Source organism: Rhodococcus sp. 5G237, assembly GCF_053764735.1.
Genome location: NZ_JBSNCD010000006.1, coordinates 285839 through 399433, shown reverse-complemented (window position 1 = coordinate 399433; position 113595 = coordinate 285839). Strand labels below are relative to the sequence as shown.

The 113595-nt window shown below is 69.0% G+C and carries 110 protein-coding genes, 3 tRNA genes, 1 other RNA gene and 1 pseudogene (2 of these 115 only partly in view); 65 read left to right on the top strand and 50 right to left on the bottom strand.

Annotation, left to right across the window (positions count from 1 at the left end; all coding sequences use genetic code 11):
* Positions 1 to 680, bottom strand: partial view of a 2-phospho-L-lactate guanylyltransferase gene (gene cofC, locus ACWPOC_RS16800; RefSeq protein WP_120279738.1) — the 5' portion only. Its footprint begins 22 nt before the window's first position; only the first 680 of its 702 coding nucleotides appear in the window; it begins with the start codon at positions 678 to 680; the stop codon falls past the left edge of the window.
* Positions 681 to 918: 238 nt separating this feature from the next.
* Between cofC and ACWPOC_RS16795 the strand changes: the two genes are divergently transcribed.
* From ACWPOC_RS16795 to holA, 14 genes are all read left to right on the top strand, one after another.
* Positions 919 to 1917 carry an NAD(P)H-dependent glycerol-3-phosphate dehydrogenase gene (locus ACWPOC_RS16795; RefSeq protein WP_120279736.1) on the top strand — a complete coding sequence of 333 codons (999 nt, stop codon included), beginning with the start codon at positions 919 to 921 and terminating at the stop codon, positions 1915 to 1917.
* 5 nt (positions 1918 to 1922) lie between these two features.
* A complete protein-coding gene (locus tag ACWPOC_RS16790; RefSeq protein WP_120283493.1) occupies positions 1923 to 3056 on the top strand; it encodes a cystathionine gamma-lyase in 1134 nt (377 codons plus the stop codon).
* A gap of 98 nt (positions 3057 to 3154) precedes the next feature.
* Positions 3155 to 4261, top strand: a complete 1107-nt coding sequence (locus ACWPOC_RS16785; protein WP_183070534.1) for a D-alanine--D-alanine ligase family protein — start codon at positions 3155 to 3157, stop codon at positions 4259 to 4261.
* A 48-nt stretch (positions 4262 to 4309) separates the two neighbouring features.
* Positions 4310 to 5593 (top strand): glutamate-5-semialdehyde dehydrogenase, encoded by a 1284-nt coding sequence (locus tag ACWPOC_RS16780; RefSeq protein WP_120279734.1) that lies wholly within the window; start codon positions 4310 to 4312, stop codon positions 5591 to 5593.
* Positions 5594 to 5622: 29 nt separating this feature from the next.
* Positions 5623 to 6519, top strand: coding sequence for an AAA family ATPase (locus ACWPOC_RS16775; protein WP_120279733.1), 897 nt, complete (start codon positions 5623 to 5625; stop codon positions 6517 to 6519).
* Position 6520: 1 nt separating this feature from the next.
* On the top strand, positions 6521 to 7966 hold the full coding sequence (locus ACWPOC_RS16770) for a VWA domain-containing protein (RefSeq protein WP_120279732.1): 1446 nt from the start codon (positions 6521 to 6523) through the stop codon (positions 7964 to 7966).
* Positions 7967 to 7985: 19 nt separating this feature from the next.
* The gene (nadD, locus tag ACWPOC_RS16765) at positions 7986 to 8699 is read left to right on the top strand and encodes a nicotinate-nucleotide adenylyltransferase (RefSeq protein WP_308256984.1); all 714 of its coding nucleotides are present in this window, start codon (positions 7986 to 7988) and stop codon (positions 8697 to 8699) included.
* On the top strand, positions 8696 to 9103 hold the full coding sequence (gene rsfS, locus ACWPOC_RS16760; RefSeq protein ID WP_016694085.1) for a ribosome silencing factor: 408 nt from the start codon (positions 8696 to 8698) through the stop codon (positions 9101 to 9103). Before nadD ends, rsfS begins: the two co-directional genes overlap by 4 nt.
* The gene (locus ACWPOC_RS16755; protein WP_120279730.1) at positions 9100 to 9771 is read left to right on the top strand and encodes a histidine phosphatase family protein; all 672 of its coding nucleotides are present in this window, start codon (positions 9100 to 9102) and stop codon (positions 9769 to 9771) included. The genes rsfS and ACWPOC_RS16755 overlap by 4 nt, the downstream gene beginning before the upstream one ends.
* On the top strand, positions 9758 to 10540 hold the full coding sequence (octT, locus tag ACWPOC_RS16750; protein ID WP_120279729.1) for a diglucosylglycerate octanoyltransferase: 783 nt from the start codon (positions 9758 to 9760) through the stop codon (positions 10538 to 10540). Before ACWPOC_RS16755 ends, octT begins: the two co-directional genes overlap by 14 nt.
* Positions 10541 to 10545: 5 nt before the next feature.
* Complete coding sequence (locus ACWPOC_RS16745) at positions 10546 to 11385, top strand: DegV family protein (protein ID WP_120279728.1); 840 nt, start codon at positions 10546 to 10548, stop codon at positions 11383 to 11385.
* Positions 11386 to 11530: 145 nt separating this feature from the next.
* Positions 11531 to 12370, top strand: a complete 840-nt coding sequence (locus ACWPOC_RS16740) for a ComEA family DNA-binding protein (RefSeq protein WP_120279727.1) — start codon at positions 11531 to 11533, stop codon at positions 12368 to 12370.
* Positions 12367 to 14727, top strand: coding sequence for a DNA internalization-related competence protein ComEC/Rec2 (locus tag ACWPOC_RS16735; protein ID WP_120279726.1), 2361 nt, complete (start codon positions 12367 to 12369; stop codon positions 14725 to 14727). Before ACWPOC_RS16740 ends, ACWPOC_RS16735 begins: the two co-directional genes overlap by 4 nt.
* A complete protein-coding gene (gene holA / locus ACWPOC_RS16730; RefSeq protein ID WP_120279725.1) occupies positions 14724 to 15695 on the top strand; it encodes a DNA polymerase III subunit delta in 972 nt (323 codons plus the stop codon). Before ACWPOC_RS16735 ends, holA begins: the two co-directional genes overlap by 4 nt.
* Before the next feature lie 126 nt (positions 15696 to 15821).
* Here the strand turns inward: holA and rpsT are convergent, their stop codons facing one another.
* Positions 15822 to 16082 (bottom strand): 30S ribosomal protein S20, encoded by a 261-nt coding sequence (rpsT, locus tag ACWPOC_RS16725; RefSeq protein ID WP_120279724.1) that lies wholly within the window; start codon positions 16080 to 16082, stop codon positions 15822 to 15824.
* A gap of 363 nt (positions 16083 to 16445) precedes the next feature.
* Between rpsT and ACWPOC_RS16720 the strand changes: the two genes are divergently transcribed.
* Entirely contained in the window at positions 16446 to 17267 is an 822-nt protein-coding gene (locus ACWPOC_RS16720) for an aquaporin (RefSeq protein ID WP_120279723.1), read from the top strand.
* A gap of 27 nt (positions 17268 to 17294) precedes the next feature.
* On the opposite strand, the gene ACWPOC_RS16715 is transcribed toward ACWPOC_RS16720, so the two are convergent.
* Positions 17295 to 17963: a type II toxin-antitoxin system PemK/MazF family toxin gene (locus ACWPOC_RS16715; RefSeq protein WP_120279722.1), complete on the bottom strand. Its 669-nt coding sequence runs from the start codon at positions 17961 to 17963 to the stop codon at positions 17295 to 17297.
* Positions 17964 to 18026: 63 nt separating this feature from the next.
* Here ACWPOC_RS16715 and lepA point away from each other — a divergent pair, with 63 nt between their 5' ends.
* The 3 genes from lepA (at position 18027) to ACWPOC_RS16700 (ending at position 21936) form a co-directional block, all read left to right on the top strand.
* Entirely contained in the window at positions 18027 to 19922 is a 1896-nt protein-coding gene (gene lepA / locus ACWPOC_RS16710; protein WP_237451241.1) for a translation elongation factor 4, read from the top strand.
* Positions 19923 to 19957: 35 nt separating this feature from the next.
* Positions 19958 to 20890, top strand: a complete 933-nt coding sequence (locus tag ACWPOC_RS16705) for an NAD(P)H-dependent flavin oxidoreductase (protein WP_120279721.1) — start codon at positions 19958 to 19960, stop codon at positions 20888 to 20890.
* A gap of 68 nt (positions 20891 to 20958) precedes the next feature.
* Positions 20959 to 21936 carry an ABC transporter substrate-binding protein gene (locus tag ACWPOC_RS16700; RefSeq protein ID WP_120279720.1) on the top strand — a complete coding sequence of 326 codons (978 nt, stop codon included), beginning with the start codon at positions 20959 to 20961 and terminating at the stop codon, positions 21934 to 21936.
* Between the two features lie 7 nt (positions 21937 to 21943).
* On the opposite strand, the gene ACWPOC_RS16695 is transcribed toward ACWPOC_RS16700, so the two are convergent.
* Positions 21944 to 23887, bottom strand: a complete 1944-nt coding sequence (locus tag ACWPOC_RS16695; protein ID WP_120279719.1) for a glycoside hydrolase family 15 protein — start codon at positions 23885 to 23887, stop codon at positions 21944 to 21946.
* A gap of 66 nt (positions 23888 to 23953) precedes the next feature.
* On the opposite strand from ACWPOC_RS16695, the gene ACWPOC_RS16690 reads away from it, so the two are divergent.
* From ACWPOC_RS16690 to ACWPOC_RS16665, 6 genes and pseudogenes are all read left to right on the top strand, one after another.
* Positions 23954 to 24160, top strand: coding sequence for a hypothetical protein (locus ACWPOC_RS16690; protein ID WP_120279718.1), 207 nt, complete (start codon positions 23954 to 23956; stop codon positions 24158 to 24160).
* Positions 24161 to 24331: 171 nt separating this feature from the next.
* On the top strand, positions 24332 to 24424 hold the full coding sequence (locus ACWPOC_RS16685; RefSeq protein ID WP_315899260.1) for an Ms4533A family Cys-rich leader peptide: 93 nt from the start codon (positions 24332 to 24334) through the stop codon (positions 24422 to 24424).
* A gap of 151 nt (positions 24425 to 24575) precedes the next feature.
* Positions 24576 to 25601, top strand: a complete 1026-nt coding sequence (locus ACWPOC_RS16680) for a sulfate ABC transporter substrate-binding protein (protein ID WP_120279717.1) — start codon at positions 24576 to 24578, stop codon at positions 25599 to 25601.
* 114 nt (positions 25602 to 25715) lie between these two features.
* The gene (gene cysT, locus ACWPOC_RS16675) at positions 25716 to 26513 is read left to right on the top strand and encodes a sulfate ABC transporter permease subunit CysT (protein WP_016694104.1); all 798 of its coding nucleotides are present in this window, start codon (positions 25716 to 25718) and stop codon (positions 26511 to 26513) included.
* Positions 26510 to 27315 (top strand): annotated as a pseudogene (gene cysW / locus ACWPOC_RS16670) (sulfate ABC transporter permease subunit CysW). The gene cysT and the pseudogene cysW overlap by 4 nt, the downstream one beginning before the upstream one ends.
* A complete protein-coding gene (locus ACWPOC_RS16665; protein WP_120279715.1) occupies positions 27312 to 28310 on the top strand; it encodes a sulfate ABC transporter ATP-binding protein in 999 nt (332 codons plus the stop codon). The pseudogene cysW and the gene ACWPOC_RS16665 overlap by 4 nt, the downstream one beginning before the upstream one ends.
* 34 nt (positions 28311 to 28344) lie before the next feature.
* On the opposite strand, the gene ACWPOC_RS16660 is transcribed toward ACWPOC_RS16665, so the two are convergent.
* From ACWPOC_RS16660 to ACWPOC_RS16630, 7 genes are all read right to left on the bottom strand, one after another.
* Positions 28345 to 29217, bottom strand: coding sequence for a universal stress protein (locus ACWPOC_RS16660; RefSeq protein WP_455408990.1), 873 nt, complete (start codon positions 29215 to 29217; stop codon positions 28345 to 28347).
* A 95-nt stretch (positions 29218 to 29312) separates the two neighbouring features.
* Complete coding sequence (gene ppk2 / locus ACWPOC_RS16655) at positions 29313 to 30203, bottom strand: polyphosphate kinase 2 (protein ID WP_120279713.1); 891 nt, start codon at positions 30201 to 30203, stop codon at positions 29313 to 29315.
* A 105-nt stretch (positions 30204 to 30308) separates the two neighbouring features.
* Entirely contained in the window at positions 30309 to 31052 is a 744-nt protein-coding gene (locus tag ACWPOC_RS16650; RefSeq protein ID WP_120279712.1) for a sirohydrochlorin chelatase, read from the bottom strand.
* Entirely contained in the window at positions 31049 to 32383 is a 1335-nt protein-coding gene (locus tag ACWPOC_RS16645) for a sulfate adenylyltransferase subunit 1 (protein WP_120279711.1), read from the bottom strand. The genes ACWPOC_RS16650 and ACWPOC_RS16645 overlap by 4 nt, the downstream gene beginning before the upstream one ends.
* A 2-nt stretch (positions 32384 to 32385) precedes the next feature.
* The gene (cysD, locus tag ACWPOC_RS16640) at positions 32386 to 33330 is read right to left on the bottom strand and encodes a sulfate adenylyltransferase subunit CysD (protein ID WP_088897210.1); all 945 of its coding nucleotides are present in this window, start codon (positions 33328 to 33330) and stop codon (positions 32386 to 32388) included.
* A complete protein-coding gene (locus ACWPOC_RS16635; protein ID WP_016695466.1) occupies positions 33327 to 34055 on the bottom strand; it encodes a phosphoadenylyl-sulfate reductase in 729 nt (242 codons plus the stop codon). Before ACWPOC_RS16635 ends, cysD begins: the two co-directional genes overlap by 4 nt.
* 49 nt (positions 34056 to 34104) lie before the next feature.
* Positions 34105 to 35820 carry a nitrite/sulfite reductase gene (locus ACWPOC_RS16630; RefSeq protein ID WP_120279710.1) on the bottom strand — a complete coding sequence of 572 codons (1716 nt, stop codon included), beginning with the start codon at positions 35818 to 35820 and terminating at the stop codon, positions 34105 to 34107.
* A gap of 392 nt (positions 35821 to 36212) precedes the next feature.
* Here ACWPOC_RS16630 and hemW point away from each other — a divergent pair, with 392 nt between their 5' ends.
* Positions 36213 to 37436, top strand: coding sequence for a radical SAM family heme chaperone HemW (gene hemW, locus ACWPOC_RS16625; RefSeq protein ID WP_455409034.1), 1224 nt, complete (start codon positions 36213 to 36215; stop codon positions 37434 to 37436).
* A gap of 40 nt (positions 37437 to 37476) precedes the next feature.
* Here the strand turns inward: hemW and ACWPOC_RS16620 are convergent, their stop codons facing one another.
* The gene (locus ACWPOC_RS16620; protein ID WP_455408989.1) at positions 37477 to 38973 is read right to left on the bottom strand and encodes a serine/threonine-protein kinase; all 1497 of its coding nucleotides are present in this window, start codon (positions 38971 to 38973) and stop codon (positions 37477 to 37479) included.
* A gap of 84 nt (positions 38974 to 39057) precedes the next feature.
* A complete protein-coding gene (locus ACWPOC_RS16615; protein ID WP_060651486.1) occupies positions 39058 to 39411 on the bottom strand; it encodes a type II toxin-antitoxin system VapB family antitoxin in 354 nt (117 codons plus the stop codon).
* Positions 39412 to 39568: 157 nt separating this feature from the next.
* Here ACWPOC_RS16615 and hrcA point away from each other — a divergent pair, with 157 nt between their 5' ends.
* From hrcA to ACWPOC_RS16595, 4 genes are all read left to right on the top strand, one after another.
* On the top strand, positions 39569 to 40612 hold the full coding sequence (gene hrcA, locus ACWPOC_RS16610; protein WP_088897214.1) for a heat-inducible transcriptional repressor HrcA: 1044 nt from the start codon (positions 39569 to 39571) through the stop codon (positions 40610 to 40612).
* 48 nt (positions 40613 to 40660) lie between these two features.
* A complete protein-coding gene (gene dnaJ / locus ACWPOC_RS16605; protein WP_088897215.1) occupies positions 40661 to 41812 on the top strand; it encodes a molecular chaperone DnaJ in 1152 nt (383 codons plus the stop codon).
* 9 nt (positions 41813 to 41821) lie between these two features.
* Positions 41822 to 42580 (top strand): 16S rRNA (uracil(1498)-N(3))-methyltransferase, encoded by a 759-nt coding sequence (locus ACWPOC_RS16600; RefSeq protein WP_455408988.1) that lies wholly within the window; start codon positions 41822 to 41824, stop codon positions 42578 to 42580.
* Between the two features lie 113 nt (positions 42581 to 42693).
* On the top strand, positions 42694 to 43506 hold the full coding sequence (locus ACWPOC_RS16595) for an alpha/beta hydrolase family protein (RefSeq protein WP_455408987.1): 813 nt from the start codon (positions 42694 to 42696) through the stop codon (positions 43504 to 43506).
* Here the strand turns inward: ACWPOC_RS16595 and ACWPOC_RS16590 are convergent.
* Positions 43450 to 45063 (bottom strand): MFS transporter, encoded by a 1614-nt coding sequence (locus tag ACWPOC_RS16590; protein WP_455408986.1) that lies wholly within the window; start codon positions 45061 to 45063, stop codon positions 43450 to 43452. The two genes, ACWPOC_RS16595 and ACWPOC_RS16590, sit on opposite strands and share 57 nt — an antisense overlap.
* 181 nt (positions 45064 to 45244) lie before the next feature.
* Here ACWPOC_RS16590 and ACWPOC_RS16585 point away from each other — a divergent pair, with 181 nt between their 5' ends.
* The 5 genes from ACWPOC_RS16585 to era all read left to right on the top strand — a co-directional run bounded on the left by ACWPOC_RS16585 (position 45245) and on the right by era (position 49892).
* Complete coding sequence (locus ACWPOC_RS16585; protein WP_455408985.1) at positions 45245 to 45847, top strand: TetR/AcrR family transcriptional regulator; 603 nt, start codon at positions 45245 to 45247, stop codon at positions 45845 to 45847.
* A gap of 102 nt (positions 45848 to 45949) precedes the next feature.
* The gene (locus tag ACWPOC_RS16580) at positions 45950 to 47011 is read left to right on the top strand and encodes a PhoH family protein (RefSeq protein WP_016691337.1); all 1062 of its coding nucleotides are present in this window, start codon (positions 45950 to 45952) and stop codon (positions 47009 to 47011) included.
* A gap of 49 nt (positions 47012 to 47060) precedes the next feature.
* The gene (ybeY, locus tag ACWPOC_RS16575; protein WP_006554478.1) at positions 47061 to 47603 is read left to right on the top strand and encodes an rRNA maturation RNase YbeY; all 543 of its coding nucleotides are present in this window, start codon (positions 47061 to 47063) and stop codon (positions 47601 to 47603) included.
* A gap of 58 nt (positions 47604 to 47661) precedes the next feature.
* Entirely contained in the window at positions 47662 to 48978 is a 1317-nt protein-coding gene (locus ACWPOC_RS16570) for a hemolysin family protein (RefSeq protein WP_229565086.1), read from the top strand.
* On the top strand, positions 48975 to 49892 hold the full coding sequence (era, locus tag ACWPOC_RS16565; protein WP_024101353.1) for a GTPase Era: 918 nt from the start codon (positions 48975 to 48977) through the stop codon (positions 49890 to 49892). The genes ACWPOC_RS16570 and era overlap by 4 nt, the downstream gene beginning before the upstream one ends.
* Positions 49893 to 49902: 10 nt before the next feature.
* Here era and ACWPOC_RS16560 read toward each other — a convergent pair whose 3' ends face one another.
* The 4 genes from ACWPOC_RS16560 to ACWPOC_RS16545 form a co-directional block, all read right to left on the bottom strand.
* Positions 49903 to 50550: a cysteine hydrolase family protein gene (locus ACWPOC_RS16560; RefSeq protein ID WP_455409033.1), complete on the bottom strand. Its 648-nt coding sequence runs from the start codon at positions 50548 to 50550 to the stop codon at positions 49903 to 49905.
* A gap of 41 nt (positions 50551 to 50591) precedes the next feature.
* Positions 50592 to 52118: a permease gene (locus tag ACWPOC_RS16555; RefSeq protein WP_455408984.1), complete on the bottom strand. Its 1527-nt coding sequence runs from the start codon at positions 52116 to 52118 to the stop codon at positions 50592 to 50594.
* A 260-nt stretch (positions 52119 to 52378) separates the two neighbouring features.
* Positions 52379 to 52954: a TetR/AcrR family transcriptional regulator gene (locus ACWPOC_RS16550; RefSeq protein ID WP_455409032.1), complete on the bottom strand. Its 576-nt coding sequence runs from the start codon at positions 52952 to 52954 to the stop codon at positions 52379 to 52381.
* A complete protein-coding gene (locus ACWPOC_RS16545) occupies positions 52945 to 54354 on the bottom strand; it encodes an amidase (protein WP_455408983.1) in 1410 nt (469 codons plus the stop codon). Before ACWPOC_RS16545 ends, ACWPOC_RS16550 begins: the two co-directional genes overlap by 10 nt.
* A 103-nt stretch (positions 54355 to 54457) precedes the next feature.
* Between ACWPOC_RS16545 and recO the strand changes: the two genes are divergently transcribed.
* From recO to ACWPOC_RS16525, 4 genes are read left to right on the top strand one after another with little or no spacing between them, the layout of a single operon-like run.
* Positions 54458 to 55288, top strand: coding sequence for a DNA repair protein RecO (recO, locus tag ACWPOC_RS16540; protein WP_120279697.1), 831 nt, complete (start codon positions 54458 to 54460; stop codon positions 55286 to 55288).
* A complete protein-coding gene (locus tag ACWPOC_RS16535) occupies positions 55245 to 56051 on the top strand; it encodes an isoprenyl transferase (protein WP_455408982.1) in 807 nt (268 codons plus the stop codon). The genes recO and ACWPOC_RS16535 overlap by 44 nt, the downstream gene beginning before the upstream one ends.
* The gene (locus tag ACWPOC_RS16530; protein WP_006554470.1) at positions 56048 to 56473 is read left to right on the top strand and encodes a hypothetical protein; all 426 of its coding nucleotides are present in this window, start codon (positions 56048 to 56050) and stop codon (positions 56471 to 56473) included. The genes ACWPOC_RS16535 and ACWPOC_RS16530 overlap by 4 nt, the downstream gene beginning before the upstream one ends.
* A complete protein-coding gene (locus ACWPOC_RS16525) occupies positions 56470 to 57027 on the top strand; it encodes a T3SS (YopN, CesT) and YbjN peptide-binding chaperone 1 (RefSeq protein WP_120279696.1) in 558 nt (185 codons plus the stop codon). The genes ACWPOC_RS16530 and ACWPOC_RS16525 overlap by 4 nt, the downstream gene beginning before the upstream one ends.
* A gap of 18 nt (positions 57028 to 57045) precedes the next feature.
* Here ACWPOC_RS16525 and ACWPOC_RS16520 read toward each other — a convergent pair whose 3' ends face one another.
* Together ACWPOC_RS16520 and ACWPOC_RS16515 are read right to left on the bottom strand one after the other, a co-directional pair.
* The gene (locus ACWPOC_RS16520) at positions 57046 to 57462 is read right to left on the bottom strand and encodes a Fur family transcriptional regulator (RefSeq protein ID WP_016691347.1); all 417 of its coding nucleotides are present in this window, start codon (positions 57460 to 57462) and stop codon (positions 57046 to 57048) included.
* Positions 57459 to 57842, bottom strand: a complete 384-nt coding sequence (locus tag ACWPOC_RS16515; protein ID WP_006554467.1) for an ArsR/SmtB family transcription factor — start codon at positions 57840 to 57842, stop codon at positions 57459 to 57461. The genes ACWPOC_RS16520 and ACWPOC_RS16515 overlap by 4 nt, the downstream gene beginning before the upstream one ends.
* Positions 57843 to 58018: 176 nt before the next feature.
* Between ACWPOC_RS16515 and ACWPOC_RS16510 the strand changes: the two genes are divergently transcribed.
* Positions 58019 to 59410 (top strand): glycine--tRNA ligase, encoded by a 1392-nt coding sequence (locus tag ACWPOC_RS16510; protein WP_006554466.1) that lies wholly within the window; start codon positions 58019 to 58021, stop codon positions 59408 to 59410.
* Positions 59411 to 59491: 81 nt separating this feature from the next.
* Here ACWPOC_RS16510 and ACWPOC_RS16505 read toward each other — a convergent pair whose 3' ends face one another.
* Both ACWPOC_RS16505 and ACWPOC_RS16500 read right to left on the bottom strand, forming a co-directional pair.
* Complete coding sequence (locus tag ACWPOC_RS16505) at positions 59492 to 60562, bottom strand: DUF6670 family protein (RefSeq protein ID WP_455408981.1); 1071 nt, start codon at positions 60560 to 60562, stop codon at positions 59492 to 59494.
* A 3-nt stretch (positions 60563 to 60565) separates the two neighbouring features.
* Positions 60566 to 62614 carry a TPM domain-containing protein gene (locus ACWPOC_RS16500; RefSeq protein WP_455408980.1) on the bottom strand — a complete coding sequence of 683 codons (2049 nt, stop codon included), beginning with the start codon at positions 62612 to 62614 and terminating at the stop codon, positions 60566 to 60568.
* 86 nt (positions 62615 to 62700) lie between these two features.
* On the opposite strand from ACWPOC_RS16500, the gene ACWPOC_RS16495 reads away from it, so the two are divergent.
* The 3 genes from ACWPOC_RS16495 (at position 62701) to dnaG (ending at position 66742) form a co-directional block, all read left to right on the top strand.
* Positions 62701 to 63393 (top strand): YdcF family protein, encoded by a 693-nt coding sequence (locus ACWPOC_RS16495; RefSeq protein ID WP_120279691.1) that lies wholly within the window; start codon positions 62701 to 62703, stop codon positions 63391 to 63393.
* 38 nt (positions 63394 to 63431) lie between these two features.
* Positions 63432 to 64703 (top strand): deoxyguanosinetriphosphate triphosphohydrolase, encoded by a 1272-nt coding sequence (locus ACWPOC_RS16490; protein WP_159419186.1) that lies wholly within the window; start codon positions 63432 to 63434, stop codon positions 64701 to 64703.
* A 143-nt stretch (positions 64704 to 64846) separates the two neighbouring features.
* Positions 64847 to 66742, top strand: a complete 1896-nt coding sequence (gene dnaG, locus ACWPOC_RS16485; RefSeq protein WP_120279690.1) for a DNA primase — start codon at positions 64847 to 64849, stop codon at positions 66740 to 66742.
* Positions 66743 to 66746: 4 nt separating this feature from the next.
* Here the strand turns inward: dnaG and ACWPOC_RS16480 are convergent, their stop codons facing one another.
* A complete protein-coding gene (locus tag ACWPOC_RS16480) occupies positions 66747 to 66992 on the bottom strand; it encodes a hypothetical protein (RefSeq protein WP_024101344.1) in 246 nt (81 codons plus the stop codon).
* Positions 66993 to 67140: 148 nt separating this feature from the next.
* Between ACWPOC_RS16480 and ACWPOC_RS16475 the strand changes: the two genes are divergently transcribed.
* From ACWPOC_RS16475 to ACWPOC_RS16465, 3 genes are all read left to right on the top strand, one after another.
* A tRNA-Asn gene (locus ACWPOC_RS16475) sits at positions 67141 to 67213 on the top strand.
* 189 nt (positions 67214 to 67402) lie between these two features.
* A tRNA-Ile gene (locus ACWPOC_RS16470) sits at positions 67403 to 67476 on the top strand.
* A gap of 59 nt (positions 67477 to 67535) precedes the next feature.
* Positions 67536 to 67979 carry a hypothetical protein gene (locus tag ACWPOC_RS16465; RefSeq protein ID WP_174247017.1) on the top strand — a complete coding sequence of 148 codons (444 nt, stop codon included), beginning with the start codon at positions 67536 to 67538 and terminating at the stop codon, positions 67977 to 67979.
* Here the strand turns inward: ACWPOC_RS16465 and ACWPOC_RS16460 are convergent.
* A complete protein-coding gene (locus ACWPOC_RS16460; protein ID WP_455408979.1) occupies positions 67976 to 68419 on the bottom strand; it encodes a hypothetical protein in 444 nt (147 codons plus the stop codon). The two genes, ACWPOC_RS16465 and ACWPOC_RS16460, sit on opposite strands and share 4 nt — an antisense overlap.
* Before the next feature lie 437 nt (positions 68420 to 68856).
* On the opposite strand from ACWPOC_RS16460, the gene nhaA reads away from it, so the two are divergent.
* Entirely contained in the window at positions 68857 to 70710 is a 1854-nt protein-coding gene (gene nhaA / locus ACWPOC_RS16455; RefSeq protein ID WP_120284386.1) for a Na+/H+ antiporter NhaA, read from the top strand.
* 65 nt (positions 70711 to 70775) lie between these two features.
* Here nhaA and ACWPOC_RS16450 read toward each other — a convergent pair whose 3' ends face one another.
* Positions 70776 to 71384 carry a TetR/AcrR family transcriptional regulator gene (locus tag ACWPOC_RS16450; protein ID WP_120283397.1) on the bottom strand — a complete coding sequence of 203 codons (609 nt, stop codon included), beginning with the start codon at positions 71382 to 71384 and terminating at the stop codon, positions 70776 to 70778.
* Positions 71385 to 71478: 94 nt separating this feature from the next.
* Between ACWPOC_RS16450 and ACWPOC_RS16445 the strand changes: the two genes are divergently transcribed.
* The gene (locus ACWPOC_RS16445) at positions 71479 to 72228 is read left to right on the top strand and encodes an SDR family oxidoreductase (protein ID WP_268653899.1); all 750 of its coding nucleotides are present in this window, start codon (positions 71479 to 71481) and stop codon (positions 72226 to 72228) included.
* Positions 72229 to 72307: 79 nt separating this feature from the next.
* Entirely contained in the window at positions 72308 to 72970 is a 663-nt protein-coding gene (locus ACWPOC_RS16440; RefSeq protein WP_120283395.1) for an NADPH-dependent F420 reductase, read from the top strand.
* Between the two features lie 37 nt (positions 72971 to 73007).
* On the opposite strand, the gene ACWPOC_RS16435 is transcribed toward ACWPOC_RS16440, so the two are convergent.
* Positions 73008 to 73295, bottom strand: coding sequence for a hypothetical protein (locus ACWPOC_RS16435; RefSeq protein ID WP_183070731.1), 288 nt, complete (start codon positions 73293 to 73295; stop codon positions 73008 to 73010).
* A gap of 36 nt (positions 73296 to 73331) precedes the next feature.
* On the bottom strand, positions 73332 to 74078 hold the full coding sequence (locus ACWPOC_RS16430; protein ID WP_230791247.1) for a TetR/AcrR family transcriptional regulator: 747 nt from the start codon (positions 74076 to 74078) through the stop codon (positions 73332 to 73334).
* Positions 74079 to 74151: 73 nt separating this feature from the next.
* Between ACWPOC_RS16430 and ACWPOC_RS16425 the strand changes: the two genes are divergently transcribed.
* Complete coding sequence (locus tag ACWPOC_RS16425) at positions 74152 to 74541, top strand: VOC family protein (RefSeq protein ID WP_120283391.1); 390 nt, start codon at positions 74152 to 74154, stop codon at positions 74539 to 74541.
* 12 nt (positions 74542 to 74553) lie between these two features.
* Here ACWPOC_RS16425 and ACWPOC_RS16420 read toward each other — a convergent pair whose 3' ends face one another.
* Positions 74554 to 74991, bottom strand: a complete 438-nt coding sequence (locus tag ACWPOC_RS16420; RefSeq protein ID WP_120283389.1) for a VOC family protein — start codon at positions 74989 to 74991, stop codon at positions 74554 to 74556.
* A 1-nt stretch (position 74992) separates the two neighbouring features.
* A complete protein-coding gene (locus ACWPOC_RS16415) occupies positions 74993 to 75565 on the bottom strand; it encodes a DinB family protein (RefSeq protein ID WP_120283387.1) in 573 nt (190 codons plus the stop codon).
* 61 nt (positions 75566 to 75626) lie between these two features.
* Here ACWPOC_RS16415 and ACWPOC_RS16410 point away from each other — a divergent pair, with 61 nt between their 5' ends.
* Complete coding sequence (locus ACWPOC_RS16410) at positions 75627 to 76589, top strand: helix-turn-helix transcriptional regulator (RefSeq protein WP_120283385.1); 963 nt, start codon at positions 75627 to 75629, stop codon at positions 76587 to 76589.
* Positions 76590 to 76617: 28 nt separating this feature from the next.
* On the opposite strand, the gene ACWPOC_RS16405 is transcribed toward ACWPOC_RS16410, so the two are convergent.
* From ACWPOC_RS16405 to ACWPOC_RS16390, 4 genes are all read right to left on the bottom strand, one after another.
* A complete protein-coding gene (locus ACWPOC_RS16405; RefSeq protein ID WP_455408978.1) occupies positions 76618 to 77655 on the bottom strand; it encodes an alpha/beta hydrolase in 1038 nt (345 codons plus the stop codon).
* 200 nt (positions 77656 to 77855) lie between these two features.
* Positions 77856 to 79007 (bottom strand): thiolase family protein, encoded by a 1152-nt coding sequence (locus tag ACWPOC_RS16400; protein ID WP_060651569.1) that lies wholly within the window; start codon positions 79005 to 79007, stop codon positions 77856 to 77858.
* A 31-nt stretch (positions 79008 to 79038) separates the two neighbouring features.
* Positions 79039 to 79458, bottom strand: a complete 420-nt coding sequence (locus ACWPOC_RS16395; protein WP_120283381.1) for an OB-fold domain-containing protein — start codon at positions 79456 to 79458, stop codon at positions 79039 to 79041.
* 144 nt (positions 79459 to 79602) lie between these two features.
* Positions 79603 to 81255 carry an MBL fold metallo-hydrolase gene (locus ACWPOC_RS16390; RefSeq protein WP_455408977.1) on the bottom strand — a complete coding sequence of 551 codons (1653 nt, stop codon included), beginning with the start codon at positions 81253 to 81255 and terminating at the stop codon, positions 79603 to 79605.
* Between the two features lie 167 nt (positions 81256 to 81422).
* On the opposite strand from ACWPOC_RS16390, the gene ACWPOC_RS16385 reads away from it, so the two are divergent.
* The 3 genes from ACWPOC_RS16385 (at position 81423) to ACWPOC_RS16375 (ending at position 84045) form a co-directional block, all read left to right on the top strand.
* Positions 81423 to 82550, top strand: coding sequence for an NDMA-dependent alcohol dehydrogenase (locus ACWPOC_RS16385; protein ID WP_016691368.1), 1128 nt, complete (start codon positions 81423 to 81425; stop codon positions 82548 to 82550).
* A gap of 52 nt (positions 82551 to 82602) precedes the next feature.
* Positions 82603 to 83415 carry a serine hydrolase domain-containing protein gene (locus tag ACWPOC_RS16380; protein ID WP_120283377.1) on the top strand — a complete coding sequence of 271 codons (813 nt, stop codon included), beginning with the start codon at positions 82603 to 82605 and terminating at the stop codon, positions 83413 to 83415.
* 123 nt (positions 83416 to 83538) lie between these two features.
* Positions 83539 to 84045 (top strand): DUF3145 domain-containing protein, encoded by a 507-nt coding sequence (locus ACWPOC_RS16375; RefSeq protein ID WP_060651510.1) that lies wholly within the window; start codon positions 83539 to 83541, stop codon positions 84043 to 84045.
* A gap of 113 nt (positions 84046 to 84158) precedes the next feature.
* Here ACWPOC_RS16375 and ACWPOC_RS16370 read toward each other — a convergent pair whose 3' ends face one another.
* The 6 genes from ACWPOC_RS16370 to aceE form a co-directional block, all read right to left on the bottom strand.
* A complete protein-coding gene (locus ACWPOC_RS16370) occupies positions 84159 to 85592 on the bottom strand; it encodes a carboxyl transferase domain-containing protein (protein WP_120283375.1) in 1434 nt (477 codons plus the stop codon).
* A gap of 91 nt (positions 85593 to 85683) precedes the next feature.
* Entirely contained in the window at positions 85684 to 86940 is a 1257-nt protein-coding gene (locus ACWPOC_RS16365) for a KasA/KasB family beta-ketoacyl-ACP synthase (RefSeq protein ID WP_174247018.1), read from the bottom strand.
* Positions 86937 to 87215 carry a meromycolate extension acyl carrier protein AcpM gene (gene acpM / locus ACWPOC_RS16360; RefSeq protein WP_006554441.1) on the bottom strand — a complete coding sequence of 93 codons (279 nt, stop codon included), beginning with the start codon at positions 87213 to 87215 and terminating at the stop codon, positions 86937 to 86939. Before acpM ends, ACWPOC_RS16365 begins: the two co-directional genes overlap by 4 nt.
* A gap of 120 nt (positions 87216 to 87335) precedes the next feature.
* Positions 87336 to 88253, bottom strand: coding sequence for an ACP S-malonyltransferase (locus ACWPOC_RS16355; protein ID WP_081314445.1), 918 nt, complete (start codon positions 88251 to 88253; stop codon positions 87336 to 87338).
* 128 nt (positions 88254 to 88381) lie between these two features.
* Entirely contained in the window at positions 88382 to 89668 is a 1287-nt protein-coding gene (locus ACWPOC_RS16350) for a PucR family transcriptional regulator (protein ID WP_120284381.1), read from the bottom strand.
* Positions 89669 to 89761: 93 nt separating this feature from the next.
* Entirely contained in the window at positions 89762 to 92611 is a 2850-nt protein-coding gene (aceE, locus tag ACWPOC_RS16345; RefSeq protein WP_230791263.1) for a pyruvate dehydrogenase (acetyl-transferring), homodimeric type, read from the bottom strand.
* A 325-nt stretch (positions 92612 to 92936) separates the two neighbouring features.
* Here aceE and ACWPOC_RS16340 point away from each other — a divergent pair, with 325 nt between their 5' ends.
* The 3 genes from ACWPOC_RS16340 (at position 92937) to ACWPOC_RS16330 (ending at position 93959) form a co-directional block, all read left to right on the top strand.
* The gene (locus tag ACWPOC_RS16340) at positions 92937 to 93359 is read left to right on the top strand and encodes a DUF3052 domain-containing protein (protein WP_006554437.1); all 423 of its coding nucleotides are present in this window, start codon (positions 92937 to 92939) and stop codon (positions 93357 to 93359) included.
* A gap of 31 nt (positions 93360 to 93390) precedes the next feature.
* Positions 93391 to 93855 carry a peroxiredoxin gene (locus ACWPOC_RS16335; RefSeq protein WP_016693279.1) on the top strand — a complete coding sequence of 155 codons (465 nt, stop codon included), beginning with the start codon at positions 93391 to 93393 and terminating at the stop codon, positions 93853 to 93855.
* Between the two features lie 32 nt (positions 93856 to 93887).
* A tRNA-Val gene (locus tag ACWPOC_RS16330) sits at positions 93888 to 93959 on the top strand.
* Between the two features lie 61 nt (positions 93960 to 94020).
* On the opposite strand, the gene ACWPOC_RS16325 is transcribed toward ACWPOC_RS16330, so the two are convergent.
* The 5 genes from ACWPOC_RS16325 to ACWPOC_RS16305 are packed head-to-tail and all read right to left on the bottom strand — an operon-like array spanning position 94021 to position 97206.
* Complete coding sequence (locus ACWPOC_RS16325) at positions 94021 to 94749, bottom strand: CBS domain-containing protein (RefSeq protein ID WP_159418012.1); 729 nt, start codon at positions 94747 to 94749, stop codon at positions 94021 to 94023.
* Positions 94750 to 94784: 35 nt separating this feature from the next.
* A complete protein-coding gene (locus tag ACWPOC_RS16320; protein ID WP_159418013.1) occupies positions 94785 to 95186 on the bottom strand; it encodes a DUF5655 domain-containing protein in 402 nt (133 codons plus the stop codon).
* On the bottom strand, positions 95183 to 96019 hold the full coding sequence (locus tag ACWPOC_RS16315; RefSeq protein WP_033097779.1) for an SURF1 family cytochrome oxidase biogenesis protein: 837 nt from the start codon (positions 96017 to 96019) through the stop codon (positions 95183 to 95185). Before ACWPOC_RS16315 ends, ACWPOC_RS16320 begins: the two co-directional genes overlap by 4 nt.
* Before the next feature lie 28 nt (positions 96020 to 96047).
* Positions 96048 to 96518, bottom strand: coding sequence for a low molecular weight protein-tyrosine-phosphatase (locus tag ACWPOC_RS16310; RefSeq protein ID WP_455408976.1), 471 nt, complete (start codon positions 96516 to 96518; stop codon positions 96048 to 96050).
* Positions 96508 to 97206 carry an HAD hydrolase-like protein gene (locus tag ACWPOC_RS16305; protein WP_455408975.1) on the bottom strand — a complete coding sequence of 233 codons (699 nt, stop codon included), beginning with the start codon at positions 97204 to 97206 and terminating at the stop codon, positions 96508 to 96510. The genes ACWPOC_RS16310 and ACWPOC_RS16305 overlap by 11 nt, the downstream gene beginning before the upstream one ends.
* Before the next feature lie 75 nt (positions 97207 to 97281).
* On the opposite strand from ACWPOC_RS16305, the gene ACWPOC_RS16300 reads away from it, so the two are divergent.
* The 3 genes from ACWPOC_RS16300 (at position 97282) to ACWPOC_RS16290 (ending at position 100396) form a co-directional block, all read left to right on the top strand.
* Positions 97282 to 98430 (top strand): Nif3-like dinuclear metal center hexameric protein, encoded by a 1149-nt coding sequence (locus ACWPOC_RS16300; protein ID WP_455408974.1) that lies wholly within the window; start codon positions 97282 to 97284, stop codon positions 98428 to 98430.
* A 74-nt stretch (positions 98431 to 98504) separates the two neighbouring features.
* Positions 98505 to 99242 carry a zinc ribbon domain-containing protein gene (locus tag ACWPOC_RS16295; RefSeq protein WP_120283333.1) on the top strand — a complete coding sequence of 246 codons (738 nt, stop codon included), beginning with the start codon at positions 98505 to 98507 and terminating at the stop codon, positions 99240 to 99242.
* Positions 99239 to 100396, top strand: coding sequence for a bifunctional RNase H/acid phosphatase (locus ACWPOC_RS16290; RefSeq protein ID WP_120283331.1), 1158 nt, complete (start codon positions 99239 to 99241; stop codon positions 100394 to 100396). The genes ACWPOC_RS16295 and ACWPOC_RS16290 overlap by 4 nt, the downstream gene beginning before the upstream one ends.
* Before the next feature lie 133 nt (positions 100397 to 100529).
* On the opposite strand, the gene ACWPOC_RS16285 is transcribed toward ACWPOC_RS16290, so the two are convergent.
* Together ACWPOC_RS16285 and ACWPOC_RS16280 are read right to left on the bottom strand one after the other, a co-directional pair.
* Complete coding sequence (locus tag ACWPOC_RS16285) at positions 100530 to 101774, bottom strand: lipase family protein (RefSeq protein ID WP_120283330.1); 1245 nt, start codon at positions 101772 to 101774, stop codon at positions 100530 to 100532.
* Between the two features lie 71 nt (positions 101775 to 101845).
* Entirely contained in the window at positions 101846 to 102367 is a 522-nt protein-coding gene (locus ACWPOC_RS16280; protein ID WP_120283328.1) for a DUF1697 domain-containing protein, read from the bottom strand.
* Positions 102368 to 102422: 55 nt separating this feature from the next.
* On the opposite strand from ACWPOC_RS16280, the gene rnpB reads away from it, so the two are divergent.
* The 4 genes from rnpB (at position 102423) to ACWPOC_RS16260 (ending at position 105303) form a co-directional block, all read left to right on the top strand.
* An RNA gene (rnpB, locus tag ACWPOC_RS16275) (RNase P RNA component class A) lies at positions 102423 to 102830 on the top strand.
* Positions 102831 to 103075: 245 nt separating this feature from the next.
* Positions 103076 to 103258, top strand: a complete 183-nt coding sequence (locus tag ACWPOC_RS16270) for a hypothetical protein (RefSeq protein WP_006554424.1) — start codon at positions 103076 to 103078, stop codon at positions 103256 to 103258.
* A 43-nt stretch (positions 103259 to 103301) separates the two neighbouring features.
* Positions 103302 to 104711 (top strand): RNB domain-containing ribonuclease, encoded by a 1410-nt coding sequence (locus ACWPOC_RS16265; protein WP_120283326.1) that lies wholly within the window; start codon positions 103302 to 103304, stop codon positions 104709 to 104711.
* Positions 104701 to 105303 carry a CHAP domain-containing protein gene (locus tag ACWPOC_RS16260; protein ID WP_455408973.1) on the top strand — a complete coding sequence of 201 codons (603 nt, stop codon included), beginning with the start codon at positions 104701 to 104703 and terminating at the stop codon, positions 105301 to 105303. The genes ACWPOC_RS16265 and ACWPOC_RS16260 overlap by 11 nt, the downstream gene beginning before the upstream one ends.
* A 7-nt stretch (positions 105304 to 105310) precedes the next feature.
* On the opposite strand, the gene pip is transcribed toward ACWPOC_RS16260, so the two are convergent.
* From pip to panB, 4 genes are all read right to left on the bottom strand, one after another.
* Positions 105311 to 106222 carry a prolyl aminopeptidase gene (gene pip / locus ACWPOC_RS16255; RefSeq protein ID WP_455409031.1) on the bottom strand — a complete coding sequence of 304 codons (912 nt, stop codon included), beginning with the start codon at positions 106220 to 106222 and terminating at the stop codon, positions 105311 to 105313.
* Positions 106223 to 106273: 51 nt separating this feature from the next.
* Positions 106274 to 106714: a hypothetical protein gene (locus ACWPOC_RS16250; RefSeq protein ID WP_033097808.1), complete on the bottom strand. Its 441-nt coding sequence runs from the start codon at positions 106712 to 106714 to the stop codon at positions 106274 to 106276.
* 71 nt (positions 106715 to 106785) lie between these two features.
* On the bottom strand, positions 106786 to 109488 hold the full coding sequence (locus ACWPOC_RS16245) for a cation-transporting P-type ATPase (protein WP_006554419.1): 2703 nt from the start codon (positions 109486 to 109488) through the stop codon (positions 106786 to 106788).
* A gap of 112 nt (positions 109489 to 109600) precedes the next feature.
* Positions 109601 to 110461, bottom strand: a complete 861-nt coding sequence (panB, locus tag ACWPOC_RS16240) for a 3-methyl-2-oxobutanoate hydroxymethyltransferase (RefSeq protein WP_024101318.1) — start codon at positions 110459 to 110461, stop codon at positions 109601 to 109603.
* Between the two features lie 185 nt (positions 110462 to 110646).
* Here panB and ACWPOC_RS16235 point away from each other — a divergent pair, with 185 nt between their 5' ends.
* Both ACWPOC_RS16235 and glnA read left to right on the top strand, forming a co-directional pair.
* On the top strand, positions 110647 to 112197 hold the full coding sequence (locus tag ACWPOC_RS16235; RefSeq protein ID WP_024101317.1) for an alpha/beta hydrolase: 1551 nt from the start codon (positions 110647 to 110649) through the stop codon (positions 112195 to 112197).
* A gap of 85 nt (positions 112198 to 112282) precedes the next feature.
* Positions 112283 to 113595: the 5' portion of a type I glutamate--ammonia ligase gene (glnA, locus tag ACWPOC_RS16230; protein WP_024101316.1), read on the top strand. The gene runs 25 nt beyond the window's last position; only the first 1313 of its 1338 coding nucleotides appear in the window; its start codon is at positions 112283 to 112285; its stop codon lies off the right edge, out of view.

Below are 113595 nucleotides of genomic sequence, written 5' to 3'. Positions count from 1 at the left end.
CGACGGCTCCCTGCAGCGCTGTCGCACCGGTGGCGCAGCGGGAACTCGACCGTGTCGAGCACGGCCGCGGTGGCCGGTCCGACGCCGAGTCGCAGTGCGGCGGCGAGATCGTCCGGTGTGTCCACATCGAGTCGCAGTCCGGGGAGGGCGTCCGGTACGGGATACGCACCGGCATCGATGTGGCGACCGGCCGATCCCGGACCGAACGACAGTGGCGGCAGCGTGCCGCTCACGCAGTGCAGCAACGCCGTCGTACCGCTCGCCGTGTGGTCGACGACCACAGCCGTTCCGGTCCGCCGCGCAGTCTCGCGTGCGAGCGCGAATTCCTCGGCCCGCAGGGACGGAAGGTCGGCCTGCAGCGCCACGAGTTCGGCGCCGGGTGCGTGCTCCCGCGCCCGGCGGGCCGCTGCGAGCAGTGCGGAGTTCAGTGGGTCGGGGGAGTCGGGACGCACCGGGTCGGGAAGGACGTCCGCGCCGCAGTCCAGTGCGGCGGCCGCGACCCGCTCGTCGGCGGTGACGACGATGACCGTCACGTCTCCGGCGGACAGGGCCGCCGTGACGGTGTCCTGCAGCATCGCGAGCACCAGCGATTCCCGTGCCGCCGGGTCGAGGACGTGCGAGAGCCGCGACTTCGCCAGGCCGAGGGCCTTGACGGGAACGAGCACGTGCGTCGCGGGCATTGCCCGATTGTGCCATCAGTGATCGACGACACGATCGTGCGAGGTGACGAACCGCATGACCACCGCTGCGACCGGCGTCGTGCGGTCCGTCCTCCGACCCGGCGCGGCGTCGGTGGCGCCTGCGCGATACTGGGTGCGACCGTGGGTGGTGACCGCCCGGACCGAACCGGTCGCGACCGCCCGCTCCGGGCCGATCGCGACCGGCGGGTGCCGGGCATCGGACGAGAGTGAGGATCGCGTGACCACAGCAGCAGTTCTGGGCGCGGGTTCGTGGGGGACGGCGTACGCCAAGGTGCTGGCCGACGCCGGAACGGACGTGACGATCTGGGCGCGGCGCGAAGGAGTGGCGCGCGGCATCGCGGAGCGACACGAGAACTCCGATTACCTGCCCGGTGTGGAACTGCCGCACTCGCTGAAGGCGACGGCGGATCACCGGGTGGCCGTCGAGGGCGCCGATTTCGTGGTCCTCGCCGTCCCGAGCCAGACCCTGCGCACCAATCTCGAGGCGTGGAAGGCGGATATCGAACCGGAGGCCACACTTCTCAGTCTCGCCAAGGGAATCGAGAGCGGCACCCTGATGCGCATGAGTCAGGTGATCGGTCAGGTCACCGGCGCCGAGCAGAATCGCATCGCCGTGCTGTCCGGACCCAACCTCGCCCGCGAGATCGCCGAGGGGCAACCGGCCGCGACCGTCATCGCGTGCCCCGACTCCACCCGCGCCATGGAGATCCAGAAGTCCTGCGCCACAAAGTATTTCCGTCCGTATACGAATTCCGACGTTATCGGCTGCGAGATCGGCGGCGCCTGCAAGAACGTCATCGCCCTCGCGTGCGGCATGGCCGCCGGGGTCGGGCTCGGTGAGAACACCGTCGCGAGCATCATCACCCGCGGTCTCGCCGAGATCACCCGGCTCGGAACCGCCCTCGGAGCCAAGCCGGCCACGCTCGCCGGTCTCGCCGGCGTCGGCGATCTCGTCGCCACGTGCACGTCCCCGTTGTCCCGCAACCGTTCGTTCGGCGAACGCCTCGGCCGCGGCGAGTCGCTCGAAAGCGCGCAGGAGGCAACCCACGGTCAGGTGGCCGAAGGGGTCAAGTCGTGCACCTCGGTCCGCGCCCTCGCAGCGAGCTACGACGTCGAGATGCCGCTCACCGACGCCGTGCACCGCGTGTGCCACGAGGGCATGTCGGTGCCGGACGCGATCGGGCAGTTGCTCGGACGCCGGATCAAGCCGGAATGAGCGGCATGACGGGCGATTCGACACGTTGTGTGAAGGCGGTTGCATACGAGGGTGTTCCGGGCTCCCCGCTGCAGGCGGGGCCGGTCTTCGCCGCGCCGTATCTTCTCGGTGAGGACGAACGCGACGACGTCGACACCTATGCGCGTGCTTCGAATCCCGGCTGGCGTGCACTCGAATCCGCGCTCGCGGACCTCGAGCACGCCATGGCCGCCCGCGTCGTCGGCTCGGGGATGTCGGCGATCACGGTCGCCCTGCGATCCCTCGTGGCCCCGGGCGGCACGGTCGTCGTCCCCTCCGACGGTTACTACCAGGTGCGCGCGTACGCGCAGGAATTCCTGGCGCCGCACGGAGTGAAGGTCGTCGAGATGTCGGTCGCGGAGTTCGGTGACGGCACCCTGACCGACGTTCTGGCGACCGCTCCCGACAATTCCGTCGTACTGGTCGAGACCCCGTCGAATCCAGGCCTCGACACCGTCGACCTGCGCGCGATCGCGACCGCGTGTCACGTCTCCGACGCGCTGCTGCTCGTCGACAACACCACCGCCACACCCCTGGGTCAGCTGCCCCTCGACCTCGGCGCCGACGTCGTGGTGGCCAGCGGAACGAAATCGCTCAGCGGACACAGTGATCTGTTGTTCGGATACATCGCCGTCGCCGATCCCGACCTGCTGCCCGCGATCGACCGGGAACGACTGCTGTCGGGAACTGTGCTGGGACCCTTCGAGACCTGGCTCGCGCACCGCAGCCTCGGCACCGCCGGACTGCGCTTCGAACGACAGTGCGCCAACGCGCTCGCCGTCGCCGGGATGCTGCTCGAGCACCCCGCCGTCACGGACGTCCGCTATCCCGGACTCGCCGGCGACCCCGCCCACGCCGTGGCGGCCGGCCAGATGAGCCGCTTCGGCCCCCTCGTCACCTTCCGGCTGCCGGGCCGCGACGAGGTGCACCGCTTCGTCCGCGCCGCCACGCTCGTCGCATCCGCCACCAGTTTCGGCGGTATCCACACGACAGCGGATCGTCGCGCACGCTGGGGCGATGTGGTGCCGGAGGGATTCGTGCGGTTGTCGTGTGGAATCGAGGACACCGCGGATCTGCTCGCCGATCTCGACGCGGCGCTGAGGGAGACGACACTGCACTGAAGGAGACCGGGGCCGTCGGAGACATAGCAGGGTGTCCGATCCCACCCGCGCAGGACTCGCCCGTCGCGCGGAGATCGCCAACCGGTACCGTTCGACACGTGAGTACGCCCCGAACCCGGGTGGCCGTCGTCTTCGGTGGTCGCAGCAACGAACATTCCGTCTCCTGCATTTCGGCAGGGAGCATCCTGCGCAACCTGGATCCGGAGAAGTACGAGGTCGTGCCCATCGGCATCACTCCCGAGGGCGCATGGGTCCTCGGCGACGCGGACCCCGTCGGCCTCGCCGCAGCCGGTCGCGAACTGCCCGTCGTCGCCGGTGACGGCTCCGATCTCGTGCTCACCGCGGATCCCACCCGCGGCGGCGACATCGTCGCCCTCGACGAGGGCTCCTACGGCCGGGTGCTCGCCTCGGTCGACGTGGTCTTCCCGGTCCTGCACGGCGCCTACGGCGAGGACGGCACCATCCAGGGTCTGCTCGAACTCGCGGACATCCCGTACGTCGGTCCCGGGGTTCTCGCGAGCGCCGCCGGTATGGACAAGGAGTTCACCAAGAAGCTGCTCGCGGCCGAAGGCCTGCCCGTCGGTTTCCAGATCGTCCTGCGTCCCGGCACCGCGACCCTCACCGAGGAGCAGAAGAACCGCCTCGGCCTACCCGTCTTCGTCAAGCCCGCTCGCGGCGGATCGTCGATCGGCATCAGCCGCGTGGCCGACTGGGCCGCCTTCGACGACGCCGTCGCGAAGGCCCGGCAGCACGATCCCAAGGTCATCGTCGAGTCCGCGATCCTCGGCCGCGAGGTGGAGTGCGGCGTGCTCGAGTTCCCGGACGGCGACGTCCGCGCGAGTGTCGTCGCCGAGATCCGCATGCCCGACACCTCCGGCGACCACGAGGCGTTCTACGACTTCGACACGAAGTATCTCGACGACGTCTGTGAGTTCGACGTCCCGGCCAAGCTCGACGAGGAGACCTCCGACCGGATCCGCGAGCTCGCGGTCCGGGCGTTCCGGGCCCTCGACTGCCACGGCCTGTCCCGCGTCGACTTCTTCGTCACCGAGGACGGACCGGTGATCAACGAGATCAACACGATGCCCGGTTTCACGTCGATCTCGATGTACCCGCGGATGTGGGAGGCCACCGGCGTGGAGTACGCCGAGCTGCTGTCGATCCTGGTGGAGACGGCGCTCGCGCGGGGGACCGGCCTGCGCTGACCGCACACGGCCTGTCGGCTTCCCCCAGGACCCGACTAGGCTGGATACATGACTGCCGTGACCCCCGACTCAGCTGCGACCGACGCCGGCACGGACACCCGTGAGGCCGTCCACGAGGCCGCGCGTCGCGCCCGCGTGGCCTCGCGTCGTCTCGCGTTGCTCACCACCACCGAGAAGGACGCGGCTCTGCACGCCGCGGCCGATGCTCTGCTCGCCGCCGCCGACACCGTCCTCGCCGCGAACGCGGAGGACATCGAGGCCGCCCGCGCCGGTGGCACCGAAGAGGCCATCCTCGACCGGCTGCGCCTGACCTCGGCCCGGATCGACGGGATCGCCGCCGGCCTGCGCCAGGTGGCCGGGCTGCCCGATCCGATCGGCGGCGTGGTCCGCGGCTCGACGCTGCCGAACGGTCTCGAACTGCGCCAGGTGCGCGTCCCGTTCGGCGTGGTCGGCATGGTCTACGAAGCACGGCCCAACGTCACGGTCGACGCCTTCGGTCTCGCCCTGAAGTCCGGCAACGCCGCGCTGCTGCGCGGTTCGTCGTCCGCGGCCCGCTCGAACGCCGCGCTCGTCGAGGTGCTGCGCGCCTCGCTCGAGAGCCGAGGCATCCCCGCCGACGCCGTGCAGCTGCTGCCGAGCGCCGACCGCTCGTCGGTGACGCATCTGATCCAGGCCCGCGGCCTGGTCGACGTCGTGATCCCGCGCGGTGGCGCCGGTCTGATCGCCGCGGTGGTCCGCGACGCGACCGTCCCCACGATCGAGACGGGCACCGGCAACTGCCACGTCTACGTCCACTCCGCGGCCGATCTGGAGATGGCCGAGAAGATCGTGATCAACGCGAAGACCCGCCGGCCCAGCGTGTGCAACACTGCCGAGACGATCCTCGTCGACAAGGCGATCGCCGACACCGCCGTCCCGAAGCTCCTGCAGGCATTCCAGCAACACAGCGTGACGGTCCACGGCGACCTGCCCGGCCTCGTGCCCGCGACCGACCAGGACTGGTCCGACGAGTACCTCTCGCTCGACGTCGCCCTCGCGGTGGTCGACGACCTCGACGCGGCCGTCGACCACATCGACCGTTACGGCACCGGCCACACCGAAGCGATCGTCACCTCGGACCTCGCCGCTGCGCGGGAGTTCACGACGCGCGTGGACGCCGCAGCCGTTATGGTCAACGCTTCGACGGCGTTCACCGACGGCGAGCAGTTCGGATTCGGCGCGGAGATCGGTATCTCCACCCAGAAGCTGCACGCTCGCGGCCCGATGGGTCTGCCCGAACTGACGTCGACGAAGTGGGTGGTGTGGGGCGACGGCCACACCCGCCCCGCCTGATCGAGACCGGCCCGACGAAAGGAACCAGCGTGGATCGTGCGCTGCCCGCCACCCCGCCGATCTTCGCGGACGTCCAGGACGTCGTCGATCGTCTGGCCGGTACCGGATATCTCGCCGACAAGTCCACCGCGACCGCGGTGTTCCTCGCCGATCGCCTCGGCAAGCCGTTGCTGATCGAGGGACCCGCGGGCGTGGGCAAGACCGAACTCGCCCGCGCCGTCGCCGAGACCTCCGAGGCCGAACTCGTGCGCCTGCAGTGCTACGAGGGCGTCGACGAGTCCCGCGCGCTGTACGAGTGGAACCACGCCAAGCAGATCCTGCGCATCCAGTCGGCGGGGGCGACCGCCGCGGCGGGGGAGTCGTGGGACCGCACCAAGGAGGACGTCTTCTCCGAGGAGTTCCTGCTGTCGCGGCCGCTGCTCACCGCGATCCGCCGTGAGGACCCGACCGTGCTGCTCGTCGACGAGGTCGACAAGGCCGACGTCGAGATCGAAGGCCTGCTGCTCGAGGTGCTCAGCGACTTCGCGGTCACGGTGCCCGAGCTCGGCACCATCCGGGCCACCCGCAAGCCGTTCGCGGTGCTCACCTCGAACGCCACCCGCGAGTTGTCCGAAGCGCTCAAGCGCCGGTGCCTGTTCCTGCACCTGGATTTCCCCGACGCCGACCTCGAACGGCGAATCCTCGCCAGCCGGGTCCCCGATCTGCCCGACGCGCTCGCCGAACAGCTCGTGCGCACCGTCCGGGTACTGCGCGGCATGCAGCTCAAGAAGGTGCCCTCGGTGGCCGAGACGATCGACTGGGGTCGCACCCTGCTCGCACTGGGTCTCGACACCCTCGACGACACCGCGCTGCGCAGCACGCTCGGCGTGATCCTCAAGCACCAGTCCGACCAGGTCCGCGCTGCCGCCGAGCTCCGGCTGAACTGACATGGCCGCCGCGCACCTTCCCGGATCCGGGGCGCCCCCGGCACCCCACGGACTGCCCGGGCACCTGGTCGGATTCGTCGAGGCGCTGCGTCGCCGCGGCATCGCGGTCGGGCCGTCCGAGACGGTCGACGCCGGACGGGTCATGACGGTGCTCGATCTCCTCGACCGGGCGGCCCTCCGCGAAGGTCTCGCGTGCACCCTGCTCCGCCGGTCCACGCACCGCCCGACCTTCGACGCCCTGTTCGACCTGTGGTTCCCACCCGCGATCGGACGTCGCGAGGCCACCGGCCCGCAGGTGAGCATCCCGCGCACCCCCACGGGGGAGGTCGACTTCGAGGCCCTGCGCGACCTCATCGCCGAGCTGCTGTCCGACGAGTCGCCGGAGGCACTCGAGGCCTCCGAGATGCTCGTCTCCGCCATCGTCGAGGAACTCGGCCAGTACGCATCGTCGAACGGCCCCTCCTTCTCGGCCTACCAGGCGCTGCGCGACGTCTCCCCGGACACCCTGCTCACGAAGATCCTCGAGGGACTGCTCGGCAACGGCACCCGCGAGGAACGCGACGACGCCGCCTACGAGAGCGAGGTCGCGCGGCGCACCGCCGCCCAGCGCATCGCCGATTTCCGGGCGATGGTCGAACGGGAGACCCGCCGGCGCACCGCCGAGCAGCTCGGCCGCGAACGCGTCGAGAAGTACGGGGTGCCCAAGCTCGCCGAGGAGGTCGACTTCCTGCGCGCGTCCGACGCGGAACTCGTCGCCCTGCGCCGCAGCGTCATGCCGCTCGCGCGTCTGCTCGCGAGCCGTCTCGCGGCGCGCCGCCGGCGCGCTCGTGCCGGTGCCATCGACCTGCGGCGCACCCTGCGTAAGTCCATGTCCACCGGTGGCGTGCCCATCGATCTGGTCAACCGCAAGCCCCGCCCGGCGCGACCCGAGCTCGTCGTGCTCTGCGACGTCTCGGGCTCCGTCGCCGGCTTCTCCCACTTCACGCTGCTGCTCGTGCACGCCCTGCGCGAACAGTTCTCCCGCGTGCGTGTGTTCGCGTTCATCGACACCGCCGACGAGGTCACCCACTATTTCAACGCCGGGTCCGATCTGGGCGAGTCCATGTCGCGGATGCTGAAGGAAGCGGAGCTGATCACCTACGACGGTCACTCCGACTACGGACACGCCCTCGGCAGCTTCGCCGAGAACCACGCACATGCCCTCACCAGCCGCAGCTCGTTGCTGATCCTCGGGGACGGCCGCACGAACTACCGCAATCCGAACCTCGAAGACCTCGCACATCTCGTGTCCGTCGCACGGCACGCGCACTGGCTCAATCCCGAGCCGAAGGGACAATGGGGTTCGGGAGATTCGGCCGCCAGGGTCTACAGCGAGGTCGTCACGATGCACGAGTGCCGGTCGGCGCAGCAGCTCGCAACGGTGGTGGCGAGTCTGCTCCCCGTGTGAACCCGTAAGCTGGACAACCGTGCATCAGCCAACGGATCGGCCCTCGGCCCCCAGGCGCCGCCTGGGCGTCATGGGTGGAACGTTCGACCCGATCCATCACGGACACCTCGTGGCGGCCAGCGAGGTCGCCGCGAGCTTCGACCTGGACGAAGTGATCTTCGTGCCCACCGGGCAACCCTGGCAGAAGACCGGACGCGACGTCAGCCCCGCCGAGGACCGTTACCTGATGACGGTGATCGCGACCGCATCCAACCCGCGGTTCTCCGTCAGCCGCGTCGACATCGATCGACGCAAACCCACCTACACCGTCGACACCCTGCGCGATCTCAGCGAGCAGTATCCCGACGCGGAGCTGTACTTCATCACCGGCGCGGACGCCCTGGGATCGATCCTGTCCTGGCAGGACTGGCAGACCCTGTTCGACCTCGCCCGCTTCGTCGGGGTGTCCCGGCCCGGATACGACCTGCACGCCGAACATCTGGCACCGCATCTGGACGAGCTCCCGGCCGAGGCGGTGAGCCTGGTGGAGATCCCGGCACTGGCGATCTCCTCCACGGACTGCCGCAGGAGGGCCCGCGAGAACCGTCCCGTCTGGTATCTGGTGCCCGACGGAGTGGTGCAGTACATCAGCAAACGCCGGCTCTACCGCACGAATACGCACCTCGACGGAGATCCCGTCCCGGTGTTCGACGGAAACACCCCCGGCACCATCGAGAGAAAGAGCACGCAGTGAGCGCAACGGCAGAAGCCACGGAGATGGCCCGAATCGCAGCCCTGGCCGCCGACGAGAAACTCGCCACCGATGTCGTGGTGCTCGACGTGTCCGAGCAGCTGGTGATCACCGACTGCTTCGTCATCGCGTCCGCACCCAACGAGCGTCAGGTCAACGCCATCGTCGACAACGTCGAGGAGAAGCTGCGCCTGGCCGGCCACAAGCCCGTCCGCCGCGAGGGCACCCGCGAAGGACGATGGACCCTGCTCGACTACGTCGACGTCGTGGTGCACATCCAGCATGAGGACGAGCGCAACTTCTACGCCCTCGACCGCCTGTGGAAGGACTGCCCGACCATCGAGGTCGACGGTGTGGGTGGCCCCCGCTCGGCGATCGACGCCGCCGACTCGCCGGAGGACGTGTGAGCCATCCGGGGGAGGGCGCGCAGAGCCCGCGGGTGCGGCAGCTGGTGCTGCTGCGCCACGGCCAGACCGAGTACAACGCCACACGGCGGATGCAGGGGCAGCTCGACACCGATCTGTCCGAACTCGGCCGCCGGCAGGCGCTCGCCGTCGCCGACGTGATCGCCCGGTTCGATCCGCTCGCCGTCGTCTCGTCCGATCTGCGCCGCGCCTACGACACCGCGACCGCGCTCGGTGACCGCATCGGTCTGCCGGTCGCGATCGACACGCGGCTGCGCGAGACGCATCTCGGCGAATGGCAGGGCCTGACCCACACCGAGGTCGACGCCGTGGCCCCGGGCGCGCGCAGCGCGTGGCGCGCCGACGCGACCTGGACACCCCCGGGAGGCGAGAACCGCGTCGACGTGGCGCGGCGCAGCATCGCCGTCATCGGCGAACTGCTCGACAAGTACGAGGACTGGAACGACCGGCCCATCGTGCTGGTCGCGCACGGGGGCCTGATCGCCGCGCTCACCGCGGCCCTGCTCGACCTGCCGGTCGACCGGTGGTCCGTCCTCGGCGGTCTCGGGAACACCGGCTGGGTGCAGCTCAGCGGATACGGAGAGGTGCCGTCCTGGCGCCTGGACGTGTGGAACGCGTCGGCCACGGTGGCGCCCGATGACGTCCTCTGAACCGACGCCGATCGAGACCGACGCCGCCCCGCGGCGCCCGGTCCTCCTGGTGATCGGCGACTCGCTGAGCTACTACGGTCCGAAGGGCGGCCTGCCCGCCGACCATCCGCAGATCTGGCCCAATCTGGTCGCGGCCGAACTCAGCTGGGACGTCGAACTCGTCGCCCGGATCGGGTGGACCACACGCGACGCGTGGTGGGCCATGACCCAGGACCCGCGGGTGTGGGCCGCGATCCCGCACGCCGGAGCCGTCGTCCTGGCCGTGGGCGGGATGGACACCCTGCCGTCCCCGCTGCCCACCGCACTGCGGGAAGGCCTGCGTTACATCCGCCCGCCGGCCCTGCGTCGCGCGGCGCGTACCGCCTACGGGTGGTTGCAGCCGCGACTGTCGCCGCTCGGTCGCCCGGTGGCGCTCCCGCCCCGGGTCAGTGTCGAGTACCTCGAAACGATCAGGGACGCACTGGCGTACATGCGACCCGACCTGCCCGTCATCGGCACCCTGCCGTCGGTGCACCGCAGCGAGCAGTACCGGTCGGTGCATGCCGGCCGGCTCCCCGCGGCACGCGCGATCACCCACTGGGCGGCCGAGAAGTCGGTTCCCCTCGTCGATCTCGCCGAAGCGGTGCGGGAGAACGTCTTCTCCGACGACGCCAACCCCGACGGGATCCACTGGGGTTGGGAAGGACACCGCCGCGTCGCCGCCGCTGTCGGTGACGCTGTCCGGATCGTGCATCGGGATGCGGAAGTCCCGGTGGAGGGCCTACGGTAGGCGTCGTGTCCGTCGTCGTCGTCACAGATTCGTCGAGTTGTATCGACCCCGAACTGGTCCGTCGGTACGACATCCGAGTGGTGCCACTGCACATCATCGTGGGCGGACGCGACCTCCGCGAGGGCGTCGACGAGTTGCCGGAGGACCTGTCGACCGTGACGACCTCCGGCCCCTCGCCCGCCGAACTGACCGACGCCTACACCGAGGCGCTCGAGGCCAGCGGGGGAGACGGCGTCGTCGCCGTGCACCTCTCGCGTGTGCTGTCCGGGACGTGGGACGCCGCCCGGCACGCCGCCGAATCGCTGGGCGACCGGATCCGGCTCGTCGATTCGCGGAACACCGCGATGGGTTCGGGTTTCGCCGTCCTCGAAGCGGTGCGCGCCGCCCGGGCCGGAGCCGATCTGGTGAGGGTGTACGAGCGGGCCGTGGAGGTCGCGGCGTCCGCCCGGACCCTGCTCGTCGTCGACCGGCTCGACCACCTGCGCCGCGGTGGCCGGATCGGCACGGCCACCGCGCTGTTGGGTACCGCGCTCGCGATGAAACCCGTGCTGCACATCTCCGACGGCAAGCTCGTCCTGCGGGAGAAGACACGCACGATGACCAAGGCGATGGCCAAGCTCGTCGACGGAGCCGCAACCGATGTCGGCGACGAACCGCTCGTCGCGGTGCACCACCGCGGGGCACCCGAACGGGCGCGCAGCCTCGCCGATCAGCTCGAGCAGCGTCTTCCGGAGGGTACCGAGATCGTCGTGTCCGAACTCGACGCGGTTCTCGGCGCGCACGTCGGACCGGGCGCGGTCGGTGTGGTCGTCGCGTCCGCGGCGACCGGTGTCTCCGAGGACTGACCACCTACACCACCTCCCGGCCCGGATCATGCCGGTGGAGGCCCGATCCGGGCATTCATCCACAGGGGTGGAGGTCATCCACAACCCCGGGCGGATCGGCGCCGATACCGAATCCGGCGGTCGCGGACGAGGTTAGCGTCGCGGCATGGCGAGCAGTGACCACCGTGATCTCGCGCGCACCCGCCTCGGCGCGATCACACGTTCCTCGGCGATGCCTGCGGAACCGCCCTGGACCGACGACACGCCGACGAACGACCACCCCTGGGCGGACCCCGACGACGGCGACGAACCCGTCCACAGCGGTCCCGGCCGGGAACGCTTCGTCGATCGGCTGGCCGCTGCGCGATGGGACACGGGACGACGAGGGACCGCTGCTCTCGCCGCGATCGGAGTGCTCGCCGCCGCAGTAGCCCTCGTCGTCGTGTGGCGCGACCGGCCGGTCCCCGAACCGGTACCGCCGCTGCCGAGGGTCGAAGTCGTGGACACCGCAGAGCCGTCCGCCACGAAGGAGACGGACACGGCACAGCCGGATTCCGCCGAGTTCGTCGTCAGCGTCGTGGGTGCGGTGACACGGCCCGGACTCGTGCGGTTGCCGGCGGGATCCCGTGTGGCCGACGCGCTCGACGCTGCCGGCGGTGCCCTCGACGGTGCCGACCTCATCGGCCTCAATCTGGCCCGGCGGGTCGCCGACGGTGACCAGATCGTCGTGGGAATTGCCCCGCCCCAACCTGTTCCGCAGGCCAGTGGAATCGTCGGGGCGCAGGGACCGGGCGATGCTCCACCGGAGGCAGGCGGGCTGGTGGACCTCAACACCGCCGACGAGACCGCGCTCGACGCGCTGCCGGGAGTCGGCCCTGTGACGGCCGCGGCGATCGTCTCATGGCGTGACACCAACGGACCGTTCACGGACGTCGAACAACTCGGTGAGGTCGACGGGATCGGACCGGCGCGCCTGGCCAGGCTGCGTGAACTGGTGACGGTGTGACCGTCCGGAACGACGGGTCCGACACCGCAACGGTTGTCGATGCCCGGTTGGTGCCGTGCGCACTGGCCGCGTGGGCCGTGACGCTTCTCGGGTTGTACACGGGATGGTGGATCGTCACCGCCGTGGCGGTCGCGGCCGTCGTCGGATGCGCCGTGACGGTCCGTCTCGTCGGGGCCGGTCGCATCCCTCGCGGAGGTGCGCGGATCCTCCTCGCCGCACTGGCCGTCGTCGCGGGATTCGGGCCGGCTGCCGGGCTCCGGATGTGGGCCGCCGACCAGCACCCGATCGCCTCCGCAGCGGAGAGGGGAGCGTGGGCCGGCGTCGTTCTCGTCCCCACCGACGACCCACGACGCATCCGGGCCGCGGCCTTCGACGACACACCCCGGGTACGCATTCCGGCACGGCTCGAGCACGTGACGGTCGGTGGACGATCCATGGACACCGGGGGATCGGTGGTGGTGTTCGCGCCGGCCGACTCGTGGGGAGACCTCCTGCCCGGGCAGTCGGTCACCGCACGCGTGCGGGTCGTGCCGCACACCGGGCCAGGCACCACGGTGGCGGTGCTCCGCGCGGAGCGGGCGCCGACGGCTGCCGGCCCGCCACCGGTGTGGCAGCGGTGGGCGGGCACGGTGCGCGACCGCCTCGCGCAGGTGAGTTCTGCGGTGCTTCCCGCCGACCGGGCCGGCTTGCTGCCCGGTCTCGTGGTGGGCGACACGACGGCGCTGACCGACGAGGTGCGCGAGGACTTCCGGGTTGCCGGACTGACGCACCTGACGGCCGTATCCGGAGCCAACGTCAGCATCGTTCTCGGAGCGGTACTGCTCCTCGTGCGCGCGGTGGGACTCGGCCCGCGTTCCGGCGCCGTCCTCGCCGCAACGGCTCTCGTCGCCTTCGTCGTCGTGGTCCGTCCGTCGGCGAGTGTGGTGCGCGCGGCGGCGATGGGATCGATCGGGCTGCTGGCGTTCGTGACGGGCCGTGAGCGACAGGCACTTCCCGCCCTGTGCACCGCGGTGGGCGTGCTGCTCGTGCTCATGCCCGACCTCGCCGTCGACGTCGGGTTCGCGCTGTCGGTGTCCGCGACGGCGGCGCTCATCGTCGCCGCGCCGCCCGTCGTGACCCGACTCGTCGATCGCGGGTGGCCGCGTCCCGTCGCGGAGGTCACGGCGATGTCGCTGGTCGCGTTCGTGGCGACCGCACCTCTCGTCGCGGGGGTGAACGGGACGGTGAGCGTCGTGTCGGTCGCGGCCAATGTCCTCGTGGCCCCGGTACTTGCGCCACTGACGGTCCTCGGCTCACTCGTCGCGGTGGCCGCCTCCGTCGTCCCGTGGCCGGGGGAGGTGCTCGCGCGCGGCACCGGGCCTTTCCTGTGGTGGCTGATCACGGTGGCCGATCGGGCGGCGTCGTTGCCGTCGGCCGAGTTCGAGGTGCCGGACGGACCGGTGGGAGCACTCGTCGCGGCCGTGCTGGTCGCCGTGGTGTGGTCGGTGGCTCGTCACCGGCGGGTGCGGATCACGGCTCTCGTGATCGCGGTGGCGGTCGCGGCGGTGTGGCTTCCGGTGCGGATGCTGCGACCGGGCTGGCCCGGAGCCGAATGGGTTCTCGTCGCATGCGATGTCGGCCAGGGCGATGCACTGGTGCTGGCGACGGGGGACGGACGCGCGGTCGTCGTCGACACCGGCCCCGAACCGGAACCCGTCGATCGGTGCCTGCGCCGGTTGCGGATTCGCCACGTCGCACTGCTCGTCGTGTCGCACCTGCACGCCGACCACGCGGGCGGAGTCCGCGGTGTCCTCGAAGGGCGCTCGGTCGAGACGGTCGTGGTCGGGCCGGGCGCTGCCGGTGACGGCGCGGCGGACGTGCTCGGTCCGGCAACCGAGATCGGTGTCCCCGTGCGGGAAGTGGGCGCCGGCGCGGTTCTGCGTGCAGGCGATCTCGACATCCGGGTGGTGGGTCCGGCCGGACGCGGGACGGGCGGTTCCGAGAACGACGACTCGCTCGTGTTGACGGTCGATACCGTCGTCGGTCGGGTTCTGTTGCCGGGCGACGCGGAGGAGGCCGCGCTCGACGCACTCGTGCGGTCGGGCACCGACGTGCGTGCGGACGTGCTGAAGGTGCCGCATCACGGCTCGCGCACCACACCCGCACGGTTCCTCACCGCCGTGCGGCCGAGCGTCGCCCTCGTCAGCGCCGGACGCGACAACCTGTTCGGGCATCCCCATCCCGAGATCGTCTCCACCCTGAGCGGGATGGGAGCGCGGGTGCTGCGCACCGACCTGCACGGCGACGTCGCAGTGGTCCGTGCCGGTTCCGGGGCGCTCGCGGTGGTGTCGGACGTGCGTGGCACGATCGAACCGTGAGCGACGCGTCCCTGCATCTGGTCCTCGGTGAGGAAGAACTGCTCGTCGACCGTGCCGTCGCGCAGATCGTGTCCGATGTCCGCACGCGCAGCGGAACTCCCGGCGACCTCCCCGTCTCCAGGCTCCGCGCCGGCGACGCGGGTGTGCCCGAACTCGCCGAGCTGCTGAGCCCGTCGCTGTTCGCGGAAGAACGCATCGTGATCCTCGAATCCACGGCCGACGCCGGAAAGGACTCCGCGGCGCTGATCCTCGACGTCGCAGCCGATCCGCCTCCGGGCGTGACGCTGGTGATCCTCCACAGCGGCGGCGGTCGCACCAAGGCGATGGTGCCCGCGCTGCGCAAATGCGGCGCCGAGGAACACATGTGTGCGGCTCCCGCGAAAGCGGGGGAGAAGGCCGCGTGGGTGCGCACGTTCGTCCACAAGGAGTTCCAGGCCGCGGACGTGCGGGTCTCGGGCGACGTCGAACAGCTCGTCATCGAAGCGGTGGGATCAGACCTGCGCGAACTCGCCGCTGCGTGCAGCCAGCTCGTGGCCGACACCGGTGGCAAGATCGACGCTGCGGCCGTGCGGCGCTACTACTCGGGCAAGGCCGAGGTGTCGGGATTCGACGTGGCGGAGAAGGCCGTGGCCGGCGACACGGCCGGTGCGCTCGAAGCGCTGCGGTGGGCGATGCACCGTGGCGTCGCCCACGTGCTGCTCGCCGATGCCCTCGCCGACGCCGTGCACACCATCGCCCGGGTCGGCTCTGCCGGTCGCGGCGACCCGTTCTCCCTCGCGTCGTCGCTCGGTATGCCGCCGTGGAAGGTGAAGAAGGCGCAGGCACAGGCGCGCACATGGGCACCGGCATCGATCGGCAGCGCACTCACGGTGGTCGCTGCGCTCAACGCCGACGTCAAAGGAGCGGCGGCCGATCCGGACTACGCTCTCGAGCACGCCGTGCGGGTCATCTCCGAACTGGCGGCCTGAGCCGTCCGCGCCGATCCCGATTCCGGGGCGGCGTCATGTCTGCCGTTCGATGCCACGAAGGCCGTCCCCGGCGGGGGACGGCCTTCGTGAAGCAGAGCCTGCGTCTACTACCTCGGAGCGATGAACTCAGAGCTTGTTGGCAAGCTTCGCGAGAGCAGACTTCTTGTTGGCGGCCTGGTTGGGGTGGATGACACCCTTGCTGGCAGCCTTGTCGAGCTGACGGCTGGTGGCGACGAGGAGCTCGTTGACCTTGTCCTTGTTGCCGGCGGCCGCAGCCTCGCGGAACGAACGGATCGCCGTACGAAGCGACGACTTCACCGACTGATTCCGGAGTCGGTTGCGCTCGTTGGTGCGAATCCGCTTCACCTGGGACTTGATGTTGGCCACGCGTAAAATCCTGTCGTCTTGCTGGTAGCTGGTAGGAAAGCTCTGGGTGCATCTGAGCACCGATGGACAAGGTTACCAAGAACGGATCGCAAAGCCCAAACCGGCGGTCGAATCACCCTTCTCACCGGCCTGATCTTTTCGGCCGGGACTACGCGCACCTGACTGTTGTTGTTGCGTGCCGCCGCGGGAGGGCATCCACACGGGCGGACACGCCACGGCGCACGATGTCGTTGTCGAGGTCACGGCGCTTGCGTAATCTCCCTCACAGCGCGAACGACGAGTTCGCGGCTGCGGTGCATCGACTCGAAGTGTTCTACCACCAGGTTCCGCCTGCGTGCGGGACCGCGAACATCGAGGTGACCCATGGAACCCCCACGCGATCCCGAGTCCCGAATCGACGAAGATCTCGCACGCCAGACATCCCTGGAAATCAGAGACCCCGGTGAGTTCTCCGATCTGCGGAAGTACGTGGCGGAGGCGATCGGAACGTTCTTGCTGGTGTTCTCCGCGGTGGGTACCGCGGTGTTCGCCGGAACCTATGTCGGCCAGCTCGGCGTCGCACTGGCGTTCGGCCTGACCCTGCTGTTCCTCGTGTACACCATCGGCCCGATCTCCGGGTGTCACGTGAACCCGGCGGTGACCCTCGGTCAGCTCATCGTCGGTCATGTGACCCCGGTGCGCGCCGTGGGTTACTGGATTGCGCAGGTCGTCGGCGGTCTGATCGCCGGTCTGACGCTCTACGCGGTGGCGTCGTCCCTGCCGAGCTACGACCGTGCCGCCGACGGGCTCGGGGCGAACGGCTGGGGCGCGCACAGCCCCTCGGCGGTGCACGGCCCGCTCGGCGGTGTGCTCGAGAACGGCTACGGCATCGGCGCGATGATCGTCGTCGAGGTCCTGCTCACGGCCGTGCTCGTGTTCGTGGTGCTGGGCGCGACCGACCAGGTCGCCGATGCGCCGATCGCCGGCATAGCCATCGGCTTCACCCTCGCGGTGATCCACCTGATCTCGATCCCCATCGACAACACGTCGGTCAACCCCGCACGCAGCCTTGCCGTCGCCTTCTACCAGGACGGTGCGCTCGGGCAGCTGTGGGCGTTCATCGTGTTCCCGCTCGTCGGCGGCGCACTCGGAGCCCTCGTCTACACCTTCCTCTTCGGACGGCGGTACGGGCTCCGGGCCTCCTGAAATCCCGCGGGCGGGACGCGGCCCGGTTCAGCTCCAACCGAAGTCGGTGCGGAGCCGGGCCGCGACCTGATCGAAGCGTGCGCGGGGAAGGATCGCGCCCTCGCGGCGGATGCCGTCCTCGGGGACGTCGAGCACGCGATCGAGGCGCACCCAGCTCGGGCGGTCCTCCGCGTCCCACCGTCCGGAGCCGATTCCGAGCCAGTCGCGGTGACCGTCGCGGTCGGCGTTCGACGACAGCATCAGTCCGAGCAGCGTCGAGTCGTCGCGGCCCACGACGAGCACCGGGCGGTCCTTGCCTTGCGTCGGATCTTCTTCGTAGGCCACCCAGGTCCACACGATCTCGCCCGGATCGGCGCGACCGTCGAGGTCGGGGGAGTACTCGAGGCGGCGGGCACGCTGCGCCGTCGGCGTGGTGCGCGACGCCACCGGGCGGCCGGGGGCCGGGCGCTTCGTGCCGGACGGGGTCTTCGCAGCACCGGGCTTCGGCGCCGCGGTCCGGTCCGCGCCGGGCTTCGGCGCCGCGGTGGTACCGCTCCCCGAGGTTCCGCTCGCTGCGCCGGTCTGGCCGGCCGCGTTCAGCGCGGCGCGCGCCTTGTCGAGCGCCCCGGACTGCTGCAACTGCTGGTAGATCTTCGGACCCTGCTCGACGGCGAGACGACCCAGCTGCCTGCCCAACTTCTTCCATGTACCGGCCACGGGAACCGAGCTTAACCGGACCTGACCCGGGCGAAGTCCCGGCCGCCGCCCGACTTGGATATTCTGCAGGGTGACCGCGGTCTGCAGGCCGCTGCCAGTCCGAGTCAGGAGCACGACATCAGCACCTTCGCCGACACCACGTTCACGGACCCCGCAAAGATCCGGAACTTCTGCATCATCGCGCACATCGACCACGGAAAGTCGACGCTCGCGGACCGGATGCTGCAGCTCACCGGGGTGGTCGAGGAGCGGCAGATGCGCGCCCAGTACCTCGACCGCATGGACATCGAACGCGAGCGCGGCATCACGATCAAGGCGCAGAACGTACGTCTGCCGTGGAAGCTCGACGGCGAAGACTATGTGATGCACCTGATCGACACCCCGGGCCACGTCGACTTCACCTACGAGGTCTCCCGCGCGCTCGAGGCGTGCGAGGGCGCGGTCCTGCTCGTCGACGCCGCGCAGGGCATCGAGGCGCAGACCCTCGCCAACCTCTACCTCGCGCTCGACAAGGACCTGACGATCATCCCGGTCCTCAACAAGATCGACCTGCCCGCGGCCGACCCCGACCGCTACGCCGGTGAGATCGCGAACATCATCGGCTGCGAGCCGTCCGACGTGCTCCGGGTCTCCGGCAAGACCGGCGAGGGCGTCCCCGAACTCATCGACGCCGTGATCCGCCAGGTGCCGCCGCCGGTCGGTGACGCCGACGCGCCCGCCCGCGCCATGATCTTCGACTCCGTCTACGACACCTACCGCGGCGTCGTGACGTACGTGCGTGTGGTCGACGGCAAGATCGTGCCCCGCGAGAAGATCAAGATGATGTCGACGGGCACGACCCACGAACTGCTCGAGGTCGGCATCGTCTCGCCCGAACCCAAGGCCACCGCCGGTCTCGGCGTCGGCGAGGTGGGCTATCTCATCACCGGCGTGAAGGACGTGCGCCAGTCGAAGGTCGGTGACACCGTCACCACCGCCCGCAACGGTGCGGAGGAGCCGCTCACCGGCTACCGCGAACCGCGCCCGATGGTCTACTCCGGTCTGTACCCGGTCGACGGCTCCGACTATCCGGTGCTGCGCGACGCGCTCGACAAGCTCCAGCTCAACGACGCTGCGCTCACCTACGAGCCCGAGACGTCCGTCGCCCTCGGGTTCGGCTTCCGCTGCGGCTTCCTCGGTCTGCTGCACATGGAGATCACCCGCGAGCGCCTCGAGCGCGAGTTCGGCCTCGACCTGATCTCCACCGCCCCCAACGTCGTCTACCGCGTCGTGCTCGAAGGCGGTCAGGAAGTCGTCGTGACGAACCCGTCCGACTGGCCCGAGGGCAAGGCGCGCGAGATCTACGAACCGATCGTCAAGTGCACCATCATCGCGCCGAGCGAGTTCATCGGCTCGATCATGGAACTGTGCCAGTCGCGGCGCGGTGAGCTCGGCGGCATGGACTATCTGTCCGAGACCCGCGTCGAGCTGCGGTACACGCTGCCGATGGCCGAGATCATCTTCGATTTCTTCGACTCGCTGAAGTCGCGCACCCGCGGCTACGCCTCGATGGACTACGAGGAGGCCGGCGAGCAGGAGGCCGCGCTGGTCAAGGTCGACATCCTGTTGCAGGGCGAGGCCGTCGACGCATTCAGCGCGATCGTCCACAAGGACGCCGCTGCCGCCTACGGCAACAAGATGACGACCAAGCTCAAGGAACTCATCCCGCGGCAGCAGTTCGAGGTGCCCGTCCAGGCCGCGATCGGCTCGAAGATCATCGCCCGCGAGAACATCCGGGCGATCCGCAAGGACGTTCTCGCCAAGTGCTACGGCGGCGACATCAGCCGTAAGCGCAAGCTGCTCGAGAAGCAGAAGGAAGGCAAGAAGCGGATGAAGACGATCGGCCGCGTCGACGTGCCGCAGGAAGCGTTCGTCGCCGCGCTGTCGTCCGAGGCCTCGTCCGACAAGCCGAAGAAGTAGTCGTCTCTGCTGCGACGCCCACCGGAAGGATTCGCGTGCTCGACACCTGGCTCACCCGAGAACTCGGAATCTCCGTTCCACTGCTGGGTGCGCCCATGGGTGGCCGGGCCGGTGGGCGGCTCGCCGGCGAGGTGACGCGGGCCGGCGGCCTCGGCCTCATCGGCGCCGCCCGCTACAACACCGCCGAGTGGATCGAGGGCGAGGTGCGCACCGCCCGCGAGATCGGTGGTGGGCCTGTGGGATTCGGTCTGATGACCTGGGCGCTCGCCGACGACGACAGCCTCCTCACCGCAGTGCTCGAGCATCGGCCGCAGGTGGTCACGCTCTCGTTCGGCGATCCCGCGCCCTACGTCGAGCGCGTCCACGAGGCCGGGGCCGTCGTCCTCTCGCAGATCAACACGATCGACGATCTGCGGGTGGTCGAGGCCGCGGGTGTCGACGCGGTCATCGCGCAGGGCCACGAGGCCGGTGGGCACACGGGCCGGATCGGTACCCTCCCGTTGTTGCAGGAGGTGCTCGAGTCGACGTCGCTGCCCGTGCTCGCCGCAGGCGGCATCGCCACGGGTCGCGGTCTGGCAGCAGTGCTCGCAGCCGGTGGGCAGGGCGCTCTGGTCGGGACGGCGCTGCTCGCCAGCCCGGAGACCGTCGGCCCCGACTACGCCCGTGGGCGGCTCGTGGAGGCCGGCAGCGCCGACACCGTCTACACCGACGTCTTCGACAAGGCCCGGCACCAGCCGTGGCCGGCGCGCTGGGGCGGACGTGCCCTGCGCAACGCCTTCACCGACGAGTGGCACGGCCGAGGCGCCGACGAGGACGCCCTCGCCGCGGCGTACACGGGCGACGATCCCGACATCGGTGTGGTCTACGCGGGGGAGGCCGCCGGTCTGGTGCGGTCCGAGCGACCCGCGGGCGAGGTCATCCGGGGTATCGCCGAGCAGGCGGAGACCCTGCTGTCCCGCTTCCGCTGAGGACGGCATCGGCACACGGACGTCCCCACTCGAGTTAAGGTGAGCCTCACCTGAAACGGAGGTCGCCCATGCATCGAGTCGTTCTCTCCGCGGTAGCGCTCGTACTGTTCGCCGTCCCGAGTCTCGTCGCGTGTTCGTCGGACACCGAGGAAACCGCGACCGCCGGCGGCGAGACCGTCACCGTCGAGCACTCCTACGGCACGACGACGATCGAGGGCACACCCGAGCGGATCGTCGCGACCTCCAGCCAATGGCTCGACGCCCTCGTCGAACTCGGAGTGCAGCCGGTCGCGTACTACAGCGCCGGCTCGTACGGCGACGATCGCGGCCTCTACCCCTGGCAGACCGACGTCTCCCCGGATGCGGTGGCGCTGAGTCCGACGGCGGAGACGTCGGTGCCCGTCGAGGAGGTCGCCGCTCTCGAACCCGATCTGATCCTCGGCGCGTGGCAGATCGCCTCGCAGAACGACTACGACACGATCTCCGCGGTCGCGCCGACGATCGGACCTCTCGGCGACACCGGCGTGGACAGCTGGGACGAACAGGTGCGCGTGCTCGGTGAGGTCCTCGGCCGCACCGAGGACGCCGAGCGGATCATCGCCGACCGCAACGCCGAGATCGAGGAGGCCGCTTTGCCGGGACTGGAGGGCCGGACCGCCGCGCTGTCGCAGTACGTCACCAACGAGCAACAGGTCGTCGTGGTCGCCGATCCGGACGACGGCGCCGCTGCGCTGTTCACGCAGCTGGGCATGACGCTGCCGCCGACGCTGGTCGCGGAGGGCGGAGCGTCCCAGGGGCGGGTCGTGCTCGGCCCCGAACGCGTCGACGCTCTGGTGGCCGATCTGCTGATCATCCTGCCGCGCGGCGGAACCGAGCAGGACCTGATGGCGCTGCCCGGATTCGACCGGCTGCCCGCCGTCACCGGAGGCGGTCTCGCCGTCGTCGACTTCCCGACGGTCGTCGCGTTCAACACGCCCTCGTCGCTGTCGATCGACTATGCGCTCGACGTGATCCGGCCGCAGCTCGAGGCGGTCGCGAACGCCTGAGACCGGCTCACGGCCCGAGATGCGCGGGCCGGAAGTTGCCCGCCCCGATCTCCCGCTCGGCGCGGATGACGTGGACGACGGCATTGATGAGCGCCAAGTGGGTGAACGCCTGCGGGTAGTTCCCCAGATGGCGTCCGGTCTCGGTGTCGATCTCCTCGGCATAGAGCTTCAAGGGGCTCGCGTAGTCGAGCAGGCGCTGGCACAGGGCGGCCGCCCGCTCGACCTCACCGATCTCGACGAGCGCCGAGACCAGCCAGAACGAGCAGATGGTGAACGAGCCCTCCTTACCTGCGAGTCCGTCGTCGGTGGTCTCCACCCGGTAGCGCAGCACCAGCCCGTCCTCGGTGAGTTCGTCGGCGATCGCCAGCACCGTGGCCCGCACCCGGGGATCATCCGCGGGCAGGAAGCGCAACAAGGGGATCAGCAGCGCCGACGCGTCGAGCGAGGGGTGGCCGTACCGCTGGGTGAAGACGCCGCGTTCGTCGACGCCGTGTTCGAGGACGTCGGCCTTGATCTCCTCGGCGATCGCCGCCCACTTGCGGGCGTAGTCGGGGCGGCCCTGCAGCTCGGCGAGTTTCGCGCCGCGATCGAGGGCCACCCAGCACATGACCTTCGACGACACGAAGTGCTGGGGTTCGCCCCGCACCTCCCAGATGCCGCGATCGGGCTTGCGCCAGTTGGCCGCCGCCTCCTCGACCTGCCGCCGCAGGGTGTGCAGCAAGGTCTGGGGGAAGTGCCCGCGGGACTTGACGTGCAGGTACACCGAGTCGAGCAGCGTGCCCCAGATGTCGTGCTGCTGTTGGTGATAGGCGTCGTTGCCGATCCGGACCGGGGTCGCGCCGTCGTAGCCGCTCAGATGCGCGAGGGTGGACTCCGGCAGTTCGCGCTCGCCGCCCACCCCGTACATGACCTGGAGCGGATATCTCATACCGTCCGCGTCGCGCGAGACGTCGAGGATGAACGAGAAGAAATCGTCGGCCTCCCGGTCGAACCCGAGTGTGTACAGGCCCCACAATGCGAACGTCGAATCACGCACCCATGCGTAGCGGTAGTCCCAGTTGCGTCTTCCGCCAGGGGTTTCCGGCAGTGAGGTCGTCGACGCGGCGAGCAGCGCCCCGGTCGGGCTGTAGGTCAGTCCCTTGAGCGTCAGCGCGCTGCTCTGCAGGTAGGTGCGCCACGGGTGATCCGGGAAGCGGCCCGTCGTGATCCACTCGCGCCAGTAGTCCTGGGTGGCGGCCATCTTCACTGCGGCCTCGTCGAAGGTGTGCGGCATCGGGCAGTCCGACCACGACAAGGCGACGAACGCCGTGTCGCCCTTGTGGAGTCGACGACGCGCGCGGACCTCGCGGTCCTCGATCCCGAGGCGCAGATCCGTCGTCATGCGCAGCGTCGGATGCTCGTCCGGTGCGTTCCGGCACACCGCGGTGGCCTCCTCGTAGACCTTGCCGGTGTACCGCCATTCGGTGCGGCCCCGGTGGTAGTCGAAGGCGGGTTCGCAACTGACGTACAGATCCACCGTCCCGTTCACACAGCGCACCGTGCGCAGCAGCATGTGCTCGGACTCCCAGTCGGACGGGGTCCGGCGGTGCGTGGTCGAGCGCTCCTCGACGTCGTACCAGGGCGCCATGACCAGCGCGTCCCGCACGATCATCCAACCCGTGTCGGTCTGCCAGGTCGTTTCGAGCACCAGACCGCCCGGCAGGTACCGGCGTGCCGCGGGAACGGTGCGGTCGTGCGGCGACAACCGGAAATGTCCCGCGCTGCGGTCCAGCAGCGACCCGAACACACTCGGGGAGTCCGGACGGGGCACGCACATCCACTCCACGGTGCCGTCACGCGCGATCAGGCAGGTGCTCTCGCAGTCCGAGAGGAATGCGTAGTCGTCGATGGGCGGGAACACGCTCCGTCGGAAGGGTGACCCCGACAGCGGTGAGGAGTGGTGGTGATCCATTCCTCCATGATCACTGCGGGCCGGGCGGATCGCAGTGCGGTTGCCGAACCTACTAGGGTGTAGGCAATGGATCGGGTGGCTTCGTGGTGGGACGGCTTCGAGCTGTGGCTCGCGGGCCTGTCCTTCGTCCCCCAGGTGGCCCTCGTGCTGGCGGTGCTGGTGCCGGCCTGCTTCGGGGTCGCATGGCTGCTCGATCGGGCGATGGCCGGTGTCTTCGCACTGCTCGGCCGCGGAGAGACGGACTCGCCCGCCACGACGACGGAGGATTGCTGACATGCCGCGTTCGCGCGTGACCCTGGCGCTGATCGCGCTGCTGATCATCGTCGTCGTCGCATGGCTCGTCTCCATGTGAGCACGCCGCTCGCGCATCCGGTTCGGTGCTCGACGCCCGGTGTCCGAATCGTCGATTTCGGTCGACCCTCGACCTCTGCTAATCTCTGCCGCGTGTCCGCGACCACTCTGCCCCGCATCCGCCACGAGTTGGCGTTGATCGCTGTGGGCATGCCTTCGGTCGCCGACATCGACTGTTGTCGCTGAACCCTTCTTCTCTCCGCGGTCCCCATCTTCCGGGCCCTCTCGTCCGTCGGTGCCGCATCCTCGCGAATCCCGGCCGGTCCGATTCCGGCAACCCCTCGTCCGGTGCCGGTCGCGTTCATTCCCCTCGAAACAGCCCCTCAGGAGGCTCGTCATGAAACGTTCCAGGTTCGTCGTCGCGGCGTTCGCCGCGGTCACCGCCCTCTCCCTCACCGCCTGCGCCGGCGGTTCGAGCGACACCGTCGGAGCCGAGAGTGGTGGCGACGGGTCCGGCGGCACGATCAACCTCTACGCCTACGCCGTGCCCAAGGTCGGATTCGATTCGCTGATCCCCGCATTCGAGGCGACCGAAGAGGGCGAGGGTGTCGTCTTCCAGCAGTCCTACGGCGCCTCCGGAGACCAGTCCCGCAAGGTGCGCGACGGCGCCGAGGCCAACTTCGTGAACTTCTCCGTCGAGCCCGACATCACCCGCCTCGTCGAGGCCGGTCTCGTCGACGAGAACTGGAACGACAACGCCTACAACGGGATTCCGTTCGGATCGGTCGTCACCATCGTCGTCCGTGAGGGCAACCCGAAGAACATCCGCGACTGGGACGACCTGCTCCGTCCGGACGTCGAGGTCGTCACCCCCAACCCGTTCAGCTCGGGTTCGGCGAAGTGGAACCTGCTCGCGCCCTATGCCGCGAAGAGCAACGGCGGCGCCGACCCGCAGGCCGGCATCGACTACGTCACCGCATTGGTCACCGACCACGTGAAGGTGCAGCCGAAGTCCGGTCGCGAGGCCACCGAGACCTTCCTGCAGGGCACCGGCGACGTGCTGCTGAGCTACGAGAACGAGGCACTGTTCATCGAGCGCAACGGCGACCCCGTCGAGCACGTCACCCCGCCCGTCACCTTCAAGATCGAGAATCCCGCAGCGGTACTGAAGAACGCGAAGGACGTCGAGGTCGCGCAGGCGTTCAACGACTTCCTGTACACCCCCGAGGCGCAGCGCCTGTGGGCCGAGGCCGGCTTCCGGCCCGTCGATCCGACCGTCGCCGAGGAGTTCGCCGACGAGTTCCCGCAGCCGGAGAAGCTGTGGACCGTCGCCGATCTCGGTGGCTGGGAGACCGTGAACGAGGAGCTGTTCGCCGACAGCACCGGCACCATCGCGGTGATCTACGACAACGCGACGAAGTAGAGCGCGCGCGTGACCATCTCGGAACACACCGCCGGGTCGGGAGATTCGTCTCCCGCCCCGGCGGGTTCGCGTCACGGGCCGTCCGCCGCGGCCCCCGCCCGACCGCGTCGCCGGATGTTCACCGGCGCCGTCGGGCCCCTCGGTATCGGCATCGCCACCCTGTGGTTGAGCCTGATCGTCCTGCTTCCCCTCGCGGCCCTGGCCTTCCACTCCGTCTCGGACGGTCTCGGGACCTTCGTCGATGCGATCACCGCTCCGGCCGCCCTGGCGACCCTGCGGATCACCGTCGTCGTCTCGCTGGTCGTCGCGGCGATCAACGCGGTGATGGGCACGGTGATCGCCTGGGTGCTCGTCCGCGACGAGTTCCCGGGGAAGAAGTTCGTCAACGCCCTCATCGATCTCCCCTTCGCCCTGCCGACGATCGTCGCGAGCATCGTGCTGCTCTCGCTGTACGGGCCGCAGAGCCCGATCGGTGTGCAGCTCAACGCGACCGAGCCGGGACTGGTGGTGGCGCTGGCATTCGTCACGCTGCCGTTCGTGGTGCGCTCGGTGCAGCCGGTGCTCATCGAGGCCGACCGTGAGGTCGAGGAGGCCGCCGCCTCGCTCGGAGCCGGCAACTTCACGATCTTCCGCACGGTCGTGCTGCCCGTGCTCGCACCGGCCGTCCTCGGCGGCACCGGCCTGGCGTTCGCCCGTGCCATCGGTGAGTACGGCTCGATCGTGCTCATCGGCGGCAACATCCCGTACAAGACCCAGGTCGCGTCGCAGTACATCCAGCAGCAGATCGAGATCGACCGGCCGGTCAACGCCGCCGCGGTCTCCGTCGCGCTGTTGGTGATCGCCTTCGTCGTGCTGTTCGTCCTGCGCCTGGTCGCAAACCGGGGGCTGCGCCGAGAGGAGGACGACCGGTGAAACCGTCCGTCGCATCCCGACTGTCGCTGCGCTTCGTCGCGCTCGCCTATCTGTTCGTGCTGCTGCTCGTCCCGATCGGGGTGATCCTCTACCGCACCTTCGAGAACGGCATCGTGGCGTTCGCCGAGTCGATCAGCACTCCCGCCGCGATCTCGGCGCTGAACCTGTCGCTGCTGATCGTCGCGATCGTCGTTCCCGTGAACGTGATCTTCGGCATCGTCGTCGCGCTGGCCCTCGTCCGCGGCAGATTCCCGGGGAGAGGATTGCTGCAGGCCGTCGTCGACCTGCCCTTCGCGGTCTCGCCCATCGTCGTGGGTGTCGCCCTGATCATGCTGTGGGGCGCCAACGGCTGGTTCGGTGCCGTCGAGGATCTCGGCCTCAAGGTGATCTTCGGGCTGCCGGGCATGGTGCTCGCGACGATCTTCGTGACGCTGCCGTTCGTCGTGCGCGAGGTCGAACCGGTGCTGCGCGAGATCGGGGAGGAGCAGGAGCAGGCCGCCGCGACCCTCGGCGCGAATACCTGGCAGACCTTCTGGCGGATCACGCTGCCGGCGATCCGCTGGGGCCTGACCTACGGCATCGTCCTCACCGTCGCCCGGGCCCTCGGCGAGTTCGGCGCCGTCATCATGGTCTCGTCCGGCTTCCCCGGCGTCTCCCAGACCCTGACGTTGCTCGTGCACGCCCGGTACATCGACGACCACAACACCTTCGGCGCCTACAGCGCCGCGACCCTGCTCATGGCATCGCGGTGATCGTCCTGCTGCTGATGACCCTGCTCGACCGGAAGAGGAGCACCGAATGATCACCGTCACCGGGGCGCGCAAGAACTACGGAGACTTCGCCGCACTCGACGACGTCGGCATCGACATCCCGTCCGGCTCGCTCACCGCCCTGCTCGGACCGTCCGGTTCGGGGAAGTCGACACTGCTGCGTTCGATCGCCGGCCTCGAGACCCTCGACGCGGGCACCGTCCAGATCGCCGGCAAGGACGTCACCGGCGTCACCCCGCAGAAGCGCGACATCGGCTTCGTCTTCCAGCACTACGCCGCGTTCAAGCACATGACGGTGCGCGAGAACGTCGCCTTCGGACTCAAGATCCGCAAGCGACCCAAGGCCGAGATCACGAAGCGGGTCGACGACCTGCTCGAGATCGTCGGGCTCGGCGGGTTCCAGCGACGCTATCCGGCGCAGTTGTCCGGCGGCCAGCGTCAGCGCATGGCCCTCGCCCGTGCCCTCGCCGTCGACCCGCAGGTGCTGCTGCTCGACGAGCCGTTCGGCGCCCTGGACGCGAAGGTCCGCGCCGACCTGCGGACCTGGCTGCGCCGCCTGCACGACGAGGTGCACGTGACCACCGTGCTCGTCACGCACGACCAGGAAGAGGCGCTCGACGTCGCCGACCGCATCGCGGTGATGAACGCCGGACGCATCGAACAGGTCGGAACGCCGGAGGAACTCTACGATCGCCCGGCGAACAGCTTCGTGATGTCGTTCCTCGGGACGGTGTCCAAGCTCAACGGCGTGCTGGTGCGGCCGCACGACATCCGGCTCGCCCGGCGACCCGCGCTCTCCGACACATCCGGCGATTCGGTCGGTGTCACGCGGGCGACCGTCGAGCGTGTGGTCCGGCTGGGCTTCGAGGTCCGTGTCGAACTGCGCAACGACGCGACCGGTGAGCAGTTCACGACGCAGATCACCCGCGGCGAAGCCCACGACTTGGGCCTCGTCGCGGGCGACACGGTCTACGCGCACGCTCCCGCCGCGTCGGAGACCGCCCCGCTCGGTACCGCCGCGCAGTAACCGAGCGGGGGACTCGAGGGTCACGCGGGTCGGCTCAGTGGGCCTCGGTCTCCGACCGGTGGTGGGCCCGGCAGATCATGACCGGACAGCAACTGTGGTGGATGAGTCCCTGGCTGCTCGAGCCGACCACCGCAGCGGCCAGCGGACTCCGGCCGTGGCTGCCCACCACCACGAGCTGGGCGCTCTTGGATTCCTCGAGCAGGACGATGTCGGGCTTGCCCCGCTCGACCCGGTAGGAGACCTCGACGTCGGGGAACTGCTCGGTGTGCCCGGAGGTATGCGACTTCATCTCCTCCCTCCGGTGCTCGACGTAGGCAGTCCAGTCCGTGAACCGTGATCCCTCGCCGTAGGTGAGCGTGGACTGCTCCGTCCACGTGTGGATCGCGACGAGCGGTGCCTCGAGCGCCGCTGCGGTCGCGAACGCGTGCTCGACGGCCCCCGCACTGACCTCGGTGCCGTCCACGCCGACGACGACCGGACGGCCGTCGGGTGGCTGGAATCCCTCGCGGCTGCGCCACGTCACCACCGGGCATTCGGCGTGGTTGGCGACCGACACGACGTCGGAGCGCCGCACCATCGACTGCCATTCGGTGGTGGTGGTGTGACCGAGGACGATCATCCGTGCCTCGCGCGACAGGTCGGTGAGCACGCGATCCGGCTTGCCCGACGGGGTGGACCGCCGGACCTCCACCCGGTCGACTGCGCCACGAACGGCTGCTTCCGCGGCGGTGAGAACGGCCTCCGACGGGTCGGTCCCGTTGTCGGAGGTGGGGGGATGAACGTGCACCAGGTCGATCGGTTCGCCGAGACGTCGGGCGACGCACGCGGCCCACCGGGCCGCATCGAGTGCGCTGTCCGATCCGTCGATGCCGACGACGATTCCGTGACCGACATTGGCTGTGCCCATGCTGCCTCCTCGCGTCACCGTCCAGTGTGGTACGGATCACAGGCTGCGCGCCAGCCCTGCGCGCCTCGGCACGCCGGAGCACGAGCTCCCGGCAGTTAGTCGCCGACGGCGTCCTTGCCGCGCTGGACGATCTTCGGGTCGGCCGGGAAGACGATCTGACGGTCCTTGTCGTCGTACTCGAACTGGTTCAGGAAGAACCGCATCGCGTTGATCCGGGCCCGCTTCTTGTCGTTCGACTTGATCGTCGTCCACGGGGCGTGATCGGTGTCGGTGCGACGGAACATCTCTTCCTTCGCCTCGGTGTACTGGTCCCACTTGTCGAGCGATTCGAGGTCCATCTCCGACAGCTTCCAGCGGCGGACGGGGTCGAGCTGGCGAATCGCGAACCGCGTGCGCTGCTCGTTCTGCGTGACCGAGAACCAGAATTTGGTCAGCGATATCCCGGCGTCGACGATGAGCTGCTCGAACATCGGGATCTGAGTGATGAAGCGTTCGTACTCGTCGTCACTGCAGAACCCCATGACGCGTTCGACCCCGGCGCGGTTGTACCAGGAGCGGTCGAACAGCACGAGCTCACCGGCGGTGGGGAAGTGCTGGATGTAGCGCTGCATGTACCACTGGCCCTGCTCGCGGTCGGACGGCTTGTTGAGCGCGACGGTCCGGGCGTGCCGGACGTTGATGTACTCCTGGAACCGCTTGATGGTGCCGCCCTTGCCGGCGGCGTCGCGACCTTCGAACACGATGATGTGCTTGGACCCGTTGTCCTTGGCCCACGACTGGAACTTCAGCAGTTCGATCTGCAGTAGGTACTTCTCGACCTCGTAGGTGGCGCGGTCCATCCGGGTGTCGTACGGATAGTTCTCCCGCCAGGTGTCGACGGCCCGGCCCTCGATGTCGATCAGATCGGGGTCCTCACCGTGGTCGTCGCGCACCGAATAGCCCTCCGTGCGGAGCCGGTCGATGTAGCGACGGAGTTCGTTCTGCACGCGAGGTCCTCCCGGATCACCGATGTCGTCGAACGACGACTGTGACTCCGTTGTAGCGGAGGAATGCGAATCGTGCGTGAACTCGGGCGGAGAGTCGGACGCGACTCAGGCCACGCGCAGTCCGCGCCGGCGGTGCACGGCCTCGGTGTAGCGCTGGGTGATCACCCGCGCGACGGCATCGTGCCGGGTGAGAGTTTCCGCGACCCGCACGTGCCCGAGACTCTCGGCCTCGGCGCAGGCGCGGTCCCACAGCAGTCCGGGGGCGAGGATCCACGGCGTCAGCACGACGGTGCGTGCGCCGCGGGAGGTGAGATCGGCGAGGGTCGTTCCGACCGACGGGCCGGTGGTGGCGAAGCACGCCGCGGCCTGCGTCCACGCCGTCCCGGCGAGGATGCGGGGCACGACGAGTTCTGTCGCCCGGTTCGCTTCGGGGCGCCGCGATCCCACCGCGCACACCGCGACACCGACGGACGGATCATCGACCGACACCCCCGTGGCCGTGATCAGGTCGCGAGCCGCGTCGACGAGGAGATCGTCGTCGCCGAGGATCGGCGAGCACAGCACCTCGAGCAACGGATGACGTTGCTGCGCCTCGTGCAACAGGGCCGGCAGATCGACCCGCGCGTGGAAGGCGCTGCCGAGCAGCAGTGGCACCACCGCGACCTGCCGATGCCCGTCCGCGGCGAGCGCGTCGAGGACCTGCCCGACCGAGGGGGTGTTCAGGTCCAGGAACGCGAGTCGCACGTCCAGACCGGGGTTCTCGGCCCGGACGGTGTCGAGCGCGGCAGCCACGGCCCGCGCCGAACGCGGGTCGCGGCTGCCGTGCGCGACGGCGACGAGCGGCATCATGCCGGGACGCGGTCCCCGAGCTCGATGTCGGCGAGTCCGTCGCCCACGAGACCCGCAGCCAGGGTGTTGCCCCCGGCCGGATCGATGAGCAGGAAGCTGCCGCTACGGCGGTTGACGCGGTAGTCGTCCGCGGCGATCGGCTCGGCCACACGCACCGTGATGCGCGCGATCTCGTTGAGCTCGATGCTGTCCGGGCTCGGGACGGAGGAGAGGTTCTGCTCGTCGAACCGCTCGTCGATCGTGCCGACGATGGCCTGCGTGGTGCGGGTGCCGTGCTTGAGCAGCAGCCGGGCGCCGGGACGCAGCGGCTTCTCGGCGAGCCAGCACACGGTGGCCTCGAACTCCGACAGCGGCTCGGGTGCCGCCTCCGGGGTGGCGATGATGTCGCCGCGGGAGACGTCGACGTCGTCGGCGAGCACCAGGGTCACCGACCGGCCGGCGTGCGCGACATCGAATGCGCCGTCGGCACTGTCGATGCGCTCGACGGTGGTGCGGACACCGGACGGCAGCACGACGACCTCGTCGCCGGGGCGCACGGAGCCTGCCGCGACCTGACCGGCGTAGCCGCGGTAGTCGGGGAACTCGGCGGTGCGGGGACGGATCACGTACTGCACCGGGAAGCGCAGACCGGTCTCGTGCCGGCCGTGCACGTCGGCGTCGACGGGGACCGACTCGAGGTACTCGATGAGGGTCGGGCCGTCGTAGTAGGGGGTGTTCTCGCTGCGCACCGCCACGTTGTCGCCGTGCAGCGCGGAGACAGGGATCTCCTGCACGTCCTCGGGGGCCCAGCCGAGCGAGCTCGTCAGTTCGCCGAACTCGGCGGAGATCTGCGCGAACACCGAGGCCGGATCCTCGACGAGGTCGATCTTGTTGACCGCGAGGACGAGCTTCGGCACACCGAGCAGGGCCAGCACGGCGGCGTGCTTACGGGTCTGCGAGACGACACCCTTGCGCGCGTCGACCAGCAGGACGACGAGCTGCGCTGTGGACGCACCCGACACCGTGTTGCGGGTGTACTGGACGTGACCCGGCGTGTCGGCCAGGACGAAGCTGCGCTTCGGCGTCGCGAAGTAGCGGTAGGCCACGTCGATGGTGATGCCCTGCTCACGCTCGGCGCGCAGGCCGTCGACGAGCAGCGACAGGTCGGGGGTGTCGAGGCCGCGGTCGACCGACGCGCGGGTGACGGCGTCGATCTGGTCGGCGAGTACGGACTTGGTGTCGTAGAGCAGCCGGCCCACCAGGGTGGACTTGCCGTCGTCGACCGAACCGGCGGTGGCGAGGCGCAGCAGCTGCGTGTCGCTCTGCACGCTCCGCTCGTGAAGGTCGCTCATGATCAGAAATAGCCCTCTCGCTTGCGGTCTTCCATCGCCGCTTCGGAAACCCGGTCGTCGCCGCGGGTGGCGCCGCGCTCGGTCAGTCGTGATGCCGCGACCTCGGCGAGGATCTCCTCGTTCGTGGAGGCCTCGGACAGGATCGCGCCGGTGGTCGATCCGTCGCCGACGGTGCGGTAGCGCACCGAACGCGTCTCGAGCTCTTCGCCTTCGGCCGGACCACCCCAGACACCCGGGGTCATCCACATGCCGTCGCGGCGGTAGACGGGGCGCTCGTGCGCGTAGTAGATGCTCGCCAGTTCGACGTTCTCGCGGGCGATGTAGCGCCAGATGTCGAGTTCGGTGAAGTTGCTCAGCGGGAAGACCCGCACGTGCTCACCCGGTGCGTGCTTCCCGTTGTACAGATTCCACAGCTCCGGACGCTGACGCTTCGGATCCCACTGACCGAATGCGTTGCGCAGCGAGAAGATCCGCTCCTTGGCGCGCGAACGCTCCTCGTCGCGGCGGCCGCCGCCGAAGACGGCGTCGAACCGGTTCTCCGAGATCGCGTCGAGCAGCGGCACGGTCTGCAGCGGGTTGCGGATGCCGTCGGGACGCTCGGTGAGCCGGCCGTCGGCGAGGTAGTCCTCGACGCTCGCGACGTGCAGTCGCAGGTTGTACTTCTCGACGACGTGGTCGCGGAACTCGAGGACCTCGGGGAGGTTGTGGCCGGTGTCGACGTGCAACAGCGCGAAGGGCAGCGGCGCGGGCCAGAACGCCTTGATCGCGAGGTGCAGCAGGACGGTGGAGTCTTTGCCTCCCGAGAACAGGATGACGGGGCGCTCGAACTCGCCCGCGACCTCGCGGAAGACGTGGATCGCTTCCGACTCGAGGGCGTCGAGGGTGTCGAAACGGTTGCCGTCCAGCAGCGTCCGGGTGTCGGTGGGATTCGTATCGGTGAGTGTCATGAGGCGTGCAACCCGCATTCGGTCTTGGCTCGGCCGGCCCAGCGCCCGCTGCGCGGATCGGCTCCGGGAAGTGGTTTGGTGGTGCACGGGGCGCACCCGATGGACGGGTAGCCCTCGTCGACGAGGGGATTGACGAGGATCCCGTGTTCGTCGATGTAGTTCTGCATGTCCTCGTCGGACCATGCCGCGATCGGATTGATCTTCACCAGTCCGAACGCGTCGTCGAACGAGATCAGCGGTGCGTTCGCGCGGGTGGGCGCCTCGACACGGCGGATGCCGGTCACCCAGGCGCGGTAGCCCTTCAGACTTTCCTTCAGCGGCACCACCTTGCGCAGGCGGCAGCACTCGTTCGGGTCGCGAGCGAACAGATCCTTGCCGAGCAGGGCGTCCTGCTCCGCGACGGACTGCTGCGCCCGGGCGTTGACGATGTTCACGCCGTACACCTGCTCCACCGCATCGCGCGTGCCGAGCGTCTCGGCGAAGTGGTAGCCGGTGTCGAGGAACAGCACGTCCACGCCGGGGCGCTGCTGCGCGGCCAGATGGACCAGGACACCGTCCTGCATGTTGGACGCGACGATGTACCCGCTACGTCCACCGTCGGTGGTGGGGGTACCGAAGGTCTCGTCCGTCCACCGCAGGAGTTCCTGCGCCGACGCACCTTCGAGTTCTGCCGCCCCCTGCGCGGCAATACTTCGGAGCTCGTCGATGTTCGTATCGATCGTCATCGCGTCCCTTCCCGATCCGTCTTCGTGTCGACCGCTGCAGCAGTGCCCGTCATCGCAGGTCTGCCTCCTCGGCGCGGACGACCCATTCGCCGAAGCGCTCGCCGGGCGTGCGCTCCTTGACGAAGGTGCGCACCACCCGCTCGATGTAGTCGCCGAGCTCGGCGCTGGTGACCTTGTGCTGGCGCAGCTTGCGTCCGAACTTCGCGTCGAAGCCCAGCGCACCGCCGAGGTGCACCTGGAAACCCTCGACCTGGTTGCCCTCACCGTCGTCGACGAGCTGACCCTTGAAGCCGATGTCGGCGATCTGGGAGCGCGCGCACGAGTTCGGGCAGCCGTTGATGTTGATCGTCACCGGGACGTCGAGCTGCGCGTTGATGTCGGCGAGACGCTCCTCGAGCTCGGGCACGAGAGCCTGCGAACGCTTGCGCGTCTCGACGAAGGACAGCTTGCAGAACTCGATTCCCGTGCACGCCATGAGGTTCTTGCGCCACGGCGACGGGGAAGCCGGCAGACCCAGCGCCTCGAGCTCGGTGACGAGCTGCTCGACCTTGTCGTCGGCCACGTCGAGCACGATCAGCTTCTGGTACGGGGTGAACCGGATCCGGTCCGAACCCGCACGCTCGGCGGCGTCGGCGACCTTCGACAGGATCGTGCCCGAGACACGACCGGCGATCGGCGCGACACCCACGGCGTTGAGGCCGTTGCGCAGCTTCTGGACACCGACGTGATCGATCGGACGCTCCGGTGCAGCCGGGGCCGGGCCGTCGATCAGCGGACGCTTCAGATATTCGGTCTCGAGCACCTCGCGGAACTTCTCGATGCCCCAGTCCTTGATGAGGAACTTCAGGCGTGCCTTGGACCGCAGCCGGCGGTAGCCGTAGTCGCGGAAGATCGCGACGACGCCTTCCCACACATCGGCGACCTCCTCGAGTGGCACCCACGCGCCGACCCGCTGCGCGAGCATCGGGTTGGTGGACAGACCGCCGCCGACCCACAGGTCGAAGCCGGGGCCGTGCTCGGGGTGCTCGACGCCGATGAAGGCGACGTCGTTGATCTCGTGCACGACGTCCTGCTGGCCGGAGATCGCGGTCTTGAACTTGCGCGGCAGGTTCGAGTACTCGGGGTTGCCGATGTAGCGGCTCACGATCTCGTCGATCGCCGGAGTGCCGTCGATGATCTCGTCGAGGGACTCACCGGCGAGCGGCGAACCGAGCACGACGCGGGGGCAGTCGCCGCACGCCTCGGTGGTCTTCAGACCGACCGATTCGAGACGACGCCAGATCTCCGGGACGTTCTCGACCTCGATCCAGTGGTATTGGACGTTCTCGCGATCGGACAGGTCGGCGGTGTCGCGACCGAATTCGGTGGAGATACCGGCGATCGTGCGCAGCTGCGCGAGATTCAGGGCGCCGGCGTCGCAGCGCACCCGCATCATGAAGTACTTCGCCTCGAGCAGGTCGATGTTCTCGTCACCGGTGTAGGTGCCGTCGTAGCCCTGCTCGCGCTGGGTGTACAGACCCCACCAGCGGAAGCGGCCGCGCAGATCGCTCTTGTCGATTCCGTCGAAACCGGTTTGCGCGTAGATGTTCTCGATGCGCTTGCGGACGTTGAGCGGGTTGTCGTCCTTCTTCGTCTGCTCGTTGGCGTTGAGCGGCTCGCGGTAACCGAGGGCCCACTGGCCCTCGGCGCGACGCTTGGCGGGACGCGCGCGGCGGGCGGGAGTGGCCGACTCGTCGGCGGGCGTGACGTCGGTGGTCGACGACATACAGGGTCTCCTGATATTCGCTGGAACCGGATCGACGAGCGCAGGAGGGGGCTGACCTCGTGCACGCATGCTTCGACCCGGCGGGATCTGGGATGTGCCGGGGAGTGCCGACTAGAGACAGTCGGCGCAGAGACAAGCGGCGCAAGGCAGACAACAGGATGCGCAGACGCGCTTGAAGTCGACGTGGCGTCGCGCCACGAGTCGCACTCCGTGTCCTGTCATGCGGACCATTGTGCCATGTCACCGGGGCGATTCCGAATTGCGGGCGGTATTTCCACCCGATTTTCGGGAAATGTCGAGGTAGGGGCGTCGCGCGCGGAACCGCCCTTCGGGTCTCTGGAACACTGGAGGGCGTGAACAGCACTGAGATCGGTCGACGCACCGGCACGGAAATCGGTATCGCGGGTCGTCCGGCCGGTCTCGAACTTCCCGCTTCGGCACTCGCCGGCGTGGGGACGCGACCGTTCGGCGTGTACGTGCACGTGCCCTTCTGCGCGACCCGCTGCGGCTACTGCGACTTCAACACCTACACGGCCGGGGAACTCGGCAGCGCGGCCTCGCCGCAGTCCTGGCTCGAGGGACTGCGCCGCGAACTCGACGCCGGTGCCCGGCTGCTGTCCGAGGCCGGACGACCGGCCCCCGCCGCCGAGACGGTCTTCGTCGGCGGCGGAACGCCCTCGCTGCTCGGCGCGGACGGTCTCGCGCAGGTACTCGACGCGATCCGCGACTCGTTCGGGCTCGCCCCCGGTGCCGAGGTGACCACCGAATCGAACCCGGAGTCGACCTCCACGGAGTTCTTCTCGTCGATCCGCGAGGCCGGATACACCCGCGTGTCGCTCGGCATGCAGTCCGCGGCGCCGCACGTGCTCGCGGTCCTCGACCGCACCCACACACCCGGGCGTCCCGTCGCGGCGGCGAAGGAAGCGCGCGCGGCCGGTTTCGGCCACGTCAACCTCGATCTGATCTACGGCACTCCCGGCGAGCGCGACGCCGACCTCGACGCCTCCCTCGACGCCGTGCTCGAAGCGGGGGTCGACCACGTCTCGGCGTACGCGCTCATCGTCGAGGACGGCACCGCCCTCGCCCGCCGTGTCCGTCGCGGCGAGCTGCCTGCCCCGGACGACGACGTGCTCGCATCGCGGTACGAGCGGATCGACGCGCGACTCGCCGACGCCGGGATGACCTGGTACGAGGTGTCCAACTGGGCGAAGGCCGACGATCCGTCGGCGCGCTGCGCCCACAACCTCGGTTACTGGGACGGCGGCGACTGGTGGGGCGCCGGGCCGGGCGCGCACAGCCATGTCGGCGGCGTGCGCTGGTGGAACGTCAAGCATCCGGCCCGCTACGCGTCGACCCTCGCCGACGGAGCCCTGCCCGTCGCGGGAAGCGAACATCTCACCACCGAGGACCGGCACACCGAACTCGTCATGCTCACCGTGCGGCTGCGCACGGGCCTGCCGTTGTCGGAGCTCGACGACGGTGAGCGCGTCGCGGCGGAGACGGTGGTCGCCGACGGGCTCGCCGTGGAGCGCGACGATCATCTCGTGCTGACCGACCGGGGCAGGCTGCTCGCCGACGCGGTGGTCCGCACCATCCTGCTCGGCGCGGACGACTGACCGTCCGGTCGCGTCACGCCGCTCCGACCGACCGGTCGCGTCATGCCGCTCCGATGCGCTCCGAGTCGTAGACCGACAGCCGCCCACGGTTCTCGACCACCGACACCCAGTGCTTCTCCGACTCGGTCCGGCCGCCGACGGTGACGAACGTCAGGGTGACGATCACACTCGACGCATCGCGGGGCTCCACGGCATCCACCGAGACGGACCGGATCGTCGGCCAGAACTCCTCGAACCCGGCCCGGCCGACCTTCCCCGCGTAGTAGGGATCGAACAACGCCCAGGCCTGTTCGGTGTCGTCCGGGAGCAACGCGTAGTAGCCCCGAACGAAGGTCTCCATACGCTCGAAACTCGGCGGTGCCTCCGACGAGGTCGGTTCGGGTGACGTCGATCCGGGTGAGGACGGCACGGCGGAGGGTGTCGAGGTCTCCGCCGGGAGTGGACTCGTGGCAACGGCGGACGGCGAGTCGCCGGTGTCCCGCCCGAGGACGAAGGCGAACACCGCCCCCACTGCGATCACCGCGGCGGCGACCGCGAGTGCCACGACCGCACCGCGGCGCGGTGCACGCGCCGGAGGTGGGGGAGGAGGCCCCATCGGGGGTCGGTTCGGGAAGGTCGGCGGGCCCGTCCAGCTCGACGGGTTCACCGCGGTCGGCGGGATCACCGCCGTAGGCGGCGGTCCGGGCTCGACCTTCCGGAGCGGGACCGGTGCTCTGCGCGGCGGCCGTCGGTCCATCGTGCTCCGGGCCAGATCCTCGGCGAGTTCACCGGCCCGGCGATACCGATCCTCGACCCGCTTGGCCATCCCACGTGCGACGACGCCGTCCAGCGCGGCAGGGAGGCCGGGCACGAGGTCGGTCGGACGCGGCGGCGGTTTCGTCAGATGGGAGGCGACGTGCTGGGCGGTGCTGTCGGTGGCGAACGGTGCTCGTCCGGTGAGGCACTGGAACAACACGCAGGTCAGCGCGTAAATGTCGGAACCCGGCCCGGATCGGCCGTCGAAGCGTTCCGGGGCCATGTAGGCGAGAGTGCCGATCGCCCCGGCCTCGCGCGTGAGCGCGGTCTGACCGTCGGCATGTGCGATCCCGAAGTCGATCAGATAGGTATGGCCGCTGGGGTGCAGCACGATGTTGGCCGGTTTGACGTCCCGGTGCACCAGTCCCGCATCGTGTGCGGCGTCGAGAGCCGCAGCGACCTGGCCGATCACGCGCACGGTGCGGTCGAGCGGCAGGGAACCTTCACGTCGTAGCACGGTGCCGAGATCCTCGCCCTCGAGCAGGGCCATGTCGATGTACAGCCGTCCGTCGATCTCACCGAAATTGTGGATCGGGACGATGTTCGGATGGCGGAGCTTGGAGACGGCCCGGGCCTCACGATCGAAACGCGCGCGGTATCCGGCGTCGTCGGCGAGTTCCGGCGGCAGGACCTTGACCGCGACCTGACGATCGGTGACCGAGTCGAATGCGCACCACACCTGACCCATCCCGCCCTGGCCGAGCCGGGTCTGCAGTTCGTAGCGGCCGAACGTCTCGCCCATGCCATTCCTTCCCGGTCGGTGTCCGAGAGCTCGGGCGGTCCGTCGGACGTCGGTCGAAACGGGGCGAATCCACCCCTGATCGGGCTATGCGGGAGACGGGCCCCGAACCTCGGCGCCCGGGTCGGGCACGCCACCGGGAATCAGCACGTCGTACTCGAAGACACGCACATGCAGCACCGGCCGGTTCCGCAGCGCGGACTGCACGGCACGGTGGAGCCCGTCCTCGAGGTACAGCACGCCCTGCCACTGGACGGCGTGTGGGAACAGATCGCCGTAGAAGGTCGAGTCCTCCGACAACAGCCGGTCGAGTTCGAGCACCTTCGTCGTCGTGACGATCTCGTCGAGGCGCACCTGGCGGGGCGGAATCCTCGACCAGTCGCGCAGAGACAGTCCGTGATCGGGATACGGTTTGCCGTCCCGGACGCCCTTGAAGATCATGCGGACACATTACGGGGGACGCGCCGACGGCGTCGCCTCCGGTTCGGGGTGGTGTCGCACACGTGCCCGACACCTTCGAGGTCGTCGCGCGATTAGACTGGCAGGGTACGGCCCCGAGAGGTGCAGTCCTGCAGGCGGCGGAAACGGAGGTGGCGGGTTGTCGAGTACCGAGGAGCGGAGATTCAAGGTCTTGCGCGCCATCGTGGCGGATTACGTGTCCACCAAGGAGCCGATCGGCTCCAAGACTCTCGTCGACCGGCACAACCTCGGTGTGTCCAGCGCCACGGTCCGTAACGACATGGCTGTGCTCGAAGCAGAGGGATACATCACACAGACCCACACGAGCTCGGGACGCGTGCCCACCGACAAGGGCTACCGCCAGTTCGTCGACAGGATCGCGGAGGTCAAACCGCTCTCGTCGGCCGAGCGCCGCGCGATCCTGCAGTTCCTCGAATCGGGCGTCGACCTGGACGACGTGCTGCGCCGCGCGGTGCGGTTGCTCGCGCAGCTCACCCGCCAGGTCGCGGTCGTGCAGTACCCGACGCTCTCGGCGTCGTCCGTGCGACATCTCGAGGTGGTCGGGCTGACACCGGCGCGGCTGCTGCTCGTGCTCATCACCGACTCGGGCCGCGTCGATCAGCGCATCGTCGAACTCGGCGACGTGATCGACGAGGACGGCCTGTCGCGGCTGCGTGAGCTGCTCGGTGGGGCATTGACGGGCAAGCGGCTCGCCGCGGCTTCCGTCGCGGTCACCGAGCTCGCCGACAACGCACCGGACGATCTGCGCGACGCGCTCATCCGGTGCACCACCGTGCTGGTGGAGACCCTCGTCGAGCACCCCGAGGAGCGTCTCGTGCTCGGAGGCACCGCCAATCTCACCCGTAACGCCGCCGACTTCGACGGCCACGGGATAGTGCCGGGTTCGTTGCGCACGGTCCTCGAAGCCCTCGAGGAGCAGGTCGTGGTGCTCAAACTGCTCGCGTCCAGCCAGGACGCCGGCCGGGTCACCGTCCGCATCGGTGAGGAGACCCAGTTCGAGGAGATGCGCACCACCTCGGTCGTGTCCACCGGTTACGGGGCCGCGGGTACGGTCTTCGGTGGTCTGGGGGTGCTCGGCCCCACCCGGATGGACTATCCGGGAACCATCGCATCGGTCGCCACCGTTGCGAGATATATCGGTGAGGTGCTCGGCGAACGCTGAGCACCGTCCATTTTGCTCTGTAGAACGACGTAAGGACGAGAACCAAACGTGGCACGGGACTACTACGGGACGCTCGGCGTGTCCAAGAACGCGACCGACCAGGAGATCAAACGGGCGTACCGCAAGTTGGCGCGCGAGCACCACCCGGATGTGAACCCCGACGAGTCGGCGCAGAAGCGTTTCCAGGAGATCTCGGCCGCCTACGAGGTGCTGTCGGATCCCGAGAAGCGACGCATCGTCGACCTCGGCGGCGACCCGCTCGAACCCGGTGGCGGCGGTGCGGGCGGCTTCGGCGGCGCCGGCTTCGGTGGTGGCCTCGGCGACGTCTTCGAGGCGTTCTTCGGTGGCGGCGCCGGCGGTTCCCGCGGGCCGCGCGGCCGCGTCCAGCCCGGCGCCGACTCGCTGCTCCGCACCCGCCTGACCCTCGAGGAATGCGCTCGCGGCGTCACCAAGACGGTCACGGTCGACACCGCGATCCTGTGCGACGCGTGCACCGGTTCCGGCACCCACGGCGACTCGAAGCCCGTGCGCTGCGAGACCTGCGGCGGTGCCGGCGAGGTCCAGTCCGTCCAGCGTTCCTTCCTCGGCCAGGTCATGACCTCCCGACCGTGCCCCACCTGTCGCGGTGTCGGCGAGACGATCCCGGATCCCTGCCGCAAGTGCGGCGGCGACGGCCGCGTGCGTGCCCGCCGCGAGATCACCGTCAAGGTGCCCGCCGGTGTCGGCAACGGGATGCGCATCCGCCTTGCTGCCCAGGGCGAGGTCGGTCCCGGCGGCGGTCCTGCCGGCGATCTCTACGTCGAGGTGCTCGAACAGCAGCACGAGGTCTTCGTGCGCGACGGCGACGACCTGCACTGCACCATCCGCGTGCCCATGGTCGACGCTGCGCTCGGCACCAAGGTGACGGTCGAGACCATCCTCGACGGCCCCACCGAGATCACCATCGATCCCGGTACCCAGCCCGGTTCGATCTCGGTGCTGCGCGGCCACGGCATGCCGAAACTGCGCTCGGGTACGCGCGGCGACCTGCACGCGCATCTCGAGGTCGTGGTGCCGAGCAAGCTCGATCACAAGCAGACGAAGCTGCTCGAGGACTTGCGCCGGCACAGCGACCGGGAGCACGTCGAGGTCGTGACCACGGGTTCGCAGAACACCGGCGGCCTGTTCTCGCGCCTGCGCGACGCGTTCAGCGCCCGCTAGGTCGCTCGGGTGGCCGCGACACTGTTCTACCTCGATCCGCTGCCCGACGAGGGGCGGACGGCCGTGCTCGACGGCAAGGAGGGCCGGCACGCCGCCACGGTGCGCCGCATCGCGGTCGGCGAGCGGCTCGTGTTGTCCGACGGTGCCGGTGAAGTCGCCGACGTCGAGGTCACGGCGGTGGCGAAGGACCGGCTCGAAGCGCTCGTGCTCGGTCGTCGCGTCGTCGACCCGCCGCGTCCGAGCGTGACCGTCGTGCAGGCGCTGCCGAAATCCGATCGGTCCGAACTCGCCGTCGAACTGGCCACCGAGGCCGGCGCCGACGAATTCGTGCCGTGGCAGTCGGCGCGCTGCGTCGCCCGGTGGGATGCCAAAGCGGACAAGGGTGTTGCCAAGTGGCAGGCGGTCGCGACGTCCGCGGCGAAGCAGTCGCGGCGTGCGCACGTGCCGACGGTCGCCGGGTTGCACCGCACACCCGAGGTCGTCGCCCGGGTCCGCTCGGCCGTCGAGCGCGGCGACGTCGTCGCGGTGCTCCACGAATCCGCCACGATTCCCTTCGCCGATCTGCCGGTGCGCGACGCCGATTCGCTGACGCTGATCGTCGGTCCCGAAGGCGGACTCGACGACGCGGAGGTCGAGGCGCTCGTCGACGCGGGAGCGGTGGCGGTCGGTCTCGGCCCCACGGTGCTGCGCACCTCGACCGCCGCGGCCGTCGCACTCGGCGCGATCGGTGTGTTGACCGACCGGTGGCGTACCAGGCCGTTGCACTGAGGGACCGCTTGCGGGTCCTGACCATGTGCTGAGGGACCGCTTGCGGGTCCCGACCGTCTGTACTGAGGGACCGCTTGCGGGTCCCAATCATCTGTATCGAAGGAATTCCGCTCTTGGCTCGTACGAAGATCGCCTACGGCACCCACTCGCAGCAGTTCGGGCACGTCTTCCTGCCCGACCCCGAGGCGGTGGCGGGGCCCGTTCCCGTCGTCATGGTCGTCCACGGCGGTTCGTGGCACGGCCGATACCAGCTCACCCTCGGCACGGCGCTGTCCGCGGAACTCGCGCGTCGCGGGGTGGTGGCGTGGAACGTCGAGTACCGGCGTCTCGACGCCGGTGGCGCGTGGGACGAGATGTCCACCGATGTGGTCGCGGCGTACGAGACGATCTTCAGCGAGGTCGTTCCGCTCGCGCAGCGCGGCGGTGTCGAGGTCGATCTGGACCGTGTGCGGCTCGTCGGTCACTCGGCGGGAGGCCAGCTGGCGGTGTGGCTCGCGGGTGAGAGCACGTCGGTGCGACCGGAATTCGTGGTCTCGCAGGCGGGTGCGCTCGATCTCGTCACCGCGGGTGAGCGTGGTCGTCGCGTGGAGGCGTTCGAGGCGCTCTTCGGGGCGTCCTACGCGGATGCACCCGAGCGTTACCGGTCTGCCTCACCGACGCACCGGCAGCCGATCGGTGTGCCGGTCGCGGTGCTGCACGGCACCGCCGACGAGCAGGTGCCGGTGAGTGTCGCGCACCGTTACGTCGACGCGGCCGACGCGGCGGGGGATCCGGTGTCGCTGGAACTGTTCGACGGCGAGGATCACGTCGCCTTCCTGAACCGGACCACCCGTGCCTGGGAGCGATCGCTCGACCTGCTCACCGCTCGGTCAGTTGCCGATCTCGGCCTCGCTGCGGGTGCGGGTGTGGAGTCCGCGGGGGAGTAGCGCGGTGACCGCCGCGGCGCCGACGAGCAGGACGATGCCGGCGACGAGGCTCGCGGACGAGATCGCCTCGGCGAACGCTGCGGAGGACGCGTCGAGCAGCGGTTGTGCGTACGACGCCGCGAACGGGTTCGCCGCGAGTTCTTCCGCGACGATCGCCGCGCCGCCCACCGAATCGCCGGCCGCCTCGATCGCCATCGCGGCCTGATCGGCCATCGGGCCCGTCAGGTCCGCGAGCGGCAATCCGTCGAGGAAGCCGGAGATCTCGCGGTGATAAGTGGTGGCGAGGATCGAGCCGAGCACAGCGATGCCCAGCGAACCGCCGAATTCCACTGCGGTGTCGTTCAACCCGCCGGCCGCTCCGAGATCGGAGTCGGGGAAGCCGCCCATGATCAGGTCGGTGGACGGGGGTGTGGCCAGGCCGATGCCCAGTCCGAGCAGCAGCAACGAGATCAGGAAGGGCGTGAAACCGGAGGCGCCGTCCGTGACGGTCAAGGTGAGGATGCCTGCCGCAGCGGCGACCATGCCCGTGCCTACGAGGATCCGCGCGCCGAGACGGGGTGCGAGCCGACCGCTCAGTGCCGCGCCGAGCGAGACCGTCACCGCGAGGGGAAGCAGACGCAGGCCGGTCTCGAGCGGGCCGTAACCGAGCACGAACTGGAACTGCTGCGCGACGAAATAGATGGCGCCGAAGGCGACGAGGAAGAGCAGCAACACCGACACGCACGCACCGCCGACGGTCCGGTCCGCGATCCGGCGCACGTCCAGCAGCGGCCGGGGGTGGCGAAGTTCCCACACCACGAAGAGAACCGCGGCGATCACCGAGCCGATCGAGGTGGCGATCACGCCGGTGCCCCAACCGAAGTGGAACCCCTCGATGATCGCGTAGACGATTCCGCCGAGTGCAGCGACCGACAGGGCGCCGCCGACCCAGTCGGTGCGGGTGAGATCGTCGGCCTTCGAGGCCGGCACGAGGATCAGGGCCGCGATCGCGGCGAATGCCGCGATCGGCACGTTGATGAGGAAGGTCGAACCCCACGAGTTCGATTCGAGGAGCCATCCGGCGAGCAGGGGACCGAGCGCGATGGCGAGTCCGGACGTGGCCGCCCAGGCTGCGATCGCGCGGGCACGCTCGTGCACGGGGAACATCGCGACGAGCAGCGACAGTGTCGCGGGCATGATCACGGCGGCGCCCACGCCCATGACGATGCGCGCGACGATCACGTCGCCGGCGCTGTCGGCGAACGAGCCGTAGATCGCGCCGGCGGCGAAGGCGACCAGGCCCGCCAGCAACGCGCGGCGTCGTCCGTACCGGTCGCCGAGCACGCCGAACAGCAGCATCAGCGCGGCGTAGGGGACGGTGTAGCCGTCGATGATCCACTGCATGTCGGCGCTGGTGAGCTGCAGGTCGCGCAGCATGCCGGGGGCGGCGACGATGAGCGAGGTGTTGGCCATCACGACGATGAGCAGGCTCAGGCACAGCACCGCCAGCCCGGCCCAGCGCAGCCGGTAGGGTTCCTTCGCTGCGGTCCCTCCTGCGGCGGTGACGGCAGTGGTCATGGGTTCTCCTCGGGTGCGACACGGGCCGGGACCGGAGCCCCGATCTACACGGTGGTGTGCAAGTTACGCAGCTGCACATTGGTGTGCAACTAAAATGAAAGACAGATCACAGTCGGCGGAAGAGGACGAGAACGTGGAGAACTCGGTCACACGACCGCGAACCCGATTCAATGCGAACCGCATGCGCATACTCGACGCTGCGGTGATGTGCTTTGCGGCCGACCCCGACGCGAGCATGGACGATGTCGCGAAGGCCGCGGGTGTCGTCCGCCGCACCGTCTACGCGCACTTCCCCAACCGGGAAGCCCTCGTCGAGGGGATCGTCGACGACGCCTCGACCGCGCTCGCCGAGGCTCTCGACCATCCCGAGCCGGACGATCCCGCGGTCGCGCTCGCGGTCGTGGCGTTGCGGACCTGGCCGATCGGCGACCGTTACCGCGTGCTGCTCTCGTTCGCGCGCAAGGAGATGGGAGAGCAGCGCATCGCCGAACTGGTCTCCCCGGTGCGCTCGCGTGTCCTCGGACATGTCGACCGCGGCCTCGCGCAGGGTCAGTTCTCCGACTACCTTCCTGCGCCCGTGCTCGTGGGGATGATGGAAGGCCTGACGATGGCCACGCTCGAGCAGGCCAATCTGGGGCTGGTGGACGACTCCGGCGACACGATCGTCCTGGGCAATCTCGTGCTCGGCGGGGTCTCGCCCGACCGGGCACCCGGGATCCTCGCGGAGGCACGGCGGTGGCTCATGGAGGCCGGCTCGGGCGAAGGTGGAACCGAACCCCGCTGAAACTCGCTGTTGCGGGAGGGTGTGCCTCGTCCGGCGCTAGACTGGCACGAACACGACGACCGTCGTGCAGGAGCCGAACCGAAAGCAGGACGTACCGTCCACGTGAGTGAACCAGACCGACCCCACGAGCCCGCCGAATTCGAACCGACCACGGTCAAATCGAGCCTCGACCTCCCCTCGGAGGCCGCAGCGCCCCTGCTCGGAGCCGCGGACGAGAATCTGATCGCCCTCGAAGCCCTCCTGGCGGCGGACATCCACGTGCGGGGCAACACCGTCACGCTGACCGGAGCGCCCGCCGACGTCGCCCTCGCGGAACGTGCGCTCGCCGAGCTCGTCACCATCGTCCGTCGCGGACAATCGCTCGCGCCCGACGCCGTGCGTCGCACCGTGGGCATGCTCACCCAGGGGCTCTCCGAGTCGCCGGCCGACGTCCTCAGCCTCGACATCCTGTCGCGGCGCGGGAAGACGATCCGGCCCAAGACCCTGAACCAGAAACGGTACGTCGACGCCATCGACGCGCACACCATCGTCTTCGGTGTCGGACCGGCCGGTACGGGCAAGACCTATCTCGCCATGGCGAAGGCCGTGCAGGCCCTGCAGACCAAGCAGGTCAACCGCATCATCCTCACGCGTCCCGCCGTCGAGGCAGGGGAGCGGCTCGGCTTCCTGCCGGGCACCCTGCACGAGAAGATCGACCCGTATCTGCGTCCGCTGCACGACGCGCTGCACGACATGATGGATCCCGAAGCGATCCCGAAGCTCATGCAGGCCGGGGTCATCGAAGTCGCGCCCCTCGCATATATGCGTGGTCGCACCCTGAACGATGCCTTCATCATCCTCGACGAGGCGCAGAACACCACCGCCGAGCAGATGAAGATGTTCCTCACGCGCCTGGGCTTCGGCTCCAAGATCGTCGTGACCGGCGACATCACGCAGATCGACCTGCCCGGCGGTGCCCGTTCGGGTCTCGCCGCTGCCACCGAGATCCTCGACGGCATCGACGACATCCACATCGCGCGACTCGACAGCAGCGACGTCGTGCGGCACCGGCTCGTCTCCGACATCGTCGACGCCTACAGCCGTTTCGAGGCCACCACCCGCGACGGCGACGGGATCCCCGGCAACCGCGCCCAGCGTCGCGCGCAGCGGGTGCAGCGTCGATGAACATCCTTGTAGATCAACCGAATACCGTCGTGCAGAAGGAACTCCAGTCATGAGCATCGAGATCTCGAACGAATCGGGAATGGACGTCTCGGAGGAGGAACTCCTCGACGTCGCCCGCTTCGTGATCGCCCGGATGGATGTGCATCCGGCGGCGGAGTTGTCGATGGTGCTCGTGGATCTCGACACCATGGCCGATCTGCACGTTCGGTGGATGGACCTGCCCGGCCCCACCGACGTGATGTCGTTCCCCATGGACGAACTCGAACCCGGCGGCCGCCCCGACGCTCCCGAACCGGGACCGTCGATGCTCGGCGACATCGTGCTGTGTCCGCAGTTCGCCGCCGACCAGGCCGCGAAGGCCGGTCACCCGGTGGCCCACGAACTCGCCCTGCTCACCGTGCACGGCATGCTCCACCTCCTCGGCTACGACCACGCCGAACCGGAGGAGGAGAAGGAGATGTTCGGCCTGCAGAACCAGCTCCTCGCCGAGTGGTACGAGGAGATCCGCCGGGCCGAGCACGAGGCGCGGCTCGCCGCCCGCGACCGGAAGTTGCTGGGCAAGGCCGGTTTCGTCGACACCCCCGAATCATGAGCGGCGACAGTACGAGCCATCGTGATCGGACGACACCGATCGAGGGAGTGACGATCGCGTGAGTACCGTGCCCCTCGTCGTCCTGGCGGTCGTCCTGGTGGTGCTCGGAGGCCTGTTCGCCGCCGTCGATTCCGCGCTCAACACCGTATCCGCGGCGCGCGCCGAGGAACTCGCGAAAGAGGGCCGTCCCAGTGCGCGCCGCCTGCTCGGGCTGCTCGACGATCGGCCCCGCTACGTCAATCTGACGGTGCTGCTGCGCATCCTCTGCGAGATCACCGCCACCGTCGTGCTCGTCGGTGCGTTGCTCGCCGTGCTCGACCGCACGTGGGCGCTCGTCGTGGGCGCTGCGGTGATGGTCATCGTCGACTACGTCGTCATCGGTGTCGGTCCGCGCACGCTCGGACGCCAGCACGCGTACCCGATCGCGCTCGCCGCCACCGGACCGCTGCGGATACTCGGTGTCCTGCTCGGTCCGATCAGCCGGATCCTCATCAGCGTCGGCAATGCGGTCACGCCCGGTCGCGGTTTCCGGAACGGTCCGTTCTCCAACGAGATCGAGCTGCGCGAACTGGTCGACCTCGCTCAGGAAAGCGGAGTCGTAGCCGACGAGGAACGCCGGATGATCCAGTCGGTGTTCGACTTCGGCGACACCACGGCCCGCGAGATCATGGTTCCGCGCCCCGAGATGGTGTGGATCGAGGAGACCAAGACAGCCGGTCAGGCCACCTCGCTCGCCGTCCGCAGCGGGCACTCCCGGATCCCGGTGATCGGCGAGAACGTCGACGACATCCGCGGTGTCGTCTACCTCAAGGATCTCGTCCAGCAGACCTACTACCACCGCGACGGTGGGCGCAGCGTCTCCGTCGCCGACGTCATGCGGCCGGCGGTCTTCGTGCCGGATTCGAAGCGCCTCGACGACCTGCTCGCCGACATGCAGCGCGACCGCAACCACATGGCGGTCCTCGTCGACGAATACGGCGGCATCGCCGGCCTCGTGACGATCGAGGACGTCATCGAGGAGATCGTCGGAGAGATTGCCGACGAGTACGACACCGGGGAGATCCCCGACGTCGAGGAACTCGGCGACGACACCTACCGCGTCTCCGCGCGACTTCCCGTCGAGGACCTCGGCGAACTGTTCGACATCGACATCGAGGACGACGAGGTCGACACCGTCGGCGGACTCCTCGGCTACGAACTCGGCCGAGTTCCTCTGCCGGGTGCGGAGGTACGGACCCACGGCCTGCTGCTCCGCGGCGAGGGCGGACCGGACGTCCGCGGGCGGGTGCGTGTGAGCACCGTCTTCGTGCAGCGCGCGACACCCGAAGAAGAACCCACCGATACCGATACGGCCACCACCGAGGAGCATGCATGACCGACACCGACTTCCGTTCCGGCTTCATCTGTTTCGTCGGCCGGCCCAACACCGGGAAGTCGACGCTCACGAATGCACTCGTCGGCAGCAAGATCGCGATCACCTCGTCGCGCCCGCAGACCACCCGTCACACCATCCGCGGCATCGTCCACCGCGACAACGCCCAGCTCATCCTGGTGGACACCCCGGGACTGCACCGCCCGCGCACCCTGCTCGGCCAGCGGCTGAACGATCTGGTGCAGGACACCTACTCCGAGGTCGACGCGATCGGCATGTGCTTCCCCGCCGACGAGAAGATCGGCCCCGGCGACCGCTGGATCCTCGAGCAGGTGCGCCACATGGCGCCGAAGACCCCGGTCATCGGCATCGTCACGAAGATCGACAAGGTGGGCAAACAGCAGGTCGCCGCGCAGTTGCTCGCCGTGTCGAAACTCCTCGGCGAGAACTGCGAGGTCGTGCCGGTCTCCGCGGCCTCGGGTGAGCAGGTCGAGGTCCTCGTCGACGTCCTCGTCTCGCACATGGAGCCCGGACCGGCCTTCTATCCCGACGGCGAGCTCACCGACGAGCCGGAGGAGACCCTGATGGCCGAGCTCATCCGCGAGGCCGCCCTCGAAGGTCTCGGCGACGAGCTGCCCCACTCGCTCGCCGTTGTGATCGAGGAGATCACCGAACGTGAGGGTCGCACCGAGAAGCAGGGCGAAATGCTCGACGTGCACGCCCTGCTCTACGTCGAGCGGCCGAGCCAGAAGGGCATCGTCATCGGCAAGGGGGGTGCGCGGCTGCGCGAGGTGGGCACCGCCGCACGCACCCAGATCGAGAAGCTCCTCGGCGTGAAGATCTACCTCGACCTGCACGTGAAGGTCGCGAAGGACTGGCAGCGAGATCCCAAACAGCTGGGCCGTCTGGGATTCTGACGCCGAGCCCCTACGGGGTGGACGCGGTGATCGGCCGGGCGACCCACATCGACGCGAGGTCGTCTGCGGTCACCACGGTCCCGAAGTTCTGTGCGACCACCGCGACCGAGGCGGCGTGCGCGGCGGGACTGTAGGACGCGGCGCAGTCCTCGACGAGCGAGACCCAGTACTCGTGGAACAGGCCGCTGCGCAGGCTCGATTCGACGCAGATCTCGGTGGCGACGCCGGTGAACAACAACGATTCGATGCCCCGTGACCGCAGGACGCTGTCGAGATCGGTGCCGACGAACGCGCTGAAGCGATGTTTGACGATCACCGGTTCTCCCGGCTCCGGACGGACACCGTAGAAGTCCGCTCCGGCAGTACCGGGCCGGCAGGTCAGAGCGGTCCGCGCCGTGCCGGGACCGGTACCGACGCGGCCCAGCCACTGGGGCGTGTCCGTGGTCTCGTCGTGCTCCGTACGGACCCAGACGACGGGCACGTCCCTGCGGCGGGCGCGGTCGATCAGTTCCGCCAGCCGCGGTGTCATGGCGACCGCGGCGGAGACGTCGAAGCCGCAGCCGGCGAGAGCGCCGTCGGTGGAACAGAAGTCGTTCTGCATGTCGACGACGACCAGGGCGCAGCGTTGGGGGTCGTAGCGGAAACCGGATTCGTCCACGGGGGTCCTCTCCTCGAAGGTGTTCGGTGCGGATGCGGTGATCACCAGATCACCACCGCGGCGACGGTGGCGACGAGCAGTCCGCTCACCACCGGGATCGCGAGTCGTCGCACGAGATCCCCGACCGGAACGCGGCAGAAGCCCGCGACCACGATCAGCGACGACCAGATGACGAGGGTGCCGCCGCCGGTCCAGGTCGCGGCGTTTTGCGCGAGGGCGGCGAGCGTCGCGGTGTCCATGCCGGCCTGCGGGGCGAGGGCGGCGGCGATACCACCGGTGAGCGGCAGACCGGCCCAGCCGGAGCCGTCCAGGCCGATGAGCAGGCCGATCAGGAGCATGCTGAACGCGGCGAAGAGACCGTTGTCGGGAATGTAGGTCTGGATGCTCTTGACGGTGTCGAACAGGAAGGCCGGTCCGGTGCCGTCCTCGAGTCCCAGGATCGAACCGGAGTAGTCGGGGATGCCGAGGTACACGAATCCGGCCACCGGCAGGATGATTCCCATGGCCTTGAACGCGTAGACCAGGCCGTCGACGAAATGGGTGGCGCAGTGTTCGAGGGTGTCGGCCGGGCGCGTCGTCAGGGTCACGGCGGCCATGAGGACGAGCGCGGTGCCGCCGACGAGCGAGGCACCGGCGCCGTCCGACCACGGCACGAGATCGGTGAAGCGCCCCAGCATCGTGTAGACGAGCACCAGACCGAAGGTCGCGGGAACCCCGATAGCCCAGGCGCGTGCCGGGGTGGGGCGGGTGAGGACCGGGGTGAGAGTTCCGGGCAGGTCGATGGCGGCCACGGTGCTCACCGGTGCGGTGTGGTCGGTCCCGGTGTGATCGTTCTCGGGGGTCGGGAGGTCCCCGTTCGGGTGCGGTGCCGGACCTCCGGAAACGGAGCCACCGGTGCCCGGATCGTCCGTCGCAGACACGAGATTCGCGGAGTGGCGCACGATCTCCTTGCGGATGGTGAGGAACCAGGCGAGTACGGCCGCGGTCAGACCCACGATGAGGGACAGGACCAGCGCGCGGTCGGCGATGTCGTCGGCCGGCACACCTGCGCCGCTCGCCGAGATCGACGGTGCGAGACCGATGACGTAGTCGGAGGCGAGTGCCATGCCCTGCCCGGAGATCGCAAGGGCGAGTGCGGCGCCGAGCGGCGGCAGCCCGGCCTTGATGGCCGCCGGGAGCAGCACGGCACCGATGAGTGCGAGGGCGGGTGTGGGCCAGAAGAACAGCGACAGCAGGTAGGTGACGACGAACAGCACGATGTAGGCGACGCGGCCGTTGATCATCCAGCGTCCGAAGGGACGCACCATGAGTTCGTCGGCGCCGATGGTGCGCATCGCCGCGAGCATCGATGTCACGGCGGCGATGACGACGAAGATCTCGAAGAGGGCTCCGCCGGCGGTGAGGGTGGCGCGGAAGACCGCCATGACGGCGGAGGCGACGTTGCCGTCGTAGGCGAGGGCGGTGGCGAAAGTGGCGACGACCGCCGGGATCAGGACGTTCTTGCGTAGTGCCATGGCGACGATCAGGCCGACCAGTCCGAGCAGGAAGACGATGTGCGCGACGGTCACGGGAGACTCCTCGACGTGTGAACATGCGGCGGGCGACGACCGTGGACGGATCGAAGGGCGCCGCGACATCGATGGGCGGCACCGCCGTCGTCGGCCGGAACATATCGATCTTGAAGAGTCGGACAGGACTCGGCAATCGGCCGACAAACCACTCGCGACGGGAAAGAACTGTGCACACTGCACAATTCGTGACGGGGGTGTTTCGTCACGGATGCGGATGTGAACGCGTCGTCACGCCGGGGCCGGTGACCGAAGGGAACTCAGCGACGCGTGGCCGCCGCGCCGTGCAGCAACAGCAGGACGGCCTCCGACAGATCCGGCTCCGTACCCGTCGACAGGCGGCGCAGTTGCAGCCCCGTGATGGTCGCGACGACCGTCGGGGCGATCGCCTCCGGATCCGGCACTCCCAACGCCGAAAGGACGGAGACGGTCAACGCGTCGTAGGCACGCCAGCAGCGTTCGGCGACCCGCCGCAGTTCCTCGTCGCGCCCCGCCTGCACGTAGAGCTCGAAGGGGGCGATGCGTTCGGCCGTGAAGGTCAGGTCGTGGGCGACGCGTTCGGTGAGTTCGGCGGCCTCCGTCAGCGACAGGACCCGGGATCGATACTGCTCGGCGAGCTCTCGCAGCCGCTCGGTCTCCTCGTCGACGAAGAACTCGAGCGCGGCGCGCAGCAGGTCGGCCTGGGTGGGGAAGTGGTACGTGATCGAACCGAGCGAGACCTCGGCGCGCGCCGCGATGCGCCGGTTCGTCACCCCGGCGACCCCGTCGATGCCGACGAGATACAGGGTGGCGTGGACGATCCGCGAGCGGGCGTCGTCGCGTGTGGTCACCACCAGTGCTCCGGGGTGTGTTCGTACCAGCGCAGCACCGATTCGAGTTGGGAGGCGAGGGACACCAGCAGCGGTTCGGAGTTCGCCGGGCCGAGCAGCTGGGCACCCACCGGCAGTCGCTCCTCGGTGAAACCCGCGGGGACGTTGATCGCGGGCCAGCCCAGCACGTTCCACGGCCACGCATAGGGGCATGCCCCGGTGATGACCTTGTCGGTCGCCCAGCCGCCGATGCCGTCGATCGCCGTCACCGGCAGCGGCGGTGTGGCGGTGGTGGGGGCGAGCACGACGTCGAACCGGTCGAAGATGCGGCCGACCCGACGGTGCAGTCGCGGTTCGATCGCGCGCGCCGCCCGCAGCGGATAACCGTGCAGGAATCGGCCGGTGCGGGCATTGGCGCGGGTGCGCACGTCGGCGAGGGACGGGTCGGGCAGGCGGTACAGCCAGTCCTCGATACCGGCCATGGATCGCGGGAGGAAGGCGAGGCCGAACGCCATTCCGTAGTCGGGATCGGCGAGGGTCACCTCGTGGCCGAGATCACGCAGTACCGCGGCGAGTGCGGCGATGCGGGTGCGGACGCGGGCGTCGAGGCGGGTGGGTGTCGCGGTGAACGGGATCTTCAGCGACAGAGCGATGTTCAGTCTGCCGGGATCTCGTCCCACGGCGTCGGAGACGGTGAGCGGGGCGCACCTGTGCCGGTCGCCGGGGTGGTTTCCGGACACGACGTCGAGGAGCAGGGCCGCGTCGGCGACCGTGCGGGCGAGTGGGCCGTGCGTCGTGAGTCCGTTGAAGGATTCGGCGTCGGGCCACATGGAGATCCGGCCGCGTTGCGGCTTGATGCCGACGAGATTGGACCACGAGGCGGGGATGCGGACCGATCCGGCGCCGTCGGATCCCAGGGCGGCCGGGACGAGTCCCGCCGCGACGGCCGCGGCGCTGCCACCCGACGAACCGCCGGGGGTGTGCTCGCGCGACCACGCGCTGCGGGTGTGCCCGAAGGCGTCGCCGCCGGTGAGCGGCCACTGGCCGAGTTCGGGGGAGTGCGTCTTGCCGACGATCACCGCGCCGGCGGCCCGCAGGCGGCGCACGACCTCGGCGTCGGTGTCCTTCGGGGTGAAGGTGCCGGCGCAGCCGAACATCGTCGTCTCGCCGACGATGTCGGTGTCGTCCTTGATCGCGATGGGGACGCCCAGCAGGGGGAGTCGCTCGCCGTTCGCGCGGCGCCGGTCGGCTTCGCGGGCCTCGTCGAGTGCGGCGGTGCGGCGCACGACGCGAAAGGCGTTCAGGTGCGGTTGCGATTCGTCGATCCGGTCGAGGCTCGCACGGACGAGGTCCGTGGAGGTGGTCTCGCCGCGATCGAGCGCCTCGACGGTCGCCTTCAGGTCGCGCAGGTCGGTTCGAGCGTCCATTCGTTCCCCCGTTCGTTCGAACGAACAATAACGCGTTCCAGTTCTGGGTGTCGAGTCCCTTCGCGGGTCGTCCCGTGTCACCGCGACATGACAGACTCGGGGAGTGAGGCTTTATCGGGACAACGCGGTGGTACTGCGCCAGCACAAGCTGGGCGAGGCCGACCGCATCGTCACCCTGTTGACGCGCCGGTACGGTCTCGTGCGGGCGGTCGCGAAGGGCGTGCGCCGGACACGCTCGAAGTTCGGCGCACGGCTCGAACCGTTCGCCCACATCGACGTCCAGCTCCACCCGGGCCGCAGTCTCGACGTCATCACCCAGGTGCAGACCCTCGACGCATTCGCCGTCGGCATCGTCGACGACTACCCCCGCTACACCACCGCGTGCGCGATCCTCGAGACCGCCGAACGCCTCGCCGGCGAGGAACGCGCGCCCGTGCCGCGCCTGCACGCACTCACCGTCGGTGCGCTGCGCGCGGTGTGCGACCGCACCCGGCCGCCCGAACTCGTGCTCGACGCCTATCTGCTGCGGGCCATGGCCTACGCGGGATGGGCGCCGGCGATCACCCACTGCGCGCGCTGCGACCGTCCCGGCCCGCACACCGCCTTCCACGTCGCCGCCGGTGGTGCGGTGTGCGTGCACTGCCGTCCGCCGGGGGCGGCCACCCCCGCCCCGGGTGTGTTGGCGTTGCTCGACGCGCTCAACCACGGACGCTGGGCCGACACCGAGGCCGCCGACGCGGCGGTGCGCCGCCAGGCCAGCGGCCTCGTCGCCGCGCACCTGCAGTGGCATCTCGAACGGCAACTGCGCTCGCTGCCCCTCGTCGAGCGCGGTCGCACCGAACCTGCGACGGGGAACCGGGTTGATGACGTCGCCCGGGGTGTCCGGCAGGATGGGACCCGTGATTCGACGACGTACCACGCCCCCATCGCCTGAGCGGGTGATCCGGCCGCCCGACCCGCATCCGTCGGGCGCGCGACCTCCCGTGCTGCAACCCGAGCTGATCCCACAGCACGTGGCGCTCGTGATGGACGGCAACGGTCGATGGGCGCAGGAGCGCGGTCTGCCGCGCACCGCCGGCCACGAACGCGGCGAAGCCGTGCTCATGGACACGGTGTGCGGATGCATCGAGATGGGCGTCAAGTGGCTCTCGGCCTACGCCTTCTCCACCGAGAACTGGAAGCGCAGCCCCGACGAGGTCCGCTTCCTCATGGGCTTCAACCGCGACGTGATCCGCCGCCGCCGCGACGAGATGCACGAGATGGGGGTGCGGGTCCGGTGGGCCGGTCGCCGTCCCCGCCTGTGGCGCAGCGTGATCAAGGAACTCGAGATCGCCGAGGAACTGACGAAGGACAACGACGTCATGACCCTCACGATGTGCGTCAACTACGGCGGTCGCGCCGAGATCGCCGACGCCGCACGGGAGATCGCCCGCCGGGTCGCGGCAGGAGAACTCGATCCCGAACGCATCACCGAGTCGACCATTGCGCGGTACCTCGACGAGCCCGACATGCCCGACGTCGACCTGTTCCTGCGGCCCTCGGGTGAGCAGCGCACCTCGAACTTCCTGCTGTGGCAGTCGGCCTACGCCGAACTCGTCTTCCAGGACACGATGTTCCCTGATTTCGACCGTCGCGATCTGTGGGCGGCGTGCGTCGAATACGCCTCGCGCGACCGGCGGTTCGGTGGTGTGAAGTGACGTCGCTGCGCGAGCGGATCGCGGGCGCGCTGACGCCCTTCGTCGACGTCCGCACCCCGTCGTCCGCCGCCGACGGCGACGGCTCGTTCGGATTCGACTACGGCGCCGTGCCCTTCGCGCTGCAGGTCGTCACGCTCACCGAAGGGCTCGACGTGGTCTCCGTCACCGGAGTGCTCGCGTGGGATCTTCCGCTCGACGACGCCGTGCGCGGTCGGGTCGCGGCCGCCGCCGACGCCCTGCAGTTCGGTTCGGTCCACCTCATCGAACGCGAGACCGACGCCGACGTCGTGCTGCGGTACTCGTTCCCCGCGACCGGTCTCGACGACACGGCGCTGACCACCATGCTGCTGCTCGTGCTCGACGGTGCCGCGGACGCGCGCGGCGCCGTCGCCGGCACCCCCGACCCCAAGGAGAATTCGTGACCACCACCGACATCGACGCCGAGACCACCACCGAGGAGGTCGTCGCCGCAGACGGGGCGCACGCCGTCGCGATCCCGACCGAGGACGACGACGCGCTGCGCGCTGCCGTGGTGGAGACGCTGTCGGAGATTCTCGAGGAAGCTCCCGAGCCTGACGAGGACGGCGAGATCCCGATCTGGATCGACGATGTGCTCACCTACGCGACCGTCGACGCCGAGGGCGGCTTCGTGCTGCTCACCACCTACCTGGTCGAGGGCATCACGGGTCGCACCCGGGCCGCCGAGGTCCTCGGCGACCTGCAGGTCGAGTTCTCCGAGGTGAAGTTCGTCCTCGACAAGGACCGGGTCACCGTCGAATTGCGGGTCGCAGCGTCGCCGCTCGTCCCGATCCATCTCGTGCGGGCCGTCGCGTCGCTCGTGCCGGTCGTCGAGCAGGCACGCGCACTGGCGCAGCGTCTCGGCGGCGAAGCGTCGGTCTTCGACGGTGAGGCCGAGGACGACGAGGAGAACCTGCTCGCCGACGGCTGCGGCTGTGATGACTGCGATTGCGGCTGACGGCCGCGGGCCGTCGGTTCAGCCCTGAGCGAGGGCGCAATCGCGGCAGTTGCCGAAGATCTCGACGGTGTGGCTGACGTCGACGAAGCCGTTCGACTCGGCGACCTCGTGCGACCAGCGTTCGACCTCCGGGCCGTCCACCTCGACCGTGAAGCCGCAGTGGCGGCACACGAGATGGTGGTGGTGCCCGGAGGAGCACCGCCGGAACAGCGACTCGCCGCTGTCGGTGCGCAGCACGTCGACGCTGCCGACCTCGGCGAGCGACTGCAGGGTGCGGTAGACGGTGGTCAGGCCGATACCCTCGCCGCGCTTGCGCAGCTCGTCGTGCAGGTCCTGCGCGGACCGGAACTCCTCGGTGTTGTCGAGCAGGTCGACGATGGCGCTGCGTTGACGGGTCGAGCGGACCCCCACGAGAGGTTTGCGGGCGGAGGTCACTGCGATCGTCCTTCCTGGGCGTGAGCGACGGCGTCGACGACGATGCGGGCGAGGTGGTCGTCGGCCAGGTGGTAGAGCACTTCGCGTCCCGAGCGCTCGCCGCGCACGACGCCGGCGGTCTTGAGCACGCGGAGATGCTGGCTGATGAGCGGCTGGGTGACGCCGAGGGCGCCGACGAGCTCGTGCACGCAGCGGGCCGACTCGCGCAATTCGAGCACGATCGAGATGCGGACGGGCGCCGACAGCGCGCGCAGCAGCTCACCGGCGGCGATCAGGGCGCCGGGGGAGACGTCGACCGGGGACGGCAGGGCGTCGCTGCCGATCGGTCCGCGGGCGCGCTCGCCCGTGCTGCACTCGCGTGGATCGGCGTCGATGCTCACGGGGCTCCTCGGGGCGGGGACGGCCGCCGGTCGGCGGGTCTTATTGCAAATCGATTCCATTTTGATATGCACGGTTGTGCATGTCAACCGGCGCGAATTCGAGCCCGGAACGAGGAGCGATAGGCTTACAGATCGACGCATGCTGCGAAAACCCGCATCGAAGATGGAGAAACCGAGTGGCACCCAAATCCAAGATCGATACCGTCGCCAACCTCGCCAAGCGCCGGGGCCTGGTCTATCCCTGCGGTGAGATCTACGGCGGCACCAGGTCCGCGTGGGATTACGGGCCGCTCGGCGTGGAGCTCAAGGACAACATCAAGAAGCAGTGGTGGCGCAACATGGTCACCAGCCGCGAGGACGTCGTCGGCCTCGACTCGTCGGTGATCCTGCCGCGTCAGGTCTGGGTCGCCTCCGGCCACGTCGGTGTCTTCAACGACCCGCTCGTCGAGTGCCTGAGCTGTCACAAGCGCCACCGGCAGGACCACCTGCAGGAGGCCTACGCCGAGAAGAACAAGCTCGACGACCCCGATGCCGTGCCGATGACCGAGATCGTCTGCCCGGACTGTGGCACCAAGGGCCAGTGGACCGAGCCCCGCGACTTCAACATGATGCTCAAGACCTTCCTCGGCCCGATCGAGAGCGAGGAGGGCCTGCACTACCTGCGCCCCGAGACGGCGCAGGGCATCTTCGTGAACTTCGCGAACGTGCTCACCACCTCGCGCAAGAAGCCGCCCTTCGGCATCGGCCAGATCGGCAAGAGCTTCCGCAACGAGATCACGCCCGGCAACTTCATCTTCCGCACCCGCGAGTTCGAGCAGATGGAGATGGAGTTCTTCGTCAAGCCCGGCGAGGACGAGCAGTGGCACCAGTACTGGATCGACTACCGGATGAACTGGTACACCGATCTGGGCATCAACAAGGACAACCTGCGCCTCTACGAGCACCCCCTCGAGAAGCTGTCGCACTACTCGAAGCGCACCGTCGACATCGAGTACCGCTTCCACTTCCAGGGCAGCGAGTGGGGTGAGCTCGAAGGCGTCGCGAACCGCACCGACTTCGACCTGTCGACGCACTCGAAGCACTCCGGCACCGACCTGAGCTTCTTCGATCAGGCCACCAACGAGCGCTACACGCCGTACGTCATCGAGCCGGCGGCCGGTCTGACCCGTTCGCTCATGGCCTTCCTCGTCGACGCCTACACCGAGGACGAGGCACCCAACGCCAAGGGTGGTGTCGACAAGCGCACCGTGCTGCGCCTCGACCGTCGCCTCGCGCCGGTCAAGGCCGCCGTGCTGCCGCTCAGCCGCAACGCCGACCTGAGCCCGAAGGCCAAGGACCTCGCCGCGAAGCTGCGCCAGAACTGGAACATCGAGTTCGACGACGCCGGCGCCATCGGCCGCCGCTACCGTCGTCAGGACGAGATCGGCACCCCGTTCTGCATCACGGTCGACTTCGACACCCTCGAGGACCAGGCCGTCACGATCCGTGAGCGCGACACCATGGCGCAGGAGCGTGTGAGCCTCGACCAGGTCGAGGGCTACCTCGCGCAGCGCCTGATCGGCTGCTGACCGATCCGATCGACGCAGATGCCCTCCGGTCCATCGGGACCGGAGGGCATCTGTCGCTTCGTAGCGGGTGTTCCGTAACGGTCAGGTCGCCGAGCGCCGATCGATGTACTCGAAATATCCGCGGCCGGAGATCTCCTCGCCCCGCCAGGTCGCCGACCACGCGAAGCCGGTGACGAATCCGGTGCCCAGCCCGTAGGTGAAGGGGGTGTCCATGATCCCTTCGAGGTCCAGCCAGGGACGACCGCGGGTGTCCTTCACCAGGAAGCGGGTCCGGCTCGGCACCGGCATCGGGATGCCGTAGGGAGTCGGCTCGGGTTCGTCGCGCAGTTCGAGTATCTCGAAATCCACGTCCCGGAAGCGGGTTCCGTAGCCACTGCGGGTACGCAGGATCGCCGTCGTCATGAAGGGCCGGCCACCGATCGCGTAGCGGCTCAGCAGGATCTGCGTGTCTGCGTCGAGATCGAGGATCTGGTAGACGAAATGGTCGAGCGGAGCCTTCGCCGCGGGCGGCAGGGGAGTGGACCGCATCAGATACGGGCTCGGCATCGCCCCGTACTCGAACGAGCACAGACCGTCGGCCGTGACGCTGCGACCCTCGTGGGTGAAGGTGCCCTCGTATTCGGTGAGCAACCCGAAGTGCTTGTAGAGCGGGCTGCGGAAGAACCACGAGACCGTGTCCGTGTTGGTCAGTGTCAGCGCGATGTCGACAGTTCCGAGCCGGCCCACGAGTTCGTAGTGGGGGTAGCGTCCGGTCAGGGCCAGATCGTCCCCGAACTTCACGAGCGACCCGTCCGGGGAGGACACGAAATCGTCGCCCACGGAGTAGTTCCCGAAGTACGCGGGATGCGACGCCGCCGTGCCGGCGACCACGGCGGCGTTGCGGCGCGGCGATGCCGCGAACGCATGGTCGTTGTCGAAGGCGAGCGACCCGGTGGCGCCGATCAGCGACATCATCGAGAAGAACCGGTGCGGCTCCGGAAGATCCGGGATCATGACGCCGTAGTGCACCCAGCCGAACCGGCGCGAGTCGACGTGCGGGCGCAGGATGTCGGGTTCGGAGAACGGTTTTCCGTCGGACGACGCGGCGGAATCCAACAGTCGGACGGTCGATCCGAGACCGGCACCCAGTGCGCGTGCTGCGATCGGGCGCATGGTCTAGAAGCGTCCTCCGCTCGATCCGCCGAAGCCGCCGCCCCCGAAACCACCGCCGCCGAAACCGCCCCCGCCGAAACCGCCGCCGAAGCCACCGCCGCGGCCGCTGTTGAGCACGCTGTTGATGAGGATGCCGCCGAGCACGGCGCCCGCGACGTTGCCGCCCGAACCACCGCGGGGCGGACGGTGCTGGTTGTTCCAGCGCTGCACGTCGTTCTGCGCGCTGCGCAGTGCCTGCGCGGCCAGCGACGCGGCGGACCGCGCGTACTGGACGGCGGCCGCCGGATCGGACTCGGCTGCCTGCTGCGCGGCCTGCAGGTGCCGCTGCGCCTCCGACAGGCGGGTGCGCGCCTGGGCACCCACGACGCCCCGGCGCGTCCCGATGAAGTCGGCCGCGGCAGTGACCTGCGCTTGCGCCGCACTCAGATCCTGCTGGAGGCGGCGACGCATCTCCTCGGCCTGCTGCTTGGCCTGGCGCGTCCGGGCACGCAACTCGTCGAGACGCGCATCGGCCTCGACGACCCGCGTGAAACTGCCCAACGGGTCGGTGTGCTGCTCGGCCCGAGCGTGGTCGAGGGCTTCCTGCACGGCCTTCAGGGCGTCGACGAGTTCGGGGCCGCCCGCGTCGAGCAGTTGCTTCGCGTCGGCGACGCCCTGTTCGGCGTCCTCCACCGCGGCGGGGAGCGTCGCGATCGCGCGCCGGATGTCCTCCGCCGCATGGTCGAGCGCGTCGAGCAGCGTCGCGGCGTGCCCCAGCGCGCGTTCGGCCTCGCGGATCGCGCGCACGGCGTCGCCCTGCTCACCGACCGGTCGCGCCACCGCGGTGCGGCCCTGGTCGATCGCGTTCTCCGCGAACGAGATCTCCTCCCGCGCCAGCGAGACGTTGTCCACCACCGGGGTCAGGGCGCCCGCGGGGAACTCCGAGTGCAGCTGTCCGAGGATCCGCTCGGCCTCCGGAATGCGGGCCTGCAGCGCGATCGCGCGCTGCGTGAGTCCGTCCAGCCGGGCCGGGGCGTCGAGCAGCAGGTTGCGCATCTTGTCGAATGCCTCGACCTGCGCGTCGAGTTCGCGGTTCGCCTGCCCGCACGAGGAGACGAGCTGCACGAGCATGTCGCGCTGCTGTTCGGGCGTCTCGGGGATGTCGTCGTCGAGGCGCTGACGGATCTCGAAGGCGTTCGCCAACGCGACCTGTGCCTGCCGGTGTGCGCGGTCGAAGGGAGCCACCGCCGAGTCCCCGAACTCGCCTCGGGCGAGCTCGAGCGCCTCGGCACTGGACCGCACCGCGTTGTCGGTGTCCACCAGCAGGGTCTGCGCGTACTGGTCGAGACCCTCGATCGGTAGACCGCGCAGGGCCGTGGTGTCGGCCGGATCGATCTGCGCGGCCTGTGCGGCACCGGCCTCGGCGCGCTTCTTCTTCGACCGCCGGTTGTAGGCGTAGACACCGGCACCGCCGGCCGCGATGACACCGCCGCCGACGAGCAGCGTCGTCACCGGAGCAGCCGACGGCGTAAGGGCGTTGCTCAACCCGTCGGCCGCGCCCACGGCGGCGCCCGCCCAATCACTGTTGCGCAGCGCCGGCACGACGTCGGACGAGCTGATCCGGTCGCGCTCGCTCTCGGAGATCTCCGATCCTGTCGGTGTCCACAGCGCGAACTCGCGGTCGTCGGTCGCGACCGCCAGCAGCGCGGTGTCGGGACCGAAGTTGCTCGCCTGCGCGGTGGCCTGCGCCCAACTGTCGTAGTCGCGCCCGTCGAAGCTCGACACGTAGGTCACCCACAGCTGCAGACCGTGCTCGTCGTAGAGGGTGTTCGTCGCTTCCTGGATCCGTGCGACGTCGGCGTCGTCGAGCACGCCCGCGGTGTCGGTGATCGGCTGGGGGAGCCGCGAGGGTGGCTCCGCGGAGGCCGCCGCGGGAAGGAGCAACCACGCGGCCACTGCCAGCAGGGCGGGGACGAATGCGAGCGCGGACCGTGCAGGTCGCCGGAGCTGTGCTGCAGGTCGCCGGAGCTGTGCTGCAGGTCGCCGGAGCGGTGCGGCCGATACGTGTGCCATGGAATCGAATCTAGTGGCTGCGGGGTGAGGACGGGGTCGGCGCGTCGTCCGGTCGACGCGTTCTCGTTCGCTGGCAGAATCAGGGGGTGAGCACCGCATCCCGCCGCACCGGCACCACCGCGACGTACACCGGGGACGACCTCGGGGTCGGCGCGCGCATCGCGCGCTGGCTCCGGCGACTGATCGTCGGGGTGCTGCTCGCCGCCGTCCTCGTCGTCGGCGGCACGGCGCTGCGGGTGTGGCAGGTCGCGCGGATCGACGACCGCACCCCCGCCGACGCCATCGTCGTGCTCGGTGCCGCGCAGTATTCGGGCACACCGTCGTCGGTCTTCGAGGCACGCCTCGAGCAGGCCCTCAAGCTCTACGAAGCGGGAGTGTCGCCGCGGATCGTCACCGTCGGCGGCAAGCAGGAGGGCGACCTGTTCACCGAAGCCGCGGCGGGCAAGAACTATCTCGTCTCGCGCGGGGTGCCCGCCGAGTCGATCGTCGCCGTCGAGGAGGGTTCGGACACACTGCTCAGCGTCGAGGCCGTCAGCCGCGAGATGTCGGATCTGGGTCTGTCGTCGGTCGTGCTCGTCAGCGACCCGTGGCATTCGCTGCGCACCCGGACCATGGCACGCGACGCCGGTCTCGACGCCTGGACCGCTCCCACCCGCCAGGGTCCGGCGGTGTTCACCCGCGAGTCGCAGCTGCACGGCATCGCCCGCGAGACCGGCGCGTTGATCTGGTACCAGATCACCCACTTCTCCGCCGATTTCCCCTACACGGCGCAGCAGTGAGGCGGAACGTAGGGTCTTCGGTGACGGAAGGCAGTGTGATGCAGGGCTACAGCGAACACGATCTCGAACGGCGCGTCGCCGAGTCGCGCAAGACCTCAGCGCTCGCTGGGTCCGAGGGAGCGGCATCCGAGCGGACCGCCTTCGCACGCGACCGTGCGCGCGTGCAGCACTGCGCGGCCCTGCGCCGCCTGGCCGACAAGACACAGGTCGTCGGCCCCCGCGACGGCGACACCCCGCGCACCCGTCTGACACACTCGATGGAGGTCGCACAGATCGGCCGCAGCATCGCCGAAGGACTCGGCGCCGACCCCGATCTCGTCGACCTCGCCGGACTCGCCCACGACATCGGGCACCCGCCCTACGGGCACAACGGCGAGCGGGCACTCGACGCGGTCGCGGAGTCCTGCGGCGGATTCGAGGGCAACGCGCAGAACCTGCGCATCCTCACCTGCCTCGAACCGAAGATCCTTTATCCGGACGGCTCGAGCGCCGGTCTCAACCTCACCCGGGCCTCCCTCGACGCGACGCTCAAGTACCCGTGGACGCGTCCGCGCCCGGGGGCGAAGTTCGGCTCGTACGACGACGACGCCGAGGTCCTCCACTGGATCCGCGAAGGTGCACCCGAGCGCCGCAAGTGCCTCGAGGCGCAGATCATGGACTGGTCCGACGACGTCGCGTACTCGGTGCACGACCTCGAGGACGGCGTGATCGACGGTCGCATCGACCTGCGGATGCTCGACGAACCCGACGATGTCGCCGGGCTCATCGAGGTGGGTATGCGCGAGTTCTCGGGTCTCGACCCGGCCGAGCTGACCGAGGCGGCCAAGCGGTTGTCCTCCATGCCGGTGGTCCGGGCTGTCGGCACCTTCGACGGCACCCTCGCCTGCTCCGTCGCGCTCAAGAAGCTGACCAGCGAGCTGGTGGGCCGCTTCGCCAACGCAGCGATCCTCGGGACCAGGGAGGCGACGGAGGGCCGACGCGTCACCCGGTACGACGCCGACCTCGTGGTCCCGCCGATCGTGGTCTCGGAGGTCGCGTTGCTCAAGACGATGGCGTTGCAGTTCGTCATGTCCGACCGCGCCCACCGCACCCGCCAGGAATCGCAACGCGAACGCATCCACCGCGTCGCCGAGTGGCTGCTGCGCACCGCGCCGGTCGGCCTCGACCCGTTCTTCGTCGCCGCATGGAAGGCCGCGCCCGACGATGCCGCGAAGGTGCGGGTCGTGGTCGATCAGATCGCCTCGTGCACCGAATCGCGCCTCGAACGGATCGACCGCGACAGTCTCGCCGCGCAGGCGAGCTGGGGCTGACACCGACGTTTGCACCCCTTCACGGACACAAGCACGAGGTCGGCGCGGTGCATCTGTCCGCGGGACGCGCTGACGCACTCGCCGGTGTGGGTTGCGCCGGACCGACGTGCCGGGCAGTCTGCCGGGCGGCTTAGACTCGTCTCGTGGCCGGCCGTATTTCAGACAGAGACATCGCGGCCATTCGCGACCGCGTGCGCATCGAGGACATCGTCGGCGAGTACGTCGCACTCAAGCGCGGGGGTGCCGACTCGCTCAAGGGACTGTGTCCCTTCCACGACGAGAAGTCCCCGTCCTTCCACGTGCGGCCCAATCACGGGCACTACCACTGCTTCGGCTGCGGTGAGGGTGGCGACGTCTACTCGTTCCTGCAGAAGATCGAACACGTCAGCTTCGTCGAAGCCGTCGAGCAGCTCGCCGAACGCGTCGGCTACACGCTGAACTACGAGGGCGGCGGTCCATCCGTCCAGCGCGACCGGGGCACGCGTGCCCGGCTGGTCGCGGCGAACGCGGCCGCTCAGCAGTTCTATGCCGAGCAACTGCGCACGCCCGACGCCCAGGCTGCCCGCGACTACCTGACCGAGCGCAACTTCGACCAGGCGGCCGCCGAGACGTTCGGCTGCGGCTACGCACCCGCCGGCTGGGACGCGCTCACCAAGCACCTCCTCGGCCGGGGCTTCGACTTCTCCGAACTCGAGGCCGCGGGACTGTCCCGGCAGGGACGGCGCGGCCCGATCGACCGTTTCCACCGGCGGCTGCTGTGGCCCATCCGTAATCTCGCGGGCGACGTCATCGGCTTCGGTGCCCGCCGTCTGTACGACGACGACCAGATCACCGCCAAGTACATGAACACACCGGAAACGGTGCTGTACAAGAAATCTCAGGTGTTGTTCGGTCTCGATCTCGCCAAGCGCGAGATCGCCAAGTCTCACCAGGCCGTGATCGTCGAGGGCTACACCGACGTCATGGCCATGCATCTGGCCGGCGTGAAGACCGCGGTCGCCGCGTGCGGCACGGCCTTCGGTGACGAACATCTCGCGCTGTTGCGTCGCCTGCTCATGGACGACAGCTTCTTCCGCGGTGAGGTCATCTACACCTTCGACGGCGACGACGCCGGTCGCGCGGCGGCGATGAAGGCGTTCGAGGGCGACCAGAAGACCGCCGCGAAGACCTACGTCGCGATCGCCCCCAAGGGCATGGACCCGTGCGAGCTGCGGCAGCAGTCGGGCGACGGCGCGGTGCGCGACCTCGTGGCCCGCCGCACCCCGATGTTCGAGTTCGTCGTGAAATCGATTCTCGCCGAACACGACCTCGACACCGTCGAAGGTCGCGTCGAGGCCCTGCGCCGATGTGTCCCCGTCGTGGGCCGGATCAAGGACCGCACGATCCGCGACAACTATGCGGTGCAACTCGCGCACTGGACGGGATGGGACGACATCCCCACCGTGCGCCGGCGCGTGCAGGAGGAAGCGCGACGGGGAGTCCGTGCACCGGAAGCGAGGACGCGGCCTGCAACGGCCACGGCGGAGCCCGTGTCGGCCCTGCGACGCCCCCGCCCCAACGATCCGACGCTGTGGCCACAGCGCGACGCGCTGAAGGCCGCGCTGCAGTATCCCGGCATCGCCGGGACCGTCTTCGACTCCCTGCCGCCGGAAACCTTCACCGACCCCGCCTACGCGGCCGTACGGCAGGCCGTCGCCGACGCCGGTGGAACCGCAGCGGGGCTCGGGGGAGCCGAATGGGTCGATGCCGTCGGCAGGGCCGCGACCGACCCCGTCGCGCATTCGCTCGTGATGGAACTCGCCGTCGAACCGGTCCCCGCCGAAGAGGACCGGCTGCCGCGCTACATCGGCGGCGTGCTGGCCCGACTGCAGGAGGTCTGGGTCGGCGAGCAGGTGGCCGAACTGAAGTCCAAACTGCAGCGGATCTCCCCGGCCACCGAGTCCGAGGAGTTCCACGCCTTGCTCGGCGACCTCATGGCGCTCGAACAGTACCGGCGGAGCCTGCTCGACCAGGCCATCGGTGACGGCCTGGCCGGCTGACCGTCTACTTCTTCAACTGGTCCCGCGGGATCATGATCGTCGTCGTCTCGTCGATGGGCTTCATCGGCTCGAGCTTGGGCTGAGGACTGAGCGAATCGGCGAGCTTCTGCCGGCCCACCTCGATCGCCTTCTTCGTGACGGGGCTCGCGGCCACCGCCTTGGCCGTCTTGCTGATCTGTTCGTACCTCGCGCGACCCGCTCGGGTGCCGAGTACGTATCCCGCAGCGACCCCGACCAGCAAACCCATCAATGTGTTGTCCTTCCACCCGTGACTGCGTCGTCCCCATCCTGCCCGATGACCCCGCAGCATGCCCACAAGCAGGCGATTTGGTGCTGCGGTGGGTGGGACGCTATGGTTTTTCACGCACCGGGGGAAACCGCGGAGCGCCGCAGGACAATCCCCTGTAGCTCAATTGGCAGAGCATTCGACTGTTAATCGAACGGTTGCTGGTTCGAGTCCAGCCGGGGGAGCGCCTACAGAATCCTCCCACCCGTCACGGGTGGGAGGATTCTGTGCTTCCGGGGCGCCTATGCGGCAGAACATCCACCGATGTGATCTCTGTTACTCCGCACCCGGCAGAGTGTTGCACGCTGTGTCCGGGTAGCATTCGATCGCGCCGTGCGAGCAGTGCGGCACTGTGCGACGCGTGTCGTCGCGACGGGGCGGTAGCTCAGTCGGTTAGAGCCGCGGACTCATAATCCGCTGGTCGCGGGTTCGAGCCCCGCCCGCCCCACATCCTCCGCTCGTGGCCGCGAGATGTTCCTCCTTCTCGGAACGGTAGCGTTCGACCCCATGAGCACCCTTCGAGAAGTCGGCGAGCGCGAGGCGTGGCGTTGCTGGTTGTGCGACGAGCCCGTGGACCCCGACATGTCGGTCAACGACCCGCGAGGTCCCAGCATCGACAGCATCAACACCGCCAAGAAGGGTGGCAAGGGAAAGGGCGGAGTCGAGCGGCTCGCGCACCGCGCCTGCAACACCAAGAAGGGTGCCGTCAAACCCGTCGTGCCGTGGCCCGACCGGCTGTTCGTCGTCGACCCGGCGCCCATCATCGGCGTCGTCGAGCAGCTCATGCGCAAGGGTGGTCGCGTCGCCGTCGCTCGGTGTCCCGAGAAGTCGGACGCGGAGGAAGCCTCCGAGTGGCTCCTCGACCGCTTGTCGCGCCTCGAGCCGGGAGTACGGTTCGACACCAGGATCGAGCCGGCCGGCGGCGGCTACCTCCTCGTGCTGACAGCCTAGCCGGGAGCCAGCACCAGTCCGGAGTGATCCGGTGACTCGACGGAGACCTCGACCTCGGTGAGCACCGTTCCGTCGTCTTTCAACAGCGTGTAGCGACCCGGCATGAGACCGGTGAACAGGAACCAACCCTCGTTCGTGGTGACGATGCTGCGGTCGATGTACTGCTCGCACACGTCCAGGCCGACCAGTCGAACCGTGGTGGACGGATGGAAGGCGCCTCCGATCCGCCCGTTCGCCACCGATCCGATCGCAGCCGGTGGATCCGGGTGGTCGCCGAGTTCGTCCGGACGCCAGGCGGGCGCGCCGTCCGGCGGCGCACACGCCGGGACCGAGGAGTGCGACGACCGGGCATGCGCGACCGTCGGGTCGGTCCCGTCCACGGAGACGGGATGTGTCGTCGCCGCGACGAGTACCCCTGCTCCCACTGCGGTGATCAACATCCATCGGGTTCTTCGGATCGTTCCCCTGTGCAGCAACGGATCCACCTCCTCTCCGTAAGAGAACTTAGGAAAGTTGTTCTCGCCGAGGGTTATTCGGAACCGATGCTTCGTTGGATCGTGACGATACCCGGCGGGGACGCGCAGGGCTATCGTCCGTGGAGGTGACACGAAGCGGCGGAATGTAACGGTCGGGTTGTCGAACCGCCGAAATCGGTTGTTGGCACAACGATTCGGTCTAGTTTCGGACGAGGACGGTAGTCGGAGGGGTGCATTCCGCCTCCTGGACGGCAGATCCGGTTGCACTGTTGTGTTCGGACAATGCGGTTCCGAACGGTCGGTTCCGGAAATAATCGCCCCGGGGCCGGGCGTTGTGCGGTTTCGTCGGCGTACTCACCGGCACCGAGTTGCTCGAAGCGGACTGCGGAACGAGGGAGCACATGACGGTCGACGAGAAACCGACGACGCTCCGCCGGGCGTCCGATCTGCTGGCAGGGGTTCGTGACGGCACGGACGACGACACGCTCGCGGCAGGCGTCGTACTCGCGGCGACCCTGATCGCTCTGGTCTGGGCCAACCTCGGCGACTCGTACGAGGCGTTCTGGCACACGCCGCTCAGCATCAGCATCGGCGACTACGGCATCGACCTCGACCTCAAACACTGGGTCAACGACGCCGTCATGACGCTGTTCTTCTTCGTCGTCGGCCTCGAGGTCAAACGCGAGCTCACCATGGGGGAGCTCACCGACCGGACGCGCGCCGCGGTCCCGCTCGTGGCCGCGATCGCGGGTCTGGCGCTGCCCGCAGCACTGTTCCTGCTGCTCAATCCCAGCGGGGAGGCCGCGGGAGCGTGGGGTGTGGTCGTGTCCACCGACACCGCCTTCGTGCTCGGTGCGCTCGCGTTGGTCGGGCCTCGGTGCCCGGCCCGATTGCGCGTGTTCATCCTCACGCTGGCCGTGGCCGACGACATCGGCGCCCTCGCCATCATCGCCTTCGTCTACACCGACAACTTGCAGCCGGTCTACCTCATACCCGCGGCGATCGGACTACTGCTGATCCTGCAGTTCCGCCGACTCGAGGTGTGGCGGGGCGTCGTCTACTTCGTGGTCGCAGCAGGGACATGGGTGGCGTTCTACGAATCCGGTGTGCACCCCACCCTCGCCGGTGTGCTGATCGCGTTGATCCTTCCCGTCTATCCGCCGCGCCGCAGCGAAGTGGAGCGCGCCGGCGAACTCACGCGGGCGTTCCGTCAATCGCCCAACTCCGACTACGCGCGCGCCGCGCAACTCGGGGTGCTCCGCGCGGTGTCCGTCAACGAGCGGCTGTTGCGGCTCTACCAGCCGTACACGGCGTTCCTCGTCGTGCCGATCTTCGCCCTCGCCAACGCGGGTGTGGTGATCTCCGCCGAGACCGTCGGCATTGCCATCCGATCGCCGATCACGTGGGGGGTCGTCCTCGGTCTGGTCGTCGGCAAACTCGTAGGCATCACCGCGGCCACCGCCGTCTTCTCGAGTCTGCGGCCGGGCAGCCTGCCGCCGGGACTCACCCTCTCGCGTGTCGGTGGGGGTGCCGCGCTCGCCGGCATCGGATTCACGATCTCCCTGTTCATCGTGGATCTGGCAATCGAATCTCCCGAAGCAGCCAACGACGCCCGGATAGGCGTACTCCTCGCGGCGGTTCTCGCCACCGCAGTGGGCTGGGCGTTGTTCCGGCTGTCCGACCGCCTGCATCCGCCGCAAGGACCGGCCGGGCTCGTGCTGCTGCGTCCGGTGGACCCGGACCGCGACCACGTGCGGGGACCGGTCGACGCTCCGCTCACACTCGTCGAGTACGGCGACTTCGAGTGCCCGTTCTGCAGCAAGGCCACCGGCAGCATCCGCGACGTGCACAAACACTTCGGCGACGACCTACGGTACGTCTTCCGGCACCTGCCTCTCGACGAGCCGCATCCGCACGCGCGTTTCGCCGCCGAAGCGGCCGAGGCCGCCGCGGCGCAGGGGCGGTTCTGGGACATGCACGACCATCTGTTCGCCAACAGCGACGCCCTGTCCCGCGACGAGATCTACGAACACGCACAGCAGTTGGGTCTCGATATCGACCGGTTCGACGAGGACCTGCGCCTCGGACGGCACCGGCACCGTGTCGAGGACGACGACCTCGACGCCGAGACCAGCGAGGTGTTCGGAACGCCGACCTTCTATCTCGGCGTCACCGGCTCGGATCTGACCCGGCACATCGGCCCTTTCGACGCGCGGACGCTGATCCGGCGGCTCGAAGAGGTGCGGGAGAGGTAGGGGTGACACGATTCGGGTGGATCGGACCCCGGGAAGCGGGGTCGATCCACCGACATCGTGACAGGTCAGCGGATCGGCCAGCTACGGAGGGCCGCCTCGGTCATCTTCTGGAGTTCGTCGCGATCGACGCCGCTCGCTGCCTGGACGGCGATGCCGAACGCGAGGGTGGTGGTGTAGCGGGCCAGTAGCCCGGCGTCGGTGTCCGGCGGCAGATCGCCGGAGGCGACAGCGCGCTCGAACCGCTCGCGGACGCGCGAGCAGCCGTTGTTGCGCCAGGCGACGAGAAGTTCGCGGACCTCCCGGCCGGCATCGCTGGCGCTGAGAGCCCCCTGAACGCCCATGCATCCCGCGGGGTTCGTCGGGCAGGTGGTGGTCCGGATGGTGCCTTCGAGAATGGCGGTGGCGACGCGGAGCGCGGTGGGTTCTTCGAGTGCTCGGCTCAGGTATGCGCTCGGCCCTTCCGTGTAGCGTTCCAGCGCTTTACGGAACAGTTCTTCCTTGTTGCCGAAGGCCGAGTACATGCTCGTGGTGGATATGCCCATCGCCTCGGTCAGGCAGGACAGGCTGGCGCCTTCGTAGCCGTGCTCCCAGAACACCCGCATGGCGCGCTCGAGTGCTTCGTCGGCGTCGAATCCGCGCGGTCGTCCGACCGCCTTGCCCTGTTTCGTTGTCACCTCACGAGTGTACCTATTTCGCATCGATCGATACAGAAGTGCTACTGTTCGAATTCCGCATCGAACGATGCGGAATTCGAAGGAGGCAATCCTCGTGGGACTACTCGAAGGCAAGACCGCTCTCGTCACCGGCGGCAGCGCCGGGATCGGACTCGCCGGCGCCGTGCGACTGGCAGCCGAGGGCGCACACGTATTCATCACCGGACGACGTAAGTCCGAACTCGACGCAGCCGTCGAGGAGATCGGGTCGGAGGCGACCGCCGTGGTGGGCGACATCTCGAACCTGGACGATCTCGACCGGATCTACGAGACCATCCGCGGGCATGGGCGGGGCCTGGATGTGCTGTTCGCCAACGCCTCGGTCGCCGAGTTCGTCACCCTCGAAGACGTGACCGAAGAGCACTTCGACATGCTCTTCGGCATCAACGTCCGCGGGATGCTGTTCACCGTCCAGAAGGCGCTTCCCGTGCTCAACGACGGTGCCTCGGTGATTCTGAACGGGTCCACCAATGTCGACGTGGGCGCAGAGGCGTTCGGCGTCTATGCGGCGACGAAGGCCGCGACGCGGTCGTTCGCCCGGACATGGGCCAACGAACTCAAGGGACGTGGCATCCGGGTCAACACCGTCACCCCCGGGCCGACCGAGACTCCCGGATTGTCAGGGCTCATGCCCGACGAGGAACAGTCAGCGAACTTCAGGCAGCAGCTGGCCGCCCGGGTTCCGCTGGGCAGACTCGGGCGACCGGACGAAATCGCTGCTGCCGTGGCGTTTCTCGCGTCGGATCAGAGCAGCTTCGTCACGGGTTCCAGTCTGTACGTCGACGGTGGGCTGAACCAGATCTGAACTTCACCGGCCGACCGGGACGGCGAGTCCGGCCGGTCGCGCACTCGTCTCGCCCATGATCGGACCGAGGTAGGAAGTCATGACAACCATTGGAATCATCGGTGCGGGCGAGGTCGGCAGCCAGATCGCCCGGGCTGCGATATCGAGCGGCTACGACGTCGTCATCGCCAATTCGCGAGGACCGCACACGCTCGCTGTACTGATCGACGAACTCGGCCCCTCATCGCGTGCGGCAACGGCTGCGGGTGCGGCTGCCGCAGGAGATTTCGTCGTCATCGCGGTCCCGTTGAAGTTGGTGAACGACATGCCCGTCAGCGAACTTGCGGGCAAGATCGTGCTCGACACCAACAACTACATGCCGTGGCGTGACGGCAGATTCCCGCTCGTCGACTCGGGGGAGAAGACGGTCCACGAACTGCGCCAGGCGCATCTGCCGACGTCCGAGGTGGCCAAGGCGTTCACTCATATCGAGGCTCCACGCATCACCACCGCTGGGCTGCCTGCCGGCACTCCCGGACGCATCGCACTGTCCGTCTCGAGCAACTTCCCCGAGGCGGTCGCTCTCGTGACCCGCCTCTACGACGAGTTCGGGTTCGACACTGTCGACAACAGTCCGCTCAGCGAATCCTGGCGCACCGAACCGGGGCAGCCGGCCTGGCACGCCCACGAACACCAGACCCGCAGCGAACTGATCGACAATCTCGCCAGGGCGCGGAAACGATCGGCGCGGGCCCAGGAGTAGGTCGTCTGCTCGTCGCTGTCTCGTCGGGTGAGTGGTTCTACGACGAGCCGAACGGCTTGTCCCGGTTCCCGCCCGAACCGGTCGCGAAGGTCTCGACGATGTTGTGGACGACGCAATCCGGCCGCAGCGGCGAGTACCTGCATCCTTCGTGGAACCACCAGTGCTCCCACTCCGCCCGCTCTTCGGGCGTCAGATCCTGGGGTGCCTCGTCGGTGTCCGCAACGGGGGAGACACCGGGCCGGAGGTGGACGTCGGCGCTTGCCGTGGCCGGTACTGCGAGGGTGATTGCGGCGCATCCGAGCACGCCCGCGGCGAATCGCTTCATGAAACCTCGAATCTCTCTTACGAACCTTCGGGGAAATCATTCCCGGGCCGGCCGCACCCCGCCATTCGAGACGAGTGGTTCGAGCCCGTCGAGGACGCGCTGCAGCCCGAACTCCCACGCGTGGTGCGGGCTGTAGGCGGCGTTCATCTCCGCCCCGGCCGCCGCCCCCACCCGTTGCGCGAGCGGGTGGGTGTCGCCGAGATAGTGCGCCAATCGCTCGTTCCACCTGACCCAGGCCTCGGCGATGTCGGCGGCGTGCGGATCGGGACGTCGCGCTCGCGCCGCACCGCGCACGAAGTCCGCGACGAATGTGAGTGCAGCATCGCGATCGATGTCGCCGAGAGATGTCCCGTCGAAAGCGTGGAGTTCGTGGTCGTACTTCGCGATCGTGCCGGGGCCGAGGGCTGTGCGCTGATCGTCGACGTCCAGCAGCCACCAGTGTGCGGCGTAGTGCTCGAGTTCGGATTCGGCGACCTGCCGTACCCGATCCCGCCACGACGGGGACTCGTAGGGCGGCCGGGGTTGCCGGGCGTGGACCCGGTCGACCATGAGGACGAGGAGGTCGTCGCGCGACCCGACGTGGGTGTAGAGGGCCATGGCGGAGACACCCAGGTCGGTCGCGAGGCGACGGATCGTCACCGCGTCGAGGCCCTCCGCGTCGGCGACGGTGACGGCCGCATCCACCGCGGATGTGGTGGTGACCTTGGCTTTCGGGCCGCGGGAACCTCCGGTCGGTGCGTCGGGATGCTCGCGCCACAGCAGGTCGATCAGGTCGCGCGCCATAAATGCCTCCCGAAAACTCGTTCTCGGGATTACTCTATACGTCGTACAATATTTCTGCCCCCGGGGAGGTCCTATGAAAATCAGGTCCACAGCACTGTCGCTCAACGTCGCCGACACGGCCGCATCGGCCGATTTCGCGATCCGGCACTTCGGTTTCACCGAGGAGATGTCGGCGGACGGATTCGTCTCGTTGACTCACCCGGATGCAGGATTCAACATCGTGTTCCTGCGTACCGGGCTGTCGACCTTCAAGCCGGAATCCGTCGCCGGACCGGCCGGTCAGGGCATGCTCATCGCCTTCGTCGTCGACGACGTCGACACCGAGTTCGCGCGCATCGCGGAAGCAGGTGCGACGGTGGTGACCAAGCCGGAGACCGAGCCGTGGGGCGAGCGGTACTGCCAGTTCGCCGATCCCAACGGGATCATCTGGCAGCTCGTCCACTGGGTCTCGGAACCGGCCTGACCACGCGACGTTTCAGTCGAGGCAGAATTCGTTGCCTTCGGGGTCGGCCATGACGATGTGGCCGGCCCCGAACGGCGGCGCGGGGTCGTGACGTTCGAGGCGCGTGGCTCCGCGCGCGACGAGCCGTTCGGCCTCGGCTTCCAGGGCGGCCATGCGCTCGGCGCCGTCGAGTCCGGGGGCGGCACGCACGTCCAGGTGCACCCGGTTCTTGGCCTGCTTGCCCTCGGGCACCTTCTGGAAGAACAACCGCGGCCCTGTCTCGTCCGGATCGACGACCGCCGACGCGTCGTTGCGTCGTTCGAGCGGCACTCCCATCGCGTCGAGTGCGTCGTCCCACGAGACGAAATTGCCGGGCGGCTTCTGGAGTTCGTAGCCGAGGGCGTCGGCCCAGAACTCCGCGAGGGCTCCGGGATCGGCGCAGTCGAACGTGATCTGGATGTCGCGTGCCATGTCAGCGCGTCTCCTGTCGGGTTCGGGTACGGGTGTGCAGGTAGAGGTCGCGCAGGAGGCAGACCTCGGACAGATGGTGGATGAGTTCGCGGTTGATGTGCAGGACCAGCGCGCCCATCGGATACTGCGCGTACGGTCCTTCCGCTTCACCGCACGGCCGGGCGAGTCCGTCTTCCCCGAGGGACTCGACGCCTGCGACCCACATCGAGAGTTCGGTATCGAACTGGGCGAGGGCCTCGTCCGCGGTCGCTGCGTACTCGAACGACATGTAGTCGGTGGGGGTGCGTCCGAAATGGCTCGCGTTGCGCATCGCCAGTACACCGACGACAACATGACCGAGACGCCATGAGATGGTCGTGAAGGGCGGCGGATCGGGTTCGGGGAACGCGAAATCGATGGTCATCGACCCGGCGCCTCCCTGCATGGGAGCGGTGCCCGTCCCGCGCGGCCGAACACTCCAGCAGTCGGGTGCGGGTTCGAAGAAGTATTCGTCGTCGGTGAGGCCGTCGAGGCGGCGGCGTGCCGGATGGTCGAGTTGCTGTCGCAGTAGGTGATTCCAGTCGAGTTCTGTCATGGCTACAGGCTGACGCATATTCCGGACAGATTCGGTCCGTGATTCATGCGAGGATCGCCGTGTGACCGTCGAGTCGACCACGGAACGGGTTCTGAGGGTGCTTGCGCTGTTGCAGAGTCGCCCCTCGTGGACCGCTGACGAACTGGCTGCGGAACTCGGCGTGACCGATCGCTCGGTGCGCCGCGACATCGATCGGCTGCGTGCCCTCGGCTATCCCGTCCGCGCAACTCCCGGTGTCGGCGGTGGTTATCAACTCGGTGCCGGCACGAGACTGCCGCCGCTGCTTCTGCACGACGACGAAGCGATCGCAACGGCGGTATCGCTGCGACTGGCGTCGGGCAGCACCATCGCCGGTGCCGCCGAGGCGGCCCTGCGTGCACTGGCCAAGCTCGACCAGGTGATGCCGCCGCGTCTGCGCGAGGAGGTGCGGGCGATCTACGGTGCCACCGAGACCGTCGTCGGCGCGGGCACCGAGATCGATGCCGATACGCTGCTGGCGTTGGCCCGCGCGTGCCGCGACGCGACCCGTGTGCGATTCCGGTACACCACCCGGCAGGAGGCGGACGACGAGCGCACGGTCGAACCGGTGCGGATGGTCGCTGCCGGGCAGCGCTGGTACCTCATGGCATGGGACGTCGATCGCGACGACTGGCGCACCTTCCGGCTCGACCGGATGCGCGACGTCACACCCATGACGTGGAGGTTCCGGCCGCGGCAGCATCCCGATCCGGTGTCGTACGTCCAGCGGTCCGTGACGGAGTCGCCCTACCGGTACATCGCGCGGATCCGCCTGCGGGCGGACGCCGACCAGGTGCGCGACATGGTGCCGCCGCAGGTCGGGCGGGTCGAGGACGACGAGGGCGGGTGGTGCGTACTCGTCGTCGGCGCGGACGACCCGGACTGGGTCGTGATGCACGTCGCGCGAATGGGTTTCGAGGCGGTCGTCCTCGAGCCACCGGAGCTGCGGGAGGCCGCGGATCGGCTCGCGGCGCGCCTCGCCGCGATCGCTCGTGCCGACCGGTGAGCAGTCGACGCGGAATCCCGTTGCGGGGTCAGGCCTCAGTGCCCATCGACTCGGCGAGGATCGGCCATGCCTTCCGCAGGTCGTCCTCCCAGTAGCCCCACGAATGCGTTCCGTCGGCATCGAGTTCGGCCGTGACCGGGATGTCGAGCGCTTCGAGGCGGTCCACCAGCTGGTGCGTGCAGGCATTCGTGGCGGCCTCGATTGCTCCGCCTGCGACGATCTGCGTGGCGAACGATTCGCCGGCCGCCCGTTCCTGGCCGGGGACGTCGTACGGGCCGGGCAGGCCGTTGCGGCTCGACAGGTACAAGGCCTTGCCGCGCAAGCCTTCCGCGTTGAGGTAGACGTCGTGCTCGGCCCAGCGCGGACCGTCGGCCGGTCCCCACATGTTCTCGACGTCGCCCTTGCCGCGGCGCTCGACGACGAGCCTCACGTACAGCTGACCGACCGGATCGCTGGTGCGCACACATCCGCTGAGAGAAGCGACGCCGGAGTACAGGTCGCCGCTCTGGATCGCGAGGTCCAGCGCGGAGCCGGCGCTCATGGACATCCCGATGATCGACTGCTTGCCGTCGGTGTCGAGCAGTTCGTCGACGACGGGCGGCAGTTCCTCGAGGAGGAAGGTCTGCCACTGGTTGCGGCCGAGGACCGGGTCGTCGAGATCCCAGTCGGTGAAGTAGCTGAAGTTGCCGGTGGCGGGGATGACGACGTTGACGTTCTTGTCCGAGAAGAACTCGGCGATGTCGCTGCTCTCCATCCATCCGGTGCCGTCGATCACGCCGACACCCGCGCCGCCGAGGGCGTAGACGACCGGCCGGGGTTCGCTCGGATCGGCCGGACGCAGGACGTCGAGAGGGACGACGGTGTCCATGGCCGGGGAGTAGACGCGGACCGTCCAGTGCTGGTCGGTCACCTCGTCGACGCCGTCGACGTAGGCGGAAGCGGGCTCGGCGTCGGGTTGCTCGGGATCGGCGTGCGCGGTGGCGGTGCCGAACGCGAGCGCCGAGAGGCCTGCGAGACCGATCGCAAGGCTGCGGAAGCCACGACGGGACACGACGGATCGACGCACGGATGAACTCCTCGACTCGAATTGATGCTGATGAGTCGTTCCCCCACACTCGACCCGCTGAGCTGGACAGTACCTTCCTCCGGTTGCGAAAAACGCCCCGGGGTGTTGTGATTCCGGACTCGCGATGGCGCCGGGACGAGTTCGGCCACCGCACTCGGGATCTCGTGCGGCGGCCGAACTTTCGGACGATTACGTGGTACTCAGAGTGACAGGATCGACGCAGCGGCGGTGCCGGGTGCGCCGTAGACCTGGGCGAGGCCCACCTTCGGTTCGCCCGGAACCTGCCGCTCGCCGGCCTGACCGCGCAGCTGCAGCACCAGTTCGTGGACCTGGCGGATACCGGAGGCGCCGATGGGTTCACCGTTGGCGATGAGACCACCGTCGGTGTTCACCGGAAGGGACCCGCCGATCTCCGTGGCTCCCTCGGCGATCAGCTTCTCCTGGTCGCCGTCGGCGCACAGGCCGGTCTCGGCCATGTGGATCACTTCCGCGCCGGCGTCGGTGTCCTGGAGCTGGGCGACATCGACGTCCTCGGGGCCGATGCCGGCGGCCTCGTAGGCGGCCTTGGCGGCGTAGACGGTGGGGGAGACGTCCTCCTCGACCGACGCCCACGTCGCATGGACCTCGTACGCGCCGTAGGTGCGCGTACGAATCGCAGTGGAGCGCAGGTAGACCGGCTTGTTCGTGGTGTACTTCGACACCAGGTCGCCGCGGCACATGATCACCGCTGCGGCACCCTCGTCCGGCGCGCAGAACATCTTCGCCGTGAGCGGGTAGTTGAGCATGGGCGACGACAGGATCTCGTCGATGCTGAACTCCGTGCGGCGGAACGCCTTCGGATTGAGGCCGCCGTTGCGGTAGTTCTTCGCCGCGACCCGTGCGAGCGTCTCGTGCGAGATGTTGTGATCGATGGCGTAGCGGTTCGCCTTCATACCGAAGAACTTGGTGGTGACGAACTGTCCGTTCTCGGCGTACCAGGCGGGCAGACCGAGCATGGCGGGATCGGCGGTGAAGGCGCCGCGGGGGTGCTTGTCGGTGCCGACCGCGATGCCGATGTCGTACTTGCCGGAACGGATCCCGTCGGCGGTCTGTTCGATCGCGCTGGCGGACGTCGCGCACGCGTTGAATACGTTGGTGAAGGGGATGCCGGTCAGGCCGACGAGGCGGGTGACGGCGTCGGTGTTGTCGACCTCGTAGCTGCCGCCGATGCCGAACTGGATGTCCTTCCAGGCGACACCTGAGTCCTCGAGTGCGAGCTGGATTGCGTCTGCGGCCATTTCGATGGCCGATTTGGCGCCGAATCTACCGAACGGGTGAAGGCCCACCCCGATGATGGCAACGTCGTTCATGATGTCGGGAACTCCTCGATGGGATGTGTGCGGATCAGATCGGCGCGAAGGCCCACGTGACGATGTCGGTGCCCTCTTCGTCGGTGTAGAAGGGGACGAAGGTGAGCTCGAGCTCCATGCCCGGGTGCAGTTTCTCGGGGTCGGTCTCGGTGAGGCGGGCCTCGACGCGGACCACGTCATCGAGTTGGACGAGGCCGAACGCGAACGGTGTGAAGGTCGCCGCCGTCTCGTTGCCCGCGTAGGGCTGCTTCGGCACGAATCCCTGCGTGGTCCATGCCACGAGCGTGCCGCGACGCGGCAGCAACAGTTCCGAGATGCTCGCCCCGCTGCACCGGGGGCAGCGCGGCTGGGTGGGCCACGTGGTCGCGGAGCAGTCGTCGCAGCGACTCCCGATGAGCTGCGGGTTCTCTGCCGGCCACGTGGATACGTCGGGCGCGAGCGCCTTCGTCGTCATGGTTCGTCCTCCGTTGTCCGATGCCGATACGGCGGCCCTCGCCGCGGTCGAACATGAGGATCACGTTAGACGGAAATATCATTCTCTACAATGAGAGGATGGATATCACGCGAGACGATTCTCGCGGGAAGTGAAAGGAGCGGCTCAGAAACGGCGCCTCCGGCGGGGTGGAGGTTTGCGTCGACCCGGCCTCGAGTGGCGTCGGTGCTCCTCCGGGTTCTGGGCACCCGTGCGGTATTCGTCGAGCACCTTCCGCATCGCAGCGATCGCACGCTCCCGGGTGCGCGGGTCGTCGATCTCGAGCAGTTGGTCGCGCAGACCGGTGGCGAACTCGGCGTACTCGTTCTGCCAGTCGCGGCCGACGTGCACCGGCGCCGGCGGTGCGACGGTCGCGACGTACTCGGCCGGGCCGCCTGCCACGAGCCGGTACCGCGCACCGATCTCCGGAACGACCACGTTCAGGTCCGCATCGAGTCCGTGCAGTGACGCCGTGAAGGCAGCGAGCGCATCGGGCTCGCCGTGGTCGAGGAAGACCGTGCCGGAGATCGGCGCGCGGTGCCCGACCCAGCGCACCAGCTCGCCGCGGTCGGCATGTGCGGAGTAACTGTCGATCCGCCGGATCTGCGCCCGGACGTCGATGTCCTCACCCGAGATCCGGACCTTCGACGCACCCTCGAGGATCACCCTGCCGAGCGTGCCCTGCGCCTGATAGCCGACGAAGAGCACCGTCGAGTCGGGGCGGGCGAGGTTGTTCCGCAGGTGGTGCCGAACCCGTCCCGCCTCGCACATCCCGGAGGCAGCGATGATGATCGCGCGTCGGTAGGTGTCGATCCGCATCGACTCCTCGGCCTCGGCGGTGTATCGGATGCCCGGATGGCGGAAGACGTTCCGGCCGTCGAGGTCCTCGAGTTCTCCGGCGTGTGCGGCGAAGACGTCGGTGGCGCGGATCGCGAGCGGGGAGTCGACGAAGACCGGCGCATCGGGAATGTGCGCGTCGTCGAGCAGGTATCCGATGTCGAGCAACAACTCCTGGGTGCGTTCGAGAGCGAACGACGGCACGATCAGGTTGCCGCCGCGCTCCATCGCCTCGTTCACCTCCCGCGCGAGGAGGTCGCGGCGCTCGGCGATCGTGAGCCGAGGGCGTGAGCGATCCCCGTAGGTGGATTCGCAGACGACGTAGTCGAGTCCGGTCGGACCTTCCGGATCGGCGTGGAACGCCTTCTGTTCCGGGCCGAGATCTCCCGAGAACACCATGCGCACACCGCCGGCCTCGATCTCCGCCGACGCCGACCCCAGGATGTGTCCGGCATTCCACAGGCGGACCCGGAAACCGGGTGCCGGCTCGAACCACTCCTCGAGTGGAACCGGCCGGGCGCGCGAGGCGGCGAGCCGGGCGTCCTCCTCGGTGTAGATCGGCTGGAACTTCGCCCGGTGCGCGCGGTCGCGCCGCCGATTGCGGCGCTGGGCCTCGAACTCCTGGATCCGCGCCGAGTCGGCGAGCATGAACGAGAGCAGCTCGGCCGTCGGGGCAGTGCAGAATATGCGGCCCTCGAAGCCACGCGCGACGAGCTTGGGGAGCAGTCCGCAGTGGTCGATGTGGGCGTGGGTGAGGATCACCGCGTCGATCGACTCGGGAACGAACGCGAACTCCGCGACATTGAGCTTCTCGAGGCTGCGCGAACCCTGGAACATCCCGCAGTCGACCAGGATGCGGGCGTCGGCGAGTTCGATCATCGCGCACGAGCCGGTGACGGTTCTCGCCGCGCCGTGGAAGGTGAGTTCCGGATCGTCGGGCACGGCATCTCCTCGGACGGTCGGGCGGTGGGACCCGCGGTGCTCGGGTCCCACGGTATCCGCGTTCGCAGGTCGACCGGACCGGGACGAAGGCTAGAACCTGTTCCAATTCTGTGCGATTGTGTCTATCGTCACGTGCACAACCGGCAATGCGATGGAGGGCGAGCCAGATGAAGACCAAGGGTGCAGTGCTGTGGGGCATCGACGAACCGTGGTCGGTCGAGGAGATCGAACTCGGCGATCCCGTCGCGGGCGAAGTGCAGATCCGCATGGAAGCCGCCGGCATGTGCCATTCCGACCACCACATAGTCACGGGCGCAACCCCGATGCCGTCCTTCCCCGCCATGGGCGGTCACGAGGGCTCGGGCGTGATCACCAAGGTCGGTGAGGGAGTGGTGGGCCTCGAGGTGGGCGACCACGTCGTGCTGTCCTTCATCCCCGCATGCGGGCGGTGTCCGTCCTGTGCCTCGGGGCACTCGAACCTGTGCGATCTCGGCGCCGGACTGCTCAGCGGCCAGGCGATCTCCGACGGCACCTACCGCATCCAGGCACGCGGCCAGAACGTGATCGCGATGTGCCTGCTCGGCACCTTCTCGCCGTACATGACGGTCAACCAGAGCCAGGTCGTCAAGATCGACAAGGACGTACCCTTCGAACTCGCCGCGCTGGTCGGCTGCGGCGTGCCCACCGGCTGGGGTTCGGCGACGAACATCGCCGAGGTCAAGGCCGGCGATTCGGTCGCCATCATCGGCGTCGGCGGCGTCGGCATGAGCGCCCTGCAGGGTGCCGTGGCCTCCGGTGCGCGTCACGTCTTCGCGATCGACCCGGAACCGTTCAAGCGCGAGCAGGCGCTCAAGTTCGGTGCCACGCACACCTACGCCTCCATCGAGGAGGCCATCGTGCCGATCATGGAGATCACGTGGGGCCGCATGTGCCACTCGACGATCATCACCGTCGGCGAGATGAAGGGGGAGCTGGTCGATCCCGCGCTGACACTCACGGCCAAGGGTGGCCGGTGCGTCGTCACGGCGATGGGCTACATGTCCGACATGGACGTCAAGCTGAACTCGTTCCTGTTCTCGATGCTGCAGAAGGACCTCAAGGGCAACATCTTCGGTGGGTGCAATGCCCGCGTCGACATCCCGAACCTGCTCGACCTGTACAAGTCCGGTCAGCTGAACCTGGCCGACATGGTCACGCGTACCTACACCCTCGAGCAGATCAACGACGGATACCGGGACATGCTCGAGGGCAGGAACATCCGCGGCGTCATCCGCTACACCGAAGCCGACTGGTGACCGGTACCGACCGGTGACCCCGCCCCGCCGGGCCGTCTCGTAGGCTGATCGCGTGCACAGCCTCGATCTGCTCAGCGACTGGCCCGTCGACCGTTCCGCCGCCGCGGTGGTGACCCGCGACGGCGGAACGGTCGCGTCCAGGGGAGACCTCGACGAGGTCTTTCCCCTCGCGTCCGTGACGAAGCCGCTCGTGGCGTACGCCGCGCTCGTGGCCGTCGAGGAGGGCGCGATCGAGCTCGATCAGCCTGCGGGCCCCGAGGGGTCGACGGTGCGGCATCTGCTCGCCCACGCCTCGGGTCTGGCGTTCGGTGAGCGCACGGTGCAGACCGAACCCGAGCGGAAGCGGATCTACTCGAGTGCGGGCTTCGAAGTGCTCGCCGAACTCGTCGAGACGGAAACCGGTATCGAGTTCCCGGAATACCTCCGGCAGGCGGTCTTCGAGCCGCTGGGCATGCCGTCCTCGTCCCTGCCGGGGCCGGCCGGTCACGGGGCGCAGTCGTCGGTCGCCGATCTCGCACTGTTCGCGCGCGAGCTGCTCGATCCCGTTCTGGTCTCGTACGAAACCCTCACCGAGGCGACCAGCGTGCAGTTCCCCGGTCTGAACGGACTCGTGCCCGGATACGGGATGTTCAAGCCCAACGACTGGGGTCTCGGATTCGAGATCCGGGGCGAAAAGAACCCGCATTGGACCGCCACCGGTAATTCACCGCGTACTTTCGGTCATTTCGGTCAATCGGGCACATTCATTTGGGTAGATCCCGAAATTTCCGTCGCCGCTGTGGTACTTACTGATCGTGCCTTCGGAGACTGGGCGAAACCGCTCTGGCCTGCCGTCGGAGACGCCATCATCACCGAATTCACATAAACCTCTCTGGTTCGCTGGCGAAACACACGCCACACGGGCACACTTGTACGCAGCCTGCATGGAGAAGCCTTGGCCGACGAAGGTCGTTGGGGAAGACGTCCTGGTCGAACCGGAGGTGAATGTATGCGCGCATCCAACCAATTCGCGGATGCCACGGCGGGGGTGATCTATGTCCACTCCTCACCGGCGGCGGTGTGCCCGCACATCGAGTGGGCACTGGCCGACATCCTCGACTGCCGGCCCGATCTCGCGTGGACGGGCCAGCCCGCCGCACCGGGGCTGCTGCGCACCTGCGTCGACTGGGTCGGGCCCGTGGGCACGGCCGCGCGACTGGCCGACGTGCTGCGGTCGTGGCCGATGCTCCGCTTCGAGATCACCGAGAACCCCAGCGAGGGCGTCGACGGCGAACGTTTCAGCTACGTCCCCCGACTGGGTCTGTGGCGCGGGTGCACCAGCGCCAACGGCGACATCGTCGTCGGAGAGATGCGTCTGCGCGCCATGCTGTCCTCCGCCGATGTCACGAGCGAACTGCACCGCGCCCTCGGAACGGCATGGGACGAAGAGCTCGAGCCGTACCGCAGCGGCGACGAAGGCGCGCAGGTGACGTGGCTCCGCCGGGACGTCGGCTGACCGCGGTCCGCCGCCCCTGGCGACGCGACCGGAACGCACCCCACATCTTCCTGATACGAGAACACCGGCACCGCTCCGAGGAGCGGTGCCGGTGTTCTCGTGCTGTGTCCGGATCAGAGCGGAATGTTCTTGTGCCGTCCGCGAACCGCGGGTGCGGCGGCGAGCGCGGCGGCCAGGGTGCTGCGCGTGGTGGCGGGATCGATCATCTCGTCGACCACACCGATGGCCATCGCGCGCCCGACGCCCCCGGCGATCGCCTCGTGTTCGGCGGCGAGACGGTCGTGCAGCGCCTCACGCTCCTCGTCGGGAGCCGCGGCGAGGGCCTTCTTGTGGAGGATGCCCACAGCGGCCTTCGCGCCCATCACGGCCACCTCGGACTCCGGCCACGCATAAACGGCGGTGGCCCCGAGCGCCCGGGAGTTCATCGCGATGTACGCACCGCCGTAGATCTTGCGTGTCACGAGCGTGACGCGGGGAACCTTCGCCTCGGCGAACGCGTGGAGCAGCTTGGCGCCGCGTCGTACGACACCCTCCCATTCCTGGCTCACGCCGGGAAGGTAACCGGGAACGTCGACGATGACGACGAGCGGAACACCGAAGGCGTTGCACATCCGCACGAAACGCGCTGACTTCTCCGCGCTCTCGGAGTTGAGACATCCGCCGAGGCGGAGCGGGTTGTTGGCGATGACCCCGACCGTGCGGCCGCCGAGACGTCCGAAGCCGGTGACGATGCTGCGGGCCCAGCCGGCCTGCAGCTCCTCGAAGGAGGACTCGCCGTCGACGTTGTCGAGCAGCTGGTGGACGATCGGCCGCACGTCGTATGCGCGTCGCGGCGACGCGGGCATCAGCGCCCGCAGGTCGGTGTCGCCGAGTGCCGCTGCGGCGACGTCGAATTCGCCCTGCTCGGCCAGCATCGACACCAGGCGGCGGGCCCGGTGCAGGGCGTCGGCCTCGTCGTGCGCGGCGATGTGCGCGACACCGGACTTCTTGGTGTGCGTGTCGGGGCCGCCGAGCGACTCCATGTCGACCTGCTCACCGGTGACGCTGCGGACCACGTCCGGTCCGGTGACGAAGACACGGCCCTCGGGGGCCATGATGACGATGTCGGTCAGGGCCGGGCCGTAGGCGGCACCGCCGGCCGCGAAGCCGAGAACGACGGAGATCTGGGGAATCAGACCGGACGCGCGGACCATGGCCTCGAAGACCAGGCCGACGGCGTGGAGGGCCTCGACGCCCTCGGCCAGACGCGCGCCACCGGAGTGGAAGATGCCGACCACGGGGATCTCGTGGTCGATGGCATGGTCGATGGCGGAGACGATGTGCTTGCATCCCTCGACGCCCATGGCTCCGCCCATGACGGTGGCATCGGAGCAGTATGCGACGGTGCGGATGCCGTCGACCTCGCCGACGGCGGCGAGGACGCCCGACTTGTCGCGGGTGTGCAGCAGTTCCAGGCTGCCCGGGTCGAACAGTTTCTCGAGACGGGCCAACGGATCTCTCGGGTCCACCGTCGTCTCACGCGGGGTGGCTGGATCCAGGATGGTCATCGGGTGCTCCTCGGGCAGACGCGGTGGTGGTGGGCTGCGGTGGAGGCTCCGGGTGGAGCCTCCACCGCATGGGGCGGACCGGCGTCGACGGTCAGGCGCGACCGAATGCGAGCGCCACGTTGTGCCCACCGAAACCGAACGAGTTGTTCAGCGCGAAATCGATCCGGCCGGAACGTGGTTCGCCCTTGACCACGTCGAGATCGATCTCTGGATCCTGGTTCTCGAGATTCAGCGTGGGCGGGATGACCCCGTCACGCAGAGTCAGGACCGTGAGTACTGCTTCGAGTGCACCCACCGCACCGATCGAATGACCGAGCGCGGACTTGGGGGCGTAGATCGCGGCGTGGTTGCCCACGGCCGCGTTGATGGCCTTGGCTTCGGCCACGTCGCCGATCGGGGTGGCCGTCGCGTGCGCGTTGACGTGCCCGATGTCGGCCTTGGTGAGCCCGGCGGTCTCGATCGCCCGCCGCATGGCCCGAGCCGCTCCCGTACCTTCCGGGTCGGGGGCGACGATGTGGTAACCGTCGGAGGTGATGCCGGCGCCGAGGATACGAGCGTGGATGGTCGCTCCGCGTGCCTTGGCGTGCTCCTCGCTCTCGAGGACCATCAGTGCGCCGGCCTCGCCGAAGACGAAACCGTCGCGGTCCTTGTCGAACGGACGCGAGGCGCCCTTCGGGTCCTCGTTGCGGGTGCTCAGCGCCCGCATCATCGCGAAGCCCGCGGTGGCGACCGCGTCCAGCTGACCCTCGACACCACCGGTGACGACGATGTCGGCGTCGCCGAAGGCGATCATGCGGTACGCGTTGGCGATCGCCTCGGATCCGGACGAGCACGCCGAGACCGGGGTGATGACCCCGGCGCGGGCACCGAGTTCGAGCCCGACGGTGGCCGACGGTCCGTTCGGCATGATCATCTGCACCGCGAAGGGCGAGACCTTGCGGTAGCCGCCGACACGGAGCTTGTCGACGGCGTCGATGAGCGACTCGCCGCCACCGAGGCCCGTACCGATGACCACACCGAGACGGTCCTGGTCGACCTCGGGGCTGCCGGCGTTCTGCCAGACGGTGCGCCCGAGGGTGAGCGCGAGGCGCTCGACGAAGCTCATGCGACGGAGTTCCACGCGGGACAGTCCCTCGTCGGGGCTGACCTTCAGGGTTCCGCCGATGCGCACCGGGAGGTCGAACTCGTCGACGAAACCGCCGTCGATGGTGCCGATCCCGCTCTCACCGGCCAGCAGTGCTTTCCAGGTGGCGTCCACGTCGCCGGCGATCGACGTCGTAGCCGCGAGGCTGGTGACGACGACGTTGCGGAGTGCCCGAGGAGAAGGGGAGGTCACAGCAGAACTCATTCGTTGTCGTTCGTGGCCTGAACGCCTGCGGCCTCGAGCTTCTGGATGTAGTTCACGGCGTCACCGACGGTGCGCAGACCGGCGAGATCCTCGTCGGGGATCTTCACGCCGTACTTGTCCTCGGTCTGGACGGCGATCTCGACCATGGACAGCGAGTCGATGTCGAGGTCGTCGACGAAGGACTTGTCGACGGTCACCTCGGAGGGCTCGATGCCGGTGACCTCTTCGATGATCTCCGCGAGACCGGCGATGATTTCTTCCTGGGTGGCGGCCACGATGTGGCTCCCTTCTCGATCTGTCGACTATGTCGTTCGAAACCGGCCGGATGTTTCCGGCCGGGGGTCCGGGGAGTTCCCGGTGAGGTGCCCGTGCTGTGCGACGGCGCGCGCAGCAACCTAACCGAGTTGAAGACTTTCGGCCAGAGCGGAGATCTCCGCGGGGGTCTTGAGGGCGACGGTGGGCGTGCCGCGCATCTCGCGCTTGGCGATGCCCACCAGCGTGCCGGCGGGGGGAAGCTCGACGATCCGGCTCACCTGCGCCTCGCGCAGGTAGGCGGTGCACAGGTCCCACCGGACGGGCCGGGTGACCTGGGCTGCGAGACGTTCGAGGGCGTCGGCTCCGGAGGTGACGGGCTTGCCGTCGTAGTTCGACAGCAGCGTGTGCGTCGGATCCGAAGGTGTGATCTTCGCCGCGGCGGCAGCCACGGCGTCCTGGGCGGGTGCCATGAATCGGGTGTGGAAGGCACCGGCGACCGGCAGGGCGCGGACGCGGGCCTTCTCGGGCGGGTTCGCAGCGAGTTCCTCGAGCGCGCTCAGGCGCCCGGCTGCGACGATCTGACCGGCCGCATTCATGTTCGCGGGGGTCAGATCCAACTCGGCGAGGCGCGCGAGCACCTCGTCCTCGGCGCCGCCGAGAACGGCGGACATTCCGGTGGGTTCGAGCGCGCAGGCGCGGGCCATCTCGGCTCCGCGGACGGCGGCGAGGGCGACGGCGTCGTCGGCGCTGATGACACCGGCGATGGCGGCCGCGGCGAGTTCGCCGACGGAGTGGCCGGCGACGATCGTGTCGGCGGGCACGAGGCCGCGACGGTCGAGATCCTCGAAGGCGAGCAGGGCGGAGGCCACCACGAGCGGCTGGGTCACCGCGGTGTCGGTGATCTCCTCGGCGGTGGCAGTGGTGCCGAGACGCGCGAGATCGAGTCCCGCCGTCTGCGACCACCGGTCGATGCGGTCGCGCGCTCCGGACTGCTCGAGCCACGGGGCGAGCATTCCGGGTGTCTGAGACCCCTGGCCGGGGGCAAGCAGCGAAATCACGATCACCAGGGAACACCGCGAGCGGGTGCCTGCGAGATGTCGGTAGCGATGAAAGGTTGCCCCTCGATTTGTAGGGTTCCCACAAATCTGCACGTCGGTGCTCGCTATCGGAGGAAAGGCCGGGGACGTTACGTGTCCGATTCGCGAATTGTGAATCGAGTGGCAGGTGGTGCAGGCGATCTCAATTCGTTATGGCTTCGTGCCAGGCGACCTACCGTGGCAGCGATTCGGAGCACGTACGCATCGCGAGGATTTGTGGGATCCCGACCCGTGACTTCTGTGATCCGCTTCAATCGATACCGCACGGTATTTGGATGAACAAACAGCTTCCGGGCGCAAGTCTCGACAGCACCCCCACTGTCGAGGTATGCGTCCAGCGTGTCTGCGAGGGACGGCCCGGCGGCAGCGAGCGGGGCGACGACGAAGTCCTCGAGCGCGGCGATCGCGCCGGGATCACCGAGCAGCGCGCGCTCGGGCAACAGCTCGGCGGCGTGCACCGGCCGGGGAGCCCCCGGCCACCCCACGACCGCCTCCATGCCGGCGAGCGCTTCGACGGCGGAGACGTGTGCGGTCGCCAGCGTCGGTGTCGTCGGACCGATCACCACGGGATCGTCGGAGAACGCGCGCATCAACTCGGTGCGGAAGTTCGCCGCGTCGACCGTCCCGTGCAGTTCACCGCTGACGACCATCACCAGGCGTTCGCCCTGCACCACCGCGAGGGCGGCGCGACCGTGCTCCTGGGCGACGGTGTGCACGGTGGTGATCACCGAGACGCCCTGGTCGGGTGGGGGAGTTCCGACGATCACCGTCGCCGGGGCGGTCGCGTCCCAGTTGAGGGTCGCGGCCCGCGACTGCATGTCGGGCCCGGTGTCGCCGCGCACCACGGCGTCGACGACGAGGGCCTCGAGCCGCGTGTCCCAGGCGCCCCGCGACTCGGCCGCCCCCGCGTAGACCGCCGCGGCGGCGAAACCGAGCTCGCGCCCGTAGCGCAGGATCGCCTCGGTGAGCGCCACGAGCTGTTCCTCGTTGCGGGCGAGGGCCGGCAGCCACTGCTCGAAGAACTCCATCGCCGCGCGGACCATGTCCACCGTCTGACGCAGCGTCAGCCGCCGGGCGAGATCCTGCGGGATCATCTGGAAGGCGTCGAGGCTGAACCGCAGGTCGCTGTCGGGATTGCGCACCCACTCGAGGAAGTCGACCACCGATGTCTGGATGACCAGCTGCACGGTCGACCGTTGCGACGCGTCGAGATCGGCGAAGAAGGGCAACTGCTCCTGCATGACGTGCACCGCTTCGGTGGACAGTCGCCCCGAGAACTGTTTGACCCGACGGAGCAGCGCGTCGGGGAGCGGTGCCCGCTCGGGACGGGACGGCGGTACCGGGCGCTCCCTGTGAACGCCCGGTACCTGCCCCATCCGGCGGGGTTGCGGCTCGTCGACCATGGGACGAAAGTACCCGGCGGCCGCGAGCCGGCCGGTCACGCCACTCGGACGTGACCGGCGGACGGATCAGGCGACGCCCGGATCCGCCATCGAGACCGGGGCGGCCGTCACGTCGTCGATCTTGTAGGTGCGGGCCGCCTCGACGGCCTTCTCACGATCGATCGCGCCCTCGCGGCCGAGCGCCGAGAGCACCGCGACCACCGTGGACTCGGCGTCGATGTTGAACACGCGGCGGGCGGCGCCACGGGTGTCGGAGAAGCCGAAGCCGTCGGCGCCGAGCACCGTGTAGTCGCCCGGAACCCACTTGCGGATCTGATCGGGCACCGCGCGCATCCAGTCGGACACCGCGACGAACGGACCCGCCGCATCGTTGAGCACCGACGCGACGTACGGCACCGGAGCTTCCTCACCGGGATTCAGCAGCGCCTGCCGGTCGCACTCGACGCCGTCGCGACGCAGCTCGCCCCACGAGGTGACGGACCAGACATCCGCGGACACGCCCCACTCGTCGGCGAGGATCTCCTGCGCACGCAGCGCCTCGGGCATCATCACGCCCGAGACCAGGATCTGCGCCTTCGGGCCCGACTCCTGGCCCCGCTTGTACAGGTAGATGCCCTTGAGCAGCCCCTCGATGTCGAGGTCCTCCGGCTCGGCCGGCTGCGAGTACGGCTCGTTGTAGATGGTGATGTAGTAGAAGACGTCCTCGCCACCGAAGCCGTCGACACCCTCCGTGCCGCCGTACATCCGCCGCAGACCGTCGCGGAAGATGTGGGCGATCTCGTAGGAGAACGCCGGGTCGTAGGTGACCGCGGCCGGATTGGTCGACGCGAGCAGCAGCGAGTGCCCGTCGGCGTGCTGCAGGCCCTCACCGGTCAGCGTCGTGCGACCGGCCGTCGCGCCGAGGACGAACCCGCGTGCCATCTGGTCGGCCGCCGCCCACAGGCCGTCGCCCGTGCGCTGGAAACCGAACATCGAGTAGAAAATGTACACGGGGATCATCGGCTCGCCCTGCGTCGCGTAGGACGTCCCGACCGCCGTGAACGACGCCGTCGAACCGGCCTCGTTGATGCCCTCGTGCAGGATCTGGCCGACCTCGCTCTCCTTGTAGGCGAGCATCAGATCGGCGTCGACCGAGGTGTACAGCTGACCGTTGCGGTTGTAGATCTTCAGCGACGGGAACCACGAGTCCATACCGAAGGTGCGGGCCTCGTCCGGGATGATCGGCACGATGCGCTTGCCGATCTCCTTGTCGCGCAACAGTTCCTTGAGCACACGGACTGTCGCCATGGTGGTGGCGACCTCCTGCTTGCCCGAACCCTTGCGGACGACGTCGTAGGTCTTCTCCGCGGGCAGCGCCAACGGCTTCGCGGCGGTGCGGCGCTCCGGCAGGAAGCCGCCGAGGGCCCGGCGACGCTCGAGCATGTACTGGATCTCGGGCGACTCGAAGCCGGGGTGGTAGTACGGCGGCATCTTCGGATCCTTCTCGAGCTCGGCATCGGAGATCGGGATCCGCTGGACGTCGCGGAAGTACTTGAGGTCCTCGAGGGTGAGCTTCTTCATCTGGTGGGTCGCATTGCGGCCCTCGAAGTGCTTACCGAGCGTGTAACCCTTGATGGTGTGCGCGAGGATCACCGTCGGCTGACCCTTGTGCTCCATTGCCGCCTTGTAGGCCGCGTAGATCTTGCGGTAGTCGTGGCCGCCGCGCTTGAGGTTCCAGATGTCCTGGTCGGACAGGTCCTTGACCAGCTCCTTGGTCCGCGGGTCGCGGCCGAAGAAGTGCTCGCGCACGAACGCGCCGTCGTTGGCCTTGTACGTCTGGTAGTCGCCGTCGGGGGTGACGTTCATGAGATTGACCAGCGCGCCGTCCTTGTCGGCGTGCAGCAGGGCGTCCCACTCACGGCCCCACACGACCTTGATGACGTTCCAGCCGGCGCCGCGGAAGAACGACTCCAGCTCCTGGATGATCTTGCCGTTGCCGCGCACCGGGCCGTCGAGACGCTGCAGGTTGCAGTTGACGACGAAGGTCAGGTTGTCGAGACCCTCGGTGGCCGCGACGTGCGCCAGACCACGCGACTCCGGCTCGTCCATCTCGCCGTCGCCGAGGAACGCCCAGACGTGCTGATCGGAGGTGTCCTTGATGCCGCGGTCGTGCAGGTAGTGGTTGAACCGTGCCTGGTAGATCGCGTTCATCGGGCCCAGGCCCATGGACACGGTCGGGAACTCCCAGAAGGTCGGGAGCAGGCGCGGGTGCGGGTACGACGGCAGGCCACCACCGAGCGAGGCGTGGCTGTGCTCCTGCCGGAAGCCGTCGAGCTGCTCGGTGCCGATGCGGCCCTCGAGGAAGGCTCGGGCGTAGATGCCGGGGGAGGCGTGGCCCTGGATGAAGACCTGGTCGCCGCCGCCGGGATGGTCCTTGCCGCGGAAGAAGTGGTTGAAGCCGACCTCGTACAGGGCGGCGGACGACGCGTAGGTGGAGATGTGACCACCGACGCCGACACCCGGGCGCTGCGCGCGGGTGACCATGATCGCCGCGTTCCACCGGATGTACGCGCGGAAGCGACGCTCGACCTCCTCGTCACCGGGGAACCACGGTTCGCTCTCGGTGGGGATGGTGTTGACGTAGTCGGTGGAGGTCAGGGCGGGAAGGGAGACCTTGCGCTCGTTGGCACGCTCGAGCATGCGAAGCAGCAGGTAGCGCGCGCGGGTGGGACCCGCGGCCTCGAGCATCCCGTCGAACGACTCGAGCCACTCTTCGGTCTCCGCCGGATCGATGTCCGGCAGGTAGGAGGCCACGCCCTCGCGGATCACCCGGACACGATTGTCCTTGGTCGATGCCGGCTTGGCCGAGGAATCCGGTCCCGACGCGCCCGGTGCAGCGCCTTCTCGGGAGTCGGATCCGTGGATCAGGTCTGTCAACGTCTGCTCCTCATCGTGGTGGGCGCGTAGGTGGAGCGCCCTCTCCGTCGGCCGGCTCTTGTGGGAGCCGACGCAATCGACATCTGAACATGATGCACCCCTCATCTTCCCCCATCCGCGACGAAGGATCACGCCCTGGCCCGGCCAACAGGACGGATCGGACACGGTGCGGGGCGGTGCAACGGGGCCCTCTGGAAAGATTCTCCCGCTTTTCCCAGCGATTCGGGTTGCGTTGAGGCCCGCAACGATGTTCGCTTTGACCAATTGATCGTCACGCCGGTACGCGGATCCGATTCGCGCACCACAACCCTTAGGAGGAGCCACCGTGGTCGCCGCGGCGGATGCCAAGAACTATGTCTCCAAGCTCGGTATCACTCACGACCACGTGGTGCAGGAACTCGGTTGGGACGAGGACACCGACGACGAGTTGAGAGCTGCGATCGAAGAGGTCACCGGTACCGAGCTGCTCGACGAGGACTCCGACGAGGTCGTCGACGTCGTGCTGCTGTGGTGGCGCGACAGCGACGGCGACCTGGTCGACGCCCTCATGGACGCGATCGGCCCCCTCGCCGACGAAGGCGTCGTATGGGTGCTCACCCCCAAGACCGGGCGCCCCGATCACGTCGAGCCCAGCGAGATCGCCGAGTCGGCCGCCACGGCCGGCCTCACCCAGACCACGGCCACCAACCTCGGTGACTGGATCGGCAGCCGCCTCGTCCAGCCCAAGGCCGGCCGTCCCCGCCGCTGAACCGGCTCCCGGAACGTAAGGATCCACACGCATGCCGATCGCCGTGGGCACCGAAGCCCCCGATTTCACCCTCAAGGACCAGAACAACCAGGAAGTGACGCTGTCGAGCTTCCGGGGCAGCAAGAACGTGCTCCTGGTCTTCTACCCGCTCGCCTTCACCGGCGTCTGCCAGGGCGAGCTGTGCGCCGTCCGCGACGACCTGCCCACCTTCGAGAACGACGACACCGCCATCCTCGCGGTGTCGGTCGGCCCGTCGCCGAGCCACAAGATCTGGGCGGCCGAGCAGGGCTACACCTTCCCGCTGCTGTCCGACTTCTGGCCGCACGGCGAGGTCGCGCAGGCCTACGGTGTGTTCAACGAGAAGTTCGGTTTCGCCAACCGCGGCACGTTCGTCATCGACAAGGACGGCATCGTGCAGTTCGCGGAGGAGAACCAGCCCGGAGAGGCCCGTGACCAGGGAGCTTGGGCCAGAGCGCTCGCCGCGCTAAAGTCCTGATGCGAAGTCGGCGGCACCTGCCGCCGTCTTTCGGGCGTGTAGCTCAGTGGTAGAGCTCTGGTTTTACACACCAGCGGTCGGGGGTTCGAAACCCTCCGCGCCCACAATCCCATGTGCGATTCCGGTGGATCGAGCCCCGCTCAGCGGGGTCGGATCCGCACGGATCTAATGTCCCGCATTCACCGCCGCGACGAGCGTCGGCAGGTCGTCGGCGACGACGATCATGAGCGGCCGTTCCTTCGCGCTGCCACTGTGCGTGACGATCAACGCCGTCGGCGGCAGTTGCCCGCCGGCGGGCGGGGACAGCTTCTTGATCGCCTGCGGCACCGTGATGGTTCGGGGCAGGTGCGCGGCCCGCTCATGCGGTTCGGCGAACTCCAGGGCCGCTCCGACGGTCTCGCTCTCGACGATCTCGTCCGTCGCGAGACGATGCGCGAGCCAGCGGGCGATGCAGTTCGTCGTCAGCAGCCCGAGATAGGTGTCGTCCTCGTAGATCGGGAACTGCGAGTAGTCGTGGCGCCGGATCTCGTCGAGCACCCGATTCAGTGGTGTGCCCGTCTCGAACACGGCGGGTGCCCGTCTCGGCAGGACCTGCAGCACCTTCGGCGGATCGATGATCCTGTCGCGCAGTCTCTCGATCGCCTCGACGACCTCCGGGACCGGATCGGCGACCGGCTTTCCCCCGTAGTAGTCCTGGTGCACGAGCGCGTTGCGCAGGTCCGCGAAGGCCCGGAGGGCGGGCAGATCGACCTGGGTGCGGTGGCGCCGGGCGTACTCCTTGGCCATCCGGACGAAGCTCATGTGCTCCTCGTCCGTCTGCAGCTGCCACTTGAAGTGGTTCTCGATGGCCGTGAACGCCGACAGGAACCGGATCGCGCCGCTGACCTCGTCCATCTCGTCTCCTTCGTGCGGAAGGGAGTCGTGGGGCGTCAGTCGCGCGGTTCCGCCGCGGTGCGGTAGGCCACGTCGAGCAACTCCACGAAGTGGTCGTCGAGTTCGTCGACCGACGAGACGCTCAGCCGGTGCGTCGTCACCGTCCCCTTCTTCGGGAACGCCTCACGCAGCGTCGCGTGATGGATGCGCCGCGGCAGATCCAGGGCCACCTCGAGACGCGAGGCGTAGACGAACGCCGCCGCGAACGGACGGCCCCGCGACCAGGAGATCTCCGACGCGTGGACGTGCTCGGTGACGTCGCCGCCGAGGTCGAGGATCATCGCGCGCACGTGCCGGAACACATCGACGGCGGCCGGATCCTTGTCGGCCAGATAGTCGTCGACGGTCGCGTACATCGGGAGCTCCTCGAATCGGGGCAGGGTGGTCGGCTCGGTCACCGCGGCCGGCCGTATCGATCGGCGAGCTTCTCGCTCGCGGTGCGCGGTGCCGCTTCCGCCGGGGCCTCGGCTGCGTCACCACCGTCTTGCGAACCCTTGGACTTCCTACGTTCCCGCAGCTCGGCCCACACGAAGTAACCCAGACCCAGCGGGGCCATGATCCCGAACGCCAGCCACTGCAGGCCGTAGGACAGGTACGGGCCCGAATCGAGCTGGGGGAGCGGGATCACGCCGAGACCGCCGGGCTGGTCAGCGTCGAGCTGCAGGTAGACGTCCTCGAGATCGAGACCCGTGACGGACGCGACCTGCGGGGCGTCGATGAAGTACACCTGCTGGTAGCCGTCGTCGACGAAGGGGGCCTTGTCCTCGACCGTTCCCTCGGACATCCGGATGCGGGCGTCGAGGGTGACGGTGCCGGACGGCGCGGCCGGAATCTCGGGGATCTCGGTGCCGCGCACGGGCCGCACGTACCCGCGGTTGACCAGGATCGTTCCGCCGGAATCGAGGACGAACGGGGTCAGCACCTCGTAGGCCGGCCGCGACTCGACGTTGCGCAACCGCACGAGCACGTCCGACTCGGGCAGATAGGAGCCCTGCGCGAGCACCCGGCGCCACTCGTCCTCGATCGTCGGACCGTCGCCGCCCAGCAGTTCGCCGACGGGAACCGGATCCTGTGCCATCGACCCAGCGATGCGACCGTTGCGGTCCTCGGTGTTCGTGTTCTTGCCGAGCTGCCACGGCGCGAGGACCGTGAAGCACGCGTAGGCGAAGCCGACGACCACCAGTGCCAGGACCAACCAGCCGGGGCGTAGGAGAAATGTCAATCGGCGCACAGATCCACGGTAGCCGGTGAGGTGCGTCTCACTGCTGCCGCACCCGCTCGAGCAGGCCCGGAACGGCGGCTTCGATCTGCTCGCGGACCTGCTCGAACTCGTCGAGGGAGCCGTAGTACGGATCGGGCACGGAATCGTCGTCGGCGTCGGGCTCGAACGAACGCAGCAGCACACGGCGATCGGACGGGACACCGAGCTGCGCCAGCGCCCGCTCGTGGGTGGTGGTCATGGCGACGACGAGGTCGGCCGACAGGTGCTCGGCACCGAGCTCGGCGGCGCGGTGACCGGTGGGATAGCCGTGCCGCTGCAGCACCGCGTCGGTGCGTGGATCCGCCTCGGAGCCGACGTGCCAGCCGTGCGTGCCGGCGCTGCTCACCCGGACCCGGTCGTCGAGTCCCTCCCGCCGCAGGTGCTCGGCGAATATCTTCTCGGCCATCGGCGACCGACAGATGTTGCCGGTGCACACGAAGGTCACGTGGAAGCGGTCGTCAGCGTCCACCCGTGAGTACCTCGCGCAGTTCCTCGACCGAGGCGGTCGTCCGCGCCGCCGCACGACCCTCGGTCTCGGTCCCGTAACCCCACTCGACGAAGACCGTGGGGATGCCGAACCGGCCTGCACCGTGGATGTCGTGCTCGCGGTCGCCGACCATCACCACACCGGTGGTGCCGCCCGCTTCGGCATCCCGCGGATCGATCCCGAGAGCGGCGAGGCTGTGCGCGACGACCTCCCACTTGTGCCGCCGGGCGCCGTCGTCGCTCGCACCACCGACGAACTCGAAGTATCCGGTCAGACCGAAGTGGTCGAGGATCCGCTCGGCGAACGCCTGGGACTTCGACGTCGCGACCGCCAGGCGACTCCCGGCCCCGCGCACGGCATCGAGCACCGCTTCGATGCCGTCGAAGACCGCGTTCTCCGCCCAGCCGGTCGCGGAGTAGTAGTCCCGGTAGGCCGCGAGTCCCGCAGCGACCTGCTCCTCGTCGAGCCCGAGATTCTGCAGGGTGTCGCGCATGGGCGGTCCGAGCAGCCACTGCAGGTCGCCGTCGGGCGCCTCGAAACCGGTCGTCTCGGCGGCGTGGAGGAACCCGTTGATCACCCCGGTCGCGGAATCGGTGAGCGTGCCGTCCAGGTCGAACAGGACGACGGGAGCGGGGAGCACGAGCGGCTGGGTGGCAGCGAGAACGGTCACCGGGCCATTCTCCCCGTTCGTCCGGTCTTCCGCCGCGTAGGGTCGTGCGCGTAGGAGAGAGCGGATCAGCTGGAGGTGGACGTGACGGCGGCGACGCTGCGTGAGGTGATCGACGTTCTGGAGACGGCCTACCCGCCGTCGCTGGCGGAGAGCTGGGACTCGGTGGGACTCGTCGTCGGCGACCCCGACGAGCCGGTGCACAAGGTGCTGCTCGCCGTCGACGCGACCGCGGCCGTCGTCGACGAAGCGCTCGAGTGGGGCGCGCAACTGCTGCTCGTGCACCACCCACTGTTGCTGCGCGGAGTGGACACGGTGGGCGCGCACACGCCCAAGGGTGCGCTGATCCACCGCCTCATCCGCGGCGGTTGCGCCCTGTTCACCGCGCACACCAACGCCGACCGCGCGAACCCCGGAGTCTCGGACGCCCTCGCCGGAGCGCTGGGCCTGACCGGCCTGCGACCGCTCGAGGCCAAGCCCGAACCCGCGACCGACAAGTGGGTCGTCATGGTGCCGTCCGACGCCGCCGACACGGTGCGCGCGGGACTGTTCGCGGCGGGCGCGGGTGCCCTCGGCAACTACCGCGAATGCTGCTGGTCGACCACAGGCACCGGCCAGTTCCGCCCGGTCGACGGCGCGGACCCGGCCATCGGCTCGGTCGGCGACCTCGAGCGCGTCCCCGAGGACCGGATCGAGGTCATCGCCCCGCGCCGGTCGCGCGCGGCGGTGCTCGCTTCCCTGCGCGACGCGCACCCCTACGAGGAACCGGCCTTCGACATCATCGAGCTCGCCGACCTGCCGAGCGATCGCGGGCTCGGCCGGGTGGGGGAGCTGCCGCAGACCCGCACGCTGCGCGAGTTCACCGCCGACGTCGCCGCCGCTCTGCCGGCCACCGAATGGGGCGTGCGCGGCGCGGGCGATCCGGACCGGCCGGTGCGGACCGTGGCGGTGTGCGGCGGATCCGGTGATTCCTTCCTCGGACTCGCCACCGCGCAGGGTGTCGACGTCTACGTCACTGCCGACCTGCGGCACCATCCCGCCGACGAACATCTGCGCGCGGGAGGCCCCGCGCTGGTGGACGTCGCGCACTGGGCGAGCGAGTACCCGTGGTGCGCCCAGGCCCGCAACGTCCTCGACGCGGCGTTCGCCGACCGGGACGGCTGGCAGGCGCGGGTCAGCGAGTTGCGCACCGATCCCTGGACGACCGCGGCGGGCGCGGTACGGTAATCAGCTACGACACGTCCCGCGTGGCCGCCGACTCCCGGCCCACCGACACACCATCGAAAGCAGGAACCACCCGAGTGAACGTCGAACCCACCGTGCAGGCCAAGCTGCTGTCCCTCGCCGCCGTGGACGCAGAGCTGAACCGCCTCGCGCATCGCCGTCGGACACTGCCCGAACAGCAGGAGGTGGACCGCCTGCAGACCGAGCGCAACGCGCGCAAGGACGCCGCGGTGGCCGTCGAGATCATCCTCGACGACCTCGACCGGGACATCCGGAAGCTCGAGGGCGAGATCGAGGCCGTGCGAATGCGCGCCGACCGCGACCGGTCGATGCTCCAGAGCGGCTCGGTGGGATCGAAGCAGCTCACCGAACTGCAGCACGAGCTCACCAGCCTCGAGCGTCGCCAGGCGGCACTCGAGGACGACCTGCTCGAGGTCATGGAGCGTCGCGAGGCGTCGAAGGCCGACCACGACCATGCCGGTGCGCAGGTCTCGCAGGTCGACGACCAGCTCGGCGACGCCGTCCGGGCCCGCGACGAGGCGCTCGCCGACATCGAGGTGGCCGAGCAGCGGTGCCGCAGCGACCGCGAGGCATTGCTCGCCGTCTTCCCCGCGGAACTGGTGACGGTGTACGAGAAGCAGCGCGAGAAGTCCGGCATCGGCGCCGCATTGCTGCAGGCCCGCCGCTGCGGCGCGTGCCGTCTCGAACTCGACCGCGGTGAGATCGCCCGGATCGCGGCCGCACCCGCCGATCTGCTCGTCCGGTGCCCGGAGTGCGACGCGATCCTGGTCCGCACCAAGGAATCCGGACTGTGACGACGGTCGTCGTCGAAGCGGACGGCGGTTCCCGCGGGAATCCCGGACCGGCCGGTTACGGTGCCGTGGTCTTCGATGCCGACCATCGGACCGTCCTCGCCGAACGCCAGGCGAGCATCGGGCGCGCGACGAACAACGTCGCCGAGTACAAGGGCCTGATCGCCGGTCTCACCGCCGCCGCCGAGCTCGGCGCCGACGAGGTGCACGTCCGCATGGATTCCAAGCTCGTCGTCGAACAGATGAGCGGACGGTGGCAGGTCAAGCATGCCGACATGATCCCGCTGGCCGCGCAGGCGCGGGAGCTCGCCGGCCGGTTCCGCACCGTCGACTTCACGTGGATCCCGCGTGCGGAGAACGCCTACGCCGACCGGCTGGCCAACGCCGCGATGGACGCGGCCGCCGAAGCGTTGCTGGACGTCGCATCCGACACCGTGGCACGTCCGGTCCAGGTGAACGCGCGGACCGAGAACGTCACCACTCCGCCGGTCGTGCCGGTGCCAGACCCGGCTGTTCCGGCTTCGCCCGGCTGGACCGGTGCGGTCGGAACACCGACCCGTCTGCTGCTGCTGCGTCACGGGGAGACCTCGCTGTCGGTCGAGCGTCGCTACTCGGGGCGGGGCAACCCGGAGCTGACCGAACTCGGTCGTGAGCAGGCGGTCGCCGCGGCCCGGCGGCTCGGTGCCCGCGGTGGGATCACCGCCGTGCTGTCGTCACCGCTGGGGCGCGCGCGGGAGACGGCCGCCGCAGCGGCGGACGCCCTCGATCTCCCGGTGACGGTGCACGACGGGCTCATCGAGACGGATTTCGGCGACTGGGAGGGTCTCACCTTCGCCGAGGCCGCGCGTCGCGACCCCGAACTGCACCGGCGCTGGCTCGGCGACACCTCCGTGCGGCCCCCGAACGGCGAGAGCTTCGACGAGGTGGCCAAGCGTATTGCCTCGGTGCGCGACGACCTGCTGACCGACTACGCCGGCACGACCGTGCTGGTCGTCTCGCACGTCACGCCCATCAAGACGTTCCTGCAGATGGCGCTCGAATCGGGTCCATCGCTGCTGTACCGCCTGCACCTGGATCTCGCGTCGCTCAGCATCGCCGAGTTCTACGCGGACGGTGGGTCGTCGGTGCGGCTCGTCAACGACACCTCGCACCTGTGAACCGGTAGCGGCCGCAAACGAAAAGTGGCCGCGCAGACATGTCGGGGGGTTGCCTGCGCGGCCACTCATCAGGTTTATCTGTCGGCCGACCGACGGTGTTACACGGTTGCCGGAAATTTTTTCCGGCGGGATGTCAGGCGGTGCAGCCGGGCTGGGATTCCCGGCCGGAAAATCGCTGAGCGAGCCAGTCGAGGCCTTCGACGACGGCCGGGAACATGCCGATCAGGTGGCCGGTTCCGGTCTTCGTCAGGACGGGTCCGACGTCGTAGCGGCGGTAGGTGACGTCGGCGCCGGCCGAGCACCACTTGTCGACCATCGTGTCGACACCCTGGACGAGCACGAAGTCGTCGCCGGTGCTCTGCGCGACGAAGATCGGCATCGACGGGGTGCGGTTGCCGAGTTGCTGCTCGGCGACCAGCGACGCCCACGGCTCGTCGCCGAGGTGCTCGGCGATGGGCCGTCCGTCGACCGTATACGCCGAGGTCTGCCCGAACGGGTTCAGTGTGAACGCGTCGAAGACGCAGGCCGTCTCGGCGCGACGCAGGATGTCGAGTCCGGCAGGATCGAACGCCGCCAGTAGCGACGGGGCGTGCTCGGGATAGGCCGAGATGAAACCGTCGACGACCCAGCCGACCCCGCCGGAGAGCAGGGAGCCGTCGCCGGCCACGGCGAGATCGCCCAGGTCGGCGGGTGGTGAGCCGGCCACGGCGCCGACCACCGACAGCTCGGGGGCGTACGTCGCGGCGAGTTCGGCGGCCGAGGCGGACGCCATGCCGCCCTGCGAATATCCCCAGAACGCGATCGGGCCCTCGGGGTCGAGACCGAGATCACCGAGCGACCGGGTGGCGCGTGCGAGGTCGAGCATCGCGCGTCCCTGCGACTCGCGGTTGAGATAGGGGTGCACGCCGGGTGTGCCGAGTCCTTCGTAGTCGGTGACCGCGACGGCGTAACCGGCCGCGAGCATCGGACCGATGTGGATGTACTCGTACTCCTGACCGAAGGTCATGAGCTTCGACGGTGCGCACTGGTCGCCCATGCCCTGCGTGCCGGGACCGAGCACGACGGTGGGCCGGGGTCCGGGGCCGGTCCACGGCTGCGACGGGACGAGCACGGTGCCGACGGTGGCGACCGGTCCTCCGGTGGCGTTCGTGCTGCGGTACATCACCCGGGTGACGGCTGCGTCGAGGACGGCCGGGGTGTTCGGGACGACGGCGGCGACCGACGGTGCGGTGCGCAGGACGTCGCCGAGCGGCGCCGTCTCGAAGGCCGGAGGGGGCGTGTAGAAGTCGGTATCGGCCTCGGCGGTCGCCACCGTCGGTGTGGTCGCGAGGAGTGCGGCCGCGGCGATCGAGGCGAATACTCCGGTGCGTCTGCGCATCCTGGGCCTCCGAACGGAACGAACGTCGAGAAGGGACGCTACCTGCAGCCTGTAGGTAGATGCAACGGTCGTCACACCAGTCGTCGCAGCGTGTTGAGGTTCCGGACGGTCGTCGTCGCCTTGTTCCGGGCCGAACCCGACTGCTTTCCCACGGCACTGTCGAGGGTTGAGCCCTTCACGACCTGCCAGTAGAGGACACCTTCACCCGCGTCGACGCATTCGAGGTCCGGATCGAGATCGTCCGCGAGGGCGACCAGCGATTCGAGCACTGCGGGATCGGAGACGAACACGACGTACGAATGCCGGTCGGTGCGTGCGTCGTCGAAGGGATACGCCTCGACGACCCGTGCGAGATACGACTGCTCGACGACGAAGGTGTAGGCCTCGTAACCGAACCGCTCGGTGAGTGCGGCCTCGATCCGTGCTTTCGCGGTGGCGGGGTCGTCCTCGGCGTCGAAGAGCACGTTGCCGGATGCGAGGACGGTGCGGACGTTCTCGCATCCGAGGCCGCCGAAGACCTCCTTCAGATCGGCCATCCGGATGCGGATGCCGCCGACGTTGATTCCGCGCAGCAGGGCCACGAGTCGCGTCATGAGTGCACCGTAGTTGGCGGCGCCGATACGCCGCGGGATAGTCTGGTCGAGCGAACGAGTCGGCCGGGCGGCCGCGGAGCAGGGAACCGGTACCGCACGGTGCCAGGCCCTGAATCGAGGAAAGTCCGGACTCCACAGAGCAGGGCGGTTGTTAACGGCAACCCGAGGTGACTCGCGGGACAGTGCCACAGAAAGCAAACCGCCTGCCGTACGGCAGGTAAGGGTGAAAGGGTGCGGTAAGAGCGCACCAGCGCCCCGGGTGACCGGGGCGGCTAGGTAAACCCCGCCCGGAGCAAGGTTGAAGGTCGCACCGCGTGCGGTGCGGCTGCGCAGGTGTTCGAGGGCTGCTCGCCCGAGCCTGCGGGTGAACCGCTCGAGGTACCCGGCGACGGTGTGCCCAGATGGATGGTCGCCACCCCGTTTCGGCGGGGGACAGGATCCGGCTTACAGGCCGACTCGTTCGCCCGGCGTCTCCCGCTCCCACCGCGTTGCTACCGGTCGGGTCAGATCGGATCGATGACCAGCAGGTGCGCCCAGTACGAGGCCGCATCCGGACCCAGCCAGGGCAGCAACGCGTCGTAGAGGATGTAGGACATTGCTTGCTCCTTCGTTCGGACATCGAGCACGGGTGTGCGGCCCGACAGTACCGCGCCACGCCTGCCGACGGGTTGTCCGTACAGACAGACGCGATTCGGGCACACTGAGACCATGAGCGACGACGGCTGGTACTACGACGTGCGCACCGGGAAGGTCTCCCAGGGCAAGGATCCGCACGCCCTCAACCGCATGGGTCCCTACCCGGACAGGGAGACCGCTCAGCGGGCGCTGGAGATCGCGGCAGAACGGAACAAGGCGGCCGACGCCGCCGACGACGACTGGAAGAACGGCTGAATTCGACGACGAGCACCCGAACCACCAGGAGTTCACGAGCATCGTGGTGACCACTCCCATCGTCGTTGCGCCCGCGATCGACTTCGCCGATGTGCGCGCCGAATTCGACCTCGTCGGCGAGTTCCCGCCGGAGGCCCTCGCCGATGCGCGACACGCGACCGACCGCTACGCGGACGTCCGTGAGGACCGCACCGATCTGCCTCTCGTGACCATCGACCCACCCGGCTCGATGGACCTCGATCAGGCCCTGCATCTCGAACGCACCGACGACGGCTTCGTGCTGCACTACGCGATCGCCGACGTGTACGCACTCGTCGAACCGGGTGGTGCGCTGGACGTCGAGACGCACCGCCGCGGGCAGACCTTCTACCTGCCCGACGGCTCCGTGCCGCTGCATCCGCGCGAGGTGTCCGAGGGCACCGCGAGCCTGCTGCCGGACGCCGTCCGCCCGGCGGCGCTGTGGCGGATCGAGACCGACCACCGTGCCGAGCCCGTCGCGGTGAGTGTGCGGCGCGCGCTCGTCCGATCGGTCGCACGCATGGATTACGCCGGAGTGCAACGCGACGCCGACGCAGGCCGGCTGCATCCGTCCGTCGAGGCGTTGCCCGACTTCGGGCGGTTGCGAGCGGCCGCGGCGCTCGCCCGCGGGGCGATCGAACTGCGCCTGCCCGCGCAGGAGGTCGTGAAGCACGGCGACGGCTGGACGCTGCAGATCGAGCCGCGCACCGAGGCCGACGAGTGGAACTCCGAGATCTCGCTGCTCACCGGGATGTGCGCTGCGCAGATGATGATCGACGCACGGGTCGGCCTGCTGCGTACGCTCCCGCCCGCCGACCCTGCTGCGGTCGATGCTCTGCGCCGCACCGCGCGGTCGCTCGACGTGCCGTGGCCGTCGGGGCTCGGTGTCGGTGCCTTCCTCGCCTCGCTCGACGCCAACGACCCGAAGACACTCGTGCTGATGAGCGAAGCGCCGACATTGCTGCGCGGCGCGTCCTACGCGGCCTTCGACGGCGACCTGCCCGAGACGATCCTGCACGGCGCGATCGGTGCGCCCTACGCGCACGTCACCGCGCCGCTGCGCCGGTTGTCCGACCGCTACGCCACCGAGGTGTGCCTCGCGGTGTCGTCGGGTCGGGACGTCCCGGACGAGGTCCGCGCAGCACTGGCCGCGATGCCGAAGATCATGTCGTCGACCGATTCGCTCGCCGGCAAGGTGAACCGAGCGTGCGTCGACCTGACCGAGGCCGTCGTCCTCGCGCCGCGGGTGGGGGAGACCTTCGAGGCGACGGTCCTGAAGGAGGCCACCGACCGGCGCGACGCGGAGGTGTTCGTCGCCTCCGAGACCGTCATCGGCCCGTGTGGCGGGGCGCCGGAGGAGGGCAGCACGGTGCGGGTGCGGCTCACGCTCGCCGACCCGCAGGCACGCAAGATCCGCTTCGACCATGACCGGTGAGACGACGCGGCGGCGACGGCCGGTCGCTGCCGTCCTCGCCGTCGTGCTCGCACTGTGTGCGGTGATCGCGGTGCTCGTGTGGTGGATCCTGCCGAACCGGCTGTTCCCGTGGGACAGTGCGGCATTCCCCGAGATCGACACCTCGTCGTTGTCGCCGACGCAGGTGCGGATCGTCGAACTGCTCGAGGAACAGCACGAGGCGCAGAATCCCGGCACGTTCTACTCGGAGGGTGTCCGCGAACCGTGGTGCGCCGACTTCGTCAGCTGGATCATGCGGGAAGCCGGTGTGCCGCTGTCCAATCCGCATTCGGGACACTGGCGGATCCCCGGCGTGTTCACGCTCGGTGAGTTCTACGAGCAGGCCGACCGCTACGAACCGGTGGGCACGGGCTATCGGCCGGAGGTCGGCGATGTGGTGCTGTACCACAACAGGATCGGCGTCGGTCAGCGCGAGCACACGAACATCGTCGTCGCCGTCGACGGTGATTCGGCGATCACCGTCGGCGGCAACGAGATGGGCCGGATCCGCGTCCACGAACTCGACGTGACCGGGGACGACGCGGTGGTCGGCTTCGGGCGGCTGCCGGGCTGATCCTGGGTCAGCGGAACATGTCGGTGGCCTCGACGAGCCGGTGCACGATTCCCGGTTCGGTCGCCGCATGGCCCGCGTCGTCGACGATGTGCAGGCGGGAGGACGGCCACGCCTCGTGCAGGTCGTGCGCGCTGCGCGCCGGGCACACCACGTCGTAGCGGCCCTGCACGATCACCCCGGGGATGTTGCGCAGCAGATGCGCGTCGCGCAGGAGTGCGCCCTCGTCGAAGAAGCCACGGCGGTGGAAGTAGTGGTTCTCGATGCGCGCGAAGGCCAGCGCGAAACGGGGTTCGGCCGTCTCCGCGACGCGATCCGGGTTCGGCAGCAGTGAGCTCGTGGCGCCCTCCCAGGTGGACCACGCGATCGCCGCGTCCAGAGCGACGTCCGGATCGGTCGAGTGCAGCAGACGGTGGTAGACGTCCACGGGATGCTCGCCCCGCCCGGCGGCCGCAAGCGGAGCGCAGAATCCCTCCCACGCCTCGGGGAACAGCTGCCCGGCGCCACCGTTGTAGTACCAGTCGATCTCGCTGCGGCGCAGCAGGAAGATCCCGCGCAGGACGAGTTCGGTGACGCGCTCCGGGTGCCGCTGGGCGTAGGCGAGGGCGAGCGTCGAGCCCCAGGACCCGCCGAAGACCATCCACCGGTCCACACCGAGGAAGGTGCGCAACCGCTCGATGTCGGCGACCAGATGGTCGGTGGTGTTGACCGACAGGTCGGCGCCGTCGGCCACGTGGGGTTGCGACCGGCCGCAGCCGCGCTGGTCGAACAACACGATCCGGTAGGCGTCCGGATCGAAGAAGCGCCGGTGCTGCGGCGCGGTGCCCCCGCCCGGACCACCGTGGAGGAAGACCACGGGCTTGCCCTGCGGGTTACCGCTGACCTCCCAGTACAGCTGCTGGCCGTCACCGACGTCGAGCATGCCCGTCTCGTGCGGCTCGATCGGCGGATACAGTTCGCGTCGCTCCACGGATCAGAACCCGACGAGGCCCGACGCGAGATCGGGGATCTCGAGTGCCTGCACGGCCTCCTCGCGCACCTCCGGGCACTGCGCGGAGGTCGCCGCGTCGATGCGGCCCCGGTCGCCCGCGAGCGCGACGAGGTCGACACCGTTCGCCGCACCCCATTCGCCGACGAGGATGTTGAGGCCACCGCGCCCCACCGAGGGGGTGTAGGTGCGCCAGTTCGACAGCTGGCCCTCGAGGCGTGCACACAGATCTGCGGCCTGCGCCTCGGTGAAGCCACCCGCTCCGGCCTCCGCGGGGCTCGACCCCGCAGCCGATGTCGTCTCCGTCGTCACCGGGGACTCGGTGGACGTGCCGGTCGGTGCCGGGTCCTGGGCCGGCGCGCACGCCGCGAGAACACCTGCCAGCGCGACGGCGACGGCGGGAACGAGACTGGAGCGGATCTGCATGGACACCTCACGGGTCGTACGGTCGGATCGTCGTCGAGTCTGCCACCGGCCGGGGACGGGGCCGTCGGCGGTCAGGACACGGGTGCCGGTCGCAGGCGCCGGACCACCCACTTCTCGAACTCGGCGACGACGAACACCAGCAGGCCCGCCGCGAGCACCTTGCCCCAGTCCGCCCACGAGATCGCGGCGGACCCGAAGATCGCCTGCATGAACGGGGCGTAGGTGAACAACAGTTGCAACGCGGCGCACGCCGCGATCGCAGCAAGCACGTACCGGTTCCCGAACAGCCCGTCGCGGGTGAGGACCGTGTCGCGGATGCGGCGGCTGTTGAGCAGGTAGAACATCTCGGCCACGACGATCGCGTCCACCGCGAGCGTGCGCGCGACCTCCACCGGTGCACCGCGGTCGAGTTCCCACAGGAACAGGCCGAGCGAGCCGACCATCATCAGCACCGACACCATCACCACGCGCCAGACGAAGAAGCGGGACAGCAGTGATTCCCCGGGCGGTCGCGGCCTGCGGAGCATGACCGACTTCTCCGTCGGTTCGAACGCGAGCGCCAGACCGAGGGTGCTGACGGTGGCGAGGTTGATCCACAGCACCTGCGCGGGTGTGAGCGGCAGGGTGAGCTGGAAGAGGATGGCGGCGACGACCACCAGCGCCTCACCGCCGTTGGTGGGCAGCATGAAGAGGACGAACTTCTTCAGGTTGTCGTAGACGCCGCGGCCCTCGCGGACTGCGGCGGCGATGCTCGCGAAATTGTCGTCGGCGAGAACGACGTCGGCCGCTTCCTTGGCGGCCTCGGTTCCGGTCATGCCCATCGCGACCCCGACGTCGGCCCGCGCAAGCGCCGGCGCGTCGTTCACACCGTCGCCGGTCATCGCCACGACGTGACCGCCGGCCTGCAGGGCGCGCACCAGACGGAGTTTGTGCTCGGGACTGGTGCGCGCGAAGATGTCCGTCTCCGCGACGACCCGGCGCAGTTCCGCATCGTCGAGGGTCTCGATCTCGGCGCCGGTCATCGCCCGCGAACCCGTGCCGAGACCCATCTGCGCCCCGATCTCGGCGGCGGTGGCGGCGTGGTCACCGGTGATCATCTTCACCGTGATCCCGGCGCGGTGGCATTCGCGCACCGCCGTGATCGCCTCCTCGCGCGGCGGGTCGATGATGCCGACCAGAGCGAGCATCGTGAAGTCGTGCCGGGCGTCTTCGAAGGCGAGCACGCCGTCCTCCGGTTCGCGGTCGCGGAACGCGAGGGCCAGCACGCGCAGGCCCTGGGCCGCGATCTCGTCGGCGCGGCGGGTCCAGTAGGCCTCGTCGACGGGGCGTACCACGCCGTCGGCGCCGAGCTGGCCGGTGCAGGCGACGAGGACCCGCTCCGGGGCGCCCTTGAGCAGGATGCGTTCGCGGCGACCGTCGTCGTGCGGGTGCAGGGTCGCCATGAACTTGTGTTCGGATTCGAACGGGACGACATCGAGGCGCGGCCACCGCTCGTGGGCCGCCGCGGTGGGCAGGCCGGCCTTGCGGCCGAGGACGACGAGCGCTGCCTCGGTGGGGTTGCCGTGCACCTCCCACACGCCGTCCTCCTCGACCACCTCGGTGTCGTTGCACAGGACACCGGCGCGGACGGCCAGATCGAGTGCCGGGTCGGTGTGCGGATCGACCGGATCGCCACTCTCGGCGGCGATGATCGAACCGATCGGCGCGTAACCGACACCGCCCACCTCGACGGTGCGGTGCGCACACACGACCTTCTGCACGGTCATCTCGTTGCGGGTCAACGTGCCCGTCTTGTCGGAGCAGATCACCGTCACCGAGCCGAGGGTCTCGACGGCAGGAAGGCGCCGGATGACGGCGTTGCGCCGGGCCATGCGTTGCACGCCGAGGGACAGGGCCACGGTCATCACGGCCGGGAGTCCCTCGGGGATCGCGGAGGCGGCCAACGCGACCACGAGGGTGAACATCTCCGCCGGGCTCTCGCCGCGCCACACGACACCGAGCGCGAAGGTCACGGCGGACGCGAGGAGGATGACCGCCGCCAGCCAACGGCCGAAGCGGCCGATCTGCTCGAGCAACGGTGTGGCCGCGCGGTCGACACCCGACAACAGGGCATTGATGCGGCCGAGTTCGGTGTCGGAGCCGGTCGCGATCACCACGCCGTCACCCTGGCCGAAAACCGCGACGGTGCCGGTGAAGCACGTCGATCTGCGGTCGCCGAGTTCGGTGTCGGCGTCGACCGGGTCCGGTGTCTTGGCGACGGGCACGGATTCACCGGTCAGGGCCGCCTCGTCGATGCGCAGCTCACGCGAGCTCAGGATCCGCAGGTCGGCGGGGACGCGGTCGCCGGAGGCGAGGCGCACCACGTCGCCCGGCACGAGATCTGCCGCGGGGATGTCGACGATCCGGCCGTCGCGGTGGACCCGCGTCCGGGGCGCGAGCATGGCACGGATCGAGTCGAGCGCGGACGCGGCGCGACCCTCCTGGACGAAACCGATGAGCGCGTTCACGATCACGGCACCCATCAGGACTGCCGTGTCTATCCAGTGGCCCAGGAACGCGGTGACGACAGCGGCCGCCATCATCACGTACAGCAGGACGTTGTGGAACTGTCGCAGCAGTCGCCACCACCAGCGATCCGAGCGGGGAGCGGGCAGCGCATTGGGTCCGTACAGCTCCCGCCGGCGGGTCGCCTCGGCCGTGGTCAGTCCCGCTTCGGTGGTCTCGAGCCGGGCGAGCGTGTCACCGGAATCGAGTGCGTGCCAGGGGTGGCTCATTACCGAAATTTTACTCAGTGTCGCTTCCGCGGGCACCCCGGGACGGCGGTGATCCCGGACGCACGAGGGGCACCACCGCGGTCGGTGGTGCCCCTCGGCAAACGAGCGATCGTCAGAAGGAGTGCTCGGGCCCCGGGAAGGTGCCCTGCCCGACCTCTGCTGCGTACTGTGTTGCGGCGCGGCGCAGTTCGTCGCCGACCTGCCCGAACTTCTTGACGAACTTCGCGGTCTTGCCGCTGGTGTAGCCGGCCATGTCCTGCCAGACGAGCACCTGCGCGTCGCACTCGTTGCCCGCGCCGATGCCGACGGTGGGGATGCTCAGCTTGCGGGTGACCTGCCCGGCCAGCTCGGCCGGCACCATTTCCATCACGACGGAGAAGGCACCCGCCTCCTGGACGGCGATCGCGTCGGCGACGAGCTGCTCGGCGCCGTCGCCGCGGCCCTGCACGCGGAACCCGCCGAGCGTGTTCACGGACTGCGGGGTGAAGCCGATGTGGGCCTGCACGGGGATGCCGGCGGCGGTGATCGCGGCGATCTGTGGAGCCATCCGCTCGCCGCCCTCGAGCTTCACCGCGTGGGCGCCGCCTTCCTTCATGAACCGCACGGCGGTGGCGAGGGCCTGTTCGGGCGAGGCCTCGTACGAGCCGAACGGCAGGTCGGCGACGACGAGCGCGTGCGGAGCACCGCGCACGACGCCGCGGACGAGGGGGAGGAGTTCGTCGACGGTCACGGGCACCGTGGTGTCGTAGCCGTAGACGACGTTGGCTGCGGAATCGCCCACGAGCAGGACCGGGATACCGGCCTCCTCGAAGATGCGGGCGGAGGAGTAGTCGTAGGCCGTCAACTCTGCCCAGCGGCGGCCTTCGGCCTTCATCGCCTGCAGGTGATGGACTCGCGTCTTGCGCTTGGGGGTGTCTGCAGGGGCTGCGGCGGAGGCCGCGCCACCGTATACGGACGTCATGTTCTCGGACATCACTGTCCCTTTCTTCCTCGAGGCCCTCGGGGTCCCCGGGTCGGGTGATGACTGTCTCAGTCTGCCACTCGGGTTCGGACGGACGAAGGCCGCGCAGCGGTGCGATTCGTCACACCGCACGACCGCTCGGAAGGGAGCGCAGGTCGTGCCGCTGCAGGCCGACCGGGGCGTGGCACGATCGGATCGTGCCCCACCCTGCTCGCGCGCGCATCCGTCGTCTGTCCCTCCTGACGCTCGTGGCCGCCGCCGCGGCGACCGCGTGTGGTGACACCGCGCAGGAAAAGCGACAGCCGTCGGCGGTCGGAGTCGTCCCGGGACTCGAGCGGTTCTACGAGCAGGACGTCGACTGGGAGTCGTGCGGGTCGTACGGCGCGGACGGGCCGATGATGGTGCGGCAGGGTGTCGAGTGCGCACGCGTCGAGGTTCCCCTCGACTACGAGGACCCGAACGGCGAGGTGATCACCCTCGCGGTGTCGCGACTGCCCGCCGGCGGCGACCGGATCGGTTCCCTGCTCGTCAACCCCGGCGGCCCGGGCGCCTCGGGACTGTCCACCGCGCTCGCCGCCGACGGCACCGTCCTCGCCGACCGCTTCGACGTGGTCGGCTTCGACCCCCGCGGTGTCGGATCGTCCGAACCGGCGGTCCGCTGCCTCACCGATGCCGAGTTCGACGCCGACCGCGCTGTGGACGACGGGGACACGAGCCCCGAGGGCATCGCCGCGACGGAGAAACGCAATCGTGAGTACGCGGAGTTGTGCGCCGAACGCAACGGCACGGATCTGCTCGCGCACCTCGGCACCCGAGAGGTCGTGCAGGACATGGACGTCCTCCGCGGGGTCCTCGGGGACGACGCATTGACCTATCTCGGCTATTCCTACGGAACCCGGCTCGGCACCCTCTACGCCGAGGCCTTCCCTGGCCGGGTGCGGGCGATGGTGCTCGACGGCGCGATCGATCCGGAGCAGGACCCGGTCGAGGAGATCGTGCTGCAGGCCGAGGGTTTCCAGAAGGCGTTCGACGAGTTCGCGGTGTACTGCGCGCAGTACGCCGGGTGCCCGCTCGGCAGCGATCCGGCTCGGGCAGCGGAGCGGTTCCGTACGCTCGTCGACCCTCTGCTCGACGCTCCGGCACCCACCACCGATCCGCGCGGGTTGAGCCACCGCGACGCCATCACCGGTGTGCAGCAGGGCCTGTACTCGCCGACCCTGTGGGGTTCACTGCGCGGCGGGCTGGAGTCGCTCGCGACGACCGGCACGGGCGACACCCTGCTGCGACTCGCCGACCTCTACGAGGGTCGCGGTGAGGACGGCACCTACAGCAACATCACCGACGCGTTCAACGCCGTCCGGTGCGTCGACGACCCGCCGGTGACCGACCGCGCCCTCGCGGGCGAACTCGACATGCGGTTCCGCACGGCGGCGCCCTTCCTCGACGACGGCCGCGGCACCGGATCGGCGGCCCTGGACGTGTGCGCCTTCTGGCCCGTTCCGGCCACGGGGGAGCCGCACACCCCCGATGTCCGCGATCTGCCGCCCGTGCTCGTGGTCTCGACGACCGGTGATCCGGCGACGCCCTACGATGCGGGAGTCGAACTGGCAGCCCGGCTCGGTGGTGTCCTGGTGAGCTTCGAGGGCACGCAGCACACCGTCGTCCTGGACGGCAACGCATGCGTCGACACCGCTGTGACCAGCTATCTTGTGGATTCGACGGTGCCGGAAAACGATCCTCACTGCTGACCGTCGACGAACGTGAGCGACACGCCATCCGCAAGTGGCACCTGATGTAACACGGAATTAACGGATTGTGCCTAGTCTCGCGAGTATGGATCGCCAGAAGGAGTTCGTGCTCCGCACCCTCGAAGAGCGCGACATTCGGTTCGTGCGCCTGTGGTTCACCGACGTCGTCGGCACCCTCAAGTCGGTGGCGATCGCGCCGGCCGAACTCGAAGGAGCCTTCGAGGAGGGCATCGGTTTCGACGGCTCGGCCATCGAAGGCTTCTCCCGGATCTCCGAAGCCGACATGGTCGCGCGTCCCGACGCCACCACTTTCCAGGTGCTGCCCTGGGTCGACGATCGGGGTCACCAGTACTCGGCCCGGATGTTCTGCGACATCACCATGCCCGGCGGCACCCCCAGCTGGGCCGACCCCCGCCACGTGCTGCGCCGCCAGCTCAACAAGGCCTCCGATCTCGGCTTCAGCTGCTACGTGCACCCCGAGATCGAGTTCTTCCTCGTCGAGGACGGCCCCGAGGGGAGCGCCCCGGTCCCGGCCGACATCGGCGGCTACTTCGACCAGTCCGTGCACCGCTCGGCCCCGCACTTCCGGCGTCACGCCATCGACGCTCTCGAGTCCATGGGCATCTCGGTGGAGTTCAGCCACCACGAGACCGCGCCCGGCCAGCAGGAGATCGACCTGCGCTACGCCGACGCGCTGTCCATGGCCGACAACGTCATGACCTTCCGCTACGTGGTCAAGGAGATCGCGATGCAGGAGGGCGTGCGGGCCACCTTCATGCCCAAGCCCTTCCGCGACCACGCCGGCTCCGCGATGCACACCCACATGTCGCTGTTCGAGGGCGAGACCAACGCCTTCCACGACCCCGACGACCCGCTGCAGCTCTCGGCGACCGGCAAGGCGTTCATCGCCGGTGTCCTCGAGCACTCCAACGAGATCAGCGCCGTCACCAACCAGTGGGTCAACTCCTACAAGCGTCTCGTGCACGGGGGAGAGGCACCCACGGCCGCGTGCTGGGGCCCGTCGAACCGGTCCGCGCTCGTGCGCGTCCCGATGTACACGCCGAACAAGGCATCGTCGCGTCGCGTGGAGATCCGCACCCCCGACTCGGCGTGCAACCCCTACCTGACCTTCGCAGTGCTGCTCGCGGCCGGTCTGCGCGGCATCGAGAAGGGCTACGAGCTCGCCCCCGAAGCAGAGGACGACGTGTGGTCGCTGACCTCCGCCGAGCGTCGCGCCATGGGCTACCGCGAACTGCCTACCGATCTCGACATCGCGCTGCGCGAGATGGAGAAGTCCGAACTCGTCGCCGAAACCCTCGGTGAGCACGTCTTCGACTACTTCCTGCGCAACAAGTGGCGGGAGTGGGAGAACTACCGCAGCCAGGTCACCCCCTTCGA

Coding starts and splice junctions, on each gene's coding strand:
- ACWPOC_RS16790 (WP_120283493.1), top strand. CDS start 1,923: ATGACGGGCGATTCGACACGTTGTGTGAAGGCGGTTGCATACGAGGGT.
- ACWPOC_RS16780 (WP_120279734.1), top strand. CDS start 4,310: ATGACTGCCGTGACCCCCGACTCAGCTGCGACCGACGCCGGCACGGAC.
- ACWPOC_RS16770 (WP_120279732.1), top strand. CDS start 6,521: ATGGCCGCCGCGCACCTTCCCGGATCCGGGGCGCCCCCGGCACCCCAC.
- octT (WP_120279729.1), top strand. CDS start 9,758: ATGACGTCCTCTGAACCGACGCCGATCGAGACCGACGCCGCCCCGCGG.
- ACWPOC_RS16740 (WP_120279727.1), top strand. CDS start 11,531: ATGGCGAGCAGTGACCACCGTGATCTCGCGCGCACCCGCCTCGGCGCG.
- ACWPOC_RS16720 (WP_120279723.1), top strand. CDS start 16,446: ATGGAACCCCCACGCGATCCCGAGTCCCGAATCGACGAAGATCTCGCA.
- ACWPOC_RS16700 (WP_120279720.1), top strand. CDS start 20,959: ATGCATCGAGTCGTTCTCTCCGCGGTAGCGCTCGTACTGTTCGCCGTC.
- ACWPOC_RS16695 (WP_120279719.1), bottom strand. CDS start 23,887: ATGGATCACCACCACTCCTCACCGCTGTCGGGGTCACCCTTCCGACGG.
- ACWPOC_RS16690 (WP_120279718.1), top strand. CDS start 23,954: ATGGATCGGGTGGCTTCGTGGTGGGACGGCTTCGAGCTGTGGCTCGCG.
- ACWPOC_RS16680 (WP_120279717.1), top strand. CDS start 24,576: ATGAAACGTTCCAGGTTCGTCGTCGCGGCGTTCGCCGCGGTCACCGCC.
- cysT (WP_016694104.1), top strand. CDS start 25,716: ATGTTCACCGGCGCCGTCGGGCCCCTCGGTATCGGCATCGCCACCCTG.
- ACWPOC_RS16665 (WP_120279715.1), top strand. CDS start 27,312: ATGATCACCGTCACCGGGGCGCGCAAGAACTACGGAGACTTCGCCGCA.
- ACWPOC_RS16660 (WP_455408990.1), bottom strand. CDS start 29,217: ATGGGCACAGCCAATGTCGGTCACGGAATCGTCGTCGGCATCGACGGA.
- ACWPOC_RS16650 (WP_120279712.1), bottom strand. CDS start 31,052: ATGATGCCGCTCGTCGCCGTCGCGCACGGCAGCCGCGACCCGCGTTCG.
- ACWPOC_RS16645 (WP_120279711.1), bottom strand. CDS start 32,383: ATGAGCGACCTTCACGAGCGGAGCGTGCAGAGCGACACGCAGCTGCTG.
- cysD (WP_088897210.1), bottom strand. CDS start 33,330: ATGACACTCACCGATACGAATCCCACCGACACCCGGACGCTGCTGGAC.
- ACWPOC_RS16635 (WP_016695466.1), bottom strand. CDS start 34,055: ATGACGATCGATACGAACATCGACGAGCTCCGAAGTATTGCCGCGCAG.
- ACWPOC_RS16630 (WP_120279710.1), bottom strand. CDS start 35,820: ATGTCGTCGACCACCGACGTCACGCCCGCCGACGAGTCGGCCACTCCC.
- ACWPOC_RS16620 (WP_455408989.1), bottom strand. CDS start 38,973: ATGGGCGAGACGTTCGGCCGCTACGAACTGCAGACCCGGCTCGGCCAG.
- ACWPOC_RS16615 (WP_060651486.1), bottom strand. CDS start 39,411: ATGATCTTCAAGGGCGTCCGGGACGGCAAACCGTATCCCGATCACGGA.
- ACWPOC_RS16590 (WP_455408986.1), bottom strand. CDS start 45,063: ATGACCACTGCCGTCACCGCCGCAGGAGGGACCGCAGCGAAGGAACCC.
- ACWPOC_RS16585 (WP_455408985.1), top strand. CDS start 45,245: ATGCGCATACTCGACGCTGCGGTGATGTGCTTTGCGGCCGACCCCGAC.
- ybeY (WP_006554478.1), top strand. CDS start 47,061: ATGAGCATCGAGATCTCGAACGAATCGGGAATGGACGTCTCGGAGGAG.
- era (WP_024101353.1), top strand. CDS start 48,975: ATGACCGACACCGACTTCCGTTCCGGCTTCATCTGTTTCGTCGGCCGG.
- ACWPOC_RS16545 (WP_455408983.1), bottom strand. CDS start 54,354: ATGGACGCTCGAACCGACCTGCGCGACCTGAAGGCGACCGTCGAGGCG.
- ACWPOC_RS16535 (WP_455408982.1), top strand. CDS start 55,245: ATGGGACCCGTGATTCGACGACGTACCACGCCCCCATCGCCTGAGCGG.
- ACWPOC_RS16505 (WP_455408981.1), bottom strand. CDS start 60,562: ATGCGCCCGATCGCAGCACGCGCACTGGGTGCCGGTCTCGGATCGACC.
- ACWPOC_RS16500 (WP_455408980.1), bottom strand. CDS start 62,614: ATGGCACACGTATCGGCCGCACCGCTCCGGCGACCTGCAGCACAGCTC.
- ACWPOC_RS16490 (WP_159419186.1), top strand. CDS start 63,432: ATGCAGGGCTACAGCGAACACGATCTCGAACGGCGCGTCGCCGAGTCG.
- ACWPOC_RS16465 (WP_174247017.1), top strand. CDS start 67,536: ATGAGCACCCTTCGAGAAGTCGGCGAGCGCGAGGCGTGGCGTTGCTGG.
- ACWPOC_RS16460 (WP_455408979.1), bottom strand. CDS start 68,419: ATGTTGATCACCGCAGTGGGAGCAGGGGTACTCGTCGCGGCGACGACA.
- nhaA (WP_120284386.1), top strand. CDS start 68,857: ATGACGGTCGACGAGAAACCGACGACGCTCCGCCGGGCGTCCGATCTG.
- ACWPOC_RS16440 (WP_120283395.1), top strand. CDS start 72,308: ATGACAACCATTGGAATCATCGGTGCGGGCGAGGTCGGCAGCCAGATC.
- ACWPOC_RS16435 (WP_183070731.1), bottom strand. CDS start 73,295: ATGAAGCGATTCGCCGCGGGCGTGCTCGGATGCGCCGCAATCACCCTC.
- ACWPOC_RS16430 (WP_230791247.1), bottom strand. CDS start 74,078: ATGGCGCGCGACCTGATCGACCTGCTGTGGCGCGAGCATCCCGACGCA.
- ACWPOC_RS16425 (WP_120283391.1), top strand. CDS start 74,152: ATGAAAATCAGGTCCACAGCACTGTCGCTCAACGTCGCCGACACGGCC.
- ACWPOC_RS16420 (WP_120283389.1), bottom strand. CDS start 74,991: ATGGCACGCGACATCCAGATCACGTTCGACTGCGCCGATCCCGGAGCC.
- ACWPOC_RS16415 (WP_120283387.1), bottom strand. CDS start 75,565: ATGACAGAACTCGACTGGAATCACCTACTGCGACAGCAACTCGACCAT.
- ACWPOC_RS16395 (WP_120283381.1), bottom strand. CDS start 79,458: ATGACGACGAAGGCGCTCGCGCCCGACGTATCCACGTGGCCGGCAGAG.
- ACWPOC_RS16385 (WP_016691368.1), top strand. CDS start 81,423: ATGAAGACCAAGGGTGCAGTGCTGTGGGGCATCGACGAACCGTGGTCG.
- ACWPOC_RS16375 (WP_060651510.1), top strand. CDS start 83,539: ATGCGCGCATCCAACCAATTCGCGGATGCCACGGCGGGGGTGATCTAT.
- ACWPOC_RS16370 (WP_120283375.1), bottom strand. CDS start 85,592: ATGACCATCCTGGATCCAGCCACCCCGCGTGAGACGACGGTGGACCCG.
- ACWPOC_RS16365 (WP_174247018.1), bottom strand. CDS start 86,940: ATGAGTTCTGCTGTGACCTCCCCTTCTCCTCGGGCACTCCGCAACGTC.
- ACWPOC_RS16350 (WP_120284381.1), bottom strand. CDS start 89,668: ATGGGGCAGGTACCGGGCGTTCACAGGGAGCGCCCGGTACCGCCGTCC.
- ACWPOC_RS16335 (WP_016693279.1), top strand. CDS start 93,391: ATGCCGATCGCCGTGGGCACCGAAGCCCCCGATTTCACCCTCAAGGAC.
- ACWPOC_RS16325 (WP_159418012.1), bottom strand. CDS start 94,749: ATGGACGAGGTCAGCGGCGCGATCCGGTTCCTGTCGGCGTTCACGGCC.
- ACWPOC_RS16285 (WP_120283330.1), bottom strand. CDS start 101,774: ATGCGCAGACGCACCGGAGTATTCGCCTCGATCGCCGCGGCCGCACTC.
- ACWPOC_RS16280 (WP_120283328.1), bottom strand. CDS start 102,367: ATGACGCGACTCGTGGCCCTGCTGCGCGGAATCAACGTCGGCGGCATC.
- ACWPOC_RS16270 (WP_006554424.1), top strand. CDS start 103,076: ATGAGCGACGACGGCTGGTACTACGACGTGCGCACCGGGAAGGTCTCC.
- ACWPOC_RS16260 (WP_455408973.1), top strand. CDS start 104,701: ATGACCGGTGAGACGACGCGGCGGCGACGGCCGGTCGCTGCCGTCCTC.
- pip (WP_455409031.1), bottom strand. CDS start 106,222: ATGCTCGACGTCGGTGACGGCCAGCAGCTGTACTGGGAGGTCAGCGGT.
- ACWPOC_RS16250 (WP_033097808.1), bottom strand. CDS start 106,714: ATGCAGATCCGCTCCAGTCTCGTTCCCGCCGTCGCCGTCGCGCTGGCA.
- ACWPOC_RS16245 (WP_006554419.1), bottom strand. CDS start 109,488: ATGAGCCACCCCTGGCACGCACTCGATTCCGGTGACACGCTCGCCCGG.
- panB (WP_024101318.1), bottom strand. CDS start 110,461: ATGTCCGAGAACATGACGTCCGTATACGGTGGCGCGGCCTCCGCCGCA.